This is a genomic window from Kitasatospora sp. NPDC008050, assembly GCF_042957465.1.
In the GTDB taxonomy this organism is placed as follows: domain Bacteria; phylum Actinomycetota; class Actinomycetes; order Streptomycetales; family Streptomycetaceae; genus Kitasatospora.
The window spans coordinates 57672-145763 of record NZ_JBIBIJ010000010.1 but is presented as its reverse complement, the minus strand read 5'-3'; the positions used below and the strand labels follow the sequence as shown (position 1 = coordinate 145763).

Genomic DNA, 88092 nt, shown 5'->3' with positions numbered 1-88092 from the left:
GGGCCGCGCCCACCTGCTCGTCGACCGCCCGCTGGCCCGCCCCCTGGGGGCGATCAGCGCCGCCGGGGGGGGGCGGGCCCACCGCTTTCCCGAACACGGGGGGCGCCCGCGGGGGGGGGCCCCCTGCCGGTCGGCTACTTCTAGTCGGCTACTTCCGGCCGTGCCAGTCGAACCGGTACGCCCGGTAGGTGTTCACCCCCGTCGGGAACGCGGCGTTGAAGAGCAGTTCGCCGGACCGGCCGAACTCGGAGACGTAGGGCAGGGATCCCCAGCCCACCACGAGGTCGCCACTGCGGAGCGTCTGCGCATTGCCCTGCGAGGAGGCGCTCAGCCCGGCCGGCTGGTCGACGGACTTCACCAGGGTCGCCCGGTGCGTGCGCTGGTCCAGACGGACCGTGACCACGCGGCTGTACGGCAGCTCGGAGACGGCACCGGCCCCGGTGTTGGCGACGCCCGCCGACTCGTTGTCGAAGAAGGTGTAGAGGCCGTTGCCGAGCGGCTGCGGGTCGTGCTGCCAGGAGAAGATGGTCCCGGCGCTGTTCAGCTTCTGGCCGGGGGCTGCCGCCAATTCGAACGAGCTTGCCTTGCCGCCGAGTTGCCAGCTGATCCGGCCGGTGTGCCGGGGCACCTGGTAGGTGGTCCAGGTGTTGCGCGCGTCCAGCAGCAGGTCGCCGTTGGTGTCCAGCTTGACGGCGTTGAGGTGGAACCAGTCCCACGGTGTGCTCGACGAGGACGGCAGCGGCTGCTCGCTCTGCGCGTACGGCACGTGGTCGGCGCTGTTCCACTCGAAGAGCACCTTGCCGGTGCGGATGTCGACCTCCTGCACGATCCCGTCGATCACCTTCTGGTCGGCGCGGCCGCCGATCGAGGTGAGGTTCGCGGTCGCCTCGGTGTAGGAGATGATCAGCGCGGTGTTCTGCGGGGTGATCAGGAACTCGTGGCCGTCGGCGGAGTAGCCGTTCCCGGCCTTGACCTCGCCGATCTTCTGGTAGTGGTCGTTGTAGATGACATCGACACCGCTGGCCAGCCCGCCCAGGTTGGTGCCCTGCCACCAGGTCAGCACCGGCTTGCCCTGGTAGGTCTGCTTGCGGAAGTCGGCGGCCTGCAGGCCGGCCGGTACCGCGTGGGACCAGACGGTCCGTCGGCCGTCCGGGCTGAGGATCTCCACGCCGCTGGCGTAGGTGCTGGTGGCAGAGGTCGGCGAGAGGAAGAGGTCTCCGCCGGTGCTCCCCGCCTTGTCGGTCAGCACGGTCACCGGCGGCAGCGGCAGGGTGCCCGGTGTCGCGGCCGGTGTCGCTCCTGCTGTCGTGGCCGCGGCGCCGGCCACCGGCAGTGCGGCCAGGAAGGTGGCGGTCGTGGCCAGCGCCAGGGCGCGCGCGGTCCAGGTGTGCTTTCGCATGGTGGTCCTTCGTCAATCACTGGAGAGCGAAGTCGAGTTCAGGGAGGTTGGGCAGCCCGGGGCGTGTCGGCACGGGGCTGCACGGGGCTGCACGGGGCTGCACGGGTCGGCACGGCTCAGGGCCGGCGACCGGGCGGACGGGCGCAGGGGTGGCGGGGCAGCCCGGCCGGCGCGTCAGGAGCGGCGGGGTGCTCGCGGGGTGGTGGCGCTCAGCAGGCGCGACAGGCAGCGGAACAGACTCGCAGGAGGTCGATGTGACCGCGAGTCGTCAGGGTGAGGGCAGGCCGCTGCATGCGGGGGAAGTTAGTCGGACCGCGCGTCGGGTGTCAACGTCCGCCCGCATCGTGGGCCCTGGCGTCCAGGGGGTGCGGTGGTGCTGCGGCGGCGTCAGCGGTTGAGGTAGGCGAGCACCGCGAGCACCCGCCGGTTGTCGTCGTCCGAGGGCTGCAGGCCCAGCCGCAGGAAGATCGACGCGGTGTGCTTGGCCACCGCCCGTTCAGTGATCACCAACTGCTGGGCCACGGCGGCGTTGGAGCGGCCCTCCGCCATCAGGCCGAGCACCTCGCGCTCCCGCGGAGTGAGCGAAGCCACCGCGCTGTTGCCGGAGTTGCGGGTGAGCAGGCGGGAGATCACCTCCGGGTCCATCGCGGTGCCGCCGTTCGCCACCCGGCGCACGGCGTCGACGAACTGGTTGCTGTCCATCACCCGGTCCTTCAGCAGGTACCCGATCCCGCCGGTTCCATCGGCCAACAGCTCCCTGGCGTACAGCTGTTCCACGTACTGCGACAGCACCAGGACCGGCAGGCCGGGGGTTTGCCGCCGCGCCTGAAGGGCCGCGCGCAGACCCTCGTCCGTGAAGGTCGGCGGCAGCCGGACGTCCACGACCAGGACGTCCGGCTTCTCGGCGGCCACTGCGGCGAGCAACTCAGGCCCGGTTTCCACGGCCTGAGCGACCGTCACTCCATGGGCCTGGAGCATCCGGGTCAGGCCGTCCCTCAGGAGGAAGAGGTCTTCGGCGATGACAACGCGCACGGGATCTCCAGTGAGGTAATGGTCGGGCCGCCGGGCGGGCTACTGACGGCGAGCACGCCGTCGAACGCGGCCAGCCGCCGCTCCAGGCCGCGCAGTCCGGTTCCGCGGGACGGGTCGGCACCGCCGCGGCCGTCGTCGACGACGCCGATCCTGAGCGCATCGCCAGTATGGCCGATCTCGATCCAGACCCGGCGGGCACCCGCGTGCTTGGAGGCGTTGGCCAGCAGCTCGTTCACGGCGAAGTAGGCCGCCGACTCCACCGGCACCGGCGCCCGGGCCGGCAGGGTGCCGGACAGCTCGGCGACCAGCGGCAGGTCCAGGGCCAGGGCGCGCACCGCGTCCACCAGGCCCCGGTCGGCCAGGACGGGCGGGTGGATGCCCCGGACCAGGTCGCGCAGTTCGCCCAGGGCCTTGACCGAGGACTGCTTGGCCTCGGTCAGCAGCGCCCGCGCGGCCGCCGGGTTGGATTCGAAGAGCTGTTCGGCGGCGTTCAGCGTCATGCCCATCGCCACCAGCCGGGCCTGGGCGCCGTCGTGCAGGTCGCGTTCGATCCGGCGCATCTCGGCCGCGCCGCTGTCGATGGTGTTGGACCGGGTGATCGCCAAGTGGTCGACCCGCTGTATCAGTTGGGCCTCCCGGGTGGGCCCCAGCAGTCGGCTCGCCAGGTTGCCGTAGCCGGTCAGCAGGCGGGGTGCGGCCCGCAGCAGGGCGGCGGATTCCAGCAGGCAGAACAGCACGGCCAGGCTGATTCCGCCCGCGCCCGGGGGTGTGTGCTCGATCAGCAGGTAGTCGAGGGCGTAGACCGGCAGCGCCGAGGCCGGGAGCAACAGCAGGAGCAGGACGAAGCCGGCGACCGCGTTGAGCCCGGTCCACAGCAGGTCGCGCCAGGTCGCCGGGTCCCCCAGCAGCCAGCCGACCCGCTGTCCGAAGGTGGTCTGATCACCCGTCGGCGCCGGCCGGTACGGATCGGCCACCGCCACCGCGCACCACTGCCCGAGCAGCCGCCTGGTGTGCCGTACCACCCAGCGCACGCGTGGTACCAGCAGGCTGAGCAGCACCAGGCCCAGCAACGCCCAGACGTGGTACGGGCCGTGCGTGGTGATGGCGCTGGTGCCGTCGTCCAGGAACATCTTTGCCACGCAGACCATCGCCAGCGGCGGGATCGCGCCGGCCGACGACACCGCGCACAGCGCCGCCCCGCGGCCGATCGCCGACACCCCGCTGCCGATCCAGCCGAACGGCCGCTGCCGTCGGGCCGGGCGGGCCGGTGCTGTCTCCATAGCGCTCACTGCTGGTCCTCCTCCCCTGGGATCACTTCCGGCGTCAGTCTTCCGGACTCGCGGCGCCCGCACAGGGGTGCTGGACCCCGAACCCTGGGGTGTACTCAGGTACACCCCAGGACACCGCTCAGCCGTATGTCCCCGCCGGGTGCCCGTTCACTAGCGTGGTTGCCGTTCGTCAGACCGATCCGCGGCGGACGCCGATCCGTGGCGGACGCCGAGCCGTGGAGGGACACCATGACCACACCGATCATCGAGATCCGCGACGTGAGCAAGACCTACGACACCGGGCGCCCCGCCCTGGCCGAGCTGAACCTGGAGGTCCGTGCGGGCGAGGCGCCGGCCGTGCTCGGCCGCTCGGGCAGCGGGAGGTACGCTGCTCAACCTGATCGCCGGGCTGGACCGGCCGACCGGGAGCACGGTCATGGTGGGTGGCGGGCTGGTCATCGCCACCCTGGGCGCCCTGCTCCCCGCCACCTGGGCCGCCCGCACCAGCACGGCGACGGCGCTGCGTACGGAGTAGCGGGCGCGGTCAGCCCGCCTTCCCGCAATCTCAGCCCTGGTAGGGCCGGTCGGCGCGGGCCGCCCGCAGCGCCCGTCCCCACCAGGTCAGTTGACCGAGCATGCCCTTGGCCGCGCCCTCGCTCACGGCCGTGTCGCGCGGTGTGCCGTCCTCGGTGAGCCCCGACCACGGCCCGTGCAAGCTGACCGAGTCGCGCACCGTCATGGCGTGCAACTCGGCGAAGATCAGCCGCAGCTGCTCGACCGCGCGAAGGCCGCCGCCGAGTCCGCCGTAGGAGACGAAGCCGACCGGCTTGGCCTGCCACTGCGCGTGGTGCCAGTCGATGAGGTTCTTCAGGGCGGCCGGGAAGCTGTGGTTGTACTCGGGGGTGACGACCACGAAGGCGTCGGCGGCGGCCAGTCGCGGCGACACCCCGGCCAGCGCGGCCTCGGCCTCGGGGCTCGCCGTGCCGCCCCAGCCGGGCATGACCAGCGGCAGTTGGACGTCCGCGAGATCGATGACGTCCAGTTCCAGGCCCTCGTCGCCGGTGGCGGTGGTGAGGAACCAGTCGGCGACGGCGCGGCCGTGGCGCCCCTCGCGGACGCTGCCGATGATCACGGCGATGCGCAGGGGAGCGTCCTGGGCGGCGGGCAGGGCTTCGGCGGCGGCAGGCATGGCGGTGTCCCCTCGGGTGGCGGGTCGGCCGCTTGGTGCGGCCCCCTGTCCGGTAAACTACAACGACCGTTGTAGAAATTACAACGACCGTTATAGAAGGTTCAGTGTTGCGGAAGGAAGCGCGTGTGAGCGGCGGCAGCGGAGCCACGGACGGAGTCGGGGGAGAAGCCCGGATGGAGGGCGCCGGGGGCCGGATCCCGCCCCGGAAGCAGGAGAAGCGCAACGCGATCGCGAGCGCCTCCCGCGCCGTCTTCGGTCGCGAGGGCTATGCGCGCGCCTCGGTCGACGCGCTCGCGGCCGCGGCCGGCGTCTCGACGCGCACCCTCTACAACCACTTCCCTGGCGGTAAGGCCGAACTCTTCCGCGCGGTGGTCACCTGGACCTCGGGCGAGGTGCGCGACGCCCATCTCGCCCCGATCCGCGCCCTGTTGGACCCCGCGCGCCCGCCCCGCGCGGAGGACCTCGAACGTGACCTGGTCGCCCTGGCCCGTGCCTTCGTCGGCCTGATGGCCGACTGCCCGGACCACTTCGCGCTCGTCCGCCACATCCACGCCGAGGCCGACCACGTTCCCCCCGAGCTCCTCGAAGCCTGGCGGGACGCGGGCCCCGGCCCCGTCGGCCGCGCCCTCGCCGACGCGATGGCCGGCCTCGCCGAAGCAGGCCTGATCGACGTCCACGGGGACCCGGCTCTGACGGGCAGCCACTTCACGGCCCTGGTCACGCACTCGATCGTGCAGCTCTCGCATTACGGCGTCCGCCCTCTGCCCGAGGAGCAGAACGACCACCTGATCACCGGCGGCGTCGCAGCCTTCCTGCGGGCGTACCGGAGGCGCTGAGCAGCGGCGATACCCATGCGGACGGTGCGATGCCGACTTGGTCCTGGTCCGCGGCGCGGGGCGCGTGATGGGCTGGCGGCATGATCGAGACCGTGACTCCGACCGGTGCGGTAGCACTGGTGACCGGAGCGAACAGAGGCATCGGGTTCCAGGTAGCCCGCCAACTGGCCGAGCGTGGCCTGACCGTGGTGATCGGCGCCCGCGACCCCGAGCGCGGCCGCGCCGCCGCCCGGGCGATACGGGCCGCCGGGGCCGACGCACACCCGGTGACGCTGGACGTCACCGACCCGGCGACCGTGCGCCGGGCCGTGGGGTGGATCGATGAACGGTTCGGGCGGCTGGACGTGTTGGTCAACAACGCGGGAACGGCCGATGATCCGGGACACCGGCCCAGCGCGGCGGACCTCGACCTGGTCCGCGAGGTCTTCGAGACCAACGTCCTCGGCGTGCTGACCGTCACCAACGCGATGCTCCCGCTGATGTACCGGTCGGCCGCCCCGCGCATCGTCAACGTGTCCAGCGGCATGGGCTCGCTGACCATCCAGAGCTCTCCGGAGAGCTACCTCGCGAAGGTGCCGGCCGCTGCCGCCTACCCGGCCTCCAAGTCCGCGCTCAACGCGCTGACCATCCAGTACGCCAAGGAGCTGCGGCCGCACGGCTTCCTCGTCAACGCCGTGACGCCCGGTGCGTGCGACACCGACCTGACCAAGGAGCTGCAGGAGGCCGGCTTCACGATCACCCGGACGGCCGCCCAGGGAGCGGCCGTTGTCGTCCGCCTGGCCACCCTGGGCCCGGACGGACCGACCAGCGGCTTCTTCGACGAGGACGGTCCGGTGCCCTGGTGACGGTGGCGACGGGACGCCGCAGCTGAGCCGTGACGGGCGATCAGCGCGGCGGGCTAGTGTGCCCGGCATGGATCTGCGTCGCCTGCGGTACTTCGTGGCCGTGGCCGAGGAACTGCACTTCGGTCGCGCGGCGGCCCGGCTGCACATGTCGCAGCCGCCGCTGAGCCGGCGGATCCGCGAGCTGGAGGACTCGCTGGGCACCCGGCTGTTCGACCGCTCGGCCCAGGGCGTGCGGCTGACCGCCGCAGGGACGGTGCTGCTGGCCGAGGCCCGGGAACTGCTGGAGGCGGCGGAGCGGGCGAGCGAACGCGTGCGGCAGACCGCCGGACTGCGCACCATCGTGGTGGGCACGGTGGCCGGGGCCGGCCGTGGTCTGGGCCCGCGCGCCGCCGAGGCCTTCCGGCGCAGCCACCCGAACGCGCTGGTGCGGCTGCGGGAGACCGGGATCAGCGATCCGACCGCGGGGCTGCGGGCCGGCACGGTGGACGTCGCGCTGACCCGGCTGCCCTTCGACACCGCGGGGCTGGCCGTCCGGGTGCTGGCGAACGAGCCGGTGGTCGCGGTGGTGCCCGCCGGGGACCACCTGGCGCGCCGGGAGAGCGTGGCGGTGGCCGAACTCGCGGACCGGCCGTGGATGCGGCTGCCGCAGGATGCGGACCCGGCCTGGCGGCGCTACTGGCTCGGCCAGGCGGGGCGCGGCGCCGCCGCCTCGTCCTCCTCCTCCGCTGCACCGGCGACGGGATCTCCTCAGGCACCCGACTGCGGGGGCCCGGTGGTCCGCGCGGTGGCCGAGTGCCTGCACGCCGTGGTCTGGCAGGGCGCGGTCGGCATCCTCCCGGCCGGCGCGGCCCGCCACCACCGCACCGAGGGCGTGGCCTTCGTCCCGCTCGCCGACTACCCGCCCAGCCGCGTGGTCCTTGCCTGGCCCGCCGCCAACCCCGACCCCGCCATCGCCGCCTTCGTCGAGGCCGCAGCCGCCTCGGCCTGAGTGGGGCGGGGGCAGGGGCGGGGGCCTGCGGTCTTGGCGGCGCCTTGACGTCCAGGCTCTTGACGACAGCGCGTCGATCGGACCCGATGCCGGCTCGCGGCCGCGTCGGCGGGCCTGTCACCCCGCTGAGCTGGGCTCTGCCGCGCCACCCGTCCTGGGCCGGTGCTTCGGCGGTTCGTGGAAGTCTTGACGGCATCCTGATGCCCGGGCTCTTGAGATTACCGGCCCCGGCTGGTCGACGGCCTCGGGTCTGGGCCTACGATGCCCCGCATGCCTTCGCGAATAGGAATCATCAAACGGCTGCTGGTCGGCCAGCCGATGCACAACGAGATGCTCGGCGAGGCGACCCTGTCGAAGAAGATCGCGCTGCCGGTGTTCGCCTCCGACGCGCTCTCCTCGGTCGCCTACGCGACCGAGGAGATCCTGCTCGTGCTGTCGGCCGGGGGCGTGGCCATGTTCCACTTCACCTGGTGGATCGCCGCGGCCGTCGGTCTGCTGATGCTGGTCGTGGTGGCCTCGTACCGGCAGAACGTGCACGCCTACCCCTCGGGCGGCGGCGACTACGAGGTGGCCACCACCAACCTCGGTGCGAAGGCCGGTCTGACCGTCGCCAGCGCGCTGATGGTCGACTACATCCTCACCGTCGCGGTCTCGGTCTCCTCCGGGGTCGCCAACCTCGCCTCCGCATTCCCGGCCCTCAACAGCCACGTCGTGCTGATCTCGGTGCTGGTCATCGCGGTGATCACGCTGCTCAACCTGCGCGGCGTCCGGGAGTCGGGCGCGGCCTTCGCCGTCCCGACCTACTGCTTCATCGTCTCGATCGTCGCGATGATCGGGTGGGGCGTCTTCAAGATGGCCACCGGGCACCCGCTGCACGCCGAGAGCGAGCACTACCAGATCAAGGCCACCGGCACCTTCGGCGGCTTCGGCCTGATCTTCCTGCTGCTGCGCGCCTTCGCCTCCGGCTGCACCGCGCTGACCGGCGTCGAGGCGATCAGCAACGGCGTGCCCGCCTTCAAGGCGCCGAAGAGCAAGAACGCCGCCACCACGCTCGCGCTGCTCGGCGCCATCGCCGTGTCGATGTTCGCCGGTGTCACCGCGCTCGCGCTGGCCGGCCACGTGCACGCGGCCGACGCCGCCGACCTGATCGGTGTGCCGGCCGGCCAGACCCCGCGCACGGTGATCGCCCAGGTCGCCCGTTCCGTCTTCGGGGACGCCTCACCGCTCTTCTACGTCCTGCAGTTCGTCACCGCGATCATCCTGGTGCTGGCCGCGAACACCGCCTTCAACGGCTTCCCGGTGCTCGCCTCGATCCTCGCGAAGGACGGCTACCTGCCGCGCCAGCTGCACACCCGCGGCGACCGGCTCGCCTTCTCGAACGGCATCATGCTGCTCTCCGGTGCCGCGATCCTGCTGGTCGTCGCGTTCCAGGCCTCCCCGACCCGGTTGATCCAGCTCTACATCGTCGGCGTCTTCGTCTCCTTCGTCTGCAGCCAGACCGGCATGATCCGGCACTGGAACCGCAAGCTGAGGACCGAGACCAACCCGGCCGCCCGCCGCCACATGATCCGCTCGCGGGCCATCAACGCCGTCGGTGCCGGCTTCACCGGGGTGGTCCTGGCGATCGTCCTGACCACCAAGTTCGCCAAGGGCGCCTGGATCGTCGTGGTCGCCATGCCGCTGATCTGGCTGATCATGCGGGGCATCCAGCGCCACTACGCCGCGGTCGCCGCCGAACTGGCCCCGCCGGACGACCTCAAGGTCACCCCGCCCACCAACAACCACTCGATCGTCCTGGTCTCCAAGCTCCACCTGCCGACCATCCGGGCCCTCGGCTACGCCAGCACCACCCGGCCCACCTACCTGGAGGCCGTCACCGTCGACCTCGACCCGGTCGACACCGAGACGCTCAAGCGCGAGTGGCACGCCCGCGAGATCACCACCCCGCTGACCGTCATCGCCTCCCCCTACCGGGAGATCACCAGCCCGGTCGTCGACTACGTCAAGCGGCTGCGCAGCGAGAAGCCCAACGACATCGTCACGGTCTACATCCCGGAGTACGTGCTCGGGCACTGGTGGGAGCAGATCCTGCACAACCAGTCGGCGCTGCGCCTCAAGGGCCGGCTGCTCTTCCAGCGCCGCGTCGTCGTCGCCAGCGTCCCCTACCAACTGCACTCCGCCGCCGCCCGCGAGGCATGACCGGCCCAAGGAGCAAGGAGAGCTGAGCGATCCGCGTCGTCATCCCGCACCAGCGGCACCGACGGCGCGGTCCCGCGCCCGCCGGGCCGTGCCCAGGGCCGGCGCCATCTACAACCCCGGCTACGAACTCCGCGCCCCCGGCCCGGCCTGACGCCCCGGGAACAACCGGTAGCCGCCGCCGTCCCCTTCGCAAGAGCCGGGGACGGAACCGGGCCTCACCTGCGACGGATACGACGATGGCCCGGACCGCTGAACGGTCCGGGCCATCTGCCGGCGGAGGATACGAGATTCGAACTCGTGAGGGGTTGCCCCCAACACGCTTTCCAACTGTCCGTCCAGCCGTTCAGGGGTGAGCGTGGGTGTCCTGACCTGCGGTAGAGCAGATCGACGGCCGGGGTCCGAACGGCACTGGACGAGGGTGAATGCAACCAGAACTGCAACCACGATGCACCCGTGATCTGCGGTGTCACGGCCGCATGGTCACAGGATCAGGGTCCTCATCCTTCGCGAGTCGTGGAGTGGATCCAGCAACGTTCACTTGCCGGCTTCCGGTCCGTACCACTGGAGGGCCTGGCCGGTGACGTTCGCGATGCACTCGAAGTCGCGGTCTCGGTGCAGGAGGGTCAGGCCCTGCAGTTCGGCTGTGGCGGCGACGATCAGGTCGACGGCCCCGGCGCTGCGATGCTGGCCTCGTCTGGTCAGCAAGTCCTGGACCTGCCAGGCGCGGTCGTAGGCACGGTCATCGACCGGTACCCAGCCGAACAGCAACCGCATGTCCTCGATCCCCTGAGCGCGGTCCGCGGCCGTGCGTGCGCTGTAGAAGAACTCAAGTTCGGTGATGGGGCAGGTGGCGATCAAGCCGGCCGCTGCGGCCTGGTCCCAGCCGTACTGCTCGGCGTCGCCGCGCATGAAACGCGCGAGCGCGCTGGTGTCGATCAGGAATTGCGCCGCGTTCACCGACGGTAGTTCCTCTTGTCTTCGAAGATCTCAAGGTCGAAGGCCCCGGCATCGGCCGCGGCGCGCAGCCGTGTGAGGGCGAGGGCTCGCCGTCTGTTCTCCAGTACCTCGCGAAGAGCGGTGTTGACTGTCTCCTTCTTGGTGCTGGTACCGAGAGCCTGAGCCACGTCGGCGAGCAACTCGTCGTCCAGATCGATCACGGTCCGGCTCATGCGGCACACCTCCTGATATCAACTCGCGTCGTAAGTATATCTCTCGATGCATCACGTGGGGAGGGGTGCCGCATGCGCGATGCCAGCCAGTGCAGACAGGTCGGGGAGGACCTGCTTGATGCAGTTCAGCGTCCACCCAGCGTGGAGTTGATCGCCGCGATCCGGCCCAGTGCATCGAAGGTGATCTCGGTGGTGCTGCCGTCGGGCAGGGGGGCGCTGATCCGATCGGCGCCCGCCTCGACGGTCACGCCGTGGTGGGCGAAGTAGCCGCTGACCACCTGGCGGGCGGAGTGCCCGAAGAGCCCTGCGCCGGTCGTCAGGAAGCGCGGCATGGCGATCGAGTCCAGTTTCGCGTGCGGGATCTGAGGGTCGTCCGGGGCGAAGTAGACCCGGGTCGCTGGTCCGGCCGATTCACCGATGTACCCCGGGGCGCCGAGTACGCCCATCCCGACGAAGGCAATCGCTTCGGCGGCCTGGCGCGGATCGCCGAAGCCTGACAGATCCACGCTGGCGTGCTGGAGTTCGGGCACCCCGTTGCGACGCCCGAACTCGGCGATCCGCTCGCTGGCCGCCACCACCGCACTGCCACGCAGTCCGGGATTGGCCCATCCCCAGAGCCAGGACTGCTCGGACAGGTCGTACGAGCCGAGGAGGCCGACCCGTATTGTGCGGCCGGCGGACTGGTACACGCACTGGTTGAGGTCGGCCGTCCATGGGCCACCGGGCAGCACTCGGCCAAGTTCCTCGAGTTGCTCGGCTCCCCAGGCGGCATGGCCTTCGGCGGTGCGGAGGAAGGCGTCGGTGAATGTCGTCGTCACGGCGCGACTGTACTGACGTCGATTCACCTGTCCCCAGGTCCCATGTGATCGCGGTCATCGACCCCGACGTGCACTGAGGCCGCGGAACGACGAAGGTCCCGACCGCTGGGCGGTCGGGACCTTCGGCTGCCATGGCTGGCAGAGGCGGAGGATACGAGATTCGAACTCGTGAGGGGTTGCCCCCAACACGCTTTCCAACTGTTCGTCTGGGTGTCCGGATGGGTTCGCCAGCGTCCTGACCTGCGGCGTGGTGGCCCTGGGAGCTACCGCAGGACGCTCCTGAACGGAGATGAATGCAACTGGAACTGCAACTGGCCGAGGCGCCGCTAGTGGTCACGTGCGCGCTTCGATCACGCTGTCCACCACCGCCCACTGCGTGAGCTGGTCGCGAAAGATCAGTGAGCCTGAGGGGGTGAGCCCGGACGCAATGAAGTCCGGCAAGGACGCACCGACGGGCAGGTCCACCAGGCGCAGCACCAGCTCTGCGATTCGGTTGCCGCTGTCCACGATGAACGTGCTGGTCTCGCCGAGAACGATGGTTTCCCACTGGAAGCCATCGACCTCGACCAAGTTTTCGCCAGCCACGAGCCAGATCGGCGCCGGGAAAGCGACGCTGCCCGAATAGGTGCTCCCGGGCTCTCCCACGATGAGGCGGCCGTACTCGTCGTTCCACCCGGCGAGCAGCGAGCTGAGGAGCCCCTGCACCGTGCCTGCCCGGTCGTAGTAGCTCGCCTCGTGGACGGACACCCGGCCGGTCGACTCAGGGAGGCATGTTGGACACTGAACCAGGTTCCCTGTGTTTTGAAACGTCAACTTTGGTTCGTCCTTGACCCATGCCTGGGCGGTGACCGACAGCTTGCGCACGCGGCCGCTCCAGTCGTCATCGGTGAACGGCCTGAGTTGGGCCAACACGATGCTCTCGTCTCGCGCGTATTTTCGGGCGCCAGATGTGAATTCGGAGGAGCCGACGACGATGCCCTGCACGGGCTGGAGGTGGAGCAGCGCACCGTTGAAGTCCCGGACGATACCGATGCCGATCTTCTTGGGGCCGTAGTTTTTGCACTCAATGAGGATGCGCCGTTGCTCTGCGCCGTAGGTCAGCTGTACGTCGATCTGGTGACTGGCTTCCTTGCCGACACCGCGCAGGGTGACGTCGTGCACGACCGCGTTGCTCGCGTCGAGGGCCTTGAAGACGATCGCGGTCAGGCGCTCGTACTTCGTCCCGCTCTTGAGCTTCTCTTCGGCTACCGCTTCGTCGTAGATCTGCTCAATTTCGTCTGTCATGGCCCACATTGTGACGGAGGGCGCGGTGGCGCGGCCGGCTCTACAGCAGCGGGATCTGCCCCGCGACGGGGGACGTGGAGCCGATGCCGCGCCGGCTCTCGCCCCAGATGCTGTTGACCCTTGTATGGCGCAACCAGCTGGGTCTGTGCTGATGGGCATCGTGCAGGCGTTTTGCGCAGGGCGACCGGTCAAGCGGCCATCGCGGGGAGAGCACGGAGGCGTTCGCGGAACTCGGCGACGGCGGGTTCCGCCTGGTGGGGCTTGAGGTAGCTATCGAACTTGGTGAGGCGATCGACTGCGCGGACCGACTGGACGGGCCCTTCGAGGAGGTCGAGGCCGCGGTTGGCGGCGTCCAGTGCGCCGTCGAGGTCCTTCCCGGCGAGGCGAGCGGTGGCGAGGCGTCCGGCTCGTACGGCCTGGTCACGGGGGACGGCCTGGTCGATCGAGGAGGCGAGGGCTCCGGTGGCGCGCTCGACTTGGCCGGAGCGGAGCATGATCTTGCCCTCGGTGGAGCTCAGCTGGGCGTCGCCGTACCAGGACAGCCAGCTGGGCAGTTCGTCGCCGTCGTGCTGGCTCCACAGGTCGAGGGAGCGGTTGAGGGCGGTGCCGGCCTTCTGGTGCTGGCCGTCGCGGGACAGGCTCTCGGCGTGATGGAGTTCGAGGAAGCTCCGGACGCCGGGCTGGATGCGGTTGGTGCTGTTGTCCAGCGCGGTGCTGATGAGGTTGATCCGGCCGTGGGTGTCGCCGTGCTCGGAGAGGTGGACGCCCATCTCCGCGAGGAGGAAGGCGCCGAGGGCGTCGTCGCCGGCGGTCTTGGCACAGCGAAGGGCTGCGACGTAGTACTGCTGCCCGGCGGAGCGGAGTCCGGCGTCGTAGGCCATCCAGCCGGTGATGTAGTTGGCTCGGGCGGCGAGTCGGTAGAGGCGGGCTTCGAGCGCACCGGTGTTGCGGCCGTTGTCCAGCAGGCTGGTGATGACGGCCAGGTCGCCCTGGGCCTGTCCGATGAGTCGGGCGCCGCCCATCTGCTCATCGAGGGTCCGCAGGGTCTCGACCCGGGTCTCCAGTGTGCTGACCATCTGGTCGGTGACCTGGTCGCCGTTCATGCCGGCGGCCAGGGCTGGCGAGGCAGCTGCCCAGCTCGCCGCGACGGTGGCCATGGCGGCCCCTGTGATGGTGAGAAATCCGCGCCTGTCCATACGCCCACTCCTGCCCAGTTCCACCAGTACGTCCACGGTACCGGCCTTCGTCCACGGCGCCGTGATGCTGGTCACTTCCCAGACGGGCAGCCAGCTTGGCCACGGATTGCTCGTCACGGTACGGGACTTGACGCCCAGTAGGTCAGCCAGGACGACCTGTGCGTCGGGTTCTGGTGCCTGGCCGTTCTCCCACTTCCACACCAGGGTCCGATTGGTGGCCAGGTTGATGCCGAGTTTGGCGCCGTGGTCTCGCATGATGCCCGCGAACTGGTTCTTCCCCCACCCTCGTAACTGCCTCAGGTAGGTCAGCGGGTGGACTGCCAGCAGATCTGAACTCACGTCAAACCACGCTCCCCGGAAGACTCGTCCGTGAGCGTATCGCTACCCAGGGCTATCGGTTGGCGATCGGCAGAAACCCCCTGGAAACCTTCCGGGTGTGGTGGTCCGGCCCGACTCTGTTACAGCAGCACCCGCGCGGTCGCCCTGGCGGTTCACTGGCCGACTCGTTCGCGCTCCTCACCGCCCCACGTCCTCACCCCCTCCTGCGGTCGGTGCTGCTTTCCCCAGCTCAGCACCGAAGGGTTCCTCGCCATGGTCGTGCACAGCTATGCCTTCTTCCTGATCCGAGACCCCGCCTCCGTGCCCAAGGCCCGGCGCCGGATCCGCGCCACGGTCGCGGACTGGGGCATCCGGCTGGACGACGCCACCGGTGACGCTCTCGACCTGGTCACCTCGGAGCTGGTGACCAACGCGGTGCGGCACACCACCGGGCCGATGCTCACCGTCGCCATCTATGCCAACCCCTCCATGCGGCGGGCTCTGGTGGAGGTCTACGACGGGTCGCAGGCCATCCCCCGGGCCCGTCACGCCGCCCCGGACGCCGAGACCGGGCGGGGCATGTTCCTGGTCGAGCGCCTGGCCCTGGCTCACGGCGTCGAGCGGACCGAGCGCGGCAAGCGGGTCTGGGCCGAGCTGGCCCTGCCCGAGCGGCCGCTGACCCGCCGCCAGCTCATCGCCCGTCCGCACCGGGCGGTGCGGGCGCTGGCCCGCCGGATGTCGGCCCCCCGCCGGCATCGGATACACCCGCCCACCCTGGTCGGTGCCCACGCGCACTGACCACCAGCCCGTACCCCTCCAACCGAGAGGACGACATGACCAGCACCCAGCACCACAGCGCTAACGCGGTCCGGCTCCACGGCCGTCCCGCCGTCCGCAGCTTCCTCGAAGATCCCTGCCTCACCATCGCCGACCTGTCGATGGTGCTGCTGGTTCGCGGTGACGCGGACCAGGAGACGCGGGCCATGCCGACGGTCACCGTCGCCCGGATCCCGCAGGTGATGCACGACCTGGCCGCCCTGGGCGTCCGCTCGGTGAAGGTCTTCGCCGGGACTACCCACCGCGACAGCGAGGCGTCCGGGTCGCTGGCCGCCGACAGCCTGATGGTGAGGGCGATCCACGCGGCGAAGGACGCCGAGCCGGGCATCGCGGTGATGACCGAGACGTGCCTGTGCGGCTACACCGACACCGGCGAGTGCCACCTGACGACCGGCGGGCGGATCGACCGCGCGCGGACGGCAGAGGTGACGGCCGCCCAGGCCGTGGTGCAGGCGGCGGCTGGCGCCGACATCGTGGGACCGGCCGCGATGATGGCCGGCATCACCGGAGCCGTTCGCGCGGCGCTGGATGCGGCCGGGCACACGGATGTGGCGATCATGCCGCACCTGATCTTCGACTCGGCGCTCTACGAGGGCTACCGCACCACCATGGACGCCACCCCGGCCTCCGGCGCCCACCGGCCCTTCCAGCTCAGCCCCCGGCAGCCGGAGGCCGCAGTGGAGGCGGGCCTCGCCTTCCTGGCCGAGGGCGCCGACATGCTGCTGCTGGAGCCCGGGATGCTCTCGGTGGACACCCTCACCAGCCTCAAGCAGAGGACGGCCGCTCCCCTGATGCCGTTCTCCGTCTCGGGCGAGTACATGCGTCTGGCGCCCGTCGACGAGGCCACCGGGCAGCGGGACTTCCGGCCGCTTCTGGAGCTGTTCACGATGCTCAAGCGATCGGGCGCGGACCGGATCATCACCTACGCGGCCACCGACCTCGCCCGCCTGCTGACCGGCTAAGCGGCCGGCCGGATCTGGGCCAGGATGCCCTCCGCGCCCTGGTCCAGGAGGAGGCCGGCCACCAGCACGCCCAGCTTCTCCGGCTCGGACAGCGGACCGGAGAAGCTGGCCTCCACCTGCACCGAACCGTCCAGGGAGGTGACCTGACCGTGCAGGGCGAGCATGCCGTCCTCCGCCTTCGCGTACGCGCCGACCGGCACCGAGCACCCACCGTGCAGCTCCGCGAGCATCGCCCGCTCGGCCCGAACCTGCGCGTCCACCACCAGATCGCCGGTTCCCGCCAGGATCTCGCGCGCCAGCTGGTTGTCCTCGCGGATCTGGATCCCGAGCGCCCCCTGGCCTGGGCTCGGCGGGAACTGGTCGAGCGGCAGGAGCTCGCCGATCTTGTCGCCCATGTCCAGCCGCTTGAGGCCGGCCGCCGCGAGCACCACGGCGTCCAGGTTCATGGTCTTGAGCTTGTTCACCCTCGGCGGGACGTTGCCGCGGATCGGCACCGGCACCAGGTCCGGGCGGACGTGCAGGAGCTGGGCGATCCGGCGGGCCGCGCTTGTGCCGATCTTGGCGCCGTGAGGCAGGGCCGCCAGCGTCGAGCGGGCCGGGTCCGAGCAGCACAGCGCGTCGCGGACGTCCTCGCGGCCCGGCGGGGGCAGCAGGATCAAGCCGGGCGGGTTGCTGGTCGGCAGGTCCTTCAGCGAGTGGACCACCACGTCCACCTCGCCCCGCACCAGCGCGGCCTCCTGCTCGGTGGAGAACGCGCTACCGCCGCTGCTGGCGGACACGGCCGCAAGCGCCGTCTTCCGGTCCCGGTCGCCGCCTTCCAGGATCACCTGGTGGCGGAACTCGACGTCGGGGAAACGCTCTCGCAGCGGTGCCAGGAACTCTTTCACCTGGGCTTTCGCCAGGTGACTGGCCCGCGATCCCACGACCAACGTGCGCATTCCCGAACTCCCGGCCTCGGCATGAATGTTGACCGAATGTTACTCCGATTTGTGTGACCTTTTTCCGACGGTATGTCGGAATGCTTGATTGGAGATCGAATGCCGTCCACCGGCCGCACCATCCGTATCGGCGCCCGTTCCTCACCGATGTCCCTCGCGCAGGTCGCCCGTGTCCGGGCCGACCTCGCCGAGCTCCACCCCGGCCTGGAGACCGAGCTGGTGCCGTTCGTCGCCGCCGGCGACCTCGCACCAGGACAGCAGGCCGGGCTCGGCGACAAGGGGTCCTTCACCGGCGACATCGAGGAGGCCCTGCTGAGCGGCGTCTGCGACCTCGCGGTGCACTGCATGAAGGACGTCACGGGCGATCCCCTCGTCACCCCGGGCACGGTCTTCGCGGCCTACCCCAAGCGGGCGGACATCCGTGACGCCCTCGTCCACGCCCGCGGCCTGACCCTCGACCGGCTTCCCGCCGGGACCCGTGTCGGCACCTCCGCCGTTCGGCGAGTCGCCCAGCTCACCCGCAGTCACCCGCACCTGGAGCTCGTGCCGGTGCGGGGAACGGCGAACCTGCGGCTGGCCGCCCTGGAGGCCCGGGAGGTGGACGCGCTGGTGCTGGCCGCCTCCGGGCTGGAGCGGATCGGCGAACAGCACCGGATCAGCGAGGTGCTGAGCACCGAGCAGATGTGCCCGCCGCTGGGGGCCGCCGTGCTGGGCCTGCAGTGCCGCGAGGACGACGAAGAGCTGATCACCCACCTTGCTCCTCTGGGCGATCGCGCGACGACGCGGGAGATCACCGCCGAGCGGGCCGTGCTGCACGTCCTGCGCGGGCACTGCAACAGCCCGATCGCCGGCTTCGCCCGTGCCTTCGAGGACGGTCACCTGGGGCTTCGCGCGATGGTCTTCTCACCAGACGGTGCCACCGTGCTGGAAGCCGCGCAGTCCGCCGGCCAGCTCGACCCGGAAGCCCTCGGCAAGGCCGTGGCCGCCACCTTGATCCGCGACGGCGCCCGCGACCTGATCGACTCCATCGCACACTGACGTCACCCGTGCCGGTCGGCGGTCTCGGGCTCTGCAACGAGGATGAGGAGGCGGTTGGCCAGTTCGTGTGCCAATGGGGTGAGGCCGTCGAGGACCTGGTGGGTGTAGAGGCTGTCGGGCTGGCACGCGAGGTTGCGTACGGTGGCCCAGCTGTCGGCGATGGCGGCCAGTCGCTGTCGGTCGCGGCTGATGGCGGCCTGCCGCTGGGTGATGTAGTCCTCGGCGCACTGGTGAGCCTGCTGCCAGTCGATGTCGCCGCTGTCGGCGAGTTCGGTGAGGGCGGGCCCCGGATCGCGGTCTGCGCGGCGAATGGCGTCGATCTCCTCGACCTTGCGGCGCAGTTGTTCGTCTTCGAGGCGCTGGTCGAGGGTGGCGGTAGCGGTGTCGAGGGTGAGCTCGCCCTCGGTCACCTGGGCAGCGAGGTCGGGGGCGTGCTGGAGGAGACGGTCGTGCTTCGCCTTGACCCTCTGCGCTTTGATGTTGTGCTGGCGCACGATGTCGGCGGCGGCGTCGAGTCGGAGCTTTCCGTCGCGGACCTGCTCGGCGAGGTCGGGGGAGTACTTGAGGACGGTGTTGGCGAGGGACAGTCGGGTGCGGCTGAGGCTGTGAAGGTTGGCGTAGGTGCGCAGGGACTGCCCCGATTGTGCGAGCACCATGGCGTGGACCATGGCGCGCTGGCCTTCGGTGACATGTCGGCGTCGCACGTTGGCGGCCCAGATGTACGCGGTCTGGTCGGTGCCGGTGTAGGTGGTGAAGCGGGGTTCGACACCGGCGAGTTCGCAGGCGGCGAGGCGGTTGCGGCCGTCGAGGAGGACGCCGTCGGGGTCGAGGACGATCGGCATCTTCTGGCCGAACTCCTTGATGCACTGGGCGAGGTCGTACAGCTCGTGCTCGGGGAGCATCGGGAAGTTGGCGGCGAGCGGGTGGATCTTCAGGATGGCTTCCTTGCTGGGCGGGGCGCCGGGGCACCGGGTCGGTGCCCCGGCGTGGGGAGGTTGCGGGTGTGCGACTGGCTGGAGGGTCAGCGGCTCCGGCGCTGCGGAGTGCCGGCCGTTGCGGTGGGCGGGGCGGTCGGGTTGACGGGGGCGCTGCGTAGTCCGCGGGCGGCGGTGGAGCGCATGAGGGCGGCTTCGGCGGCGGTGTTGCGCTCGGGGTTGCGGCCGGTGTGCTGGACGCGGGCGAGGAGGACCTTGGCGGGTAGGCGGGCGGTGGTGAGTTTGCGGCGGGCGGCGGCCTCCTGGAGGAGGTGGCGGGGCTGGTGGCCGAGGGCCTTGGCGTCGGCGAGGACGGTGGCCAGGGCGGGCCAGTTGGGGTCGGCGAGGATGCGGGTGGCGTGGTCGGGGACGGCGGAGCGGACGTCGCCGGCGAGGGTGTTGGTGATCTCCGGGTTCGGCTGGCGGTGGGTGAGGGCGGCGAGTTGGTCGGTGGCGGCTTGGTCGTAGGCGGCCTGCAGATGCTGGACGGCCTGCTGGGCGGCTTGGGTCTGCTGGGCGTGGCCTCGGGTCTGGTGCCAGCGGCTGGCGAGGATCGCCGCCCACAACAGGGCCGCGATCGTGACGGCGAGGGCGTTGCCGTCGGGGCCGTCGCCGGCGTGGATGATGTCGCGGGCTGCCCTGCGTAGGTCGGCGGCGCCCTGGTGGTCGGCGCGGACCTGGGAGCGCTGGGCTCGGACGAACGCCTTGGTGGCGGCTCGCAGTTCGGCCCGCAGCTCGGCGGGAGCCTGCTGGGCGGTGGCGTTGATGATGTCGCCCAGCGCGGTGATCTGTGCTTGGGCCAGCGCACCGCCGTCCTCGCCACCCGCTGCCCCGGTGGTGTCCTCGGCGAGGTGCCGATGGACGTGGTCGAGGGCGTCGGTGGTGCGCTGCCAACTGCTCGCAGGCCGGTTGCGGCGGGCGGTGGGGTGTTCCTCCGGTGTGCTGGTGGCGAGGCGGGCGCGGAGCTTGGGCAGAGACAGGTCCGGGGCGATCTTGCCGCCGGGTATGTAGATCTGCTCGCCCTCGGCATTGGTGTCGCCGGGCCGTCCGACCGAGTAGCCCTGGAGGTCGCCGGAGGGCAGGCGGCGGGTCTTGACCTCGACGCCGTCGGCCTCCAGGTAGGCGAGGAGTTCCTCCACGTTGGCGGCGTGGGGGATGGCGTCGCGGACGCGGTCCTGCAGCCAGGCGCGGCTGGTCTGCTGCCAGCCGAGCCGGTCGGCCTTGTGCATCTCGGCCTGGCTGGGGCGACGCTCGCCGGTGCGGTCACCGGGCTGGACCTGGTGAAGGTCGAGTTCCTTCTCGATGGCGCGGGCTTCGGCCTGGGCGCGCTTGCCACTGTTGTGGTGCTTGGGGCGGCGGCCGTCTTCGCGGACGGTGGTGGCGAGGATGTGGATGTGGTCGTCGGCGTGGCGCACGGCGATCCAGCGGCAGCCGTGCGGGTCGCCGTCGGGGGCGATGCCGGCGGCGTGGACGATGCGGCGGGCGATCTCCCCCCACTCGGCGTCGGAGAGGTAGCGGTCGGTCTTGGCGGCGCGGACGGGGCAGTGCCAGACGTGGTCGGTGACCTTGCGGCCGAAGCCGGTGTTGCGCAGGTTGACCGGCTCGTCGAGGATCCGGGCGAGCTGGGTGAGGGTGGCGCTCTGGTCGCGGCCGGGATCGCGCAGGCCGAGGGGGCTGAAGGAGGCGACGATGTGCGGGTCGGTGTGCTCGTCGTGGCGGCCGGGGCCGTAGAGGTAGGCGAGCAGGCCGCGGGTGTTGCCGCCGGGGGCCTTGACGGAGGGGATCACGCTTTCTGGCCTCCTTCCGGGCTGGTGGTCGGGATGAGCAGGGCTTGGGCGATGTCGAGGAGCAGGTGCTCCAGGCGGATCAGGCGCTCGCGGCTGTCGGGTACGAGGCGGTCGTCGCGGTGCAGCACGTGGACCATCTGGTTGACGTTGTTGCCGACGGCGTTGATCTCCTGGCGGATCTCGGCCCGGAACTCCTGGAGTGCGAGGCGGTCGGTGTGCAGCGGCAGGTCGACGGTGAATTCGCCCCGGATGAAGGCCAGCGAGATGTCGCCGACGTATCCGGAGATCGTGTCCTTGTAGCCGTGGCGATCGGCGGCATCGAGCAGCTCGGCGTGCTCCGGCGGGGTGTAGCCGACCGGACCGACTCGCTCCTTGCGGCGGGTTCCGGTGTGCTTTCGGATCTTGCCCTTGGGCATCGGCTGGGCGTCGTCGGGATCGTTCAGTTTCGGGACATCGAGCGCGGCGGTGTTCGCGTGCAGGAACGTGTCACGGGCGGCACGGACGTTCTCGTCATCGACGGTGGCAGGCGTCTCGTCGGCGCTCTGGTCGGCGCGGACGCGGGCGAGGATGTCGAGCTGCAGGGCGTTGAGTTCGTCCGGGCCGGGGGCCTGGGCCATGTCCGGCGCGCCCTCGCGCCGGGCCTCCTCCGCCACCCCTGGGGCGGAGGACCCCAGTCCGGCGCGAAGTGTCGGAGACTGGGTACAACTGGCTCCGCCAGGAGCCGAGTTACCGAAGGCGCGCTGCCATAGGCCGGTCAGCCTACCGCTCTTGGCGCCCTCCTCGTGTCCAGTGCGGGCGGGTGCGTGGTGCTGCTGCGGGTCGGGCACGGGTTCTCCGGAGGCGGTGGGTGCGGGGTGTGCGCGGGATGCGGGGTGATGGTCGGGCGGGAATCCCGGTTTGGCGGTGCCGGATCTCCGGTGTAGGGGGAGGGGTTTCGGGACTTCCGGTGTCGCCGCTGACGGCATACGGGGTTTCGGTGGTCACCGGTTGGTAGGGGAGGGGACCGGCTCGCCCGGTCCGGCAGCGGCCGGTGCTCGGGCGAGCCGTCTGAGCAGAGGGGGCGTCAGGCCGCCGAGGGGCTGGCTTGCGCGTCGTCCTGTCGGCTGGCGTGCTCGTCCTTGAAGCGCTGGGTCAGCTTGCCGAGGCGGTCGCTGGCGATGGGTATGCCGGCCTCGCGCAGGGCCGTCTTGATCACGGCCTGGGTGGGCCCGTGCTCCTCCACAGCGCGGCGGGCTATCTCGGCGAGCTCGTCCATCGAGGCGGCGGGCCTTCGGCCGGTGCGCTTGGTCCCCACCACCGGCTCCCGCTCGGCAGGCTGGACGACGTTGTCGGGGGCGGCCACCAGCTCGTCGTCGAACGGGTCGTTCTGCTCCGCGTCCGCCACCAGGGCGGGTTCGGTGGCCGGGGTGGGGTTGGGGGCCTCGTGGAGCGGCAGCGCGTCCTCGGCGGGCTCCGGTTCGGTGGTGGCCTCGCTCTCGGTGTTGTTGTGGGCCAGGAGGGTGCCGCCGAAGAAGGCGAGGGCGGGCCATCCGGCGACCAGGATCCGCAGCCAGGCCGGGACACGGGTGAGGTCGAGCAGTCCGGCGGTGGCGATGTTGGCGCCGAGGGAGGTGGTCAGGGCGATGGCGAACCAGGTCCATGCACTGCTGGCCGGGTGTCCGGTGGTGCGCAGGGTCCGCATGCGGCGCCAGGCGGCGACGAGCAGCAGGTCCACCGAGACGGGGTAGGCCCATGCCTTCCAGCCGTGTTGTCCGGCGGCTTCGGCGATGTCGTGGAGGTGGGCGAAGGACAGGGCGCCCGCGATGGCGGCCTGTACGAGGACGGCGTCCGGGCGGGGAAGACGCATTGGGGTGGTGGCAGTCATGCGGAAGGTGGTCCTCGCGGGTGGTGTGGTGATGGTTTGCGGGATTGCCGTCTTGGCCGTCTTGCCGTCTTGGCCGCTGCGGGACGGGCGCCCGGCCGGGGCGGGTACAGCTGGCCGGTGGCGTCGCGGCTGCGGCGAGTTCGGGTTCGGGACGGTGCGCGTATCCGTCTTGGGATGCGTATCCGTCCCGATGGCATGGCCTGTGACCTGCGGTTATACGGCAGGGACGGCTGGGACGGCACAAGACGGATGTGTTTCCCGTCCCGGCGCGGGCCCGCCGCTCGCGCGGTGGTTCGGGCGGCGGCGGGCCGTGGAGGTGCGGGGCGGTTGCCGTCTTGGAGGCGGGGTCCTGCCGTCCCTGGGACGGATGCGGCTTCCGTCTTGGGGCGGCGTTCCGTCTTGCTGACAGGTGCTGTGACCTGCGCTGTTACGGCTGGGACGGCAGGGACGGCATCTCGGGGGTGCTGGTCAGCTTCTGCCGCCCGCAGTGGCGCCCGTGCCTTCGGGTGCGGGGGTGCTGGGGTGGACGGTGGGGCAGTAGCGGCGCCAGGCGTCGAGGAACTTGTGGCGCGTGTAGCCCTTGCGCTGGGTGCTGTCGGGCATGCGGACGTTGCCGGAGGCGATGCCGAACTCGCGCAGCATCGCGCTCAGGCCGCGCGGGGTCAGCCCGCCCCGGCCCGACTCCGCCCAGGGGGCCTCGGGGTCGCTGTTGAGGGTGAACAGCAGTTGGTCGGTGGCGATGCTGTCGGGCTCGCCGACGGCGTGGAAGATCCGGCGGATGTCGGCGAGGATCCTTGCGCCGCCGGGGTTGTCCTCCTCGGTCTGGATCTCGGCGTGGACCATGCGCGTGCACGCCCGGCGGGCGAGGCGGGGCCAGGGGCCTCCGGCGAGGTCGGCGATGATCACCAGGGGCTCCCACGTGTCGGCCGCGCGATCCTCGACCGGCATGGCGGGCTCCAACTGCAGGGCCCGGTCGGCGAGCGGCGCTGTCCAGCGGGCGATCTTGTCGCGGATCGCGTGCAGGTCGGGGCTGTCCCGCTTGGTCCGGTACGGGGCGACCGTCTCGCCTGCGGCGCGGCGGCGCATGCGGATCACGATCGAGCGGTCCATGATCGTGTCGGGCAGGTCGCCGATACCGGCGATGGCCGCCATGGCGAAGGTGTGGAACCTGCGCGGGGTGTGGTCGTTGCCGACGACCCGCAGCACGTAGCGGTCCCGCTGGTGCCCGGCGTTGAGCAGGCCGCGCATCTCCTCGTTCTTCTCCGCCATCTTCGGGCTGCCGAAGATTGTGTCCGCCTCGTCCACCAGCAGGGTGGGCGGCTCCTCGGTGATCGAGCGGAACACGGCGGCCGGGGTGGAGTTCACCGTCAGCACCGGCTGGTGCACCGTCTCGGTGAGCACGTCGAGCAGGCGCGACTTGCCGCAGCGCTTGGCCGGGCCGACCACGGCCAGGCGCGGGGCGTGCTGCCACGAGCCCTGCAGGTGGGTCGCCGCCACCCACAGCGTGGCGGCGTCCAGGGCCTCCTCGGAGGGCAGGATCACGAACTTCGCGATCTGGGCCTTCAGCTGGGCGAGCAGGTCGGCGCCCTCGGTCGGCGCGGTGTCCGCGATCAGGTCGGTCCCGTCCGGGGTGGCGGGCTCGGCCGGTGCCGCGTCGGCGTTGTCTCCACAGGCTGTGGACACGGGTGCCGGGCGGGCGGGCAGGTAGGCGCCGGGCTCGCCGGCCTTGGCCACGGGCGGCCAGAGAACAGCGGACGTGTCCGCTGCGGGGGGTGTGGCGGAGGGCAGGGGGGCAGTACTCTCGGTCATGGAGATCCTCACTCGGCGGCTCGGGGGGCAACCCGGTCCGCCGTAGGTCGACTGTCCTGGGATGGGCGGTGGCGAGGTTTTCGATCAGCCCCCGGTGTTCGTAGCGCCGGGGGCTTCGCGTTTTTTCTCGGGACACTCGGGCCGCTTCCCGGCCCGGCATAACCTCCTCTCGGTTGGCTTCTTCATGCTGTCAGGATCGAACGTAGTGGCACCCCCATCTCCTGGTCAAGCGCTTCACGCATATTTCTCTCAACCTCTTCCGGCATGTCTGCTGGTTAGCCTGATATGCGGAGATATCGTGAAGGGTTGTCTCAACCGCTTGGCGGTTGGCCATTCCATGCTGCTACTGTCGATCCCGTCGCCGCGTCGCACCTACTCGCAATCGGAAGGAGGTTGGTATGGTCAACCCCATGGTGCATCGGTATAAGGCCCTAGAGGGCGAGGCCCTCGTGGCCCACAACCTGAAGGTCCTGCGCAAGGCGGCCCGCCTCTCCCAGGAGGACGTGGCTGAGCGCATGACCCGGCTCGGCTTCAAGTTCCACCAGACCCAGGTCGCCAAGATCGAGAACGGAACCCGCCCGGTCCGCTTCGACGAGGTGATCGGTCTGGCCAAGGCACTCAGCGTCCCGCCGGCCAACTTCATGACCGAAGCCGTGGCCGGCCCGGACGAACCGGACTACGAGCTCCAGGAAGCGGGCTTCCGCCTCCAGGCCGCCCAGCTGGAGTGGAGAACCGCCCACGACATCGAGCAGGGTGCCAAGGCCCGACTCGACGAGGCCGAGCGCGAGTACGACGAGATCGCTGAGCGCCTCGCAGCCCAGGGCATCGCCGTAACCGTCGACGAGCCCGAGTGGTACCCGGCCCCCAACTCCAAGTGGGACCCCCTCCGCAAGGCCCCCTCGGCCGACCGATAGTCGAGCCCGCCCAGCTCGCCCCGGCTCGGCGGCCTCGATGGCATCATCGCCACGACTCGGCCGGAAACCTAAAAAGGCCGGCCTGGTCCATACGACCAAGATCTTTTTTCGTTTCCGGCCGGAGTCGCCGTAGCGTGCCCGTCCCGCCCACCCCCTAACCCGCTGTCCGACCCCCGGCGCTACGAACGCCGAGGGCCGCCCGGCAGCGCCATCACACACCGCCCATCCCACACAGTCGCCACGGCGGCGCGTTGCCCCGCGCCGCTGGGAGGAACACCCATGCCTGAAACGCCTCTGTCCCTCGCACGCCTTGCCGGCGCGATCGGTCTCACGGAGCACCAGCTCCTCGCCCTCGTCGCCAGCTGCGGCACGGACCCGACGCTCATCGCCCTCACTGTCGAAGAAGCCGCCCGTCGCCTCGGCGTTGGTCGGACGACCATGTACGCCCTCGTCGCATCTGGTGAGGTTCCGTCCGTGACGATCGGCCGCCTTCGCCGCATCCCCGCCCAGGCCCTGGGCGAGTACGTCGCGGCACTCGCCCAGACCGCCGACTCGACCGTCGCGCTCGCGGCCTGAAGGGGGCGCACATGGCAAAGTCCCGGCAGCCCAACGGCGCCTCCTCGATCTACCTCGGCAAGGATGGCTACTGGCACGGCTACGTGACCGTCGGCGTCAAGGACAACGGCAAGCCCGACCGCCGCCACGTCATGCGCAAGAGCCGTGCTGACGCGACCAAGGCCGTCCGCGAGCTGGAGAAGAAGCGTGACTCCGGCACCGTCGCGAAGGCCGGTCAGACCTGGACCGTCAAGACCTGGCTGACCCACTGGGTCGAGAACATCGCCGCGCCGCACGTCGGCGAGAACACCATCGACGGCTACCGTGTTGCGGTCTACCACCACCTCATCCCCGGCGTCGGCGCGCACCGCCTTGCCAAGCTGCAGCCCGAGCACCTGGAGCGCTTCTACCAGAAGATGCAGAAGGACGGCAGCGCCGCCGGCACTGCCCACCAGGTCCACCGCACCGTGCGCACCGCGCTCAACGAGGCTGTCCGCCGAGGCCACTTGGCGATCAATCCGGCCTCCATCGCCAAGGCCCCGCGCCTGGAAGAGGAGGAGGTCGAGCCCTACACGGTCGAAGAGGTTCAGCGCCTCCTCGACCAGGCCAACAAGCAGCGGCACCCAGCGCGTTGGGTCATATCCTTGGCGCTCGGCCTGCGGCAAGGCGAGGTCCTCGGCCTCAAGTGGACGGACGTCGACTTCGAGCTGCGCGTCCTGACTGTCCACCGGAACCGCCTGCGGCCCCGCTACGAGCACGGCTGTGGCAACCGCTGCGGGCGTAAGCCCGGCTACTGCCCGCAGAAGGTCAATATCCGACGCGAGACGAAGGACACGAAGTCGCGTGCGGGCCGCCGCCCGATCGGCATCCCTGACCCGCTGCTTCAGCTCCTCGTCCAGCACCGGCGTGAACAGGAGCGCGACCGACGGATCGCCGCAGACCTGTGGGTCGAGAAGGGGTACGTCTTCACCTCGCCCACCGGCGAGCCGCTCAACCCGAACACCGATCACCATGAGTGGAAGGACATGCTCAAGGCGGCGGGCATCCGCGCGGCGCGCCTGCACGACGCTCGCCACACGGCGGCCACCGTCCTGCTGATCCTCGGCGTCCCGGACACGATCGTCGACGCGATCATGGGCTGGGAGCCCGGTAAGTCCGCCCGGATGCGCCGCCGCTACCAGCACCTCACCAACCGGGTGCTTACCGACACAGCCGACAAGGTCGGCTGCCTGCTCTGGCCGTTCCCCGAAGCGCCGCCCGCCGCCTGATCGCGGCAACCGCAACTAAAACTGCAACTACGCAACGACGAAGGCCCCGACCGGAAACCGGTCGGGGCCTTCAACTGCCCTGGCGGGCAAAGGCGGAGGATACGAGATTCGAACTCGTGAGGGGTTGCCCCCAACACGCTTTCCAAGCGTGCGCCCTAGGCCTCTAGGCGAATCCTCCGTGGGAGAGCTTAGCCCATGTTCAGGGGTGCTCGCGAACCGCTATCTCGCAGGTTGGGGGAGGGGGGTCGCCTGCGGATCGGAGAAGGGGTGGGGGTGCTGAGTGGGGGCGCGGATCCGGTACTCTTGTGCCAGCCCCTCGTGTGGCGTTATCTCTCTGAATCCCCCCAGGGCCGGAAGGCAGCAAGGGTAGGAGGGCTCTGGCGGGTGCACGAGGGGTCCTTGCGTTTCCGGGGCGGGCTGCTGCGGGGGCTGCTGCGGGATGAAGGACGACGCGTTTGTCTGTCTGTCCCGATATCGTCGGGGGCGTGTCCCTAGCCCTGTACCGCCGCTATCGCCCCGAGACTTTCGCCGAGGTCATCGGGCAGGAGCACGTGACCGCTCCGCTCCAGCAGGCCCTGCGCAACAACAGGGTCAACCACGCCTACCTGTTCAGCGGCCCGCGCGGCTGTGGCAAGACGACCAGCGCGCGCATCCTGGCCCGCTGCCTCAACTGCGAGCAGGGGCCGACGCCGACGCCGTGCGGTGAGTGCCAGTCCTGCCAGGACCTGGCGACGGGCGGGCCGGGGTCGATCGACGTGATCGAGATCGACGCCGCCTCGCACGGTGGTGTGGACGACGCGCGTGAGCTGCGTGAGCGGGCGTTCTTCGCGCCGGTGCACAGCCGGTACAAGATCTTCATCCTGGACGAGGCGCACATGGTGACCTCGGCCGGGTTCAACGCGCTGCTCAAGGTGGTGGAGGAGCCGCCGGAGCACCTCAAGTTCATCTTCGCGACCACCGAGCCGGAGAAGGTGATCGGGACGATCCGGTCCCGGACGCACCACTATCCGTTCCGGCTGGTCCCGCCGGGGACGCTGCGGGACTACCTGGCGGAGGTCTGCGGCCGGGAGGGCATCCAGGTCGAGGACTCGGTGTTCCCGCTGGTGGTGCGGGCCGGTGCCGGGTCGGTGCGTGACTCGATGTCGGTGATGGACCAGCTGCTGGCCGGCGCCACCGAGGGCGGGGTGACGTACAAGATGGCCACGGCGCTGCTCGGGTACACCGACTCGGCGCTGCTGGACGAGGTGATCGACGCGTTCGCGGCGCACGACGGCGCGACGGTCTTCCAGGTGGTCGACCGGGTGGTCGAGGGTGGCCACGACCCGCGGCGGTTCGTGACGGATCTGCTGGAGCGGCTGCGCGACCTGGTGATCCTGGCCACAGTGCCGGAGGCCGGGGAGAAGGGGCTGATCGACGCCCCGGCGGACCGGATCGCGATCATGCAGGCGCAGGCCGACGGTTTCGGGGCGGGGGAGTTGAGCCGGGCCGCCGACATCGTCAACACCGGGCTGACGGAGATGCGCGGGAACGCCGCGCCGCGGCTGCAGCTGGAGTTGATCTGCGCCCGGGTGATGCTGCCCGGGGCCTACACCGACGAGCTGTCGCTGATGGCCCGGGTGGACAAGCTGGAGCGGCGGTCCGCGATGGCCCCGGTGGCGATGGGGGTGGCTGGGCCGATGGCCGCGGCCCCGGTCGCCCAGGCTCCCGTCGCCCAGGCGCCGGTCGGCCAGGCGCCGGTCGCGATGGCGCCGCAGGCCCCGGTGGCCCAGGCCCCCGTGGCAGCCGCCCCGGCACCCACGCCCCCGCAGCAGCCCCAGCAATACGAGCAGCCTCAGCCGTACGAGCAGCCCCAAGCGGCGCAACCGCCGCAGCCGCCCGCCCCCGCGACGCCGCCCCCCGGTGCCTGGCCGATCCCGCGCAGCTTCCCCGCCACGGGAGCGGCGCCCGCCCCCGTGGCGCCGCAGCAGCCGCAGCCGCAGCCAGTTGCCCAGGTGCCGCAGCCCGTTGCCCCGGCCGCGGTGCCGCCGCCCGCCCCCGGGCAGTCGGCGCCGTCCGCGCAGCAGCAGCAAGGGGCCGCCCAGGTGCGGCAGTTGTGGCCGCAGGTGCTGGAGGCGGTGAAGAACCGCCGGCGGTTCACCTGGATCCTGCTCAGCCAGAACGGCCAGGTGGCCGGCTTCGACGGCAGCACGCTGCAGGTCTCGTTCATCAACGCCGGCGCCCGGGACAGCTTCGTCAGCAGCAACAGCGACGACGTGCTGCGCCAGGCGCTGGCGGACGCGCTCGGCGTGGACTGGCGGGTCGAGTGCATCGTCGATCCGTCCGGCGGCACCCAGACGCCGCAGGCCGCCGGCGGCCCCGGCGCTGGTGCCGGTGGCGGTGGCGGCTGGGGAGCCGCACCGCAGGCGCCGCGTTCGGCGCCGGCCGCGACGGCCACCGCGGTGGGCGGCTTCGGCGCCGGTCCGGGTGCCACGGGCAATCCGGCAGCCGCCCCGGGCGCAGGCGGGCCGACCGGCGGCGGTGCCATGGGCGCTGCGCAGTCGGGTATCGGGCAGCAGGGCATCGGGCAGTCGGGTGCTGGGCAGCAGGGCGCCGTGCAGCCCGGCGCGGCCGTCCCGGGGTCGATGCCGTCCGCATCCACCGCGCCCGGCCAGGCCGCCGCGCCGTACTCCCCGTCCGCGCCGGCCGGGCCGCCGCCGGGGGCCATGCGGCCGTCGGCGCCCGAGGACGAGGACATCTCGGTGGACGATGTCCCGGAGGCTCGCCAGGAGACGGTCTCCGGCCAGGAGCTGATCATGCGTGAGCTGGGCGCCACCGTCCTGGAGGAGATCGAGCACGGCAGGTGAGTGCCCCGCCCCGGGCAGCCCGGGGCAGGACGTAGGCTCGGACCCGGCGTGGTCCGACGGATGACGCAGCAGCGTGACCGGGCCCACGCACCGGGCCCACGTGACAGAGCTCAGTACCTCAGGCAGGAGTGAACCGTGTTCCCTGGTGGCCAGCCCAACATGCAGCAGCTGCTCAAGCAGGCGCAGAAGATGCAGCAGGACCTTGCCAAGGCCCAGGAGGAACTGGCCAAGACACAGGTCAGCGGTACCGCGGGCGGCGGTCTGGTGGAGGCGACGGTGACCGGCAGCGGTGAGCTGGTGGCGCTGACCATCGCCCCGCAGGCGGTGGACCCGGAGGACACCGAGACGCTGGCCGACCTGGTGCTCGCGGCCGTCCGCGATGCCAACGCCGCCGCGCAGAAGCTCCAGGCGGAGCGGATGGGCCCGCTGACCCAGGGCCTGGGCGGTATGGGCGGCGGCATCCCTGGCCTGCCGTTCTGACATTTTGCCGTCGCGGAGCGAAACAGTTCGATCAGAGTCGACTTTCGGGCGTCGGGCCGGTGTGTCCGGCGCCCGAATCGTTGGATGATGGCACCGTCGCACCGTCGCACCGGGATGGCCGCGACAGGGCACGGCGGACGACAGAGCTCAGCAGACGACAGCACGGCGGACGACCGGGCACGGCGGACGACAGAGCACAGCAGACGACCGGGCACAGCAGACGACAGAGCACGACAGACGCAGTAGAAGGGCAGCGCGGTGTACGAGGGCGTAGTTCAGGACCTGATCGACGAACTGGGCAGGCTGCCCGGCGTCGGGCCCAAGAGCGCCCAGCGGATCGCCTTCCACATCCTGCAGTCCGACCCGGTGGACGTGCGTCGGCTGGCGCACGCGCTGCTCGAGGTCAAGGAGAAGGTGCGGTTCTGCTCGGTCTGCGGCAACGTCGCGGAGGCCGAGCAGTGCCGGGTCTGCCTGGACCCGCGCCGCGACCTCACGGTGATCTGCGTGGTCGAGGAGTCCAAGGACGTGGTCGCCATCGAGCGGACCCGTGAGTTCCGCGGCCGCTACCACGTGCTCGGCGGCGCGATCAGTCCGATCGAGGGAGTCGGTCCGGACGATCTGCGGATCCGCGAGCTGTTGGCGCGGCTGGCCGACGGGACGGTCGGCGAGCTGATCCTCGCGACAGACCCCAACCTGGAGGGGGAGGCAACCGCCACCTACCTGGCCCGGCTCTGCAAGCCGATGGGCCTGAAGGTGACTCGGCTGGCGAGCGGATTGCCCGTCGGCGGGGACTTGGAGTACGCCGACGAGGTCACCCTCGGCCGGGCCTTCGAAGGGAGACGACTGCTCGATGTCTGACAACAGCGCGCACCAGGCGGTGCACACGGTTCACACCTTTGAACCGGATGACTTCGCGGTGCAGATCGCGGATTCCATCAAGAGCTTCGTGCTCGCGGTGACCGAGATCGCCAAGGGCGACGAGCCGGGCAGCGCGGTGTCACTGCTGCTCCTGGAGGTCTCCCAGCTGCTGCTGGCCGGCGGTCGGCTCGGCGCGATCGAGGACGTGGTGCCGGAGGACCGCTTCGAGCCGGACGCCGGCCCGGAGCCGGACGGCGTCGAGCTGCGTGAGCACCTGGCGGAGCTGCTCGCGCCGATCGACGTCTACCACGAGGTCTTCGACCCGTACGGGCCGCTGGACAAGCCGAACGCCTTCCGGATCTCGGACGACCTGGCGGGGGTGGTCAGCGACCTGCGCCACGGGCTGACCCACTACGACGAGGGCCGGGTCAGCGAGGCGCTCTGGTGGTGGCAGTTCTCCTACCTCTCCACCTGGGGTTCGAGCTGCACGGCCGTGCTGCGGGCGCTGCAGTCGCTGATCGCGCACGTGCGGCTGGACAGCCCGATCGGCGCGGTGCCGGACGGGGCCGACACCGACGACGACGGCTTGACGGACGAGCAGCTGGAGCAGCAGGCGGGCGACCTGATGGCGGCCGAACTCGGCACCTGACCGCCGCCCGACCGTCGACCGCCGCCGACGGTCGACCGCCGCCCGCCCGTCGACCGCCGCCCGCCCGTCGACCGCCGCCCGGCCGTCGACGGCGGGCACCCAGCGCCCGCAACCGCAGGACCCAGCGCCCGCAACCGCGGGCCCGGGGCCTGTGCGGGCGCTCAGATATCGATCAGCAGCAGCCGCAGCAGCTCGTTGAGCTGCTGCGTCTGTCCGTCGTCGAGGCAGGCCAGGGCTCGCTGCTGCTCGACCAGGCCGGCCGCGACCGCCTGGTCGACCACCGTCCTGCCCGGGTCGGTGAGGGTGATCCGCAGGCCGCGCCGGTCCGCCGGGTCGGGGGAGCGCAGCACCAGACCACCGCGCTCCAGCTTGTCCAGCCGGCCGGTCATGCCACCGGTGGTCAGCATCAGGGTGGTGGTCAGTTCGCGGGGTGAGAGCGTGTGCGGGGCGGGGGCGCGCCGCAGGGTGGCGAGCACGTCGAACTCGCCGCGGCTGATGCCGTACTCCTGGTAGATCTTCTCGATCCGGTCGCCCATGATCCGGGCCAGCCGGTAGATCCGGCCGAACGTCGCCATCGCGTCCGTCCGCAGATCCGGCCGGGCCACTCGCCACTGCTCGATGATCGCGTCCACGGCGTCCGTGCCGTCCTTCGCCGTCGTCGACGGCTGCGTCGACTGCTGCTGCGCTGACTGCTCCATGGGACCAGTCTGCCATAAAGAAGCTTGCATCTAAGTAGCTTGCTGCTAAGTTACTTACAACTTAGTGATGTGGAGGCAGCCCGTGTCCCTGACCTTTCGAGGCGTTCGAGGCATTCCTGGCTCTTCAGGCCTTCCGGGCGGCCGGAGCGTCGACCGGGTCCCGGGCGAGCGCGCCCTGCTGGCCGGCATGGCGATCGACTCGGTGGGCTCGGGCATGTACATCCCGTTCAGCCTGGTCTTCTTCCGGCACGTCACCGGCCTGCCGCTGACCGCGATCGGCGCGGTCCTCACGGCGGCCGGCTTCGCGGCGATGGCGGTGCTGCCGCTGGTCGGCACGGCGGTCGACCGGTTCGGCGCCCGCCGGCTGCAGCTGGCGCTGTACGTGCTGCGCGGGCTGGGCTTCGCCGCCTACCCGTTCGCGGGCTCGCTGCCCGCCTTCGCGGCGGTGGCGCTGCTGACCTCGATCGGGGACCGCGGCTTCCCGGTGGCCCAGCAGGCCCGGATCGGCGAGTTGGCGCGCGGTGGGCAGGTCGAGCGGCTGCAGGCGATCGCGCGCAGCCTGGCCAACGCGGGGCTCGGGGCCGGGACGCTGCTCGCCTCCCTGATGATCGGCCTGCTGGGGGACCGCGGCTTCACGGCGGCGGCCGTGCTGAACGCGGCCAGCTTCTTCGCCGCCGCGCTGCTGGCCCGCCGGGTCCCCGCGGTGCCGCGCGCTACGGGGGCCGCGGGCGCCGCGGGTGCTACGGGCGACAAGGGCGACAAGGGCGACAGGGGTGCCACGGGCGACAGGGCGTCGCGCGGGGGCGGGCGGGGCGGCTACCGGACGGTACTGGCCGACCGGCCCTACCTCGGCCTGACCGGGGCCAACTTCCTGATCGCGCTCGGCTACTCCGCCCTCTCGGTGCTGCTGCCGGTCTTCGCGGTCAACTGCCTGGGGGCTCCGCAGTCGCTGACCGGGGCGGCCTTCGTGGTGAACACGGTGCTCTGCGCGACGGCCGGGGTGCCGGTGGCCCGGCTGGCCCGGCGGGTCGGCAGCCGCACCAGGGCGGCGGCGCTCGGCGCGGGGTTCTTCGCGCTGGCGGGGCTCGGGCAGGCGGTGCTCGGTACCGTGCGGCCGCATGCGCTGCCGGTGGTGATGGGCGGGCTGCTGTTCCTGGTGGTGCTGTCCACAGTGGGGGAGCTGGTGCACAACCCGTCCGCCTCGGCGCTCTCCACCGCCGCGGCCCCGGCGGCGCTGCGCGGGCGGTACCTGGCGGCCTACCAGCTCTCCTGGTCGCTGGCGAAGACGGTGGCGCCCTCGCTCTTCACCCTGCTGCTGGCGGCGGACGCCCGGCTGCCCTGGCTGCTGGTCGCGGCCACCGCGCTGGCGGGCGGCGCGCTGCTGCTCCGCCTGGGCCGCCGGCTGCCGGCGGCGGTGCTCAGCCCCGCCCCGACGGTCACCGTGTCCACCCCCGGCAGCGCGGACGTGAGCACCGGTGTCCCGGGTCGCCACCCGCTCCCCGCCGCTTGCTAGGGCGTGTCCGGCCCTCCGCGTCCCCGCTCCGCAGAATTGTCGAAAAATTTCCTCCGGCAAATTCCGAGCCCGCGATGCCCTCGTCCCGCGAATTCTTTCGGACCCCCGCCCCGCCGTCCGAAGACTCGCCCGTTGGCCCGTCCATCCCGCGTTCACCAGATGAAACGTGTGTCTCATGATATGGATCACGGCTGATGCCCGTCCCCTGCTCGGTAGACTGACCGGCGACCGCAGTACCCCCTCCCCAGGGGGTCTGGGGGGACCGGACGGCGCCACCCCGCGCCGGGCACCACCCCCCGAAGACGACTTAGTCGAGGAGCGCACGTGGGCCTTGTCGTGCAGAAGTACGGCGGCTCATCCGTTGCGGATGCCGAGGGCATCAAGCGCGTAGCCCGTCGAATTGTCGACACCAAGAAGGCCGGCCATGAGGTCGTCGTCGTGGTGTCCGCGATGGGCGACACGACGGACGAGCTGATCGAACTCGCCGAGCAGGTATCCCCTATTCCCGCCGGTCGCGAGTTCGACATGCTGCTGACCGCAGGCGAGCGAATCTCCATGGCCCTGCTGGCGATGGCGATCAAAGCCCTCGGACACGAGGCGCAGTCCTTCACCGGCAGCCAGGCCGGGGTGATCACCGACCAGGTCCACAACAAGGCGCGCATCATCGATGTCACGCCGGGCCGGATCCGCAGCGCCCTGGACCAGGGCAACATCGCGATCGTGGCCGGGTTCCAGGGCGTCTCCCAGGTGAGCAAGGACATCACTACCCTGGGTCGGGGCGGCTCCGACACCACCGCGGTGGCGCTGGCCGCCGCGCTCAAGGCCGAGGTCTGCGAGATCTACACCGATGTGGACGGCGTCTTCACCGCCGACCCGCGGGTGGTCAAGAAGGCCCGCAAGATCGACTGGATCGCCTACGAGGACATGCTGGAGCTCGCGTCCTCGGGCTCCAAGGTGCTGCTGGACCGCTGTGTGGAGTACGCGCGGCGCTACAACATCCCGATCCACGTACGATCGTCCTTCTCCGGCTTGCCGGGGACCATCGTCAGCACCAGCAACCCGAACCAGCCCGAAGGGGGCGAGATGGAGCAGGCCATCATCTCCGGAGTCGCCCACGACACGTCGGAGGCCAAGGTCACGGTCGTCGGGGTGCCGGACAAGCCGGGCGAGGCGGCCCGGATCTTCCGCGCCATCGCGGACGCCGAGGTCAACATCGACATGGTGGTGCAGAACGTCTCCGCCGCCTCGACCGGTCTGACCGACATCTCCTTCACCCTGCCGAAGACCGAGGGCCAGAAGGCCATCGACGCGCTCGGCCGGGTCAAGGAGGGCATCGGCTACGAGTCCCTCCGCTATGACGACGCGATCGGCAAGATCTCCCTGGTCGGGGCCGGTATGCGGTCCAACCCGGGGGTCACCGCCACGTTCTTCGAGGCGCTCTCGGAGGCCGGCGTCAACATCGAGCTGATCTCCACCTCGGAGATCCGGATCTCGGTGGTCACCCGGGCGGACGACGTCAACGAGGCGGTGCGTGCCGTGCACAGCGCCTTCGGTCTGGACAGCGAGGGCGACGAGGCCGTGGTCTACGGCGGGACCGGACGATGACCGGCGGCGGAGCGGATCGCAGCGGCCGGCCCAACCTCGCGGTGGTCGGTGCCACCGGCGCGGTGGGCACGGTGCTGCTGGGGATCCTCTCCGCCCGTCAGGACGTCTGGGGCGAGATCCGGCTGGTCGCCTCGGCCCGCTCGGCCGGGCGCCGGCTGACCGTGCGCGGTGAGCAGGTCGAGGTCGTCGCGCTGACCGAGGAGGCCTTCGAGGGCATCGACGTCGCGATGTTCGACGTCCCCGACGAGGTCGCCGCGCAGTGGGCACCGATCGCGGCGGCCAAGGGTGCGGTCGTGGTCGACAACTCCGGGGCCTTCCGGATGGACGAGGACGTGCCGCTGGTGGTCCCCGAGGTCAACGCGGCCGCGGCCCGGATCCGCCCGCGCGGGATCATCGCCAACCCCAACTGCACCACCATGTCGATGATCGTGGCGCTCGGCGCGCTGCACTCCGAGTTCGGGCTGCGCGAGCTGGTGGTTGCCTCCTACCAGGCGGCCTCCGGCGCCGGGCAGGCCGGCATCGACGCGCTGCGCGAGCAGACCGTGAAGGTGGCCGGCACCGGGGTGGGCGAGCAGGCCGGCGACCTGCGGTCGCTGATCGGCGACAGCGGTCCGTTCCCGGCGCCGCTGGTGCTGAACGCGGTGCCGTGGGCGGGCTCGCTGCAGGAGGACGGCTGGTCCTCCGAGGAGCTGAAGGTCCGCAACGAGAGCCGCAAGATCCTCGGGCTGCCGAACCTGCGGGTCGCGGTGACCTGTGTGCGGATCCCGGTGATCACCACCCACTCGCTGGCCGTGCACGCGGTCTTCGAGCGCGAGGTGACCCTGGAGCGGGCGCAGGAGATCCTGGCCCAGGCCCCCGGTGTGGTGCTGTACGACAACCCGGCGGCCGGCGAGTTCCCCACCCCGAGCGACGTGGTCGGCACCGACCCCACCTGGGTCGGCCGGGTGCGCCGCTCGCTCGACGACCCGACGGCGCTGGACCTCTTCGTCTGCGGCGACAACCTACGCAAGGGCGCGGCCCTGAACACCGCGCAGATCGCCGAGCTGGTGGCGGCAGAGCTGTCGGGCTGAGTGAGCCGCCCGGCAGCTCTGACCGGCTGAGCCACCTGGCAGGGGCGACAGTTCGAGCCGACCATACGACTGGCCCCTCTGCCACACCAACAACGTAGGACCGGCTGAGTCCGTACCGTGCCGTTGTGCGACCGTTCCTGACTTCGCTTCGGACCGGGGCCCCCTTCCTGTGGAGGGGGCCCCGGTCTTTGCGGAAGAATGTCCACCGGACGGGGCAACCCTGAGGGGGGATCGAGTGTCCAACGGTCGTGACAGACCTGGCAGTGGTGACGGCGGTGCCGAAGGGACGGGTGCGGCAGGTACCGGGGGTGCCGTTCCGAGCACCCGGAGCGCCGAGGCCCCGGCAGGCCCCGGCGCAGCCAGGTGCCGTGCGGCAGCCGGCTGAGGCGGAGGTGACCACGGCCGCCACCGACACGGCCGGCGCCAGCGTCGACCTGCTCACGACCACGTACCAGGAGCACTACCGTGCGCTGCTGCGGCTGGCCGCCCTGCTCCTGGACGATCAGTCGAGCTGTGAGGACGTGGTCCAGGAGGCGTTCATCCGGGTGCACTCGGCCCGGCGCCGGGTCCGTGAGCCGGAGAAGATCCTCGCCTACCTGCGGCAGACCGTGGTCAACCTGTCCCGCAGCACCCTGCGGCGCCGGCTGCTGGGCCTGCGACTGCTGCCCAAGCCCATGCCTGACATGGCCAGTGCAGAAGAGGGCGCCTACGATGCTCTCGAACGCGACCAGCTGAAGGCGGCTCTGCAGGGTCTGCAGAGGCGGCAGCGCGAGGTCCTGGTCCTGCGCTACTACGCCGACATGACGGAGGCCCAGGTGGCGGAGCTGCTCGGGGTCTCGGTGGGTGCGGTCAAGGCGTACGGCTCACGCGGGCTGGCGGCGCTGCGGGTCCTGATGGAGAGCAGTCATGACTGACGATCAGTTCGACCGCCGACCTGGGCCCGGTACCCCGGGGCCGGCCGGATGGGCGGGGCGGCCGGGCGCCCGGTCGGCGGCGGAGCGGGTGCCGACCCGCGGCGAGGAGCAGGCGCTGCGCGCACTGCTGCACCGCGCGGTGGACGACCTGCAACCCGAGCCCGAGGCGCTGCTGCGGATCCGGCGCGCGATCCCGGCCCGCCGGGTCCGCCACCGGCAGGCGTGGACCGGTGCGCTGCTGATCGCGCTGGTCTCGGCCGCCGCGCTGCCCACCCTGGGCCGGCTGGGCGGCCTGCAGTTGTCCGACGGCTCGGGCGCCGCGCCCAGCGCCGCCCCGAGCAGCAGCGCGACGAGCAGCCCGAGTGCCTCCGGGCACTCCGGCGGTGCCCACCCGGTGGTCCCGTTGCCGGTGCCCGCCGGCGGCGGCATTGATACGAGCGGCAGTGCGACTCCCACTCCCAGCCCGTCGGCCAGCAGCGTCGGCAGCAGCGCGCCGACCCCGGCCACCGCGACCCCGGTCTCCGTGACGTCGGGTCAGGCGGCGGGGACGGCCACCGGCGCGCCCGTCTGCCTGCGGGCCGACCTGGGCGCCGGCCAGGTGACGGTGGGCGCGGCCGACAACGCGGGCTGGGTCTACGGGGCGTTCACGGTGGCCAACGTCTCCGGTCATCCCTGCCTGCTGACCGATCCGGGCACGCTCGTAGCGGTGCTCGGCGGTGGGAGCGTGGGCGGCTCGGTGCGGGTCCTCGTGCACACGGTGGGCGATCCGGCCGTCGGGCTGCCGGATCCGGCGAGCGCGCCGGGCCAGCTGCTGTTGGGCGCCGGGGCCGGCTACCGGCTGCCGTTCGCCTTCGTCCCGGACACGCTCTGCCCGGCCGCCGGCAGCGGCGGCGCGGGCGCGACGCCGACGCCCAGCGCCGGCGCGGTCAGCCCGGTGGCGAGCCCGGTCGCGAGTGCGAGCGGTGGTCCGAGCGGGGCGGCGGGCGCGGCTGCCGGCGCGGCGGCGAACGATCCGGCCGGCCCGTCGGCCGCGCCGGGCAGCGGCACAGCCTCCTCGGGCGGCGGCGGCGGCGGGGCACCGGCGGCGGGCGCGGGGGCGGCCGCCCCGGCGGGCCAGGCCGCGGACGGCCCGGCCACCGGGACGCCGTCGGCGCCCGCGTCATCGGCGCCGTCCGGCACACCCAGCCCGGCGGCCCAGCCGGGTACCGTCACGGTCACCCACCGCCCGCTCGGCACCGCGCCGGACGCGGGCACCGCGACGATCCCGAACGTCTGCGGCGGCGGCACCCTGTACCGCGCCGCCCCGCAGCAGAGCCAGTAGCCGGGGCGCCCGCCGCCGGGCCGGTGCCGCGATGCCGCAGGCCAGGGCCGCCGTGGACCTCGGCGGCGCGCCCGAGGCGGCGTTCGGCGGGGGGCCGTGCTCGGGGCTGTGGAAACGGTGGCTACCGTGAGGGGTGTGTACCGATTCCTCCTGACTGCGCGCTGGCTCGGCAGCACCGTGCTCGCGGTCGCCGCCATCGCGGTCTGTCTCTGGCTGGGCTCCTGGCAGCTGAGCCGGTTCGAGGGCCGGGTCTCCAGCCAGCACGCCCCCTCCGCCACCGCCCGCCCGGCCGCCCCGCAGCCGGTGGCCAGCCCGCTGAACTCGGTGCTGTCCGGGCCGGACGCCCAGGTCAGCACCGGCACGGTCGGTCACCCGGTGAGCGCCTCCGGGCAGTACGACAGCGCCCACCAGCTGCTGGTGCCCAACCGCACGGTGGACAACCGGCAGGGCTACTACGTGCTCACCCCGCTGCGCACCGCCACCGGCCGGGCGGTCGCGGTGGTGCGCGGCTGGCTGCCCGGTTCGCCCGGCGGCGGCGCGGTGCCGGCCGCACCCACCGGCGAGGTGACCGTCACCGGGCGGCTGCAGGCCTCCGAGAGCGCCGACACCAGCGGCGCGGCCAACGGCGGCCTGCCGGTCGGCCAGCTGGGCATGATCAGCCCGGCCACCCTGGTCAACCTGCTGCCGTATTCGTTCTATGACGGCTGGGTGGCCGCCGACGACGTCCAGGGCGGTCTGACCGCGGTGCCGACCACCCAGCCCTCCGGCGGTGGCGGCCTGGACGCCCGGGCCTTCCAGAACCTCGGCTACACCCTGCAGTGGTTCGTCTTCGCGGGCTTCGTCGGCTTCATGTGGTTCCGGCTGGCCCGCCGTCAGGCGGAGGCGGTCCAGGACCGGGCGCTCGGCCTCGAACCGGTCCTGGACTGAGAGCCCCGAAGCCCTGGGCCGCTACACCTTCAGGTGCCGCCGGGCGAAGTCGATCTCCAGGCGCAGCTGCTTGATCCGCTCGTCGACCACCAGCGAGCCGTGCCCGGCCTCGTACCGGTACACCTCGTGCGGCAGGCCCAACTGCTCCAGCCTGGCCACGTAGTTCTCGATCTGCCGGATCGGGCAGCGCGGGTCGTTGAGCCCCGCGCTGAGGTAGACCGGCGCCCGCACCTGCTCGACGTAGGTCAGCGGCGAGGAGGCCCGCCAGCGCTCGGGGACCTCCTCGGGGGTGCCGCCGAAGAGCGTGCGGTCCAGCGACTTGAGCGCCTCCATCTCGTCCTGGTACGCGGTCAGGTAGTCCGCGACCGGGACGGCGGCCAGGCCCAGTGACCAGTTCCCGGGCTGGGTGCCCAGGCCCAGCAGGGTGAGGTAGCCGCCCCAGGAGCCACCGGAGAGCACCAGGCGATCGGGGTCGGCCAGGCCCTCGGCCACCGCCCAGGCGCGCACGGCGGCGATGTCCTCCAGCTCGATCAGGCCGACCCGCTCGCGCAGTGCGTCCGTCCAGGCCTGGCCGTAGCCGGTGGAGCCGCGGTAGTTGACCCGGACCACCGCGAAGCCGTGGTCCAGCCAGGCGGCCGGACCGGCGGCGAAGGAGTCGCTGTCGTGGTGGGTCGGCCCGCCGTGGATCTCGAAGACGGTCGGGTACGGGCCGGGCCCGTCGGGCCGCTGGACCAGCGCGTGCACCCGGCCGCCGGGCCCGTCCACCCAGAGGTCCTCCACCGGCACCGAGCGCGGCGGCACCGAGCCGGGGGCCCGCAGCACCACGGAGCCCGCCGTGGAGCGGACCACCGAGGGCTCGGCCGCGGAGGACCAGAGGAACTCCACCGTGCCGTCGGGGCGGGCGGTGGCGCCGGCCACCGTGCCGCGCGGGGTGTCCAGCCGGGTCAGCGCGCCGGTGGCCAGCCGGTAGCCGAACAGCTCGCTCCTGGCCTCGAACTCGTGCTCGATCAGCAGGGCGGTGGCGTCCGGGAACCACTGGGCCGAGACATCGCCGGGCAGCTCGCGGCCGTCCTCGGTGCGCAGCGGCAGCTCGGTCTCCACACCGGTCAGCGGGTCCCAGAGGATCAGCTCCCAGCGGCCGCGGCGCTGATGGGCGACGAGCAGGCGGCTGTCGCCGGGCGCCGGGGCGAAGCCCAGGCAGGTCAGCCCGCTCGGCTCCGGGCGGCCGGTCACGTCGTCCAGCTCGGCGACGGGTGCGCCGTCCGCACAGCGCAGCACCCGGATCGCGCTGTGCATCGCGTCGCCGTGCTCGGTGTGGTCGATCGCCAGCAGCGTCGAGTCGTGGGACAGGTCGCCGACCCCGCCGTACTCGGCGTGCCGGTAGATCTCCGCCGGCTCGCTCGCGCCGGGGCGCAGCAGGTGCAGGGTGGTGCCGTCCTCGTCGGTGGAGCGGCCGACCACCACGGTGCCGTCCCGGCCCAGGGCCAGCCCCGCCTCGTAGGAGGGGGCCAGGCCCGGCACGGCCGACTCGTCCGGGCCGCCCGTGAAGGGCTGGCGGCGCCAGACGCCGTACTCGTCACCGTCGGTGTCGTCGAACCACCAGACCCACTCGCCGTCGGGGGTCAGGCAGGCGTCGGTGGTACCGCTCGGCCGGTCGGTGACCTGCCGGTGGGTACCGGCGGCCCGGTCCCAGGCGTAGACCTCGAAGGTGCCGGAGGCGTTGGAGACGTACAGCGAACGCTCCGGGGCGTCGTCCGCCCAGTCCGGAAGGGACACCCGTGCCGCCCGGAAGCGCTGCTCCCAGGCAGGCACGTCGTTCTTCTCGCTACTCATTCGCCTCACTCTGGCACGGATCACCGCGGCCGCGGTACGAGGGGCCCGGATACGAGGAGCGCCGGCGCGAGGGGCCCTGGTACGAGGGGTCCCGGTACGAGGAGCCGGGTTCCGCGGCGGCCGGTGGGCGATCCCGGCCGCCGTCAGCCGACGGAGCAGGTGTGGGACCAGGTGACGGTCGGCCTAGGCCGCGGGGACCTTGTCCAGGAACCCGTGCACGGCGCCGATCAGACCGTCCTCGGTGGCGACCAGGACGTCGAAGCCGACCACCAGCGCCTCGGCGCCGGCCGGACCGAGGTCCCAGGTGAACCGGGCGATCCGGTGGTGGGCGTCCACGCCGTTGGCCCCCAGGGTGAAGACCAGGCCGGGGAACTGCGCCTGCACCGCGCCGATGGTGGCGTCGATCGCGTCCCGGCCGGCCGCCTCGACCAGCGGGTCGGTGTAGAGCGCGTCGGCCGCCCAGTAGGTGTCGATCAGCTTGCGGCGGGCCTCGGCGTCGGTCTCGTTCCAGGTGGCGAGGTAGTGGGCGGCCAGGTCCTGAATGTTCGTCATGTTCGTTCTCCCCTTCGGATTTCGCGGTGTTTCCCGCTGGTCAAAAAGGTAGGCGGGATCCGGAGCGGCCGAATCGGTCACGCATAGGTAGGGTCGACCCATGCTGTACGGAAGGTCAGGGGAGCAGGCCGCCGTCGAGGAGTTGCTGACGGGGGCGCGGGAGGGCCGCAGCGGGGTGCTGGTGCTGCGCGGGGAGCCGGGTATCGGCAAGAGCGCGCTGCTGCAGTACGCCGCCGAGCGGGCGGGCAGCGGGTTCGGTGTGCTGCGGGCCACCGGCGTGGAGAGCGAGGCCGACCTGCCCTTTGCCGGGCTGCACCTGCTGCTCGGGCCGGCGCTGCCGCTGCTGCCCGGGCTGCCGGTGCCGCAGCGCCGGGCGCTGGAGGCGGCCTTCGGGCTGGCCGAGGGGACGGGCGCCGGCGACCGGCTGCTCGGTGGCCTGGCCACCCTCGGGCTGCTGGCCGAACTGGCCCAGCAACGGCCGCTGCTCTGCCTGGTGGACGACGCGCAGTGGCTGGACCGCTCCTCCACCGACGCGCTGCTGCTGGCGGCCCGGCGGCTGGGCAGCGAGGGCGTGGTGCTGCTCTTCGCGGCCCGGGACGGGGAGGGCAGCTTCGCCGCCCCCGGGCTGCCCGAGCTGCGGCTGGCCCCGCTGGCGCCCTCGGCCGCCGCCAAGCTGCTGGCGGCCCGCACCGACGAGGCGGCCGGCGTGGGCCTGCGCTACCGGGTGCTGGCCGAGGCACAGGGCAACCCGCTCGCGCTGACCGAGCTGCCGCTGGCGCTGGCGGCCGCGCCCTCCCCCGGCGCCGGCGAGCTGGCGCTCACCAGCCGGCTCCGGCAGGCCTTCCACGGTCAGGTGGCCCGGCTGCCCGGGCCGAGCCGGACCCTGCTGCTGGTGGCCGCCGCCGAGGAGAGCGGCGAGCTGGCCACCGTGCTGCGAGCCGCCGAGATGCTCGGGGCCGGCCCCGCGGACCTGCTGCCCGCCGAACGGGCCGGCCTGCTGAGCCGCACCCAGGACGGCCGCTACGCGCTGCGCCACCCGCTGCTGCGGGCCGCGATCCTGGACGGCGCGCCACTGGACCAGAAGCTGGGCGGCCATCGGGCGCTGGGCGCGGTGCTGCAGGCCGACGGCGAACTGGACCGGGGCAGTTGGCACCTCGCGCAGGCCGCCACCGGGCCGGACGCCGAGCTGGCCGAGGCACTGGAGGGGGCCGCCCGGCGGGCGGCGGCCCGTGGTGGGCACGCCGGCGCGGCCGCCGCCTACGAGCGGGCCGCCCAACTCGCCGACGACCGCGGGACGATCGTCCGCTGCCTGCTGATGGGCGCCGAGTCGGCGCTGGACGCGGCCGAGGCCGAGCGGGCCCGCTCACTGGCCCTGCGCGGGGCGGCGCTGGCCGAGGACGCGCTGACTCTGGCGGTGCTCGACTGGGTCCGGGCCACCACGGAGTTCTGGCGCGGCGGCTACCAGGAGGCGCACCGGCTGCTGCTGCGCGCCGCCGACCGGGAGATCCCCGCGCCGCTGGCCGCCCGGGCGCTGCTCCAGGACTTCCACATCGCCTGGTACCTGGGCGAGCGGCAGGTGGGCGAGGTGCTGGACCTGATGGCGGCGCTCGACCTGCCGGACGGGGACGCCACCGCCCCGCTGGTCGGCTATCTGCGCTCGGCCGTCGGCCCGGTCTTCGGCCACCCGGCCCCGCCCGGCTCCACGCTGGCCGAGGCCGCCGCGCGGGCCAGGGCGGCCGACGCGGACAGCCCGCGCGACCTGGTGCAGCTCTGCGGGGCCGCGCTGGTACCCGGACAGGACGCGCAGACCCTGGCGCTGGCCGCCGAGCTGATCGACGAGGCGCGCACGGTCGGGGCGATGGGCCTGCTGCCCACGCTGCTCTTCTTCCGGGCCGAGGCCGAGCTCTTCCACGGCCGGCACCGGGACGCCGAACTCGCCGTGGCCGAGGGCCTGGCGCTGGCCCGGGACACCGCGCAGCTCCAGTGGGTCAGCCAACTGTGCGCGCTGGACGCCTATCTGGCGGCACTGCGCGGCGCCGACGAGCTGGTCGGGCAGCGGGTCGGCGAGGCGCTGGCGGACCAGGTGAGCACCTGGGGCGGGCCGGCGGCCGGCGCCTCCTGGAGCCAATGGGCGCTGGCCGTCCACGACTTGGGCCAGGGCCGGGTGGCCGAGGTGGTGGAGCGCCTGGAGCCGCACACCGCGGGCGCCCACCGGCATCACGTCTCGGCGATCCGCACCGTGCCCGACCTGGTGGAGGCGGCGGTCCGGCTGGGCCGTCCGGAACGGGCCGCGGTCGCCTTCGAGCGCTTCGAGGACTGGTCGGTGCGCAGCGGCTCACCCGACTGGACCCGGGCGCTGGTGCTGCGCTGCCAGGCGCTGCTCGGGCCGGCCGAGCTGGCGGAGTCGGGCTACCTGGCCGCGCTCGACCTGCACGAGGGGACCGGGCGGCCCTTCGAACTGGCCCGGACCAGCCTGCTGTTCGGGGAGTGGCTGCGCCGCGACCGGCGCAAGACCGAGGCCCGGGCGCGGCTGCGGGCCGCCCTGGAGATCTTCGAGCGGCTCGGCGCGCTGCCCTGGGCCGAGCGGGCCCGCAGCGAGCTGGGCGCGGCCGGTGACACCGCGCCGGTGGCCGCGCTCTCCGGGCCGCTGGCGGGACTGACCCCGCAGGAGGAGCAGATCGCCCGGCTGGCGGCCAAGGGGCTGTCGAACCGGGAGATCGCCGCCCAGCTCTTCCTCAGCCCCAGGACCGTGGGCCACCACCTCTACAAGGCCTACCCGAAGCTGGGCATCGCCTCACGCGGTCAACTCGCCGACCTGATCGCCGCCTGAGGCGACGTCAGGTCGAGTCGGGGGCTCGGCTCTGTGACTGACCGTCCGTCAGGCGCTGGCGACGGACTGGGGCGCGGTCCGGCGGATCGGCTGCGCCTTGGGCAGCTGGGCCTGTGAGGCCTGCAGCTGGGCGGACTTGATCGCCTGGGCGTGTGCGGGTGCGCCGAGGCCGCCGAGCAGCAGTCGCAGGATGCCGAGCAAATCCTCGGTCAGCGCGCCGGTGTGGGTGGTCTCCGGCTCGCTCACCCAGCGGTAGAGCGCGCCCAGGTAGACGTCCCGCAGCACGTTGCCGACCTGCGCGGGCACCAGGTCGGGGCTCAACTCACCCTGGGCGATACCGGCCTTGACGATCTGGGCGAAGATGTCCGCGACATACGGCTCCTCCAGTATCGGCCGCCCGGCCCTGACCCAGGCGGTCAGCATGGCGACCGTCAGGTCGTGCTCCTCCTGGTTGAGCTGGCCCAGCGCGGCCACGCAGCGGGTCAGCTGCTCGATCGGGCTGTCGCCCTGGCTCTGCGCCTCGGCCAGCACGGTCACCAGGTCCCAGCGTCGCCGCTCGGTCCAGGCGCTGATCAGGTCTTCCTTGCGCTGGAAGTAGTTGAAGAAGGTCCCGCGCGCGACGTCGGCCCGCTCGGCGATCTCGTCGATCGAGGTGTGGTCGTAGCCCTTGTCGACGAAGAGCTCGACGGCCGCGGCGTACAGGCGCTCCCTGACCCTCTGCTTGTTGCGCTCACGTCGGCCGATGGCGGGCGCTGCGGTTGGCGGACGCGGGTCCATGGCGTGTCTCCATCTCGACGTACATCTCGACCCCCCGCCGCGGGTGCGGGCGGACTGGGCAGTGGGCGACGGTGTCGGGTCAACCACGGGAGGTTCGTGCAGGTGACGGGTTGGGTGGTTGGTACGGTCACGATTTTTATACCACGGTCTAACTATTGGCCGCAGGCTTCCGAAGGATCTCGACCCGGTCGGGCGGCGCGCACTGGGTCACTGCGTCAAGTCGTGCGCGCCCCCCGCCCGCCCGGTACCGGATGCTCCGTCAGAAACACCGCACCGGGCGGGCATCGGCCGGATCAGCCGCCGCCGGCCCCGGGGTCGGGCAGTGCCTCGCGCAGGGCCGCCAGGCTCTCGTTGCCGAGGAGCCGGCCGGCGGTCAGCTCGATGCCGTGGTCCCGGCGCAGCTGCTGGCTGAGCCGGGTGGCCGCCAGCGAGTCCAGGCCCTGCTCGCGCAGCGGGCGCCGCTGGTCGAGCGCGGCCGGGGCCAGGCCGAGCATCGACGCGGAGCCCGCCAGCAGGGGGTCGGCGGCGCGTCCCGGTCCAGGCGGTGCAGGTGGTGCAGTCGGCGTGGGCGGTGCAGTCGGTGCAGTCGGTGCAGTCGGCGTGGGCGGTGCGGACGGGACGCGCGGCGGCGAACCCGGCCCCGCCGTCCGGCGCCGGCCGCCGGCCACCCCGCGGCCACCGCGCGCGGTGCGCCCGGCCGCGCCGGCCGGCCCGCGGCGGGTGCCGAGGCCCGCCAGCCCGCCGAGCCCGGTCAGCCCGGTCAGCAGCGGCGCGGCCCCGACCTTGAGCAGCGTGGCGAGCGGCGCGGCGGAGTGCTCGGCGAGCCGCCCCAGCACCCCGGGCAGTGCGGCCGGTGCCGGCGCCTTCCCGGGCAGCGGGCGCAGCCGGATCCCGCTGAACCGGGCCAGCGGGTGCCCCTCGGGGTCGACCAGCAGCACCTCGGCCCGGGTGGCGTTGCCGTGCCCGTCCCGTTCGGTGACGGCCGCCAGGCTCCAGAACTCGTACGGCAGCGGGGCGAGGATCCGCGCCGAGGCCATCCCGGTCATCAGGTAGCCGCGGCCCTCCTCGCCCGCTGTCCGGCCCGCCCAGGCCGCCAGCAGCGGCTGCAGCCCGGTCTCCCAGGAGCCCGGCGCGGGCGCCTTGGGCAGCCGCAGCCGGGCCACCGCCTCGCCCTTGCGGCGCCAGAGCTGCTCGACCGCGCGGAACGGCTCGCCGATCTCGACACCCTGGCGGGCCGCCAGCTCCAGGAACCCCTCGGCGGAGCGGTAGTCGTGGCAGCGGCCCAGGGCCCGGTCCACCACGCCCAGCGTGGCCAGCCGGGCGCCCTCGTCCGCCGGGTGCAGCTCGGCCGAGGCGCAGTGCAGCGGTTCGGCGGCGCCCGGCAGCCGGGCCGTCACCGTCGCGGTGCGGGCCCCGCCGTCGACGGGCTCGGTGACGGTGACCCGCAGCCCGATCCGGTCGGCCTCCTCGATCGGCAGGTAGGCGTCGGTGAGGACCACCTCGCGCAGCTCGTACTCGCGCATCGGCCCGGTCCCCGGGTGGAGTTCCCGGGCGGCCTGGAGCATCGCGGCCAGGTACACGGCCGGTGGCACCGGTGCCAGGCCCCGGACCACCACCCCCGGGCCCCACTCGCCGGCTCCCCAGTCCGCGAGCTCCACCTCCCAGGAGCGCGAGCGGGGCCGGCGCCGCCCGCCGGCTCCGCCGTGCCCGGTGGTCCGCACGTGGCGCACCAGGTCCCACGGGTAGGCGGGCAGCGAGGTGACCACCGCCGGCGCGTGCGGGTACCAGCAGCGCCAGTCCACCCGGCCGCCGGCGGCGAAGACCCGGCCCACCGTCCTGACCAGGTCCAGCACGCCGTCCTGCTCGCGGCGCAGCGTGGCCACCACGCCGCCCGCCAGCTGCTCGGCGTCCAGCGTCTCCTCGATGGCGGCCACCAGCAGTGGGTGCGCGCCGACCTCGACGAAGACGCTCTCGGCGGCCCGAGCCACCCCGGCCACGGTGCCGGTGAACCGGACGGGCCGGCGCAGGTTCGCCATCCAGTACTCGGCGTCGAGCTCCGGGCCGCTCAGCCGTTCGCCGCGCACCGTGGAGACCAGGCCGACCGTGCCCTCGACGGGCCGCAGGCCGTCCAGCGCGGCGAGCAGATCGGGGCGCAGCGCGTCCATCTGCGGCGAGTGCGAGGCCACCGCGACCTGCACCTGGCGGCAGAGCACCAGACGCTCGGTCAGCGCCCGGGCGAGTTCGGCGAGCGCCGCCGCCTCGCCGGCCAGCACGGTGGCGGTGGGCGCGTTCTCGGCGGCGACGCAGATCTTGTCGCCGTAGGCCGCGATCTCCGCCCGCGCCTGGTCGGCCGAGAGCTCGACCACCAGCATGCCGCCGAGCCCGGCCCGGCGGTCCATCAGTGAGCTGCGCCGGCAGATCACGGCCGCCGCGTCCTGCTCGGCGAGCGCGCCGGCGGCCCGGGCGGCCGCCACCTCGCCCATGCTGTGACCGATCACCAGGTCGGGGGTGACGCCGCGTTCGGCCAGGGCGGCGGTCAGGGCCACCTGCATCGCCCACAGGGCGGGCTGCACGGTGGCCATCTCGGTCGGGAAGTCGGTGCCCGGCTCGGCCGTGATCAGGTCGCGGACGCCGTGGCCGAGCTGGCCGTGGATCAGCTGCTCGCAGCGCGTGAGCGCGGCCTCGAAGGCGGGGGAGGCGGCGGCCAGCGCGCGGCCCATGCCGGTCCACTGGGAGCCCTGCCCGGGGAAGACGAAGACCGTCTGCCGCTCCCGGGGCAGCCCGGCCGCGGCCTCGGTGAGCCCGCCGTCCGCGATCGTCTCGCCGGCGGCCAGCGCGCGCAGGTTCCCGGCGAGCTCCTGATGGCTCGCGCCGAGGGCCCAGAGGCGGAACGGATGGGCGTCGCGCCGCAGCGCGGCGGTGGCGCACAGGGCGTGCAGCGGGTGCGCCCGACCGGCTCCGGCGGGGGACAGGTAGTCGGCCCAGGCCTCGGTCAGTCGGCGCAGCGCGGTCGCCGAGCGGGCGCTGAGCACCAGCAGCTGCGGGCCGTCCGCCTCGGCATCGGGGGCCGCGCCGGTGTCGGCCGCTGGTCTGGGGTCGGTCGTCCCGGCCGGGACGGCGCCGATCACCACGTGGGCGTTGGTCCCGGACAGGCCGAAGGAGCTGACACCGATCAGTGCCTCGGGGCCGAGCGGTTCGAGCACCCGGGCCTCGGTCACCACCTGGAGCGGAGCGTCGGGCCCGGTCAGCAGCGCGTGCGGCCGGTCGAGGTGCAGCGAGGCGGGGATGACGCCGTGCTGGGCGATCAGCACCGCCTTGATCAGCCCGGCCAGCCCGGCGGCGGCCTCGGCATGGCCGAGGTTGCTCTTCACCGAGCCGGTCAGCAGCGGCCGTCCGGCCTGCCGGCCCGGCGTCACCGCTTCGGCCAGCGCGCGCAGTTCCACGTCGTCGCCGACCGTGGTCCCGGTGCCGTGCGCCTCCACGTAGTCCAGCTGCGCCGGGCTGATCCCGGCGCTGCGGCAGGCCTCGCGCACCATCTCGACCTGGCCGGCCACCGAGGGCCGCAACAGCAGGCCGCTGGCGGCGCCGTCGCTGGTGACGGCGCTGCCGTGCAGCAGGGCGAGCACCGGGTCACCGTCGCGCAGCGCGTCGGGCAGCCGCTTGAGCACCACCGCGGCCACGCCGTCGCTGCGCACGTACCCGTCGGCGCCGGCGTCGCCGAACCGGCAGTGCCCGCCGGGCGAGGCCATGCCGCCCTGCGAGTAGGCGATGGAGTCATAAGGGGAGAGGATCAGATTGACCCCCGCGGCGATCGCCAGCTCGCACTCCCCGAGCTGCAGGCTCTGCCGGGCGGTGTGCACGGCCACCAGAGAAGAGGAGCAGGCGGTGTCGAGCACCATGCTCGGCCCGCGGGCATCCAGCGCGTAGGAGATCCGGCCGGCGGTGACGGCCCGCAGCCGGCTGCCCACCAGGTCGCGTATGTCGGGCTCGTCGCGGCCGGCCTCGTCGCTGTACTCGGCGGTCGCCTGACCGACGAAGACGCCGACCTGGTGGCCCGCCAGCGAGTCCGGACGCTGACCGCCCGCCTCCAGTGCCTCCCAGACGACCTGCAACAGGATTCGCTGCTGCGGATCCATCGCGCGCGCCTCGACCGGGGAGATTCCGAAGAAGGCCGCGTCGAATCCGAACGGATCGCGCACGAAGCCGCCGTGCCGGGAGACGGTCCGGCCGGGCACCCGGGGAGTGGCGTCGTAACAGTCGTCGACGGGGAAGCGCTCGGAGGGGATCGGAGTCACCGCGTCGACCTTGTTGACGAGGACGTTCCACAGGGCGTCGACCCCTTCGGCACCGGGGAAACGGCATCCCAGGCCGACGATCGCGATCGGGATCCGGCTCGGCTGTGCTGTGTGCATGCGGCAACTCCAGCTTCGAGACATGGAAGAGTCCGCGCCCAAATCGAAGCGCGATCCAAAAATACATTCAAGGTCAAACTAGGACGGCCGATTTCCAGCCGTAACCGAGGGGTCGGGCCGGCCGTCCGACCGGCGGAGGTATGTCACCTTTGGTCTGATTTAAGACTGTTTTAAGGCTGTAACTGATCGACTACAGGTCAAACTAATACTTGCGTACATCGATGGCTCGGTGTTTATGATTACGCATCAGTCGACGGGTGCGGGCTGCTCGTCGCAGGATCGGCGCCCCGGCGGCGGCCGCTTGCCGCGGAGCATGGCGCGGCGGCGAGCCGACCCGGCCCCGGTCGCCGCTGCGCACCATCCCTCGGGTGCGTGTGCCCAGGTCAGCAAGGTCAGGCTGGAGCGGAGCAGGGGGAGCCGATGCGCACCACAGGCTTGAGGAAACCGGTCGGCGAGGTCGCGCCCGACCCCGGCGCCGTCCCGCCGGGGTCGGGTGCCGGGCCGGCCGGCCGGGGCCGCGTCCGGCCGCCGGCCGTCGGTACGCCGACGGCGCCGCGCAGCGCGGCCGCGAAGACGGATCGTGTCCTGTTCACCGCTGGTACGACCGCTCCCGATGCGAGGTGCAGACCGTGGCTGTCGGGGTCGAGGTGAACGAGCCGCTGGCCCTGCGGCCCTGGGACTACCCGGAAGTGACCCGGATGCTGCTCGGCTCCGACGGGTCGACCGCTCTGCTGGAGTCGGTGGCCGGCGGTCGGCTGTCCGCCGTGGTCGACCACGAGGAGGTGCTCGCGCCCGCCGCCGTCCCGACGGTGGTGCGCGAAGCGCTGGGGATCGAGGACCCGGCCGCCCCGCTGCTGCTGCGGCTCACCCGGCTGGTCACCAGGGAGCGACTGACGGTCAGCAGCGACCGGGTCTACCTGGCGGCCCGGGACGCCAAGCGGCTGCTCCCCCCGGACGACCTCCCGCTGCTGCGTTTCCTGGCCAGGGAGCGGCTGTCGGTGCGACGCCAACCGCTCTCCTTCTCGGCCCGGCGCTGGCCGCACGGCCCGTCGCGGCGCTGGAGCGTGGGGCGGGACTACCTGATCGACTGCGAGGGCGGCGCCCGGATCTGGGTCAGCGAGCAGTTCAGCCCGGACTACATACCGGCCGCCGCCGCCCCGAGCCTGGGGCGCGCGCCCGACCTGGCACCGCCGGTGACCGGCGCCGACGGCTGATCAGCCGTCTCGGCCGGGCCCCTGACCCACCGCGGTGCCCGGGCCCGTCGGCCGCTGTCCCACCGGTGTTGGTGCAGGCGGCCGCTGTCCCACCGGCGTCGGTGCCGACGGCGTCGGCCCTACTGGTGTCGGTCCCAACTGCGTCCGGCTCGCGCACTGCGGTGGCGCGCCGGCCAGCCGGGCCGCCGCGGCCGCCGGGTCCCCGGCCGGGTGGATCGGGCCGTAGTCGGCGAGCAGTTCGAGCAGTCGCTCGCGCACCGCACCGGGCGCGCCCGCCACTGAGCCCGCCAGCACCAGCGGGCCGTGCGCCGCGGTGGCCCGCACCAGCGCGGCCAACTGCCCGGCGCCTGCCGCGGCCACCGCCAGTGCGGTCCGATCCCCTTGCGCCGCAGCGGTGTTGACCAGCGGCGCCAGCTGGGCCAGGCGCCGCGGCGGGCCCGCGTAGGCCCAGGGCAGCAGCTCCGCGGGCCGCCTCGCACCGCAGTGCCGCAGCACGGCCCGGCCCAACGGGCCGTCCGGCTCGGCGTACGCGCGCCGCAGCGCCTCGCGGCCCAGCCAGAACCCGCTGCCCTCGTCGCCCAGCAGCCAGCCCAGACCCCCGCTGACCCGCAGCACCTGATGTCCGCTCACCCGGCTGCAGGCCGCGCCGGTGCCGGCGATCAGCACGGTGCCCTCGGCCGCGTCCGTCCCCGAGGCGAAGGCGGTCACCGCGTCCGGGCAGAGCAGCACCGGAGCGTCGAGCCCGAACGCGGTCCGGCAGCGCTCGGCGAAGCCGGCCGGGTCGGTCAGCGCCCGGTACCCCGCGAGGCCGACGGCCGCGCCCGCCACCGCACCGGGGTCGAGCCCGCCCAGCGCCGCGACCGCCGCCTCGGCCAACCGCCGCACGGCACCCTGGTCGCCCTGGCCGGTGGGGTTGGCCCCCTCGGCCAGCGCCCGCCCGCGCTCCGCGCCCTCGGCGTCCAGCACCACGGCACGGGTCCAGCTGCCGCCGGCGTCCAGGCCGAGGAAGAGCCGGCTCACCCGGCGGCCCCGGTCAGCTCGCGCACCGCCGCCCACGGGTGACCGTGACTGCGGGTCAGCGCCGCGCGGGCCTGCTCGACGGTGCAGCCGCAGCTCAGCACCACCAGCGCGGTGGCGGTCTCGGCGGCGCACCGCTGCAGGCAGTCGCGGGCCTCCTGCTCGGTCACCTGGCAGGCCGTCACCAGCGTCCGCACGGCCCGCGCGTGCAGCTTGGCGTTGCGGGCGGAGGCGGCCACCATCAGGTTCGACCAGGTCCGTCCGCTGCGCACCATCAGCGCGGTGGAGAAGGCGTTCAGCGCCAGCTTCTGGGCGGTGCCGGCCTTCATCCGGGTCGAGCCGGTGACCACCTCGGGCCCGGTGTCCAGCAGCACGTGCAGGTCGGCGAAGTCGGCCGCCACCGCGTGCGGGTCCGAGGAGAGCAGCGCGGTCGCCGCGCCCACGGCCCGGGCCGCGCGCAGGGCGCCGACCACGTACGGGGTGCGGCCGCTGGCGGTGACACCGATCACCAGGTCGCCGCGGACCGGCGGGTGCGGCTCGTCCGGGTCCGGCGCGTGGTCCTCGGCGTCCTCCCTGGCCACCGCCCCGGCCCGGGCGCCGCCCGCCAGGTGCCCGACGACCTGCTCGGTGCCCACGCCGTAGGTCGGGCCCAGCTCCACGGCGTCACCGAGCGCGAGCCGCCCGCCCGTTCCCGCGCCGTAGTAGTGCACCCGGCCACCCGCACGCAGGGTCCGCAGCGCCAGTTCGGTCAGCTCGGTCAGCTCTGGGAGCGCGCCTCGCACCACGCCGGGCACGGTGGCGTCCTGATCGTTGATCAGCTCCAGGATCGCGCGGGTGTCGAGCCGGTCCAGCTCCAGGCTCGCGGGGTTGCGCCGCTCGGTGGGCGGCAGCGAGGCCATCGACTCTGCGGCGGTGGGTCGGACGGCGGACGGCTGATCGGTATCCATGGACACTCGGGCTCCGGATCGACGCGGCGGTTGCCGATCAAGTCTTCCAGCCGGCGCGTCGATTCGTCAGGGCCCGCGGCCCGCCACGCGCGGAACCTCAGCTGTGGCCCGCGCCCGCCCGCACCCGCAGGGCCGCTCCGCCGGCCCGGGCCCTGGCCCGCAGCACCCGCTCCTCCACGATCTGGCCGTCGCTCAGCACGATCACCCGGTCCGCCCAGTCGGCCAGGTCCGCCCCGTGGGTGCGGCTGGGCTCGCGGGTGACCATCACGGCGCCGGCGCCGGCGTCGCAGCGCGCCCGCAGCACCCGCAGCACGGCCTCGCCGGTGGCCGGGTCGATGGGGCCGGCGGGTTCGTCCGCCAGGATCAGCCGCCGCTCGCCGACCAGCGCGCGGGCGACGGCCACCCGTTGCCGCTGGCCGGCGGAGAGCTGGTCGGGGAACCGGTCGGCGAGGTGGCCGACGCCGAGCTCGGTCAGTGCGACCAGCGCCTCGCGGCGGGCCTGCTCCTCGGTCAGCGTGCCCAGGTCGCGCGGCAGCGAGACGTTCTCGGTGGCGGTCAGCGCGGGCAGCAGGTCGAGGTCCCGGAAGACGTAGCCGATCGTGCCGCGCCGCAGGACGGCCAGCGCGCCGCGGGAGAGCCCGCCCAGCTCCCGCCCGTCGAAGAGCACCTCGCCCGAGCAGGCCCGGTCCAGCCCGCCGGCCAGGCCGAGCAGCGTGGACTTGCCCGCTCCGTCGGAGCCCAGCACCACGACGAACTCGCCCGGCAGCACCGCCAGGTCCACCCCGCGCAGGGCGTGCACCCGGGTCGCGCCGTGGCCGTGCACGCGGGCCACGCCGCGCAGTCGCAGAACCGGGTCCCCGGTGGTTCGCGTCTGTGTGGTTGTCACTCCACGGCCCTCCTTCGTGTGGCTGCCGGCTGCGGCCGCGACGGTTCGACTGTGCAGGGTGCCTACCCGACCTGCCATCGGCAGGGCTGGAGCATACTGAGTATGTATAACCGGTACGCAGGCACCCTTTCAAGACGCCGAACCCGACCGGCGCACCCAGGCCGCCCGGCGCCCCCGGCCGGCCCCTGCCGATGCCGCGGACCCGCCGCCCGGACCGATGGGCCCTGAGCAGCCGTCATCGCACCCGCGTCCGCCGCGTCACCTCGCTCGCCCACCGGGCGGCGACCGGCAACTGGCGCACAAAACGTCAGAGGGCCTACCGGATCTCTCCGATAGGCCCTCTGTACTACTGGGTCGGGGTGGCGGGATTTGAACCCACGGCCTCTTCGTCCCGAACGAAGCGCGCTACCAAGCTGCGCCACACCCCGGTCTTTCCTTTGTTGCTTCCGTCTCCGTCGCAACGAGTAGAACTCTATCCCATGCAGGTCAGGAGACGAAATCCGGTTATCGGAGGCGGGGGGTCAGGGTCATCAGCGTGGCCTCCGGCGGGCAGGCGAAGCGGACCGGGGTGTACCGGTTGGTGCCGCAGCCGGCGGAGACGTGCAGGTAGGACTGCTTGCCGCCGGCCCGGTGGGTGGACAGGCCCTTGACCCGCTTGGCGTCCAGATCGCAGTTGGTGACCAGGGCGCCGTAGAAGGGGACGCAGAGCTGACCGCCGTGGGTGTGGCCGGCCAGCACCAGCGGGTAGCCGTCGGCGGTGAAGGCGTCCAGGCTGCGCAGGTAGGGCGCGTGGACCACGGCCACCGACAGGTCGGCGTCGGCGGACGGGCCACCGGCCACCGCGGCGTAGCGGTCGCGGCGGATGTGCGGGTCGTCCACGCCGGTGAACTCGATGTCGAGCCCGGTCAGCGAGAGCCGGCCGCGGGCGTTGGTCAGGTCCAGCCAGCCGGCCGCGTCGAAGCCGTCGCGCAGCTTCTCCCACGGGTTGTGGACCGCGCCGGTGATACCGGCCCGTCCGGTGCCGTCGGCGTTGTTGAGCCCGTGGTTGCCGCTGCTCAGCGCCTTGAGGTAGCGGGTGGGGCTCTTGCGGGCCGGGCCGTAGTAGTCGTTCGACCCGAAGACGTACACCCCGGGGAACTCCATCAGCGGGCCGAGCGCGTCCAGCGTGGCGGGTACGCCGAGCGGGTCGGAGAGGTTGTCGCCGGTGTTCACCACCAGGTCGGGCCGCAGCCCGGCCAGGCTCCGCAGCCAGTTCTGCTTCTTCTGCTGTCCGGACACCATGTGGATGTCCGACACGTGCAGCACCCGCAGCGGCTTGGCGCCCCGCGGCAGTACCGGGACCTCCACGCGGCGCAGGCGGAACGAGCGGACCTCGTAGCCGGCGGAGTAGGCGAGCCCGGCGGCTCCGGTGGCGAGGACAGCGAGCGGGACGGAGTACAGCTTTCGCATCGGTCCATGGTCGCAGACCCGGCCTGTCCGGGAGAACCGGGCCTTCCCCCGCCCGCCTGACGCCCTGTCGGCCGGTTGGCCCGTTGTGCGCCCGCCGCGCGCCCGGCCGGCACCCCTCGCACGCCCCCGCGGCTCCCGGGTCCGGGCGGGCGACCTGCGCCGCCACAGGCCGGGAGGGCCGGGCGGACCGCCCGCCACCTGCGGGCCGGGCCGGCCCGAGCTGCCACCCGGCCCGGTGCGCAGGTGGCCCAGTCGGCACGCACCGGGTGGCTCAACGGGCGCGTACCGCGTCTGCTCGATCGATTCGATCGACCCCGGCGTGACCCCGGCGCGGCCCTCCCCGGGCGCCTCGGGGGCGTGCGAGGAAACCGGACGGCGATATTCGGGGGCGTCGTGCCGTCCAGGATGTGAGGATTGGCCCATGACATCCCTCAAGGAGCGGCTGCGGGACGACCTGACGGCCGCCATCAAAGCCCGGGACGAGCTGCGCTCGTCCACCCTCCGGCTGACCCTGACCGCCGTCAACCGCGCCGAGGTGGCCGGCACCACGAAGCGCGAGCTCAGCGACGCCGAGGTGGTCCAGGTGCTGCAGGCCGAGGCGAAGAAGCGCCGGGACGCGGCGACCGCCTTCCAGGACGCGGGGCGGGCCGAGTCGGCCCAGCGCGAGCGCGCCGAGGGCGAGGTGCTGGCCGAGTACCTGCCCAAGCAGCTCGGTGACGAGGAGCTGGCGGCGATCGTCGCCGCGGCGGTGGCCGAGAGCGGCGCGAGCGGACCGCAGGGCATGGGCGCCGTGATGAAGCTGGTCCGGCCGAAGGTCGAGGGCCTGGCCGAGGGCGGCCGGGTGGCCGCCGTGGTGAAGGCCGCACTGACCGGCCGTTAGAACCACGCCCTGAGGTGCCGTGCCCTCGACCGGTGCGGTGCCGAAGAACCGGGAAGGGCCCGGGGCCCCTGGACGATTCCAGGGGCCCCGGGCCCTTCGACTCTCTCTGGCCTCAGTGATGCCCGGGCTTACCCGGCTTGCCGGTCCCGGCGCCGCCGATCATGCCCGGCGGCAGCGAGAAGCCGCCGCCGATGGTGCCGCCGCCCGGGGGCGGGCCCGGCACCGAGGGCGCCGACGGGGGAGCCGGCGGCGACGAGGTGATCAGGCCGGCGTTGGTGGCCGGCGGGTTCGGGTTGTTCGGGTCACCGGGGTTCGGGGGCTGGGGCGGGTTCGCGCCCTGCGGCGGGTTCGGCGGCGGGGTGTCCGTCGAGGCCGTGGCCGAGGGTGCGTTGGGGACCAGCGTGAACTGGTTGATCGGGGAGCCCGCGACTGCCTGGTTCATCGCCTGCTGCCAGATCAGGCCGGGGCCGTTGGCGCCGTAGACGCCGTCGGTGTCGTAGAAGTGCCGGCCGCCGATCGTGATGTTCCGGTCCATCGGGATGCTGCTGTCCGGGCCACCGAGCCAGGTCACGTCGACCAGGTCGGGGGTGTAACCGTCGAACCAGGCCGCGCGGCGGGCGTCGGTGGTACCGGTCTTGCCGGCGATCGGGCGGTTGTCGCTCAGGTTCAGCGCGGCACCGGTGCCCGACTTCTCGGTCACGCCCTTGAGCAGCGTGTTGATGCTGTCCGCGGTGTTCTGCTGCATCGCCTGCTGGCAGTTGGCCTGCGGGACCGGCAGCTGCTTGCCGTCGATGTTGGTGACCGACTTGATCGCGATCGGGTCGCAGTGGACGCCGCGGGCGGCGAAGGTGGCGTAGACGCCGGCCATGTCGAGCGGGCTCATCTCCTCGACGCCCAGGGCCATGGCCGGGACCTCGTCCAGCGCGGCGCCGCTCGCCTTGGTCTTGATCCCCAGCTTGTTGGCCATCTGCTTGACCGCGCACAGGCCGGTGTCCGCCTCCAGCGAGACGAAGTAGGTGTTGATCGAGCGGGCCATCGCCTCCGGCATCATGAACGGCCCGGACTCGCTCGGGCTGTCGTTGCTGACCGTGGACTTGGCGCTGTTCTTCCAGGTCCCGGCGCAGGTGCTCATCTGCGGGTAGGGCATCGAGGCGGGCGACGGGTAGCTCTGGGTCAGCTGGGTGCCGCTGTCGAGGGCCGCGGCCGCGACGATCGCCTTGAAGGTCGAGCCGGGCTGGAAGCCGTTGCCGCCGCCCATCGCGGTGCCGACGTTGAGGTTGACCACGGTCTGGTGCTTGGTCGCGTCCAGGCCGTAGGGCCTGGTCTGGGCCATCGCGAGGATCTCACCGGTCCCCGGTTTGACCATGGTCATCGCCGCCGAGACCGGGTCGGTCACGTAGACCTGGGAGGTCACGGCGCTGTTGGCCGCGGCCTGCTTGTCCGGGTCGATGGTGGTGTAGATCTTCAGGCCGCCCTGGGTCCACAGCTTGCTGCGGTCCGCCGCCGAGGCACCGAAGGCCGGGTTGCTCTCCACCACGCGTTTCACGTAGTCGCAGAAGAAGCCCTCGCCGTTGCCGGCTGTGATGCAGCCGTTCTGCGGGTCCTGGTAGTGCAGGTCCGAACTGAGCGAGGTGGCCTTGGCCTCCTTGGCCTGCTCGGGGGTGATGTGCTTGTACTCGAGCATCTTGTCGATGACGGTGTCGCGACGGTTCTGCGCGGCCTTGGGGTGCAGCAGCGGGTCGTAGGCCGTCGGGTTCTGCACCATGCCGGCCAGCGTCGCGGCCTCGGCGACGGTGAGGTCCTTGTCGGACTTGCCGAAGTAGCGCTGGGCGGCCGCCTCGATGCCGTACGCCTGGTGGTTGAAGAAGGTGATGTTCAGGTAGTTGGTGAGGATCTGGTCCTTGGTCAGGTCCTTCTCCAACTGGATGGCGTACTTGAGCTCCTTGATCTTGCGACCCAGGCTCTTCTCGGTCGCCGCCTTGAACGCGACCGGGTCGTCGCCGGCCTCCTCGATGAAGACGTTCTTCACGTACTGCTGGGTCAGCGTCGAGGCACCCTCGGAAGCGCCGTCCGAGGAGGCGTTCTTGCCGATCGCGCGCGCGACGCCCTTGGGGTCGATCGCGCCGTGCTGGTAGAACCGCGCGTCCTCGATGTCGACCTGCGCCTCGCGGGAGAGCGGCGACATCTGATCCTGCGTCAGTATCGTGCGGTCGCGGGCGTAGACCTTGGCGATCTGGTTGTTCTTGGAGTCGTAGATGTAGGACGCCTGGTCAAGGGTGGGCGTCTTGAAGTCGTCCGGGATGTTGTTGAAGTTCTGGACGCCGTTCTTGGCCCCTAGGCCGATAGCGCCCACAGCGGGCAGTGCGAGGCCGGCGAGTACCACGCCGGCCAGGACGCTGACGCCCAGGAACTTGACGCCGTGACCGGCCAACTCCAGGGGGGAGGTGCGCCGTCGGCGGGGGCGCTGGGTAGCTGAAGAGCGCTTTGGTGCCATGAGGAGGACTCTACGTTGCCAAATCCAGGGCGAGAGGGCAGGTGTTCGCCTACGCTTGTCACAAGCTTGCGACAGCTCCGCTCCGTGAGAACCAAACACTCCTGTGAGTGTTTAGAGTTGTCCCATTTGACGGGTTATGAGGCGACTGGTGCGGCTGTCCGCCCTCCGAGTGAGGGCGTGCCTCTCGGGGTGCTGTGGCGCTCCGTGACGAAAGTGGCGCCAAAGTGGACGTTCAGGACGGGCGCAAGCCTTACGACCTGCGATCACTCCAACGAGTGATCTGACCGGCACCCATAGTCCAATCGGGTCATTCGAGATTGGACCCCAAGGGGCTGTTGCGCTCCGCCAATCTTCCGTAACGTCCTCAACTGGCTGCGGTGAGTATGCCGTTGCCGCCGTGGGGGGAGCCTCGATTCGGGAGAGGACGGCGCCGGGATGGGCTGGGTAGATGACTGGAGTGCGCAGGCTGCCTGTCGCACGAGTGATCCGGATGAACTGTTCGTTCAGGGGGCGGCGCAGAACCGGGCCAAGGCGGTGTGCAGCGGGTGTCCGGTGCGCACCGAGTGCCTGGCGGACGCGTTGGACAACCGTGTGGAGTTCGGCGTCTGGGGCGGGATGACCGAGCGGGAGCGCAGGGCGCTGCTGCGCCGCCGCCCGACGGTGATCTCCTGGCGCCGGTTGCTGGAGACCGCGCGTACGGAGTACGAGGAGTCGCTCGCCACCGGGGTGATCCTCTCGGACTACGCACAGGCCGGCTGACCGGGCGGCCCCGACACCACGGGGTCGCCCTGTCGCTCAGCGGCCCGCCGCCCTTCGGCCCGCCGTCCTTCGGCCCGCCGTCCTTCGGCCTGGCGCTCTTCGGTCTGTCGCTCTGCGGCCCGTCGCTTTCGATCAGGGCTGCACGGCTCCGCCTCGCACCCATTGCGGCGTCCGGATCCTTCGGTTACGACCGGTCCTGGTCCGTCGAGTCGCCCGCGAGTTGACGCCCGATCAGGCGCAGCCCATGGAGGTCGTGCACATCCCCCGCCAGTGCCGGCACCTCCACCATGGGCACATCGGGATAGACCGAGACGAACCGGTCCCTGGTCCGCCGCTCACGGCCCATCACCTCGACCCGCTCCGCGTGCAGGCGCAGCAGCCCGGCGGCCAGTGCCTCGGCGTCCGCCTGCCCGGGCTCGTGCTCCCCGCCGTTCTCCTCCAGGGCCTGCGCCGCCGCCTGCGCGCGCTCCGCGGTGAGCTGCGGGGCCCCGGTGCCGTGCACCCGGTTGAGCACCAGGCCGGCCAGCGGCATCTGGTCGGCCGCCAGCCGGTCCACGAAGTACGCGGCCTCGCGCAGCGCGTCCCGCTCCGGGGCGGCGACCACCAGGAAGGCCGTGCCCTGCGCCTTGAGCAGCTGGTAGGTGCTCTCCGCCCGTTCCCGGAAGCCGCCGAACATCGAGTCCATGGCGGCCACGAAGGTCTGCAGGTCGGTCAGCAGCTGGGCGCCGAAGATCTTGCCCAGGGTGCCGGTGAGCAGGCCCATCCCGACGTTGAGGAACTTCATCGCGCTGCGCCCGCCGACCTTCGCGGGGGTCATCAGCACCCTGATGATCTTGCCGTCCAGGAAGGAGCCGAGCCGGCCCGGTGCGTCCAGGAAGTCCAGCGCGGAGCGCGAGGGCGGGGTGTCGACCACGATCAGGTCCCACTCCCCGGTGGCCTGGAGCTGGCCGAGCTTCTCCATCGCCATGTACTCCTGGGTGCCCGCGAAGCCGGCCGAGAGCGACTGGTAGAAGGGGTTCTCCAGAATCGCCCGGGCCCGCTCGGGGTCGGCGTGGGCCAGCACGACCTCGTCGAAGGTCCGCTTCATGTCCAGCATCATGGCGTGCAGTTCGCCGGGGCCCGTCGCGGTGGCCACGCCCTTCACCGGGCGGGGGGTGTTGTCCAGCTCGGTCAGGCCCATCGACTGGGCCAGCCGGCGCGCCGGGTCGATGGTCAGCACCACGGTCCGCCGGCCGCGCTCGGCGGCGCGCAGGCCGATCGCGGCGGCGGTGGTGGTCTTGCCCACCCCGCCGGAACCGCAGCAGACGATGATCCGGGTGCCGGGGTTGTCGATCAGCCGGTCGACGTCGAGTGGGCCGGCGGCACCGGAGCCACCACCGGTGCCGCCGGTGCCGCCACCGCTGGTCGTGCTGGAGCTCATGCCGCGCCCTGCCCCTTCAACTCGCCGGCCAGGCGGTACAGCCCGCCGAGGTCCACACCGCCGCTGAGCAGCGGCAGCTCGTACGTCGGCAGCGCCAGCGCGCGCAGGTCGGCCCGCTGCTCGCGTTCCAGCGTCACCCGTTCGGAGTGCTCGCGGGCCTGGGCGAGCAGCGGGTCGAGCAGCGGCTCCACCGCCGCCCGCCGGGTCGCCGCGCTGCGCGACCGTCCGCCGAGGCCGGCCTCCACCAGGGCGAGGGCCACCTCCTCGCGGTGGTCGCCGTGCGCCGCGGCCACCGCGGCCGCGTCCAGCACCGGCGGGCGCACCATGTTGACCAGCACCCCGCCCACCGGCAGCCCGGCCTCGCGCAGCTCGGTGAAGCCGTCGACCGTCTCCTGCACCGGCATCTCCTCCAGCAGGGTGACCAGGTGCACCGCGGTCTGCGGCGACTTCAGCACACCCATCACCGCCTGGGCCTGACTGTGTATCGGCCCGAATCGGGCGAGTCCGGCAACCTCTGAGTTGACGTTCAGGAACCGGGTGAGCCGACCGGTGGGCGGCGCGTCCATCACCACCGCGTCGTACACCGGGCGCCCGTCCGCCCCCTTGCGCCGGGCCGCCTCGCAGGCCTTGCCGGTCAGCAGCACGTCGCGCACGCCCGGGGCGATGGTGGTGGCGAAGTCGACGAAGCCGACCTTCTGCAGCGCCTTCCCGGCCCGGCCGAGCTTGTAGAACATGTCCAGGTACTCGAGCAGCGCCTGCTCGGGGTCGATGGCCAGCGCGAACACCTCGCCGGTGCCGTGCCCCGCCCGGCCGAGTCTGGCGGGGGAGACGGCGGCGATCTTGCGCTCCTCGTAGGGCAGTGCGGAGCTGCCGAACAGCTCGGCGATGCCCTGGCGGCCCTCCACCTCGATCAGCAGGGTCCGTCGCCCCTCGGCGGCCAGTGCGAGCGCCAGCGCCGCCGCCAGCGTGGTCTTGCCGGTGCCGCCCTTCCCGCTGACCACGTGCAGCCGCACGCCCTCCCAGTCGGGACCGCCGGTCACCTCGACGGGCTGCTCGGCGTCGGCCGGCTGCTGGGCCTGGCTCGGCTCCTGGCTCCTCGGCACGCTCCGTCTCCCTCCACTGGGCCTCCTCGCGAGGGTAACCAGCGTCCGCGTCCGATGCCGGGACCATCCGGGTGCCGACCGCCCTCACGGCCCGCATTGTGTCCCACCTCACATCGGAGAGCGGCGTGCGCGGACGGTCTAGAGTCAGCCCCATGACCAAGTGGGAATACGTAACGGTGCCGCTGCTCGTGCACGCGACCAAGCAGATCCTGGACACCTGGGGCGAGGACGGCTGGGAGCTGGTCCAGGTGGTGCCCGGGCCGAACAACCCCGAGCAGCTGGTGGCCTACCTCAAGCGGGAGAAGAACTGATGGGCACGGTCGAGAGCAGGCTGGCCGAACTCGGCCTGACCCTCCCGGAGGTGGCCGCCCCGGTCGCCGCGTACGTCCCGGCGGTGCGCTCGGGCGAGTACGTGCTGACCTCCGGCCAGCTGCCGATGGTGCAGGGCAAGCTGCAGCACACCGGCAAGGTCGGCGCCGAGGTGACCGCCGAGCAGGCCAAGGCGCTCGCCCAGATCTGCGCGCTCAACGCGCTGGCCGCCGTGAAGTCGGTGATCGGTGACCTGGACAAGATCGAGCAGGTGGTCAAGGTGGTCGGCTTCGTGGCCTCCGCCCCTGACTTCACCGGCCAGCCCGGCGTGATCAACGGCGCCAGCGAGCTGCTCGGCCAGGCGCTCGGCGCGGCCGGCGTCCACGCGCGCAGCGCGGTGGGCGTCGCGGTGCTGCCGCTGGACGCGCCGGTCGAGGTCGAGATCCAGGTCCGGGTCCGTTCCTGATCCCCGGCGCCGCCGCCCGGGGTCCGTACCCGACACCCGGGCCGCGGCGTGCGGGCCTTCTCAGCGCCGTGCCCGGGTGCATAGCATCCGGGCATGGCAGCGAATCTTTCCGGCCCGCCCGCGGCCGCTCACCCCATGCCGCCCGGCTGGCCCGCCCGGATCCGGGCGCTGGCGGCCGGCCGGCTGACCCCGGTGGCCCCCAGGGCAGCCGCGACCGTGGTGCTGCTGCGCGACGGCGAGAGCGCCGGGCGGCCGCAGGCCTACCTGCTGCGACGGCGCACCTCGATGGCGTTCGCGGCCGGGATGTGCGCCTACCCGGGCGGCGGGGTGGACCCGCGCGACGCCGAGCAGGCGCCGGCCTGGGCCGGACCCAGCCCGCAGGAGTGGGCCGCACGGCTCGGGGTCGACCGGGCCACGGCGCAGGCGGTGGTCTGCGCGGCGGTCCGCGAGACCTTCGAGGAGGCCGGCGTGCTGCTGGCCGGGCCCGACGCGCACACCATGGCGCCCGAGCGCGACTGGAGCGCCGAGCGGGCCGCACTGGAGGCGCACGAGATCTCCTTCGCCGAGTTCTGCCGCGCGCACGCGCTGGTGCTGCGCAGTGACCTGCTGGGCGGCTGGGCCCGCTGGATCACCCCCGCCTTCGAGGAGCGGCGCTACGACACCTGGTTCTTCGTGGCCGCGCTGCCGCCCGGTCAGCGTGCCGCGCGCGAGGTCGGCGAGGCGGACCGGGTGGCTTGGCTGAGCCCCACCGAGGCCGTCCAGGGCTACGCCGAGGGCCGCTACGGGATGCTCCCGCCGACCGTCTCGGTCCTGCGCGAGCTGCAGCCGTACGGCACGGCGGCCCAGGCGCTGGAGGCGGCCGACCGGCGAATCCTCACCCCGGTACTAGGCCAGGCCGAGGTAATGGGTGATCGTATGACCATTCGATGGTCGGGGTATGAAGAGCTGACCATCGATGGCGACTACCCCGAGGAAGGACCCCCAGCCGATGATCCACAATGACGTGGCTCGCCTGCTCGCCGACCGGCACTCCGCCCCGAGCACCACGGCACGGCGGCCGCTGACCCGCTCGCTGGCCTGCGACGGAGCGCGGCCGCCGGCCGACCTCACCAAGCGTGCGCTGGTGCGCGCCCTGCCGGCGAGGGCGTTGGCCGGCGCCGCCGGGAGCGGCCGGCTGCCCGACGGGACCTGACTCACCCACACCTTTGCGAGGACATCCCCGTGACCGGTCTGCTCCCTGGTGATCCCGCCGCCACCGTCGGCGGGGCCGCCACCGAGCGCGCGTTCTGCGTGCTCGCCCCCAACCCGTCCCCGATGACCCTGGACGGCACCAACACCTGGCTGCTCGCCGAGCCCGACTCCGAGCTCGCCGTGGTGATCGACCCCGGGCCGCTGGACGAGGGCCACCTGCGCGCGGTGATCGCCGAGGCCGAGCGCCGGGGCAAGCGGATCGCGCTCACCCTGCTCACCCACGGCCACCACGACCACGCCGAGGGGGCCGCCCGGTTCGCCGAGCTGACCGGCACGGCCGTGCGGGCCCTGGACCCGGCGCTGCGCCTCGGCGAGGAGGGGCTGCACGGCGGCCAGGTGGTGGAGGTCGGCGGGCTGGAGCTGCGGGTGGTGCCCACCCCCGGCCACACGGCCGACTCGCTCACCTTCCACCTCCCGGCGGACGGCGCGATCCTCACCGGGGACACCGTGCTGGGCCGGGGGACCACGATGGTCGCCCACCCCGACGGGCTGCTCGGCGACTACCTCGACTCGCTGCGCCGGCTGCGGGCGCTGGCCGTGCAGAGCGGCGTGCACACGGTGCTGCCGGGGCACGGGCCGGTGCTGGCCGACGCGCTCGGCACGGTCGAGTACTACCTGGCCCACCGGGCGGCCCGGCTGGCCCAGGTGGAGACGGCGGTGGAGAACGGCTGCCGCACGGCCGAGCAGGTGGTGGCCCGGGTCTACGCCGACGTGGACCGGGCGCTCTGGCCGGCCGCCGAACTCTCGGTCCGGGCCCAGTTGCGCTACCTGGAGGACCACGGGCTGATCTGACCGGCCCGCGACACGCTCGCGCCGCCCGGTCGAGGAGATCGGGCGGCGCGAGCGTAACTGCGGGTCAGCGCGAGCGGCGGGAGAGGCGCTCGACGTCCATCAGGACCACCGCGCGGGCCTCCAGCTTGAGCCAGCCGCGCCCGGCGAAGTCGGCCAGTGCCTTGTTCACGGTCTCCCGGGAGGCGCCGACCAGCTGGGCCAGCTCCTCCTGGGTCAGGTCGTGAGCGACGTGGATGCCCTCCTCGGACTGCACGCCGAAGCGGCGCGAGAGGTCGAGCAGCGCCTTGGCCACCCGGCCCGGCACGTCCGAGAAGACCAGGTCGCTCATCACGTCGTTGGTCCGCCGCAGTCGGCGGGCGATCGCGCGCAGCAGCGCGATGGAGACCTCGGGGCGCGCGTGCAGCCAGGGCTGCAGGTCACCGTGGCCCAGGCCGAGCAGCTTGACCTCGGTCAGTGCGCTGGCGGTGGCGGTGCGCGGGCCCGGGTCGAAGAGCGAGAGCTCGCCGATCATCTCGCTGGGGCCGAGCACCGCGAGCATGTTCTCGCGGCCGTCCGGTGAGGCGCGGTGCAGCTTCACCTTGCCCTCGGCGACCACGTAGAGCCGGTCGCCGGGGTCGCCCTCGTGGAAGAGCGACTCGCCACGGGCGAGGGTCACCTCGGTCATGGAAGCGCGCAGCTCGCCGGCCTGTTCGTCGTCGAGCGCCGCGAAGAGCGCGGCGCGCCGCAGAACATCGTCCACGTGCTTCCTCCTTGTCAGCCGCCCGCGGTGGGCCCACGGACGGCTCGCGTGCTGGTGTTCCTCCACACATCGGCGATGGAGAAACAGTGGTCTTCATCACCAAGCATGGCGTATGTCGCTCCGATCATATGAGGAGGGGGGCGCTGTGGAGTCCGGTACACGGCCATCCGTACGCATGGGTTACCGATCGGTCACCGGGATTTCGGCGCCACGATCCATAGTCGTGCGCAACCAGCAGGCCCTGCTGGACGGCCTGGTCGGCCGGGTGGTGCGGCAGGCCGCCGACGCGCTTCCCGCCGACCTTGGACCGGGCGCGGACCGGACCCCGTGGGCCCCGACCTGGACGACGTGACGCTCGACCCGGCCCGCCGCGCAAAGGGCCACGGGAGCTGGGCCAACCGGCGTAGCCTGCGTGCATGGCAGAGAGCAAGGTCCGGAAGGCTGCGGCCGCGCCGGCGGGGAAGACGGCTCGAAAGACGGCGGGGCCGGCGGCGCCTGCCCCCGCGAAGCCGGGCAAGCCCAGGAAGCCCGAATCACACCTGGCGATGGTGCGCCGCGCCCGGAAGATCAACCGGGCACTGGCCGAGCTGTACCCCTACGCCCATCCGGAGCTCGACTTCGAGTCCCCCTTCGAGCTGCTGGTCGCCACCGTGCTGTCGGCGCAGACCACCGATCTGCGGGTGAACCAGACCACGCCGGCGCTCTTCGCGACCTACCCGACGCCCGAGGCGCTGGCGGCGGCGGTGCCGGAGGAGCTGGAGGAGATCATCCGGCCGACCGGCTTCTTCCGGAACAAGGCCAAGTCGCTGATCGGGCTCTCCATCGCGCTGCGCGACAACTTCGGTGGCGAGGTGCCGCGGACCCTGGAGCAGATGGTCACCCTGCCGGGGGTCGGCCGGAAGACCGCCAACGTGGTGCTGGGCAACGCCTACGGTGTGCCGGGCATCACCGTGGACACCCACTTCGGGCGGCTCGCCCGGCGGTTCGGCTGGACCGCCGAGGAGGACCCGGTGGCGGTCGAGGCGGCCGTCGCGGAGATCTTCCCGAAGTCGGAGTGGACGATGCTCTCGCACCGGGTGGTCTTCCACGGACGACGGATCTGCCACTCCCGCAAGCCGGCCTGCGGGGCCTGCCCGATCGCGGCGCTCTGCCCCTCCTACGGGGTGGGCGAGATCGATCCGGAGAAGGCGGCCGGCCTGCTGAAGTACGAACTGGGCGGAGAACCGGGCCAACGCCTGCGCCCGCCGGCCGGCTACCCCGGGCAGCCGGCGCGGGCCTCGGCGCCGGCCGTGACCGCCGCCGAGGGCGAAGGCGAGCACGGGGTGACCGCGTGACGAGCAGCGCGCCGACGGCGATCGTCCGCGACGGCCTGCCCGACTGGCTGCTGCCGGTCCGCACGGCGGCCGAGACGGTCAGGCCCGAGCAGCTCAGCCGCTTTCTGCCGCCCGCCGAGGGCGGTCGGCACTCGGCGGTGCTGCTGCTCTTCGGCGAGGGCGAGCGGGGCCCCGACCTGCTGCTGACCGAGCGGTCCCAGGCGCTGCGCGCGCACGCCGGCCAGGTCTCCTTCCCCGGCGGCGCGCTGGACGAGGTGGACGGCGATCCCCAGGGCTCGGGCCCGGTGGCCGCCGCGCTGCGCGAGGCGCGGGAGGAGACCGGGCTGGACCCGAGCGGGGTGCAGGTCTTCGCGACGCTGCCCGCTCTCTACATCCCGGTCAGCGACTTCGTGGTGACGCCGGTGCTCGGCTGGTGGCACCGGGAGAGCCCGGTGGCCCCGGTGGACCCGGGCGAGACGGGCGCGGTCTTCCGGGTTCCGCTGGACGACCTCGCCGACCCCGCCAACCGGGGCCGCTACCGGCACCCCTCGGGCTTCACCGGCCCGGCGTTCGCGGTGGCCGGGCACGTGGTGTGGGGGTTCACGGCCGGTGTCATCGATCGGGTGTTGCACCACAGCGGACTCGAGCTGCCCTGGGACAGTTCGCGTCCGATCACCATGCCGTGAGGCTGGTGGCCGGGCCCGCTGCCGTGCGGTCTGACATCCATGGGAGGGTGTCGAGATGAACGTGCTCGATCTGCTGCTGCTCGCCGCCGCGATCGGCTTCGCCGTGTCCGGGTACCGGCAGGGCTTCGTGGTGGGCATCCTCTCGGTACTGGGCTTCCTCGGCGGCGGCCTGATCGCGGTGCAACTGCTGCCCCTGGTGCTCAGCCACCTGAGCCCCGGCACCACCGCTTCGGTGGTCGCGGTGGTGGTGGTCATCGTCTTCGCGGCGGTGGGCCAGGCGGCCACCACCCACCTGGGCTGGAAGGTGCGCGGCCGGATCGGGGAACGCGGCCCGGTCAAGGTGCTGGACGCACTTGGCGGCTCGGTGGTGAACGTGCTGTCGATGCTGCTGGTCGCCTGGCTGATCGGCTCGGCACTGGCGGGCACCTCGATGCCGAACATCTCCAAGCAGGTCCGCAGTTCCAAGGTGCTGGGCAGCGTGCAGGACGCCCTGCCCGACGACGCGCCGAACTGGTTCTCGGACTTCAGCAAGGTGCTGTCGCAGAACGGGTTCCCCCAGGTCTTCAACCCCTTCGAGCACGAGCCGATCACCGACGTGCAGCCGCCCGACCCGGCGCTGGCCGGCAGTCCCGCGCTGCTCAGGGCCCGGCAGAGCCTGGTCAAGGTGGTGGGCACCGCCATCTCCTGCGGCAAGACCCTGGAGGGCAGCGGATTCGTCTTCGCCCCGCACCGGGTGATGACCAACGCGCATGTGGTGGGCGGCGTGGACGAGCCGACCGTGCAGATCGGCGGCACCGGCCAGCTCTACGACGCCACGGTGGTCCGCTACGACTGGCAGCGCGACATCGCGATCCTCGACGTGCCCAAGCTCAACGCCCCGCCGCTCGCCTTCGCCAACGAGGCGAAGACCAACGACAGCGCGATCGTGGCCGGCTTCCCCGAGAACGGTCCGTTCGATGTGCAGCCGGCCCGCATCCGGGGCCGGATCCAGGCGAACGGTCCGGACATCTACCACCGCGGCCAGGTGGTCCGGGACGTCTACTCGATCCGGTCGCTGGTGCGGCAGGGCAACAGCGGCGGTCCGCTGCTCACCCCGGACGGTGAGGTCTACGGCGTGGTCTTCGCCAAGTCCCTGGACAGTTCCGACACCGGCTACGTCCTGACCGCGGCCGAGGTGAAGCCGGACGCCACGGCCGGCGCCACCGACAGCACCGGGGTGGACACCCAGGGCTGCGCGCTCTGACGACCCTGTCGCCCGCTCATCTCCTGACGCGGCGTCGGCTCCGGCTGACGCCGCGTCTGCTCGTCTTCCGGCCCGGCCGTGCCGACCTCGCCGGACTCCTGGCGGCCAGGATCCGTCGGGGCGTCAGTTCCTCCTGGTAGCGTCGGCCGCGCTCACCCGTTCGGCTCAACTTGGCTGGTGCGGGGCCAGTCCGGCGGGAGCCGGCGACATGAAGGAGTTTCGGCCATGATGGGTCACTCGCACGCGGTCAGCGGTGCGATGGTGTACGCGGCCTCCGTGCCATTTCTGCCACCGCTGTTGTTGCACACCCATCTGAAGCCGGCCGACATCCTGCTGGGCACCGTGCTCTGCGCGGGCGCGGCCCTGCTGCCCGACCTGGACCACCACGACGGGACGATCGCCAACTTCCTCGGTCCGTTCTCCAAGGCGCTCTGCCGGTTCGTGGCGTGGATCTCGGGCGGTCACCGGCACGCCACTCACTCGCTGCTCTTCGTGGCCCTGATGGGTGCCGGCACCTGGGCCGGGGTCACCTACCTGGGCCGCCCCTTCACCCTCGGCCTCACGTTCTTCCTGCTGGCCCTCGCGGTCAAGGCGCTGCGGATCCACGTGCCCGGCGAGGGGCACACGACCTGGCTGAGCGTCATCGGCCTGTCGGTGCTCGGTACCGCCGCGATGGACAAGTGGATGCCGGACGCGCCGGGCTGGCTGCCGTACGCGGTCGCCCTCGGCACGCTGGCCCACCTGCTGGGCGACAGCCTCACCAAGATGGGTGCGCCGTGGCTGTGGCCGCACAAGCAGCGCTACGAGATCGTGCTGATCAAGCGCAGCGGCAACGACATGGAGACCAAGGTCCTGGTCCCGATCATGACGGTCGCGACCTTCGCCCTGCTGTGGTTCACGGCGCTGGAGCCGACCGTCCTCGGCTGATCCGCCGCCCTCGGCTGACCCACCGTCCGGGCCCGGGCTGTCGTCCGGGCCCGGGCTGTCAGCGGCTCAGGCCTCGCGGCGCAGCCGGGCGCCGACCCAGCGGGCGCGCCGGCCGAGGATGCGTGGGATGCCCAGCGGGTGTGGCTCGTTGTCCGGGTGCTCCGACTCGTGCGCCCAGTCGTTCTGGTGCGGGGCGGCGTTCGTGTACGAGGTGTTCTGAGCGCTGCGGCTGACACGTCGTCCGCGAGGTGCGGCGGCGCGATCGGGCATCCAGGTCATGCAGGATGGATGCCCGGACGTCCGTGGAGGTAACCACCTTCCTTTGGACGAACTGGCCTATGCCCGTGTCATAGGAACATTTGGTCACATTGGAGATCGTCAGCGCTTGTGCTCGCTGACCCAGCCGAGGAGCTCGGCGCTGACCTCCTGCGGCACCTCTTCGTGCGGGAAGTGGCCCACCCCCGGCAGCAGCCGCCAGCGATAGGGCGCCGACACGTACTCACCGGCGCCGAGCGCGGTGCGGGCGAGCAGCACCGGGTCGGCGGCGCCCTGGATGTGCAGGGTCGGCGCGGTCACCGGCTTCTTCATGCGCCGGGCGAACTGGATGCCGTCCGGCCGGGCCATCGAACGGACCAGCCACCGGTACGGCTCGATCGAGCAGTGCGCGGTGCTGGGGATCTGGATCGCCTTGCGGTAGTTCTCCACGGCCTCGGCGTCCAACTGGTTCGGCCCGGTCCACGCGGTCAGGAACTCGGCGACCTGCGCGGCGTCGTCGGCCACCAGCCGACGCTCCGGTATCCAGGGCCGCTGGAACCCCAGCACGTGGTCGTAGGCCGCCATCTGGTGGCGGTCCTTGAGCAGCGCCCGGCGCAGGTGGCGGGGGTGGGCGGCGGAGAGCACGGTCAGGCTCTGGATCACCGAGGGCCGCATCACGGCGGCGACCCAGGAGAGCGAGCCCCCGGTGTCGTGGCCGACCAGGTGGGCGCTGTGCTCGCCCAGCGAGCGGATCACGCCGGTGATGTCGAGCGCGAGGTTGGTGGGGTCGTAGCCGCGCGGGGTCCGGTCGCTGCCGCCCATGCCGCGCAGGTCCAGCGCGACCGCCCGGAAGCCGGCCGCGGCCAGCGCGGCCATCTGGTGCCGCCAGGTCCACCAGTACTGCGGCCAGCCGTGCACCAGCAGGACCAGCGGCCCCTCACCTTGTTCGGTGATGTGGAACCGGGCGCCGTTCGCGGCCAGATCCCGGTGGGTCCACGGCCCGGCCATCCGTACGTTCCAGCCCGCCACTCGCCCACCCACCGGCGAGGCGCCGGACAGGGGGTGCGCGACCGCGCCTGACACGGACTCAGGCAGACCCGCCGCGGCGGAACCGGACTGCTGGGAGCCCGCGGGCCCGGTGGGCCCCGCAGGCTCCGTGGGCATCGAACCCATGTGCGGTCCGGTGGGGACGGGCGGAACGGGCGTCTGGTCGAGCGGCATACCGAGAGCGTTTCACATCCCGGCCGGGAACACGGCCCCGGCACTCGGATGGGCTACAACTGCCCGCTCTCGCGTCGGCGTCCGGGCTCAGCGCTCCAGGGCTGCCCGCTCCTCGGGGGTGGCGGGGCGCGGGCGGGCGTTCCTCAGCACGTCGGCGGTCGCCTGGGCGCCCTCGATGGTGCGCCGCGGCGGCTCGATCTTCTTGAACGACCTCCAGGCCAGTCCGCCGAGGATCGCCGCCACCAGCAGGAACGCGACACCGACCACCGCGAAGGCGGCGCCCAGCGGCAGCCCCCAGTACTTCAGCAGGTAGGCCGCGGCGAAGCTGAACATCGGGATCGAGGCCAGCGCGACCACACCCGCCACGACGACCGAGACGCTGCCCGCCACACCACGCTTGACGTCCGCCCGGATCTCGGCCTTGGCGAGCGCGATCTCGTCGTGGACCAGGGACGACAGGTCGGCCGTGGCCGCGGCGAACAGCTGCCCGACGGAGCGCTCGCCCTCGTAGGGCGCCCGGGAGCTGCCGGACGGACCTGCGGTTCCTGCGGACATCTGGTCTTCTCCTCTGCTGAGATTCCGGACAGCTCAGAATCATGCCCCTACCGGCCAGTCAGGCACCACTTCGGGCCATCCGTGCCGGACGGTGTGTCACCCACCCGCAGTCCCCGGGGGCCGGACTCCGCCGTGCTCACGGGCCCATCCCATCATGCTCGGCCCTCGGCCGGCCGGTGACCTGGCCAGGCGGGGTCCTCGCGCTGGTAGACGTCCGGGATCCCGTCGCCGTCGCTGTCCAGGTCCTCCTCCTCGCACAGCCGGCGGTAGTGCCGGTTGCGCAGCTTGAGCAGGACGGTGGCCACCATGGCGCAGAGCAGCGATCCGATCAGCACCGCGGCCTTCGCGCGGTCGGCCAGCGCCGGATCGTCGGGGAACGCCAGCTCGCTGATCAGCAGTGAGACGGTGAAGCCGATCCCCGCCAGGGTGGACACCGCGAACAGGTCGGCCCAGCTGAGCTGCGGATTCAGCTCGGCCCGGGTGAATCTGGCGGCCAACCAGGTGCCGCCGAAGATTCCGACGGTCTTGCCGAGCAGCAGCCCGAGCACGATCCCCATCGGCATCGCCTGGGTGAAGACGTCCCGGATCGCACTGGGTGAGATCGTCACGCCGGCGGCGAAGAGCGCGAAGACCGGGACCGCCAGGCCCGCCGAGAGCGGCCGGACCAGATGCTCGATGTGCTCACCGGGGGAGTGCTCCTCGTCGCCCTCCCGGTGGCAGCGCAGGATCAGGCCCATCGCCACGCCGGCCACCGTCGCGTGCACCCCGCTCTCGTGCATCAGCGCCCAGATGACGAAGGCGAGCGGGACGAACAGGTACCAGCCGTGGACGCCGTGCCGGTGCAGGTACCAGAAGAGCACCAGGCCGGCCAGGGCGAGGCCGAGCGCCCAGAACTTGATGCCGGAGCTGTAGAAGATCGCGATGATCAGGATCGCGATCAGGTCGTCCACGACGGCCAGGGTCAGCAGGAACGCCCGTAGCGCGGAGGGCAGGTGACTGCTGACCACCGCGAGCACGCCCAGTGCGAAGGCGATGTCGGTGGCGGTCGGGATCGCCCAGCCGCCCGGGTGGCCGCCACCGCCGCTGTTGGCCAGGGCGAAGACGATCGCGGGCAGCGCCACCCCGCAGACCGCGGCCACCACCGGCAGTGCCGCGGCGCTCGGGGTGCGCAACTCGCCGGCGACGAACTCGCGCTTGAGCTCGATCCCCGCGACGAAGAAGAAGATGGTCAGCAGCCCGTCCTTGGCCCAGGCCTCCAGCGAGAGGTCGAGGTGCAGCGGGGTCGAGGGGCCGATGGTGTGGTGCAGCACGCTCTCGTACGCGTGGGGCCAGCCGTTGGCCCAGACGAGGGCCACGATCGCGGCGATCAGCAGCAGGACGCCGCCGACGGTCTCGGTCCGCAGCGCCTCGGTCAGGTAGCGGCGCTCGGGCAGCGGGAGCAGGCCGAGGAACTGGCGGCGCTGGGACGGCGGGCTGGCCACGGGGACGACCTCCTGGGCGCGGACGGGCATGCGGATACACCGGTGGTGTGGTGCCGACCAGACTTCCCGGCGCGCCTTGGAGTGCTGTCGCCGCATCTTGTTGCGATCTTGATGCGACATCCACAGTCTACTGGGCGCTAAGACGATATCCGTTTTGTCGCATTTTATGGCCGGATGCGCCGATGTGCTGTCAGGCTCCGAGGTGGCGCAGCACGGCGAGCACCCGTCGGTGGTCCGCCGATGAGACCGGGAGGCCGAGCTTCAGGAAGATGTTCGCGACGTGCTTCTCCACCGCTCGCTCGGTGACCACCAGCGCCGCCGCGATCGCCGCGTTCGACCGCCCCTCGGCCATCAGCGCGAGCACCTCCCGCTCGCGCGGGCTGAGTTCGTCGACTGTCCTGCGGCTGGGACCGGCTCCCATCAGCTGGTTGACCACCTCGGGATCGAGCGCGGTGCCGCCTGCGGCCACCCGCTCCAGCGCGTCGATGAAGTCCTGTGCGTCGAGCACCCGTTCCTTCAGCAGGTACCCGACGCCCGCCGATCCGCCGGCCAGCAACCGGGTGGCGTACTGCGTCTCCACGTACTGGGAGAAGATCAGCACCGCCAGGGCGGGGTCGGCCGCGCGGAGTTCGACGACGGCGCGCAGGCCCTCGTCGGTATGGGTCGGCGGCATCCGGATGTCGGAGACCACCAGATCCGGCCGGTGGTCGAGCACCGCAGCCCGCAGCAGCTCGGCGTCCGGGACCGCTGCCAGGACCGTATGCCCTTCCTCTTCCAGGAGTTGGACCAGTCCGGCCCGGAGGATCGCGGTGTCCTCGGCCACTACCACCCGCATCGTCTGCCTGCTTCCCGTACTGAGGCGATATGTTGATCAGTCAGATCGTCCCAGGGCGAGGGGAGCCCGCCGCCGGTGTACCCGGCAGCTCGATCGAGATCACGGTGGGCCCGCCGGCCGGGCTGGTGCTGGTCAGCACCCCGTCGGCGGTCCTGACGCGCTCGGCCAGCCCGCGCAGTCCGCTGCCCGTGCCGTCCAACCGGGCACCGCCCTTGCCGTTGTCGGTCACCCGCAGCCGCAGCCCGCCCTCGGTGGAACTGACCGACACCGTCACCGTGGTGGCCTCGCTGTGCTTGCCCGCGTTGGCCAGCAGCTCGGCCGCGGCGAAGTACAGCATGGTCTCGACGGCGGCGGTCGGCCGGCTGGGCAGGTCGAGGTGGACCTGGGCGGGGATGGCCGATCGGGCGGCGAGGGTGCTCAGCGCCGGACCGAGCCCGGCGTCCAGCGCGGGGGGATGGATCCCGCCGACCAGTTCGCGCAGCTCGGCGATGATCTCCTTGGTCTCCTGCCGTGACTGCCGGATCAGCGACTGGGACTGCTCGACGTTGCCCAGGGCGAGCTGGCGTTCCGCCCGGCCGAGTCTCATGCCGAGGGCCACCAGCCGCGCCTGGGCGCCGTCGTGCAGATCGCGTTCGATCCGGCGCAGCGTCGTGGCGGCCTCGTTGATCGCGTGGGCCCTGGTCTCGGTGAGCTGGGCCAGCCGCAGGGACGCGGCGGTCGGGCCGAGCAGACGGGGCATCAGGTAGCGGTCGGCGAGCAGCGGCAGGCGACCTGGCCACGCAGAGGCCACCAGGACCAGGGCACCGAACACCACGACCAGCAGGGCGCGCGGCCAGGTGTCGACGTACCAGCCGGCGATCTCCAGGTCGTAGCTGTGCCTGACGCCTGCCGCATCGGTGCGGTGCAGCGGCTCCAGCTTCCAGAGCAACGGGTAGCACAGGAGGAGGACTCCGTAGGTCCACCAGAGGAAGCCGAGGGTGAACTGCGCGACGCCGAGCGGGATGCGGATCAGCAGGTAGAGGCAGACCCGCCAGGCGGCCGGATCACCCAACTGCTGGCCCAGCAGGCCGGAGAGCCCCGGAGCGCGTGGCGGCAGGGGCGGTGCCGCGATCTCCAGGCGCAGCAGGGCGCGGGCCAGCAGACGGTAGAGGGCGCCCAGGGCGCGGTCCCCGCGCAGGGTCAGGGCCAGCACGGGGAGGAACAGGAGTCCGGCGGAGAGGATTCCGACGATGGCGGTGACCAGCACCGCGGCCAGCCCCAGCGCGGCCAGTGGCAGGCTGAGCAGCGAGTAGCAGCGCTCCCGCCAGGATCGTGCCGTCAGGTGTTCGCGGATGAGGGCCCCCGGTGTCACCCGGTCAGTCTGGCCCATCGTGATCTCCGACGTCACGCTCGGCGCCGGTCACGCTCGGCGGCGGTCGCCCTCGGCGGTGGTCACGCTCGGCGGCGATCGCCCTCGGCGGTGGTCACGCTCGGCGGCGGTCAGGCTCGGAGCTGGTTGCGCATGGCGCTGTCCGGCGTCGACTTCCGCCGTTCTGGCGGCATCGAGCGAATGCGGCAGGACGTAGTCGAACTTATCGTCAAGTCAACGCGCCGCCCGCTGGGTGGCCGATTTCGACTCCACTCGGAGGCACCCCCATGTCAGTTCAGGAACCGGCTGATCAGGCCGGGCCCACCGCGGCGGTCCCGTCAGGCCGGGCCGCTGTGCCTAATCCAGCAGTGGGGGGTGGCGAGGGCGCGCAGAGCGCGCCGCCCCTGTTATCGGCGACCGGACGCTCACCCGTCCCGCCCTCGGTTCCGCCGAGGCCCACTGCTCCTCCCGTGCTTCCTGCCCCGACAGTCACTTCAGTCACAGCTGGCTCGGCCGCCACGAAGGCCGGGGCGACCGCCGCGTCCGTCCGCTCGGTCCCGCCGCCGCCCACCGGACCGCCCACCGGACCGCTGGCCGGACCACTCGCCGCGCCGGCCCGCCGCGCGACCGCGACGCGCTACGGCGGCCCCGCGCCGCTGGGCATCCGCCTCGCCGGCGCCCGCACCCCGTCCGGAACGGAACTCGCCACCGACGAGGCCCTGCGGCTCGAACGCCAGCTGCGCCCGCTCTTCCACGGCCTGCCCCCGCACAGCGGCGTCGCCGTCGCCGTGATCCAGGGCGATCAGCGCACCGTGGCCTGCCGCGGCTACACCGACCCGGCCGCCAAGCGCCCGGTCCGGGCCGACAGCAGGTTCGAGATCGGCTCGATCACCAAGACCTTCACCGCGCTGCTGCTCGCCGACATGGTGGCGAGAGGCGAGGTCCGGTACGACGATCCGATAGACCGGTACCTGCCGGTCGGAGCCGTTCCCGGATATCCGAAGGAGCGGCCGATCACCCTGCTCCACCTGGCCACCCACACCTCGGGCTTGCCGCGGCTCCCCGTCGGTCTGCTGCCGAGTGCCACGCCGCACTGGTTCACCCGTCCCTGCGCGACCTTCGGCGTCGCCCACCTGATGCACTCCCTGGCCCGCACGCCCGTGCGCGGAACGCCCGGGACCCAGGTGCGGTACTCCAGCCTCGGCTGCGGCCTGCTCGGGCTGCTGCTGGAGAACGCCGCCGGCGCCCGGTACGAGGACCTGCTGGCGAGCCGGATCTGCGGTCCGCTCGGTCTGCTGGACACCTCCTGCGCACCGGGCGGCGAGGTCGGCAGCGGCTACCGCCGGGGGCGGCGGGTCCCGTCCTTCCGGATCCCCGCGCTGCCCGGCGCCGCGGGCCTGCGCTCCAGCGCGGATGACATGCTCCGCTACGTCCAGGCGCTGCTGATGACGGACGGCGGGCCGCAGGCCGCCGCGATCGACGGCGTGCCGCTGATCGGCCCGCTGATCAGTACGGAGATCGGGCCGATGACCGGGCCGCCGATCGGGCCGATGGCCGGGTCGCTGACGGGTCCGTTGGCCGGGCCGCCGGGACAGCCGGACCGGGCCGACCTGGCGCGCGCCGCGGAGCCGCCGCGGCCGCGGGCCGACTCCGCCCTGCGGTGCGCGCTGGGTGAGGTGCGCCGTCCCCGGGCGGCCCGGCGGCTGGCCGGCACCCGGGTCTGCCTGGCCTGGAAGCAGCGGCTGCTCGAACCGGCCACCGGCTGGGGCGAGGAGGCCCCGGCCCGGAGCAGGCGGGGCCGCGGCGGCCACGCCCGGCCCTGGGCGGACCAGGAGCCCGGACCACTGCCCGGGGAGCGGAACGCCGCCGGGCGCGCCGGGCGCGGCGAGAGGGAGTGCGAACCGGGGCGGGGCGGCGGCGAGGAGCTGGTCTTCCACGAGGGCGTCACCCGCGGCTTCGTGGCCTTCGCCGGCTTCAACCCGCAGGCCGGAACCGGCCTGGTCGCCCTGGTCAGCTCGCCGCCACCGCGTCGGCGCAGGTTCCTGCAGAGCGCCTACGAGACGCTGCGCGGCCTGTCCGCGGAGCAGCAGCGCCGCTGACGCAGCGTCGGTCGGCAGGCGGCTCGGCCTGTCGCGGGCTCCCGGTGAATGGCCCGAGGGCCTCCCCCTTACTGCTGGGGGAGGCCCTCGGGTGTTGTTGCCGGTGGCGCGGTCCGCTTGTGCGGGTTCAGCTCTTGTCGGAGCCGGTCGGCAGCTGGGACTGGATCAGGTTCATCACGGAGGAGTCGGCGAGGGTGGTGGTGTCGCCGACCTCGCGGCCCTCGGCGATGTCGCGCAGCAGGCGGCGCATGATCTTGCCGGAGCGGGTCTTGGGGAGCTCGCTGACGATCTTGATCTGCTTGGGCTTGGCGATCGGGCCGAGCGTCTTGCCGACGTGGTTGCGCAGGTCGGCGATGAGTTCGTCGCTGTCGGTGGCGGTGCCGCGCAGGATGACGAAGGCGACGATCGCCTGGCCGGTGGTCGCGTCGGTGGCGCCGACGACGGCTGACTCGGCGACGGAGGGGTGGCCGACGAGGGCGGATTCGACCTCGGTGGTGGAGATGTTGTGGCCGGAGACGAGCATGACGTCGTCGACGCGGCCGAGCAGCCAGATGTCGCCGTCCTCGTCCTTCTTCGCGCCGTCGCCGGCGAAGTAGCGGCCGGGGAAGCGGGACCAGTAGGTGTCGATGTAGCGCTGGTCGTCGCCCCAGATCGTGCGCAGCATGGAGGGCCACGGCTCGGTGAGGACGAGGTAGCCGCCGGAGCCGTTGGGCACCTCGTTGGCATCGTCGTCGACGACAGTGGCCGCGATGCCGGGCAGGGCGCGCTGGGCGGAGCCGGGCTTGGTCTCGGTGACGCCGGGCAGCGGGCTGATCATCATGGCGCCGGTCTCGGTCTGCCACCAGGTGTCGACGATGGGGGTCTTGCCGGCGCCGATGTGCTCGCGGTACCAGATCCAGGCCTCGGGGTTGATCGGCTCGCCGACGCTGCCCAGGATCCGCAGCGAGGACAGGTCGAACCGCGCGGGGATGTCGTCGCCCCACTTCATGAAGGTGCGGATCGCGGTGGGGGCGGTGTAGAGGATGGTCACCCCGTACTTCTGGATGATCTCCCAGAAGCGGCCCTGGTGCGGGGTGTCCGGGGTGCCCTCGTAGATCACCTGGGTGGCGCCGTTGGAGAGCGGCCCGTACACGATGTAGGAGTGCCCGGTGACCCAGCCGATGTCGGCGGTGCACCAGTACACGTCCGACTCCGGCTTGAGGTCGAAGACCGCGTGGTGGGTGTAGCTGGCCTGGGTGAGGTACCCGCCGGAGGTGTGCAGGATCCCCTTGGGCTTTCCGGTGGTGCCGGAGGTGTAGAGGATGAAGAGCGGCTGCTCGGCGTCGTGCGCCTGGGGCGTGTGCTCGGTGGACTGACGCTGGGTGAGCTCGTGCCACCACACGTCCCGGCCCTCGGTCCAGGAGACGTCCTGGCCGGTGCGGCGCACCACCAGGACGTGCTCGACCTGCGGGCACTTGGCCAGCGCCTCATCGATGGCGGGCTTGAGCGCGGTGGGCTTGCCGCGCCGGTAGCCGCCGTCGGCGGTGATCACCAGCTTGGCGTCGGCGTCCTGGATGCGCGAGGCGACCGCGTCGGCGGAGAAACCGCCGAAGACCACGGAGTGCGCTGCGCCGATCCGGGCGCAGGCGAGCATCGCGACGACGGCTTCGGTGATCATCGGCAGGTAGATGGCGACGCGGTCGCCCTTGGTGACGCCGAGTTCCAGCAGGGCGTTGGCGGCCTGGGAGACCTCGTCCTTGAGCTGGGCGTAGGTGATGGAGCGGCTGTCGCCGGGCTCGCCCTCGAAGTGGATGGCGACGCGGTCGCCGTTGCCGGCCTCGACGTGGCGGTCGACGCAGTTGTAGGCCACGTTGAGGGTGCCGTCGGCGAACCACTTGGCGAACGGCGGGTTCGACCAGTCCAGGGTCTCGGTCGGCTCAACGGCCCAGCTGAGACGGCGGGCCTGCTCGGCCCAGAAACCCAGGCGGTCCTCGGAGGCCTGCGTGTACGCGGCCGCGGTGACGTTGGCGGCCGCGGCGAGATCGGCGGGCGGGGCGAAGCGCCGCTCCTCCTTGAGCAGGTTGGCCAGGCTCTCGTTGCTCAACGCGCACTCCTCATTCGAGTCTGTTCATCGTGCTTTCTTTCGCGGGCCCCCGCGGAAAGCTCTGTGCTACGGGATGTCCCTGCCAAGGGATTGTCCCGTGTGTCCCAGCGCACAGCTCATCAGGCGAAGAGGCCGGTTGACAAGGGGGCCCGGGAAATTGGTGTAGACCTTTGATAGATTAGTGATCGTCGAGGCAGATCGGCGGGGTGCGGATGCCGACCGCAGGGGAATTATGCCCGCGGTGACGCCCGCCGGCCGACTGGGCGTGTCGCGAGCCAACGGGGCATCAGCTGATTCTTCCGCGCCGAGTCTTGACGATCGTCACCACCGGTACTCCACTGGAACTACCAGCTCAGGCGGCCTCCGCCGGGTGACGGACGCCGGGTGTCGGAGGTCCGTGCTCCCGGGGCCGCCCGGCCTCGGCGGGCGCGTGGGCCGGTGCGGAACTCTCGGGGAGTTGATCCATGGTGGAATCTCCTGCCGACCCTGCCCCGCTGCCGAGACCGGGTGACTTCGCAGTCGTCCAGATGTCCGGTGATATCGGACGACTGATCAGACTGGGCCAATGGCTCAACGGTGACGGCTTCGCCAACTACGAGCACGCATTCCTAATGATCGACGACGACACCTTGGCCGAGGCCGAACCCGGCGGCGTCCGGCAGGCCCCGCTCGCCGAGTACGGCGTGACCCGGATCCGCTGGTCCAGCGGCACGATAGAGCTGACGGACGATCAACGGGAGGCGGTCATAGCGGCGGCCCGCCGGTATCTGCGGGTGCCCTACAGCTTTCTCGACTACGCGGCGCTGGCCGCCCACCGGTTCCACCTGCCCGGCAGTCCACTGCTCAAAGGGTATGTGGCCAGCACTCGACATCTGATCTGCTCGCAACTGGTCGACCAGTGCTACCAGGACGCGGGGGTCCATCTCTTCGACGACGGTCGCTGGCCGGGGTACGTGACACCGGCCGACCTGGATCGGCGGATCGGCTGACGCCCGGTCGGCGACCGCGGGCCTGACCGCTGCTCCCGCGCACCGGCGCTGCACGTCGCTTTCCGGTCGCCGCACGCCGCCTGCCGGACGCCGCGCGCCACTCCGGCGCACCACCGCATGCCGGTGTGGCGCGGGAGTCGCGTGCTCCCTTGACATGCTCCGAGGGCAACGCCACCATCGCAGGATCGAGGTTAGGGAACTTTACTAACCGTCGCCGGCCCCCGTGCGACCCGTCTCCTGTCCGACGCGCGCCCCTCGAACCTGCCGTGCATGGGACGGGCATGCCCCCGAAAGGTTGTCATGGACAAGAAGTTCTGGCCCGCCGTCCTCGCCACCTCGGCGCTGTCGATCAGCCTCACGCTGGCCATCGCCCCCGCCCAGGCGGCCACCGCGCCGGCGGGAGCCCCGTCGGCGGACGTGCAGTCGGCGGCGAGCGCCTTCCCGGCTCACTACGCGGCGCCCTACCTGCAGATCAGCGGCTCGGACGCGGCGGACCTCGCGGCCGACCGGAAGGCCAGCGGTGTTCGCTACTACACGCTGGCCTTCCTCACGCCCAAGTCCGGCTGCACGCCGATGTGGGAGGGCGGCAATGACTCGCTCGGGGCGTTCACCTCGCAGGTCAACGCGGTCAAGTCGGCGGGCGGCAACGTGATCATCTCCTTCGGCGGTGAGGCCGGCGGCGAGCTGGCCCAGACCTGCACCTCGGTCTCCGCGCTGACCGCCGCCTATGCCAATGTCGTCAAGACCTATGGAGTCACCCGGCTCGACTTCGACATCGAAGGCAGCGTGCTGGACGACAGCGCGGCCAACTCCCGCCGGGACCAGGCGCTTGCCGCGCTGCAGAAGAGCGACCCGTCGGTGCAGATCGACTACACCGTCCCGGTGGACCCCACCGGCCTGGAGTCGAACGCGCTCAGCCTGCTCAAGGACGCCAAGAGCAAGGGCGTTCAGGTCAACCTGGTCAACATCATGACCATGGATTTCGGTGACGGTCAGAACGCCCTGAAGGACGCGGAATCCGCCGCCAATGCCACCGCGGGACAGCTCGCCGGGGTCTACGGGGGCAGCACGGCCCAGGCCTTTGGGCGCCTGGGCCTGACCCCGATAGCCGGGCGGAACGACGACAACGAGAACTTCACCCAGGCCAACGCGACCACTCTGGAGAGCTTCGCCGCGGCGAAGGGCGTTCAGGAACTGTCCTTCTGGGAGGTCGACGGCTACGACAAGGGCGCGGGGTACGCGTACTCCAAGATCTTCAACAAGATCACGCACTGATGGTGGCGCTGCCGTTCGGGCACGGCGGTTGATCGGCGGGGTGTCGCTGGTGCCGGACCGCTGAGCACCGCGGTGCTGGTGGGATGCCGCCCGGGCCCGCACTCGGGCGGCGTCGCATCGCTGCCGCCCGGCTCAGGCGGCGCTGGCGATCTCGCGGGAGCCGGCCACCGCGCTGAAACGTCCGGTCTCCCGGTCGAGCACATAGGTCTGTGCGGTGGCGAAGTCGAAGTACATGCCGACCAGTTGCAGATCGCCGTCCAGGACGCGTCGCTCGACCGCCGGGTTGGCCATCAGCTGGTCGAGTTGCTGCACCACGTTGGTGATGCCCAACTGCTCGACCTCGTCGGTCACCTGACGGTCGGCGAACTCCGCCGGAACGCGGGCGAGTCGGGCCAGCGAGCCGCGGCCGTTGCGCAGCCAGCGGGCCAGCGGGGTGGGGCGTCCGGGTTCCTCGTGCACGCCGTTCAGTAGCGCCTTCATGGCGCCGCACCCGGAGTGGCCGCAGATCGTGATGCTGCGCACCTCCAGCACTTCCACCGCGTACTGCACGGCGGCGGCCACGGAGTCGTCGGCGGCGCCTGGTTCATGTGGGACGGGGACCAGGTTGCCGATGTTCCGGACGGTGAAGAGGTCGCCCGGGCCGCTGCTGGTGATCATGCTGGTGACCAGTCGGGAATCCGCGCAGGTCAGAAAGAGCTGGGAGGGCGTCTGGCCCTCTCTGGCCAGCCTGGCCAGCTCGGGGCGGACCAGTGGTGCGGTATGCGCCTGGAATCCGCGCACGCCACTGAGCAGGCGACGGTGCGGATCGTCCTCCTGGTCGATGCAGCGGTGGCCGACCCAGGGTGTCCAGGCACGGCAGCGATGTGGACCGGGGCTGCTCGCCGAGCGCACCATGCCGTCCGGATCCAGCACCTCACCCGCCTGACGGACGGTCAGCATGGTGACCTGGCCGCCGCGTGCGAGGTGGTCGGCGCGCCAGGACTGCAGGGCCTCGTAGGCCGTGTGATCCAGGAAGGCGCCGTCGTGCTGGATCGTCACCCGTGCGCCGGCCGGCGGCATGGCCAGCGCCCGAGTCAGCCTGGGCACGGAGAGAAAGGTCAGCGGGCCGTGTGTCCGCACCTCGTAGGAGCCGTCCGGCTGGACGGCCACCTCAAGATGCGCGCGGGCCAGGCGGTAGAGGGCGAGCAGTGCGGTCGCCGCCGCGCCGGTCGCGACCCCCAGGGGAACTCCGAGCAGCACCACGCCGAGGACGGTGGCGAGGTAGACCGCGAACTCGCGGTGTCGGTACACCTTTCGGATATGCGCGAAGCCCACCATCTGCATGCCGATCACCATGACCAGCGCGGCCAGGGCGGCGAGCGGGATCCAGCGCAGGCCGCCGGTCAGCGCGACGGCGGCCAGCAGCACCCAGCAGCCGTGCAGGACAGTGGACCATCGACTCCGCGCGCGGGCCCGGACGTTGGCCGAGCCGCGGATCTCCCCGCCGGCGACCGGGAGGCCGCCCAGCAGGCCGCTGACCAGGTTGGCGGCGCCCTGTCCGCGCAGCTCGCGGTCGAGGTTGCCGGTGCTGCCGCTCTGCCGGTCGACCGCGACCGCGCTGAGCAGGGACTCGACGCTGGCCACCGCGGTGACGGTCAGGACCGCGCCGAGCAGTGCGAGCGGTGCCCCATGGGGGAGGGCGGCGAGGTCGTGCCGACCCCAGGCGAGCTCGACCCGAGCGAGCCGGAAGTCGAAGAACATGGCCAGCGCCGTACCGGCGGCCACCGCGACCAGCGCAGCGGGGGCGCGCTCGAGCAGGCTGCCCAGCCGGCCGGCTCGACCGGGGAGCCGATGGAGCCTCGGCCACCCGCACAGGATGGTGATGGCCAGGAGGCCCACCATCAGTGCCGGCGGGTGCGGGCCCGACAACTGAGCGGGCAGTGCCGCCAGGTTGGCCACCGTGGAGCCCTGCGGTGTGCCGCCCAGGACGACGTGGAACTGGGCGATCGCGATGGTGATCCCGATGCCGGCCAGCATCCCGTGGACCACGGCGGGGGAGAGTGCCAGGGCCGCGCGGGCCACCCGCACCGTGCCGAGCAGCAGTTGGAGCAGGCCGGCCGTGAGCGTGATCGCACAGGTGGCCTGCCAGCCGTACCGCGTGATCAATCCGGCGGTGATCACGGTGAGCGCGGCTGAGGGTCCGCTCACCTGGAGCGGCGTCCCGCCGAGCAGGCCGGCGGTGACCCCACCGGCGGCCGCCGCGACCAGCCCGGCTGTCAGCGGAGCCCCGGCGGCCAGCGCGATGCCCAGGGAGAACGGCAGCGCGACCAGGAAGACCACCAGGGAGGCGGTCAGGTCCTGGGCGGTGGGCCGGCGGCGCAGGCGTGCCGCCGGCGGCGCCGCTCCCGGGGGCGGGGCGTGGCTGTCGGTGGAGTCGTCGGTGCGTGGCGGGGGAGGGGGAGTGTCGAGGGCCATGGCTTCCCGTCCTTCCGTGGAACGGACGCGGTCTGGTCCGTTGTCGCAGTCAAGTCCTTTGGCGCTGTGGGTGATCGGGTTGGCCGTCCTGGCGCTGTGGGCGACCGGAACGGTGTGTGGGCCACGCCGGCAGGCGCGTGCGGGTCACCTCGGCAGGTGTGGCGACTCGCGGACCCATCAATCTCCCGCACCAAGAGTTGGTAAACGGTGAGTAATGGAAGCTTTGCATAGCGTAAGTGTGTGCGGGAGTCCTTGGGGCGATATTCACCCCTGCGAGTGGCCTGCGGCTTTCGTGTTGACGCATGGGCAGAGGGGCCGGCGGTGCGCGCCTGATAGGGGTGCGCAGGCCGGCCCCCCTCGGTTGAGCGACCTGGGGTGAGTGGGCAGGGGGTGGGACGGGACGGTGCGCCGTGTCAGACGGCGGCGCCGGCCGGATCGGCGGCGTCCTGTGCGGTTGACACCTGGTCGGGCATGCGCTGTCCGAGCCCGGAGTGCGGTGCGGCGGCCGAGCCCAGGACGAAGGACGGGTCGACCTGTGTCGCCAGGTCCACGCCGGCCTTGGCGTTGCCCCAACTCTCCGCGTTGCGCAGGTGGAAGTGGACGGCCTGCGCGGTGTACCGCTGAGGGTCCCGGCGGTGGACGGCGGCGTCCACCTCGGTGCGCAGCAGTTCCAGAACGTCCCTGTTCTCCGCCTCCAGGGAGCTGAGCGGGGGCTCGGCCCCTTGTTCCAGGCGGCGCACCCACTCCGAATGGCCGAAGGTCGCCAGCAGGTCCTCGCCCACCTCCCGGTGCAGGAACTCCAGGTCGTCGGGGCCCTGGACCTTGTTGCCCACGACCCGCAGGGCCACGCCGAAGTCCCGCGCGTACTCCTTGTACTGGCGGTAGACCGAGACCCCCTTGCGGGTCGGTTCGGCCACCAGAAAGGTGAGGTCGAACCGGGTGAAGAGTCCTGAGGCGAAGGAGTCCGAGCCTGCGGTCATATCGGTGACCAGGTATTCGTCCGGGCCGTCCAGCAGGTGGTTGAGCAGCAGTTCCACCGCGCCGACCTTGGAGTGGTAGCAGGCGACCCCGAGGTCCTCCTCGGTGAAGGCGCCGGTGACCAGCAGGCGCACCGAGCCCTCGTCCAGCGCCACCGGGCGGGCGCAGGTGGCGTAGACGGGGTTCTCCTCGACGATGCGCAGCAGCCGGGAGCCCTGGCCCGGGGGCGTGGTCTTGATCATCTCGGCGGCGGAGGCGATCCGGGGGTTGCTCCCGCGCAGGTACTCCTTGATGGCGGGCAGCTGGGCGCCGAGTGCGGGCAGGCCGGCGGCCTGATCATCGGTCAGTCCGAGTGCGGGGCCGAGGTGTTGGTTGATGTCCGCGTCCACCGCGATCACCGGGCGTCCTGCGGCGGCTAGATGGCGGATGAACAGGGCCGACAGCGTGGTCTTGCCGCTGCCGCCCTTGCCGACGAAGGCGATCTTCATCTGGACTCCCGGCTCTCGCGCCGTCGACCGTCGCGTGGGCCCCGGCGGACTTGTTGATAATCGTTATCGTCTCCGATAATGGCCATAGTAATCGTGGTTTGGTCCACCGCGCCGGAGGGAAATACGGATTGCCTCGAACGGGTGATGGCGGGGTTGCTGTGCGGTCCGGGCCGCAGGGGTCGTTACTCTCGGGTAGGTGAGCACTGGAACTGATCCGCTGGCCCCGCTGGCCGAGCTTCCCGGGGTGTCCGAGTCCGTCGCCGAGGTCCGCAAGGCCGTTGACCGGCTCTACGGCCACCGCGTTATGCGGCGCCGCGCGCCCGAGGTCACCGCGGAGGCCGCGCTGCGCGGGGCCCGTGCGTCGGCCGCGCTGGCCGGCGCGGACTGGCCGCTGGAGGAGGTCCGGCGGCGCAGCGACTTCAGCGCGGGCGCCGAGGAGCGCACGGTCGGCGGTGCGCTGCGGATCTCGGCGGAGGCGGGCCAGCTGCTGAGCGTCTGGCGAACCTCGCCGCTGCAGGTCCTGGCGCGGCTGCACCTGTTGGCCGCGACTGACCCGAGTGCGACCGCGGGCCCGGCTGCCGCCACCACGGCGGGCGCTGCGGCCGGGCGGCCACGGCGGTCGGGCGAGGCGCCCGAGGAGCTGTTCCCGCTGGAGCTGGCCGCCGCGGAGGGCGTGGCGGCGGCCCCCAGCGATCCGCTGCTCGCGCGGTCCGAGGCGGCCGCCGACCAGGCCCGGAGCTCGGCCGCAACGGTGCTGCCGCCGGCGCCGTCGGCGGACGAGGTGGCAGCCAGGCTGGACCAGCTCGCGCAGCTGTTGGTGACGCGGCTGTCGGGCGCTCAGGGCGGTGCCCCCGCGCTGGTGACCGCCGCCGTGGTGCACGGCGAACTGCTCGCGCTGCGGCCGTTCCCGAACTACAACGCAGTGGTCGCCCGGGCGGCCCAGCGCATCGTGCTGATCGCCGAAGGCCTCGACCCCAAGGCGATCTGCCCGGCCGAGGTCGGTCTGGTCGAGCTGGGCACGGCCGCCTACCGTGAGGCGCTGGCGGGCTATGTCTCGGGTACGCCGCAGGGGCTGGCGCGTTGGATCGCGCACTGCGGCCTGGCGCTGCGGCTCGGCGTGCGGGAGAGCACGGCGGTCTGCGAGGCGATGCAGCGCGGGATGGTCTGACCGGTCCGGGCGGGCCGTCCGCCGAGGGGACGTCGACGGTGTCCGGTTTCCGGCGGCTGGCGGCCTGGCCCGGCCCGGGCACAGAGTTGCGGCGACATCCCGATTGCTGATGTCGCCGCTGGTACAACGATTCGGGTGACCATGCGTGCACCGGATTTGCCCATCAGGCGGGGATCCTGCCCGTTCGCCTGGTGTGGCG

75 protein-coding genes, 2 tRNA genes and 1 other RNA gene are annotated in these 88092 nt (G+C 72.3%); 39 read left to right on the top strand and 39 right to left on the bottom strand.

Annotated features, from left to right (window positions below; all coding sequences use genetic code 11):
• Positions 1 to 148 precede the first annotated feature (148 nt).
• The 4 genes from ACFZB9_RS21140 to ACFZB9_RS21125 all read right to left on the bottom strand — a co-directional run bounded on the left by ACFZB9_RS21140 (position 149) and on the right by ACFZB9_RS21125 (position 4888).
• Complete coding sequence (locus ACFZB9_RS21140) at positions 149 to 1399, bottom strand: arylsulfotransferase family protein (protein ID WP_391449258.1); 1251 nt, start codon at positions 1397 to 1399, stop codon at positions 149 to 151.
• Positions 1400 to 1786: 387 nt separating this feature from the next.
• A complete protein-coding gene (locus tag ACFZB9_RS21135; protein ID WP_391449256.1) occupies positions 1787 to 2431 on the bottom strand; it encodes a response regulator in 645 nt (214 codons plus the stop codon).
• Positions 2395 to 3711, bottom strand: a complete 1317-nt coding sequence (locus ACFZB9_RS21130) for a histidine kinase (protein WP_391449254.1) — start codon at positions 3709 to 3711, stop codon at positions 2395 to 2397. The genes ACFZB9_RS21135 and ACFZB9_RS21130 overlap by 37 nt, the downstream gene beginning before the upstream one ends.
• 553 nt (positions 3712 to 4264) lie before the next feature.
• Complete coding sequence (locus tag ACFZB9_RS21125; RefSeq protein ID WP_391449252.1) at positions 4265 to 4888, bottom strand: NADPH-dependent FMN reductase; 624 nt, start codon at positions 4886 to 4888, stop codon at positions 4265 to 4267.
• A gap of 173 nt (positions 4889 to 5061) precedes the next feature.
• Between ACFZB9_RS21125 and ACFZB9_RS21120 the strand changes: the two genes are divergently transcribed.
• The 4 genes from ACFZB9_RS21120 (at position 5062) to ACFZB9_RS21105 (ending at position 9756) form a co-directional block, all read left to right on the top strand.
• Complete coding sequence (locus ACFZB9_RS21120; protein ID WP_391449250.1) at positions 5062 to 5724, top strand: TetR/AcrR family transcriptional regulator; 663 nt, start codon at positions 5062 to 5064, stop codon at positions 5722 to 5724.
• An 80-nt stretch (positions 5725 to 5804) separates the two neighbouring features.
• Positions 5805 to 6569: an SDR family NAD(P)-dependent oxidoreductase gene (locus ACFZB9_RS21115; protein ID WP_391449248.1), complete on the top strand. Its 765-nt coding sequence runs from the start codon at positions 5805 to 5807 to the stop codon at positions 6567 to 6569.
• Between the two features lie 67 nt (positions 6570 to 6636).
• Positions 6637 to 7557 carry a LysR substrate-binding domain-containing protein gene (locus ACFZB9_RS21110; RefSeq protein WP_391449247.1) on the top strand — a complete coding sequence of 307 codons (921 nt, stop codon included), beginning with the start codon at positions 6637 to 6639 and terminating at the stop codon, positions 7555 to 7557.
• Positions 7558 to 7827: 270 nt separating this feature from the next.
• The gene (locus ACFZB9_RS21105; protein ID WP_391449245.1) at positions 7828 to 9756 is read left to right on the top strand and encodes an APC family permease; all 1929 of its coding nucleotides are present in this window, start codon (positions 7828 to 7830) and stop codon (positions 9754 to 9756) included.
• Positions 9757 to 10290: 534 nt separating this feature from the next.
• Here ACFZB9_RS21105 and ACFZB9_RS21100 read toward each other — a convergent pair.
• From ACFZB9_RS21100 to ACFZB9_RS21080, 5 genes are all read right to left on the bottom strand, one after another.
• Positions 10291 to 10713 (bottom strand): PIN domain nuclease, encoded by a 423-nt coding sequence (locus ACFZB9_RS21100; RefSeq protein ID WP_391449244.1) that lies wholly within the window; start codon positions 10711 to 10713, stop codon positions 10291 to 10293.
• Positions 10710 to 10925, bottom strand: a complete 216-nt coding sequence (locus tag ACFZB9_RS21095) for a type II toxin-antitoxin system VapB family antitoxin (RefSeq protein ID WP_280695502.1) — start codon at positions 10923 to 10925, stop codon at positions 10710 to 10712. Before ACFZB9_RS21095 ends, ACFZB9_RS21100 begins: the two co-directional genes overlap by 4 nt.
• Positions 10926 to 11050: 125 nt before the next feature.
• Complete coding sequence (locus tag ACFZB9_RS21090) at positions 11051 to 11743, bottom strand: DUF6882 domain-containing protein (RefSeq protein ID WP_391449241.1); 693 nt, start codon at positions 11741 to 11743, stop codon at positions 11051 to 11053.
• A gap of 333 nt (positions 11744 to 12076) precedes the next feature.
• Positions 12077 to 13027, bottom strand: a complete 951-nt coding sequence (locus tag ACFZB9_RS21085; protein WP_391449239.1) for a restriction endonuclease — start codon at positions 13025 to 13027, stop codon at positions 12077 to 12079.
• Between the two features lie 188 nt (positions 13028 to 13215).
• Entirely contained in the window at positions 13216 to 14562 is a 1347-nt protein-coding gene (locus ACFZB9_RS21080) for a transcriptional regulator (RefSeq protein ID WP_391449237.1), read from the bottom strand.
• Positions 14563 to 14814: 252 nt separating this feature from the next.
• On the opposite strand from ACFZB9_RS21080, the gene ACFZB9_RS21075 reads away from it, so the two are divergent.
• Together ACFZB9_RS21075 and ACFZB9_RS21070 are read left to right on the top strand one after the other, a co-directional pair.
• The gene (locus ACFZB9_RS21075) at positions 14815 to 15339 is read left to right on the top strand and encodes an ATP-binding protein (RefSeq protein ID WP_391449235.1); all 525 of its coding nucleotides are present in this window, start codon (positions 14815 to 14817) and stop codon (positions 15337 to 15339) included.
• Between the two features lie 35 nt (positions 15340 to 15374).
• Positions 15375 to 16340 (top strand): hypothetical protein, encoded by a 966-nt coding sequence (locus ACFZB9_RS21070; protein WP_391449233.1) that lies wholly within the window; start codon positions 15375 to 15377, stop codon positions 16338 to 16340.
• Here the strand turns inward: ACFZB9_RS21070 and hemC (ACFZB9_RS21065) are convergent.
• Complete coding sequence (gene hemC, locus ACFZB9_RS21065) at positions 16337 to 17278, bottom strand: hydroxymethylbilane synthase (RefSeq protein ID WP_391449231.1); 942 nt, start codon at positions 17276 to 17278, stop codon at positions 16337 to 16339. The genes ACFZB9_RS21070 and hemC (ACFZB9_RS21065) overlap by 4 nt on opposite strands.
• A 99-nt stretch (positions 17279 to 17377) precedes the next feature.
• Between hemC (ACFZB9_RS21065) and hemC (ACFZB9_RS21060) the strand changes: the two genes are divergently transcribed.
• Positions 17378 to 18316 (top strand): hydroxymethylbilane synthase, encoded by a 939-nt coding sequence (gene hemC, locus ACFZB9_RS21060; protein ID WP_391449230.1) that lies wholly within the window; start codon positions 17378 to 17380, stop codon positions 18314 to 18316.
• Between the two features lie 2 nt (positions 18317 to 18318).
• Here hemC (ACFZB9_RS21060) and ACFZB9_RS21055 read toward each other — a convergent pair whose 3' ends face one another.
• From ACFZB9_RS21055 to ACFZB9_RS21035, 5 genes are all read right to left on the bottom strand, one after another.
• Complete coding sequence (locus tag ACFZB9_RS21055) at positions 18319 to 19218, bottom strand: ParB/RepB/Spo0J family partition protein (RefSeq protein WP_391449228.1); 900 nt, start codon at positions 19216 to 19218, stop codon at positions 18319 to 18321.
• Positions 19219 to 19337: 119 nt separating this feature from the next.
• Complete coding sequence (locus ACFZB9_RS21050; RefSeq protein ID WP_391449226.1) at positions 19338 to 21077, bottom strand: relaxase/mobilization nuclease domain-containing protein; 1740 nt, start codon at positions 21075 to 21077, stop codon at positions 19338 to 19340.
• Positions 21074 to 21730 (bottom strand): plasmid mobilization relaxosome protein MobC, encoded by a 657-nt coding sequence (locus ACFZB9_RS21045; RefSeq protein ID WP_391449224.1) that lies wholly within the window; start codon positions 21728 to 21730, stop codon positions 21074 to 21076. Before ACFZB9_RS21045 ends, ACFZB9_RS21050 begins: the two co-directional genes overlap by 4 nt.
• Positions 21731 to 22140: 410 nt before the next feature.
• A complete protein-coding gene (locus ACFZB9_RS21040) occupies positions 22141 to 22941 on the bottom strand; it encodes a DUF2637 domain-containing protein (RefSeq protein ID WP_391449222.1) in 801 nt (266 codons plus the stop codon).
• Positions 22942 to 23409: 468 nt separating this feature from the next.
• Positions 23410 to 24750: a DUF3631 domain-containing protein gene (locus tag ACFZB9_RS21035; RefSeq protein ID WP_391449220.1), complete on the bottom strand. Its 1341-nt coding sequence runs from the start codon at positions 24748 to 24750 to the stop codon at positions 23410 to 23412.
• 410 nt (positions 24751 to 25160) lie between these two features.
• Between ACFZB9_RS21035 and ACFZB9_RS21030 the strand changes: the two genes are divergently transcribed.
• The 3 genes from ACFZB9_RS21030 to ACFZB9_RS21020 all read left to right on the top strand — a co-directional run bounded on the left by ACFZB9_RS21030 (position 25161) and on the right by ACFZB9_RS21020 (position 27487).
• Entirely contained in the window at positions 25161 to 25664 is a 504-nt protein-coding gene (locus ACFZB9_RS21030) for a helix-turn-helix domain-containing protein (RefSeq protein ID WP_391449218.1), read from the top strand.
• Between the two features lie 279 nt (positions 25665 to 25943).
• Positions 25944 to 26240 carry a helix-turn-helix domain-containing protein gene (locus ACFZB9_RS21025; RefSeq protein ID WP_391449217.1) on the top strand — a complete coding sequence of 99 codons (297 nt, stop codon included), beginning with the start codon at positions 25944 to 25946 and terminating at the stop codon, positions 26238 to 26240.
• Between the two features lie 11 nt (positions 26241 to 26251).
• Entirely contained in the window at positions 26252 to 27487 is a 1236-nt protein-coding gene (locus ACFZB9_RS21020) for a tyrosine-type recombinase/integrase (RefSeq protein ID WP_391449215.1), read from the top strand.
• Positions 27488 to 27580: 93 nt separating this feature from the next.
• On the opposite strand, the gene ACFZB9_RS21015 is transcribed toward ACFZB9_RS21020, so the two are convergent.
• Positions 27581 to 27665, bottom strand: a tRNA-Ser gene (locus ACFZB9_RS21015).
• 132 nt (positions 27666 to 27797) lie between these two features.
• Here ACFZB9_RS21015 and ffs point away from each other — a divergent pair.
• The 5 genes from ffs to ACFZB9_RS20990 all read left to right on the top strand — a co-directional run bounded on the left by ffs (position 27798) and on the right by ACFZB9_RS20990 (position 32317).
• An RNA gene (ffs, locus tag ACFZB9_RS21010) (signal recognition particle sRNA small type) lies at positions 27798 to 27888 on the top strand.
• A gap of 84 nt (positions 27889 to 27972) precedes the next feature.
• The gene (locus tag ACFZB9_RS21005) at positions 27973 to 30330 is read left to right on the top strand and encodes a DNA polymerase III subunit gamma and tau (RefSeq protein ID WP_391449213.1); all 2358 of its coding nucleotides are present in this window, start codon (positions 27973 to 27975) and stop codon (positions 30328 to 30330) included.
• Positions 30331 to 30465: 135 nt separating this feature from the next.
• The gene (locus ACFZB9_RS21000; protein WP_391449211.1) at positions 30466 to 30810 is read left to right on the top strand and encodes a YbaB/EbfC family nucleoid-associated protein; all 345 of its coding nucleotides are present in this window, start codon (positions 30466 to 30468) and stop codon (positions 30808 to 30810) included.
• A gap of 258 nt (positions 30811 to 31068) precedes the next feature.
• Positions 31069 to 31668 carry a recombination mediator RecR gene (gene recR / locus ACFZB9_RS20995; RefSeq protein WP_391449209.1) on the top strand — a complete coding sequence of 200 codons (600 nt, stop codon included), beginning with the start codon at positions 31069 to 31071 and terminating at the stop codon, positions 31666 to 31668.
• Complete coding sequence (locus tag ACFZB9_RS20990; RefSeq protein WP_391449207.1) at positions 31661 to 32317, top strand: DUF5063 domain-containing protein; 657 nt, start codon at positions 31661 to 31663, stop codon at positions 32315 to 32317. Before recR ends, ACFZB9_RS20990 begins: the two co-directional genes overlap by 8 nt.
• A 161-nt stretch (positions 32318 to 32478) precedes the next feature.
• Here the strand turns inward: ACFZB9_RS20990 and ACFZB9_RS20985 are convergent, their stop codons facing one another.
• A complete protein-coding gene (locus tag ACFZB9_RS20985; RefSeq protein WP_391449205.1) occupies positions 32479 to 33015 on the bottom strand; it encodes a MarR family winged helix-turn-helix transcriptional regulator in 537 nt (178 codons plus the stop codon).
• A 187-nt stretch (positions 33016 to 33202) separates the two neighbouring features.
• On the opposite strand from ACFZB9_RS20985, the gene ACFZB9_RS20980 reads away from it, so the two are divergent.
• The 6 genes from ACFZB9_RS20980 to ACFZB9_RS20955 all read left to right on the top strand — a co-directional run bounded on the left by ACFZB9_RS20980 (position 33203) and on the right by ACFZB9_RS20955 (position 40365).
• Positions 33203 to 34528: an MFS transporter gene (locus tag ACFZB9_RS20980; protein ID WP_391449203.1), complete on the top strand. Its 1326-nt coding sequence runs from the start codon at positions 33203 to 33205 to the stop codon at positions 34526 to 34528.
• 324 nt (positions 34529 to 34852) lie between these two features.
• Positions 34853 to 36133 carry an aspartate kinase gene (locus ACFZB9_RS20975; RefSeq protein WP_391449201.1) on the top strand — a complete coding sequence of 427 codons (1281 nt, stop codon included), beginning with the start codon at positions 34853 to 34855 and terminating at the stop codon, positions 36131 to 36133.
• Positions 36130 to 37203 carry an aspartate-semialdehyde dehydrogenase gene (locus ACFZB9_RS20970; RefSeq protein ID WP_391449199.1) on the top strand — a complete coding sequence of 358 codons (1074 nt, stop codon included), beginning with the start codon at positions 36130 to 36132 and terminating at the stop codon, positions 37201 to 37203. The genes ACFZB9_RS20975 and ACFZB9_RS20970 overlap by 4 nt, the downstream gene beginning before the upstream one ends.
• 308 nt (positions 37204 to 37511) lie before the next feature.
• Positions 37512 to 38117, top strand: coding sequence for a SigE family RNA polymerase sigma factor (locus ACFZB9_RS20965; protein WP_391449526.1), 606 nt, complete (start codon positions 37512 to 37514; stop codon positions 38115 to 38117).
• Positions 38110 to 39438 (top strand): hypothetical protein, encoded by a 1329-nt coding sequence (locus tag ACFZB9_RS20960; protein WP_391449197.1) that lies wholly within the window; start codon positions 38110 to 38112, stop codon positions 39436 to 39438. The genes ACFZB9_RS20965 and ACFZB9_RS20960 overlap by 8 nt, the downstream gene beginning before the upstream one ends.
• A gap of 135 nt (positions 39439 to 39573) precedes the next feature.
• The gene (locus ACFZB9_RS20955) at positions 39574 to 40365 is read left to right on the top strand and encodes an SURF1 family protein (RefSeq protein WP_391449195.1); all 792 of its coding nucleotides are present in this window, start codon (positions 39574 to 39576) and stop codon (positions 40363 to 40365) included.
• 21 nt (positions 40366 to 40386) lie between these two features.
• On the opposite strand, the gene ACFZB9_RS20950 is transcribed toward ACFZB9_RS20955, so the two are convergent.
• Both ACFZB9_RS20950 and ACFZB9_RS20945 read right to left on the bottom strand, forming a co-directional pair.
• Positions 40387 to 42198, bottom strand: coding sequence for a S9 family peptidase (locus ACFZB9_RS20950; protein ID WP_391449193.1), 1812 nt, complete (start codon positions 42196 to 42198; stop codon positions 40387 to 40389).
• Positions 42199 to 42381: 183 nt separating this feature from the next.
• Positions 42382 to 42750 carry a nuclear transport factor 2 family protein gene (locus tag ACFZB9_RS20945; RefSeq protein WP_391449191.1) on the bottom strand — a complete coding sequence of 123 codons (369 nt, stop codon included), beginning with the start codon at positions 42748 to 42750 and terminating at the stop codon, positions 42382 to 42384.
• 100 nt (positions 42751 to 42850) lie between these two features.
• Here ACFZB9_RS20945 and ACFZB9_RS20940 point away from each other — a divergent pair, with 100 nt between their 5' ends.
• Entirely contained in the window at positions 42851 to 45580 is a 2730-nt protein-coding gene (locus ACFZB9_RS20940; RefSeq protein ID WP_391449189.1) for an ATP-binding protein, read from the top strand.
• A gap of 48 nt (positions 45581 to 45628) precedes the next feature.
• On the opposite strand, the gene ACFZB9_RS20935 is transcribed toward ACFZB9_RS20940, so the two are convergent.
• Positions 45629 to 46357, bottom strand: a complete 729-nt coding sequence (locus ACFZB9_RS20935) for a TetR/AcrR family transcriptional regulator (RefSeq protein WP_391449187.1) — start codon at positions 46355 to 46357, stop codon at positions 45629 to 45631.
• Between the two features lie 293 nt (positions 46358 to 46650).
• Positions 46651 to 50769 (bottom strand): type I polyketide synthase, encoded by a 4119-nt coding sequence (locus ACFZB9_RS20930; RefSeq protein WP_391449185.1) that lies wholly within the window; start codon positions 50767 to 50769, stop codon positions 46651 to 46653.
• A gap of 629 nt (positions 50770 to 51398) precedes the next feature.
• Here ACFZB9_RS20930 and ACFZB9_RS20925 point away from each other — a divergent pair.
• A complete protein-coding gene (locus ACFZB9_RS20925; RefSeq protein WP_391449183.1) occupies positions 51399 to 51983 on the top strand; it encodes a hypothetical protein in 585 nt (194 codons plus the stop codon).
• Here ACFZB9_RS20925 and ACFZB9_RS20920 read toward each other — a convergent pair whose 3' ends face one another.
• The 5 genes from ACFZB9_RS20920 to ACFZB9_RS20900 form a co-directional block, all read right to left on the bottom strand.
• On the bottom strand, positions 51984 to 53003 hold the full coding sequence (locus ACFZB9_RS20920) for an N-acetylglucosamine kinase (RefSeq protein ID WP_391449181.1): 1020 nt from the start codon (positions 53001 to 53003) through the stop codon (positions 51984 to 51986). It lies immediately after the preceding gene.
• A complete protein-coding gene (locus ACFZB9_RS20915; protein ID WP_391449180.1) occupies positions 53000 to 53947 on the bottom strand; it encodes an N-acetylmuramic acid 6-phosphate etherase in 948 nt (315 codons plus the stop codon). Before ACFZB9_RS20915 ends, ACFZB9_RS20920 begins: the two co-directional genes overlap by 4 nt.
• Positions 53948 to 54044: 97 nt before the next feature.
• Positions 54045 to 54833, bottom strand: coding sequence for an ABC transporter ATP-binding protein (locus ACFZB9_RS20910; RefSeq protein ID WP_391449178.1), 789 nt, complete (start codon positions 54831 to 54833; stop codon positions 54045 to 54047).
• Positions 54834 to 55187: 354 nt separating this feature from the next.
• Positions 55188 to 55261, bottom strand: a tRNA-Pro gene (locus ACFZB9_RS20905).
• Positions 55262 to 55337: 76 nt separating this feature from the next.
• On the bottom strand, positions 55338 to 56282 hold the full coding sequence (locus tag ACFZB9_RS20900; RefSeq protein WP_391449176.1) for a metallophosphoesterase: 945 nt from the start codon (positions 56280 to 56282) through the stop codon (positions 55338 to 55340).
• Positions 56283 to 56703: 421 nt separating this feature from the next.
• Between ACFZB9_RS20900 and ACFZB9_RS20895 the strand changes: the two genes are divergently transcribed.
• Complete coding sequence (locus tag ACFZB9_RS20895) at positions 56704 to 57162, top strand: GatB/YqeY domain-containing protein (RefSeq protein ID WP_391449174.1); 459 nt, start codon at positions 56704 to 56706, stop codon at positions 57160 to 57162.
• Between the two features lie 112 nt (positions 57163 to 57274).
• Here the strand turns inward: ACFZB9_RS20895 and ACFZB9_RS20890 are convergent, their stop codons facing one another.
• Positions 57275 to 59656, bottom strand: coding sequence for a transglycosylase domain-containing protein (locus ACFZB9_RS20890; protein ID WP_391449172.1), 2382 nt, complete (start codon positions 59654 to 59656; stop codon positions 57275 to 57277).
• 435 nt (positions 59657 to 60091) lie between these two features.
• On the opposite strand from ACFZB9_RS20890, the gene ACFZB9_RS20885 reads away from it, so the two are divergent.
• Positions 60092 to 60415 carry a WhiB family transcriptional regulator gene (locus ACFZB9_RS20885; RefSeq protein WP_145905440.1) on the top strand — a complete coding sequence of 108 codons (324 nt, stop codon included), beginning with the start codon at positions 60092 to 60094 and terminating at the stop codon, positions 60413 to 60415.
• Between the two features lie 184 nt (positions 60416 to 60599).
• Here ACFZB9_RS20885 and ACFZB9_RS20880 read toward each other — a convergent pair whose 3' ends face one another.
• Together ACFZB9_RS20880 and ACFZB9_RS20875 are read right to left on the bottom strand one after the other, a co-directional pair.
• Positions 60600 to 61835: an ArsA family ATPase gene (locus ACFZB9_RS20880; protein WP_391449170.1), complete on the bottom strand. Its 1236-nt coding sequence runs from the start codon at positions 61833 to 61835 to the stop codon at positions 60600 to 60602.
• Positions 61832 to 62848, bottom strand: a complete 1017-nt coding sequence (locus ACFZB9_RS20875; RefSeq protein WP_391449524.1) for an ArsA-related P-loop ATPase — start codon at positions 62846 to 62848, stop codon at positions 61832 to 61834. The genes ACFZB9_RS20880 and ACFZB9_RS20875 overlap by 4 nt, the downstream gene beginning before the upstream one ends.
• Positions 62849 to 63090: 242 nt before the next feature.
• Between ACFZB9_RS20875 and ACFZB9_RS20870 the strand changes: the two genes are divergently transcribed.
• From ACFZB9_RS20870 to ACFZB9_RS20850, 5 genes are all read left to right on the top strand, one after another.
• Complete coding sequence (locus ACFZB9_RS20870; protein WP_100889483.1) at positions 63091 to 63249, top strand: DUF4177 domain-containing protein; 159 nt, start codon at positions 63091 to 63093, stop codon at positions 63247 to 63249.
• On the top strand, positions 63249 to 63713 hold the full coding sequence (locus tag ACFZB9_RS20865; protein WP_391449169.1) for a RidA family protein: 465 nt from the start codon (positions 63249 to 63251) through the stop codon (positions 63711 to 63713). Before ACFZB9_RS20870 ends, ACFZB9_RS20865 begins: the two co-directional genes overlap by 1 nt.
• Positions 63714 to 63806: 93 nt before the next feature.
• On the top strand, positions 63807 to 64715 hold the full coding sequence (locus ACFZB9_RS20860) for an NUDIX hydrolase (protein ID WP_391449168.1): 909 nt from the start codon (positions 63807 to 63809) through the stop codon (positions 64713 to 64715).
• Positions 64702 to 64905: a hypothetical protein gene (locus tag ACFZB9_RS20855; RefSeq protein ID WP_391449166.1), complete on the top strand. Its 204-nt coding sequence runs from the start codon at positions 64702 to 64704 to the stop codon at positions 64903 to 64905. The genes ACFZB9_RS20860 and ACFZB9_RS20855 overlap by 14 nt, the downstream gene beginning before the upstream one ends.
• A gap of 29 nt (positions 64906 to 64934) precedes the next feature.
• On the top strand, positions 64935 to 65756 hold the full coding sequence (locus tag ACFZB9_RS20850) for an MBL fold metallo-hydrolase (protein ID WP_391449164.1): 822 nt from the start codon (positions 64935 to 64937) through the stop codon (positions 65754 to 65756).
• Between the two features lie 64 nt (positions 65757 to 65820).
• Here ACFZB9_RS20850 and ACFZB9_RS20845 read toward each other — a convergent pair whose 3' ends face one another.
• Positions 65821 to 66495, bottom strand: coding sequence for a Crp/Fnr family transcriptional regulator (locus tag ACFZB9_RS20845; protein WP_030240972.1), 675 nt, complete (start codon positions 66493 to 66495; stop codon positions 65821 to 65823).
• A gap of 223 nt (positions 66496 to 66718) precedes the next feature.
• Between ACFZB9_RS20845 and ACFZB9_RS20840 the strand changes: the two genes are divergently transcribed.
• The 5 genes from ACFZB9_RS20840 to ACFZB9_RS20820 all read left to right on the top strand — a co-directional run bounded on the left by ACFZB9_RS20840 (position 66719) and on the right by ACFZB9_RS20820 (position 70664).
• Entirely contained in the window at positions 66719 to 66847 is a 129-nt protein-coding gene (locus tag ACFZB9_RS20840; RefSeq protein WP_391449162.1) for a hypothetical protein, read from the top strand.
• A gap of 64 nt (positions 66848 to 66911) precedes the next feature.
• Entirely contained in the window at positions 66912 to 67829 is a 918-nt protein-coding gene (gene nth / locus ACFZB9_RS20835) for an endonuclease III (RefSeq protein ID WP_391449160.1), read from the top strand.
• On the top strand, positions 67826 to 68494 hold the full coding sequence (locus ACFZB9_RS20830; protein ID WP_391449158.1) for an NUDIX hydrolase: 669 nt from the start codon (positions 67826 to 67828) through the stop codon (positions 68492 to 68494). The genes nth and ACFZB9_RS20830 overlap by 4 nt, the downstream gene beginning before the upstream one ends.
• Before the next feature lie 55 nt (positions 68495 to 68549).
• Positions 68550 to 69737, top strand: coding sequence for a MarP family serine protease (locus ACFZB9_RS20825; protein ID WP_391449156.1), 1188 nt, complete (start codon positions 68550 to 68552; stop codon positions 69735 to 69737).
• Between the two features lie 225 nt (positions 69738 to 69962).
• Positions 69963 to 70664 carry a metal-dependent hydrolase gene (locus tag ACFZB9_RS20820; RefSeq protein ID WP_391449154.1) on the top strand — a complete coding sequence of 234 codons (702 nt, stop codon included), beginning with the start codon at positions 69963 to 69965 and terminating at the stop codon, positions 70662 to 70664.
• Positions 70665 to 70730: 66 nt separating this feature from the next.
• On the opposite strand, the gene ACFZB9_RS20815 is transcribed toward ACFZB9_RS20820, so the two are convergent.
• From ACFZB9_RS20815 to ACFZB9_RS20790, 6 genes are all read right to left on the bottom strand, one after another.
• Positions 70731 to 70943, bottom strand: coding sequence for a hypothetical protein (locus ACFZB9_RS20815; protein WP_391449152.1), 213 nt, complete (start codon positions 70941 to 70943; stop codon positions 70731 to 70733).
• Between the two features lie 99 nt (positions 70944 to 71042).
• Complete coding sequence (locus tag ACFZB9_RS20810; RefSeq protein WP_391449150.1) at positions 71043 to 71927, bottom strand: alpha/beta fold hydrolase; 885 nt, start codon at positions 71925 to 71927, stop codon at positions 71043 to 71045.
• Between the two features lie 300 nt (positions 71928 to 72227).
• The gene (locus tag ACFZB9_RS20805; protein ID WP_391449148.1) at positions 72228 to 72695 is read right to left on the bottom strand and encodes a phage holin family protein; all 468 of its coding nucleotides are present in this window, start codon (positions 72693 to 72695) and stop codon (positions 72228 to 72230) included.
• A gap of 152 nt (positions 72696 to 72847) precedes the next feature.
• Positions 72848 to 74206, bottom strand: a complete 1359-nt coding sequence (nhaA, locus tag ACFZB9_RS20800; protein WP_391449147.1) for a Na+/H+ antiporter NhaA — start codon at positions 74204 to 74206, stop codon at positions 72848 to 72850.
• A 160-nt stretch (positions 74207 to 74366) separates the two neighbouring features.
• On the bottom strand, positions 74367 to 75011 hold the full coding sequence (locus ACFZB9_RS20795) for a response regulator (RefSeq protein WP_391449145.1): 645 nt from the start codon (positions 75009 to 75011) through the stop codon (positions 74367 to 74369).
• Between the two features lie 40 nt (positions 75012 to 75051).
• On the bottom strand, positions 75052 to 76380 hold the full coding sequence (locus ACFZB9_RS20790; protein ID WP_391449143.1) for a sensor histidine kinase: 1329 nt from the start codon (positions 76378 to 76380) through the stop codon (positions 75052 to 75054).
• Positions 76381 to 76829: 449 nt separating this feature from the next.
• On the opposite strand from ACFZB9_RS20790, the gene ACFZB9_RS20785 reads away from it, so the two are divergent.
• Positions 76830 to 78458 (top strand): serine hydrolase domain-containing protein, encoded by a 1629-nt coding sequence (locus ACFZB9_RS20785; protein WP_391449141.1) that lies wholly within the window; start codon positions 76830 to 76832, stop codon positions 78456 to 78458.
• Between the two features lie 127 nt (positions 78459 to 78585).
• Here the strand turns inward: ACFZB9_RS20785 and acs are convergent, their stop codons facing one another.
• Positions 78586 to 80541, bottom strand: a complete 1956-nt coding sequence (gene acs / locus ACFZB9_RS20780; RefSeq protein ID WP_391449139.1) for an acetate--CoA ligase — start codon at positions 80539 to 80541, stop codon at positions 78586 to 78588.
• A 527-nt stretch (positions 80542 to 81068) separates the two neighbouring features.
• Between acs and ACFZB9_RS20775 the strand changes: the two genes are divergently transcribed.
• Together ACFZB9_RS20775 and ACFZB9_RS20770 are read left to right on the top strand one after the other, a co-directional pair.
• Positions 81069 to 81530, top strand: coding sequence for a hypothetical protein (locus ACFZB9_RS20775; protein WP_391449137.1), 462 nt, complete (start codon positions 81069 to 81071; stop codon positions 81528 to 81530).
• 300 nt (positions 81531 to 81830) lie between these two features.
• Entirely contained in the window at positions 81831 to 82805 is a 975-nt protein-coding gene (locus ACFZB9_RS20770) for a chitinase (protein WP_391449135.1), read from the top strand.
• A 132-nt stretch (positions 82806 to 82937) separates the two neighbouring features.
• Here ACFZB9_RS20770 and ACFZB9_RS20765 read toward each other — a convergent pair whose 3' ends face one another.
• Positions 82938 to 85259: a SulP family inorganic anion transporter gene (locus tag ACFZB9_RS20765; RefSeq protein ID WP_391449133.1), complete on the bottom strand. Its 2322-nt coding sequence runs from the start codon at positions 85257 to 85259 to the stop codon at positions 82938 to 82940.
• Between the two features lie 413 nt (positions 85260 to 85672).
• The gene (locus ACFZB9_RS20760) at positions 85673 to 86725 is read right to left on the bottom strand and encodes an ATP-binding protein (protein WP_391449131.1); all 1053 of its coding nucleotides are present in this window, start codon (positions 86723 to 86725) and stop codon (positions 85673 to 85675) included.
• 196 nt (positions 86726 to 86921) lie between these two features.
• On the opposite strand from ACFZB9_RS20760, the gene ACFZB9_RS20755 reads away from it, so the two are divergent.
• Positions 86922 to 87893 carry an oxidoreductase gene (locus ACFZB9_RS20755; protein ID WP_391449129.1) on the top strand — a complete coding sequence of 324 codons (972 nt, stop codon included), beginning with the start codon at positions 86922 to 86924 and terminating at the stop codon, positions 87891 to 87893.
• The last annotated feature ends 199 nt before the right edge of the window (positions 87894 to 88092 follow it).

What these genes read in the sequence shown, in the direction of transcription:
- ACFZB9_RS21070 (WP_391449233.1), top strand. Translation starts at nt 15,375, where the DNA reads ATGACCAGCACCCAGCACCACAGCGCTAACGCGGTCCGGCTCCACGGC.
- ACFZB9_RS21105 (WP_391449245.1), top strand. Translation starts at nt 7,828, where the DNA reads ATGCCTTCGCGAATAGGAATCATCAAACGGCTGCTGGTCGGCCAGCCG.
- ACFZB9_RS20815 (WP_391449152.1), bottom strand. Translation starts at nt 70,943, where the DNA reads ATGACCTGGATGCCCGATCGCGCCGCCGCACCTCGCGGACGACGTGTC.
- ACFZB9_RS20930 (WP_391449185.1), bottom strand. Translation starts at nt 50,769, where the DNA reads ATGCACACAGCACAGCCGAGCCGGATCCCGATCGCGATCGTCGGCCTG.
- ACFZB9_RS20880 (WP_391449170.1), bottom strand. Translation starts at nt 61,835, where the DNA reads ATGAGCTCCAGCACGACCAGCGGTGGCGGCACCGGCGGCACCGGTGGT.
- ACFZB9_RS20775 (WP_391449137.1), top strand. Translation starts at nt 81,069, where the DNA reads ATGTCCGGTGATATCGGACGACTGATCAGACTGGGCCAATGGCTCAAC.
- ACFZB9_RS21020 (WP_391449215.1), top strand. Translation starts at nt 26,252, where the DNA reads ATGGCAAAGTCCCGGCAGCCCAACGGCGCCTCCTCGATCTACCTCGGC.
- ACFZB9_RS20760 (WP_391449131.1), bottom strand. Translation starts at nt 86,725, where the DNA reads ATGAAGATCGCCTTCGTCGGCAAGGGCGGCAGCGGCAAGACCACGCTG.
- ACFZB9_RS20855 (WP_391449166.1), top strand. Translation starts at nt 64,702, where the DNA reads ATGATCCACAATGACGTGGCTCGCCTGCTCGCCGACCGGCACTCCGCC.
- ACFZB9_RS21125 (WP_391449252.1), bottom strand. Translation starts at nt 4,888, where the DNA reads ATGCCTGCCGCCGCCGAAGCCCTGCCCGCCGCCCAGGACGCTCCCCTG.
- ACFZB9_RS21025 (WP_391449217.1), top strand. Translation starts at nt 25,944, where the DNA reads ATGCCTGAAACGCCTCTGTCCCTCGCACGCCTTGCCGGCGCGATCGGT.
- ACFZB9_RS21095 (WP_280695502.1), bottom strand. Translation starts at nt 10,925, where the DNA reads ATGAGCCGGACCGTGATCGATCTGGACGACGAGTTGCTCGCCGACGTG.
- ACFZB9_RS20865 (WP_391449169.1), top strand. Translation starts at nt 63,249, where the DNA reads ATGGGCACGGTCGAGAGCAGGCTGGCCGAACTCGGCCTGACCCTCCCG.
- ACFZB9_RS21140 (WP_391449258.1), bottom strand. Translation starts at nt 1,399, where the DNA reads ATGCGAAAGCACACCTGGACCGCGCGCGCCCTGGCGCTGGCCACGACC.
- ACFZB9_RS20940 (WP_391449189.1), top strand. Translation starts at nt 42,851, where the DNA reads ATGCTGTACGGAAGGTCAGGGGAGCAGGCCGCCGTCGAGGAGTTGCTG.
- ACFZB9_RS20985 (WP_391449205.1), bottom strand. Translation starts at nt 33,015, where the DNA reads ATGGAGCAGTCAGCGCAGCAGCAGTCGACGCAGCCGTCGACGACGGCG.
- ACFZB9_RS20790 (WP_391449143.1), bottom strand. Translation starts at nt 76,380, where the DNA reads ATGGGCCAGACTGACCGGGTGACACCGGGGGCCCTCATCCGCGAACAC.
- ACFZB9_RS21075 (WP_391449235.1), top strand. Translation starts at nt 14,815, where the DNA reads ATGGTCGTGCACAGCTATGCCTTCTTCCTGATCCGAGACCCCGCCTCC.
- ACFZB9_RS21030 (WP_391449218.1), top strand. Translation starts at nt 25,161, where the DNA reads ATGGTGCATCGGTATAAGGCCCTAGAGGGCGAGGCCCTCGTGGCCCAC.
- ACFZB9_RS21115 (WP_391449248.1), top strand. Translation starts at nt 5,805, where the DNA reads ATGATCGAGACCGTGACTCCGACCGGTGCGGTAGCACTGGTGACCGGA.
- ACFZB9_RS20945 (WP_391449191.1), bottom strand. Translation starts at nt 42,750, where the DNA reads ATGACGAACATTCAGGACCTGGCCGCCCACTACCTCGCCACCTGGAAC.
- ACFZB9_RS20870 (WP_100889483.1), top strand. Translation starts at nt 63,091, where the DNA reads ATGACCAAGTGGGAATACGTAACGGTGCCGCTGCTCGTGCACGCGACC.
- ACFZB9_RS20950 (WP_391449193.1), bottom strand. Translation starts at nt 42,198, where the DNA reads ATGAGTAGCGAGAAGAACGACGTGCCTGCCTGGGAGCAGCGCTTCCGG.
- ACFZB9_RS21035 (WP_391449220.1), bottom strand. Translation starts at nt 24,750, where the DNA reads ATGACCGAGAGTACTGCCCCCCTGCCCTCCGCCACACCCCCCGCAGCG.
- ACFZB9_RS20795 (WP_391449145.1), bottom strand. Translation starts at nt 75,011, where the DNA reads ATGCGGGTGGTAGTGGCCGAGGACACCGCGATCCTCCGGGCCGGACTG.
- ACFZB9_RS20915 (WP_391449180.1), bottom strand. Translation starts at nt 53,947, where the DNA reads ATGGATACCGATCAGCCGTCCGCCGTCCGACCCACCGCCGCAGAGTCG.
- ACFZB9_RS20895 (WP_391449174.1), top strand. Translation starts at nt 56,704, where the DNA reads ATGACATCCCTCAAGGAGCGGCTGCGGGACGACCTGACGGCCGCCATC.
- ACFZB9_RS20900 (WP_391449176.1), bottom strand. Translation starts at nt 56,282, where the DNA reads ATGCGAAAGCTGTACTCCGTCCCGCTCGCTGTCCTCGCCACCGGAGCC.
- ACFZB9_RS20805 (WP_391449148.1), bottom strand. Translation starts at nt 72,695, where the DNA reads ATGTCCGCAGGAACCGCAGGTCCGTCCGGCAGCTCCCGGGCGCCCTAC.
- nhaA (WP_391449147.1), bottom strand. Translation starts at nt 74,206, where the DNA reads ATGCCCGTCCGCGCCCAGGAGGTCGTCCCCGTGGCCAGCCCGCCGTCC.
- ACFZB9_RS20765 (WP_391449133.1), bottom strand. Translation starts at nt 85,259, where the DNA reads ATGGCCCTCGACACTCCCCCTCCCCCGCCACGCACCGACGACTCCACC.
- ACFZB9_RS20885 (WP_145905440.1), top strand. Translation starts at nt 60,092, where the DNA reads ATGGGCTGGGTAGATGACTGGAGTGCGCAGGCTGCCTGTCGCACGAGT.
- ACFZB9_RS20980 (WP_391449203.1), top strand. Translation starts at nt 33,203, where the DNA reads ATGGCGATCGACTCGGTGGGCTCGGGCATGTACATCCCGTTCAGCCTG.
- ACFZB9_RS20860 (WP_391449168.1), top strand. Translation starts at nt 63,807, where the DNA reads ATGGCAGCGAATCTTTCCGGCCCGCCCGCGGCCGCTCACCCCATGCCG.
- ACFZB9_RS20960 (WP_391449197.1), top strand. Translation starts at nt 38,110, where the DNA reads ATGACTGACGATCAGTTCGACCGCCGACCTGGGCCCGGTACCCCGGGG.
- ACFZB9_RS21120 (WP_391449250.1), top strand. Translation starts at nt 5,062, where the DNA reads ATGGAGGGCGCCGGGGGCCGGATCCCGCCCCGGAAGCAGGAGAAGCGC.
- ACFZB9_RS21110 (WP_391449247.1), top strand. Translation starts at nt 6,637, where the DNA reads ATGGATCTGCGTCGCCTGCGGTACTTCGTGGCCGTGGCCGAGGAACTG.
- hemC (WP_391449231.1), bottom strand. Translation starts at nt 17,278, where the DNA reads ATGCGCACGTTGGTCGTGGGATCGCGGGCCAGTCACCTGGCGAAAGCC.
- ACFZB9_RS20810 (WP_391449150.1), bottom strand. Translation starts at nt 71,927, where the DNA reads ATGGCCGGGCCGTGGACCCACCGGGATCTGGCCGCGAACGGCGCCCGG.
- ACFZB9_RS20820 (WP_391449154.1), top strand. Translation starts at nt 69,963, where the DNA reads ATGATGGGTCACTCGCACGCGGTCAGCGGTGCGATGGTGTACGCGGCC.
- ACFZB9_RS20970 (WP_391449199.1), top strand. Translation starts at nt 36,130, where the DNA reads ATGACCGGCGGCGGAGCGGATCGCAGCGGCCGGCCCAACCTCGCGGTG.
- ACFZB9_RS21085 (WP_391449239.1), bottom strand. Translation starts at nt 13,027, where the DNA reads ATGACAGACGAAATTGAGCAGATCTACGACGAAGCGGTAGCCGAAGAG.
- ACFZB9_RS21055 (WP_391449228.1), bottom strand. Translation starts at nt 19,218, where the DNA reads ATGCTCCCCGAGCACGAGCTGTACGACCTCGCCCAGTGCATCAAGGAG.
- hemC (WP_391449230.1), top strand. Translation starts at nt 17,378, where the DNA reads ATGCCGTCCACCGGCCGCACCATCCGTATCGGCGCCCGTTCCTCACCG.
- ACFZB9_RS20935 (WP_391449187.1), bottom strand. Translation starts at nt 46,357, where the DNA reads ATGGACCCGCGTCCGCCAACCGCAGCGCCCGCCATCGGCCGACGTGAG.
- ACFZB9_RS20890 (WP_391449172.1), bottom strand. Translation starts at nt 59,656, where the DNA reads ATGGCACCAAAGCGCTCTTCAGCTACCCAGCGCCCCCGCCGACGGCGC.
- ACFZB9_RS20770 (WP_391449135.1), top strand. Translation starts at nt 81,831, where the DNA reads ATGGACAAGAAGTTCTGGCCCGCCGTCCTCGCCACCTCGGCGCTGTCG.
- ACFZB9_RS21130 (WP_391449254.1), bottom strand. Translation starts at nt 3,711, where the DNA reads ATGGAGACAGCACCGGCCCGCCCGGCCCGACGGCAGCGGCCGTTCGGC.
- ACFZB9_RS21040 (WP_391449222.1), bottom strand. Translation starts at nt 22,941, where the DNA reads ATGACTGCCACCACCCCAATGCGTCTTCCCCGCCCGGACGCCGTCCTC.
- nth (WP_391449160.1), top strand. Translation starts at nt 66,912, where the DNA reads ATGGCAGAGAGCAAGGTCCGGAAGGCTGCGGCCGCGCCGGCGGGGAAG.
- ACFZB9_RS20990 (WP_391449207.1), top strand. Translation starts at nt 31,661, where the DNA reads ATGTCTGACAACAGCGCGCACCAGGCGGTGCACACGGTTCACACCTTT.
- ACFZB9_RS20825 (WP_391449156.1), top strand. Translation starts at nt 68,550, where the DNA reads ATGAACGTGCTCGATCTGCTGCTGCTCGCCGCCGCGATCGGCTTCGCC.